Genomic DNA, 115,343 nt, shown 5'->3' on the forward strand with positions numbered 1-115,343 from the left:
GTGAAGGGGAGGCCGGCGGACTCGAGGATCCGGGCCCGGGCCGGCGAGGCTGAGGCCAGCACCAGCCGCGGTACCGGTGCGCCGCCGTCGTGGTCCTGACTTTCAGTGGCCTCAGGTTCGGGCATCTGAGCGGCGCTCACCTCAGGGCCCGCATCACCGCTCATGCCATCGCCTTGCGCAGGGTGTCCAGCCCCATGGAACCCAGGCGCAAGGCCCGGGTGTGGAAGGCCTTGAGGTCGAACTCGCGGCCCTGGGCCGCAGCGCGGTCGGCCTGTTCGGCACGGATCTGCTCCCAGATGCGCTGGCCGACCTTGTAGGAGGGTGCCTGGCCCGGCCAGCCGAGGTACCGGATGAATTCGAAGCGGATCTGGCCGGGGGAGTCGTTGAGGTGCTTCGTCAGGAACGCGAACCCCTGCTCGGGGGTCCACACTCCGCCGCCCTCGGACGCCGGGGCCTCGAAGCCGCAGTGCACGCCGATGTCGAACACCACCCGGGCCGCACGCATCCGCTGGGCATCCAGCATGCCCAGGTGGTCGCCCGGATCCGTGAGGAACCCGAACTCATCCATCAGCTTCTCGGCGTACAGGGCCCAGCCCTCACCGTGTCCCGAGGTCCACAGCCCGTTGCGTCGCCAGTCGTTCAGCTCGTCCTGGGCCAGCATGGCTGTGCCGATCTGCAGGTGATGGCCCGGCACGCCCTCGTGGTAGACGGTGGTGGTCTCCTGCCAGGTGGTGAAGGAGTCCTCCCCGGCGGGCACGGACCACCACATGCGGCCGGGCCGCGAGAAGTCGTCCGAGGGGCCCGTGTAGTAGACGCCGCCCTCCTGCGTGGGGGCGATCATGCACTCGACCCGGTCCATCGGGGCGGGGATCTCGAAGTAGCGGGTCATCTCCTGCAGTGCGGTGTCGGTGACGCCCTGCATCCAGTCCCGCAGCGCCGCGGTGCCCTGCAGCCGGCGGACCGGGTCCGCGTTCAGGATCGCGCGGGCCTCGTCGATGGTGGCACCCGGCTGGATCCGCTCAGCATCGGCCTGCTGGGCCTCGATGATCCGCGCGAGCTCCTCCTGCCCCCACGCGTACGTCTCCTCCAAGTCGATCTGAGCACCCAGGAACTCCTGCGAGTACAGCTCGTAATAGTCCCGCCCGACGGCGTCCCGTTCCGGTGCGCTGCCCCGCACCTCTTCCTTCAGGAAGTCCGCCAGCCCCTGGTAGGCGGTCCCGGCCTTGCTCGTCTGGGCCTCCAGCTCGGTGAGCAGGGAGGAGGGAACGACGCCGGCCACGGACGCGCGCTCGACCAGCCCCGGGAAGAAGCCTCCCGGGGCGGAGTGGGCCTCGGCCTGCTCGATGACGATGTCCACCTGGCGCTGGGCGGCGACCTGGCCGGCGTCGCGCGATGTTTGCAGGGACTCGGCGTATCCCGCCAGGGCAGCGGGCAGGTTGGCCAGCCGGCCGGCGATCTGGGCCCAGTCCTGCTCGGTCTCCATCGGCATCAGGTCCAGGATGTTGCGGATCTCCTGGGCCGGGGAGGCCAGGTTGTTCAGCTCGGTGCGGCCGGTGGCGTGGATCCGGCGTTCCAGGCCCACCCGCTCCTGCAGCGCGGCGGCGGTGACACGGTCCACGTCGTCGGCGGGCGTCAGGCGGTCGAGGTCCTCCAGCAGGACGCGGTTCAGCTCGTCCTGGGCTGCCGATCCGGCGGGGGAGTAGTCCGAGTACTCGGTCTCGTGGCCGGGGTGACCCAACGCGGTGGCCTCCTCGGGGTGCAGCGCGAGGGTGTCGGCGAAGTATCGGTTGGCCAGGGCGTCGATCGCGGAGAGCTGGCGGGATCTGCCGTTCTGACCGTGCTGGTTCTGCTGGTGCGGCGGGGTGTGGCCGGTGGGTTCGCTCATGGCAGCACCCTAACCGTTCCCGACGTGATGGTCTCGACGTCCCCGGGCCTCCTACACCGCGACGCGGGGGCGTAGCGTTGACGGTAGAGATTGCTGAGACACCCGGCGAAACAGTCCCGGACGTGGTGTGCGACGGCTCTCGATGCCACCAGGAGAACATCCCCGCCATGACCGAGCAGACGCAGGAGCGCCGTCGCCCGAACCGAGGGCCGCTCCCGGGCCTCGTCCTCTTCGTGGTGATCGCGGGGTCATTGGTCCTCATCGGGGCCGGCCTGTTCAGTGGCCAGCTTTCGCGGGGCGGTCTGCTGCCATGGAACGGGGACTGCACCGTGAGTACCGCGGACGGGGAGGTCGGACTCGATCGCGAGGAGGCGAAGCTGGCCACCACGGCCGTGGCACTCTCCGCGCAGGGGATGGCCGCCCCGGATACCTCAGACCTCGACCCGTCGGTCGTGCGGCGCCTGGCCGAAGGTCCACCCGAGGATGCCGGTGCAAGTCTGAGTTGCCGCGGGTCGGTGCGTGAAGACGTTCCGGAGCAGCAGCCGACCGCCACCGGTTTGACGCCACGCGCGGAGCTGGTCAGGGAGTCGATGACCGACGTGTTCGGTGAGCAGAGCCTGGGCGGGTTCGCGCCAGGCGGCGTGGATCAGGGGCACCAGGAAGGGTCCACCCACTACGAGGGCCGGGCCATCGACATCTTCTTCCGCCCGGTGTCCGAGGAGAACCGGAGGGACGGATGGATGCTGGCCCACTGGCTGGTCGCCCATGCCGAAGACCTGGACATCCAGTACGTCATCTTCGATGACCAGGTCTGGAGCGCCCGCAGTTCACGCGGGCAGTGGCAGGACTACCGTGCCTCTGACCCGGGCAACGAGATCCTGCGCCACCTCGACCACGTGCACGTGGACGTGGTCCGCGGCGGGACCGACTGAAGACCCGGTCAGACGAGCTTCGCCCCATATCGATCCTGCCGCGCCACACGGATTATCGCTGTCCGGCGGCGTGCTTCCAGGAGCCGGAGCCGGGGCGGGCCCACAGCCCGAGGCGGCGCCGGCGTTCCAGGGTGCGGTCCCGGTCGGTGCGTCCGGCACCCTCACGACGGTGCTGTTCGGCCTGAGCGGCCACGGCGTGGATGACCGCGGTCAGGGCGGCCGTCTCCTCGGCATCGAGGTTGCCCTTGACGAGCAGGGCCGGCTCCGGCGCCTGATTGGTCTCAGGGGTGGGGTGCTGCGTGTCCATCATGGCCTCCCGGGTTGACCCAGTCGCAGTGGTGTTGGGGTTCTCAGTGTGGTCGAGGGTGTCCCGGCCGCTCACAGCGGGATGTTCCCGTGCTTCTTGGCGGGCCGCGATTCGCGCTTGTGGAACGTGGCCCGGAGGCCCCGCACGATCTGGGTCCGGGTCTCGGCCGGCGTGATGACGGCGTCCACGTAGCCGCGGTCGGCCGCCTGGTAGGGGTTGAGCAGTTCGGCCTCGTAGCCTTCGATGATCTCCTGGCGCTTGGCCTCCACATCACCACCGGACTCCTCGACGGCCTTGAGGTCCCGGCGGTAGAGGATGTTGACCGCTCCCTGGGCTCCCATCACGCCGATCTGGGCGGTGGGCCAGGCGAGGTTGAGGTCCGCGCCGAGCTTCTTGGACCCCATGACGATGTAGGCACCGCCGTAGGCCTTGCGCGTGATGACGGTCAGCTTCGGCACGGTGGCCTCGGCGTAGGCGTAGATGAGCTTGGCGCCGCGGCGGATGATCCCGGAGAACTCCTGGTCCGTGCCGGGCAGGAATCCGGGGACGTCCACGAGCGTGATGATCGGGATGTTGAAGGCATCGCAGAACCGGACGAAGCGGGCGGCCTTCTCCGAGGCGTTGATGTCCAGGGTGCCGGCGAACTGCATCGGCTGGTTGGCCACGATCCCCACGGAATGCCCCTCGACCCGGCCGAGACCGCAGATCACGTTGGGCGCATAGAGCTCCTGGACCTGCAGGAAGTGGGCGTCGTCCACCACATGCTCGATCACGGTGAGCATGTCATAGGGCTGGTTCGCCGAATCGGGGATCAGCGTGTCCAGCTCGAGGTCTTCCGCGGTGACCTCCAACTCCTCCTCGAAGGGCTCCACCGGCCCCTCCGCCAGGTTGTTGGAGGGGAGGAACTCGAGCAGCTCACGCACGTACTCGAGAGCGTCCTCCTCGTTGGCGGCCAGGTAGGCGGCGGTGCCCGTGGAGGCGTTGTGCTGGCGGGCGCCACCGAGCGTCTCCATGTCCACGTCCTCGCCCGTGACGGTCTTGATCACGTCCGGGCCGGTGATGAACATGTGGGAGGTCTTGTCCACCATGATGATGAAATCGGTCAGGGCGGGGGAGTAGGCGGCGCCGCCGGCCGAGGGGCCCATGATGAGGGTGATCTGCGGGATCACGCCGGAGGACATGACGTTGTTGCGGAAGATGTCCGCGAACATCGCCAGGGAGGCAACGCCCTCCTGGATCCGCGCCCCGCCGCCGTCATTGATCCCGATGACCGGGCAGCCATTCCGGGCGGCGAACTCCTGGACCTTGACGATCTTCTCGCCGTTGACCTGGCTCAGGGAGCCGCCGTAGACCGTGAAGTCCTGGGAATACACGGCCACCATGCGGCCGTCGATGGTGCCGTAGCCGGACACCAGCCCGTCCCCGATGGGCTTCTTCCGGTCCATGCCGAAGGCGGTGGTGCGGTGCACCGCAAGGGCATCGAACTCGATGAACGATCCGGGATCCAGCAACAGCTCGACACGCTCGCGGGCGGTGTGCTTGCCCCGGTCGTGCTGCTTGTCCACGGCGGCCTGGCCGGACGGCAGGGCGGCCTCGGCCCGGCGGCGCTCCAGGTCCTGCAGTTTGCCGGCCGTGGTGGTCAGATCCGGTTCGGTCACAGGTCCTCCGTCGGTTGGAACTTTCATACAAGCAATGCGGCGGTGGTTTCGGGGCACGCCCCGTGAACATCACGGCCAGGGCCCAGTCTAGTGACGCGCGCACCGCTTCCTCTTGTAGGAACCGCACAAGATTGGTGCCGGTGGCCCCCGGATTGTTCCAGCGAATGACCAGTACCACCCGCTATACCTAGAGGCATGACCATCAGCTGGCTGGAACAGGCCGACTCGACACAGGAACAACTCATCGTCCAGGCCGCGGCGCGCCCTGACCAGTGGCCGCACCTGTCCGCCCTGGCCACCCTGGACCAGCGGTCGGGCCGTGGCCGCAGGGGGCGCGGCTGGACCACCGCTCCCGGGACGGCCCTGTCCGTCTCCGTGGTGCTGCGCCCGGACCTGCCCGTGGAGCACTTCAGCTGGGTCACGCTGGTGGCGGCCGCCGCCACCAGCGCAGAGCTGCGGAGCCTCGGAGTCCCAGCCCAGGTGAAATGGCCCAACGACGTGCTGGCGGAGGACGGCCGCAAACTCTGCGGCATCCTCGCCTCGGTGCTGCCGGACCAGTCCGGGATCGTGCTGGGGCTCGGCCTCAACCTGGACTTCGGCCCCGGCGGGGCCCCGGTCTCCACGGCGACGTCGGTCGCCGAGTGGGTGCCCGAGGGTGCCGTGCCCTCGGCACCGGACTTGCTGGACGCCCTGCGGGACGCGCTCTCCGCGCGCCTGGACGACTTCACCCGCGCGGTCCGGCAGCACCCCGGAGAGGTGGACGGAGCACACCCGGCCGCCGCCGGCGTCGTGGGCCAGCTGGCGACCCTGGGCACCGAGGTGACCGTGCACCTGCCGGACGGTTCCCGGCTGACCGGGCCCGCGAGAGGGCTGGGACCCGGGGGAACCCTCCTCGTGGAGCCGGCCGACCGTGGGAAGATGGACACAGCGGTGCCCGGCACCACTCGACGCGGAGACCTGCTGGAGGTTTCCGCCGCTGACGTGGTGCACCTGCGCCGCTGACGGACTGCAGCCGGACCGCTGCAGTCCGAGGCAAACCGATGATCCCTGGAGAGGATGGCCCGACGTGGGACTGAGGCTGGCGCCCGGTGAGCAGGTACGCGTGCGTACCCGCTCGCACCCGCGTGCCCTGACGATGCCCGTCCTGCGCCTGATGCTGATCGCCTTGGCCACCGGCTACGTGCAGGGCTTCCTCGCCCGGCCGGACCTGGCGGACTTTCTGGTGGAATCCCGAAGCTGGCTGGCGGTCGTGGCGTGGATCCTGGCAGCCGTGGCCCTGCTCTTCGGTTGCCTGCGCCCCGCCTGGCGCTGGTTCAACCGCCGCACCCTGCTGACCACCCGCCGCATCCTTCAACGAGCGGGGATCGGCAAGTCCAGGGAACGTTCCCTGCACCTGCTCTCCGTCTACGACGTGCGTCTGCGCCAACGCCGCGGCCAGAAGATGAGCCGCTCCGGGGACCTCCTGGTGGACCATGGGGCCGGGGCCTCGTGGGTGCTCGCGAACATGCCCGAGGCGGCACGCTTCCGGGAACTGATCCTCCGCGAGATCGGCGCCCTGCGCCAGGAGATCTCCGCCCACGCCGGGACGGCCGGCCCACCCGCGGAGCAAGGACCAGCACCGGGATCGGCACTGCGACCGGCACCAGGGTCGGCACCAGGACCAATGATGAGGGGTGGCTACCGTGGCTGAGTACACCGGTCCGATGGACGACTGGGATGACCTGCCCGAACCGACGTCCCTGGATGACCACGGTGATCTGGGTCTGCTGACGGAGGGCGTCCGGCCCACAGCCGATCAGCAGTCCGGGCCCGCCCCGGCGACGGGCCCCGCTGACGCTCCGCTGCGGCGGACCGCGCAGATGGAACAGGTCCCCGCGCCGGACGTGGAACGCCAGGCCCGGCCGCACCCGGCACCGGACACCACCACCACGTCCGCGCTGGCCTTGGAGGACGAGCAGGAGGTCACCACCTGGACCCAGGCAATCTCGGCCCTGGAGAAGGACCTGCTGGGCGGACCGCGCTCAATGACCCGGCGGGACATGGCCAGCGAACTCGGCGTCTCCCTGATCTCGGCCCGGAAGCTCTGGCGTGCCCTGGGATTCCCGAATGTCAAGGACGAGGACCGCGCCTTCACCCAGCAGGACACCGACGCGATCGGCACCATGATCGACCTGGTCCGGCACGGCATCCTCAACGAGGAGACGGCCATCTCCCTGACCCGTTCCATCGGCCAGATGACGGACCGCATGGTCGTGTGGCAGATCGAGGCCCTCGTGGAGAACAAGATCAGTGAGGGCATGACGGACCCGCAGGCTCGCCGCGAGGTGGTCCGCATGCTGCCGGAGATCATCGAACCGCTCGAAGAGGTCATGGCCTACTCCTACCGGCGGCAGCTCAACTCGGCGCTGCAGCGGCTCACCGTCCGGGTGGAGGCGGGGCTGGCTGCCAGTGCCGTGGGCAGGGACGGCTCTGAGGACGACGCCCCGCTGCCGCTGGCCCGAGCGGTGGGCTTCGCGGACATGGTCTCCTACACCTCCCTGTCCCGGCAGATGAACGAGCGCACCCTGGCCCAGATGGTGCAGCGTTTCGAGAACAAGTGCGCCGAGATCATCTCGATCGGCGGTGGCCGGTTGGTCAAGACGGTCGGTGACGAGGTGCTGTTCAACGCCGAGACGCCGGAGGCCGGAGCCCAGATCGGTCTGGCGCTGGCACAGGCCATGGCCGACGATCCGGTGTTGCCCTCGTCTCGCGTCTCCGTGGTGTGGGGCCGGGTGCTCTCCCGGCTGGGGGACATCTACGGCCCCACCGTGAACCTCGCCTCACGGCTGACCGCGCTCGCGGACCCGGGCACCGTCCTGGTGGATGCGATGACGGCCATGGCCCTGGAGGCGGACGATCGGTTTGTCCTGGTCCCGCAGCCTCCGCGGATGGTCCGTGGGTTCGGGGAGATCCGGCCGTCCATCCTCATGCCCGGGTCCGGCAATGGTCTCGTGGTCGATTGACACTGGCCGGCGGTCACGGGCGTACATGGGGAGAACTACCCATGCCCTCAGGGCCAAATCAGGTTTGCGCCTTCGGCTGAACCGGTAGACTTCCCCATCAGTGGCCGCTGTGCCGTTGGCGCGCAGGACGGCCCGTGATTTCACCATCGGGGGACAAAACGTGGGGACAGGTTTCGGCGCCGGGCGCCAAGGCGCGTTGAAGGCGACTGCGTTCGTTGGTGTCTCCGCCGTGGCGGTGACCGGCGCCATTCTCTATCCAGGGTTCCAGACCGCGGACGTCGATCTCAATGACGGTGGCGTGTGGGTGGTCAACGCTGCGGAGAACAAGGTCGCCCACCTCAACTACCAGTCACAGACCCTCGACGGCGGCGTGGCGACCACCATGACCGAGTTCGACCTGGCGCAGCACGCGGACCAGGTCTACCTCCGGGACCTCGAGATCGGCGCCGCCACCACCGTGGACCCGGCCGCCTTCGTCCTCTCCGACGAGACGATGCTCCCGGCCAATTCCTCCTTCTCCTACGGTGAGAGGATCGTGGCCGTCTCAGACACGGACCAGGGCCGTGTCTACGCCGCCACCACCCAGAACCTCGGGGCCATCGCCTCCGAGTCCGCGGACCCCTTCTACGAGGGGGAGGGCCGGGTGCTCTCCGCCGTGGGCCGCGATGACACGGTTTGGGTAGCGGACCTGGACGCCAACCTCATCAAGGGTTTCCGCCCGTTGACGGAAGATGAGCTCCGCGAGCAGTCCAATCAGGACGGTTCGACCGAAGCGGTCGGGGACGGCGAGGCCCCGGCGGACGAGCAGGACTCCGGCGGCGCAACGGGCGCTCCGGAAGACAACGACGACGGCGCGGACGGCGACCCGGCCGGCTTCCGGGAGGTCTCCTCCACCGAGATCGACGGGCTCGCCGGGATGGCCGAGCCGCAGATCTCGGCCGTGGGGGAGACGGGCGTCGTCTTCGATGCGGCCTCCGGCACCCTGGTCACCTCCGAGGGCGAGGCCTCCAGCGTCGTCGATCCGGCCGAGGGAAAGCTCCAGGCGCCGGGACCCGAGGCGGCCGGGGCCGTCGTCGCGCTCGCCAACAAGACCGCGACCGTGCCGCTGGACGGCGGGGAAACGCAGTACACCACCGTGGAGACCACCGGCGCCCCGATCCAGCCGGTGCGCGTGGGGACCTGCACGCATGCGGCCTGGCAGGGGTCCGGCCTGTACCAACGCGACTGCGACGATGATTCCCAGGACACCACCGAGCAGATCCCCGAGATGCCGGCCGAGGCCCAGATGGTGTTCCGCGTCAACCGGGACGTGGTGGTGCTCAACGACATCTCGGAGGGCAACACCTGGCTCGTGGCGGACGGCATGAAGATCGTCAACAACTGGGCGGACCTGGAGCCGCCGAAGGGCGAGGGCGAGCAGGAGGAAGAGGAGTCGGACGAGATCACCGACTCCATCGAACTGCCGGACCGCCAGGAGGAGAACCAGAAGCCGGTCGCCGAGGATGACACCTTCGGCGTCCGTGCCGGGCGTACCACCGCCCTGCCGGTGCTGTTCAACGACGTGGACCCGGACGGCGACCTGCTGACCGCGGAATTGGACGGGGACCAGCCCGAGACCGGCACCCTGCAGGAGATCTACGACGGCACAGGCTTCCAGATGGTGGTCCCGGAGGACGCGAGCGGTTCGTCCGCCTTCACCTACACGGCGGACGACGGGCGTGGGGGCACCGACCAGGCCCAGGCCACCGTGCGCGTGGTCCCGGAAGAGGAGAACAGCAAGCCCGTCCAGGAACGGGTGACCACCCTGCGCGTCCAGGCGGGCACCGAGGTCTCACAGAACATCCTGACGGACTGGAAGGACCCGGACGGGGACGACCTGCAGCTGATGGGGGCGGTCTCCGAGGACGGTGACGTGGTGCGGGTACGCCCGGACGGCGTGCTGACCTTCGAGGACGTCGGCAAGACCGACGGCACCAAGGAACTGGAGATCACCGTCTCCGACCGCCGCGAGTCGGAGACCGGCCGCGTGGTCATCGAAGTGCTGCCCAAGGGTGCGGCCCCGCCGATCACCGCCACAGACCACGTGACCGTCAACGTGGGGGAGGAGGCCACCTTCTCACCCCTGGAGAACGACTTCGACCCGACCGGCACCGAGCTGCGCCTGGCCCACGTGGACCCGATCTCCGGTGCGGACGTGGACATGAACAGTGACACGGGCACCGTGTCCTTCCGCTCGGACCAGGAGAAGACCTTCTACCTGAAGTACGTCGCCACCAACGGGCCGGCCTCCGCCCCGGGGCTGATCCGGGTGGACGTGAAGGACCCGGACAAGAACACCGGTGCGCCGGTGGCCGTGCGTGACGTGGCGCTGCTGCCCGCCAACGGCGAGGTGCTGGTCAACATCCTCGGCAACGACTCTGATCCCGAGGGTGGCGTGCTGGTGGCCCAGCAGGTGGACGTGCCGGAGGACGCCCCCTTCAACGTCTCCGTGGAACGCAATGCCGTCCTGCGCGTCACCGATCAGCAGGGACTGACCGAGCCGGTCACGTTCACCTACACCGTCACGAACGGCACGGCCGCCTCGAAGGGCGAGGTCACCGTCATCCCGATCCCGGCCCCGGAGTCCATGGAGCCGCCGCGGCCCAACCCGGACACCGCCGTGGTGCGGGCCGGAGACGTGGTCACCGTGCCGGTCCTGGACAACGACGTCCATCCCAACGGTGCCGAACTCACCCTCGAGCCCGAGCTGGCCGAGGGCGTCGACGAGGCGGACGGCCTGGTGTCCGTCTCGGACAACAAGATCCGGTTCCGGGCCGGCGAGGAGGCCAAGACGGTCTCCGCCGTCTACACCGTCTCCGGACCGGACGGCCAGCAGGCCTCGGCCCGGGTCACGTTCCACGTCAATGCGCTGGACCTGGAGAACAACTCACCGCCGTCTCCGGAGACGGTGGAGGGCCGTGTGTTCTCCGGCGAGACCGTCGCCATACCGATTCCGCTGGACGGGATCGACCCGGATGGGGACTCGGTATCCCTGGTGCAGCTGGAGAATCCCCCCACCAAGGGGTCCGCGAAGGTCACGGCCAATTCGATCGAGTACACGGCCACGGCCGGCTCCACCGGAACCGACGTGTTCACTTACGTTGTCGAGGACCGCCTCGGGGCCCGATCCACCGGGACGATCATGGTCGGCATCGCCCCTGTAGCACAGGAGAACACCCCTCCCGTGGCAGTCAATGATTCCATCCAGGTGCGCCCGGACCGGCCGGTAGCCGTGGACGTGCTGTCCAATGACACGGACGCGGACGGGGACGAGCTGAAGTTCGTGGACACGCTGGAGGCCACCGAGGGCTCGGACGCCGCCCTGGTGGATGGCCGCATCCTGCTGACCTCACCGCCGGAGGCCGGGTTCGTCTCCGTGCGCTACACCATCACGGACGGCCGCGGTGGTCAGGACACCGGAACGCTGACGGTCGAGTCGGACCCCAACGCACCGTTGCGTGCGCCGATCGCCCGGGACGACCGCGTCTCCTTCCGGGAGACCGTGGATGAAGACCAGGTCACGGTGGACATCCTCAAGAACGATGAGGACCCGGACGGCACCCCGGACGATCTGGTGGTGGACCTGCCGGAGAACCCTGAGGGCGTGACCCTCACGGAGGACAATCAGTTGGTGGTCCCCGTGCAGTCCAATCCGCAGGTGATCACCTACCGGCTCACGGATGCCGACGACCTCTCCGCCTACGCCTTCGTGATCGTCCCGGGAGCCGGTGAGGCCCGACCAACGCTGCGCTCGGAGGCGCCGATTGAGGTCATGGCCGGTGAGGAACTCGCCTTGAATCTGGACGACCTCGTGGTGGTCCGGGATGGCAAGTCACCGCGGATCACCGAGGAGTCCAAGGTGACCTCGACGCCGGAGTCTGAGGGCGGCCTGGTCCGCTCCGCCACCGACCTGGTCTTCACCGCGCCCGAGGACTTCACCGGCGCCGCCTCCGTGACCTTTGAGGTGACGGACGGCTCCGGACCGGATGATGCCGAGGGCCTGAAAGCGGTCCTGACCCAACCGGTCCGAGTGCTGCCGCGCCCGGATGAGAACATCCCGCCGCTGTTCCAGTCCAACACCATGGAAGTTGCCGCCGGTGGCGATCCGGCGACCCTCGACCTGGCCCAGGCCGCGTCCGATCCGGACCCGGACGACGCCGAGAACCTCACCTTCGCGCTGGCGGAGTCTTCCATCGAGGGCCTGGATATCAGCCTCGAGGGGTCCGTGCTCGCCGCCAGCGCCGGTGCAGACACCCCGAAGGGCACCCGCGGCACCGTTCAGGTGACGGTGACGGACGGCAAGTCCGATCCCGTGCCGGCGCAGGTGACGCTCACGGTCAATGCCTCGGACCGCCCGTTGACGGTGGCGAACCCGGACACCGTGCCAGACGCCCATCAGGGCCGGGCCGAGACGGTTCCCGTCCTCGCGAACGACGTGAATCCGTTCGAGGGGGAGGGCGAGCTTCAACTGGTGAGTACCGAACTGGCCGGCGGAGCGGGCGAGGCCGTGGTTTCCGGTGACTCGGTGGTGGTCACCCCCGATGAGAACCTGGTCGGCCAGATGACCGTCCAGTACACCGTCCAGGACATGACGGAGGATCCCGACCGCCACGTCCAGGGCACCATCACGCTGAACGTGAAGGGCGTCCCCGAGGCCCCCGGTATACCGCGCGTGGACTCCGTGGGCGACTCTGAGGTCGTGCTGACGTGGGACGCTCCGGCCAACAACGGTGCGGCCATCACCGGCTACACGGTCACCGCAGATGGCGTGAACCAGGAATGCGCGGCCACCACGTGCACTATCTCCGGATTGACGAACAACCAGGAGTACACCTTCGCCGTCACGGCCACGAATGAGGTCGGCGAGTCCGATTCTTCGGTCTCCTCCGCGCCGGCGCGGCCGGACGTTGAGCCAGAACAGCCGGCCCCGCCGACGGGGACGGACGGGGACAAGAAGATCGACCTGACGTGGACCGCCCCGGTCAATCGGGGTTCGCCCATCACCTCCTACACGGTGGAGATCTCACCGGCACCCGCGGGCGGTGTGACGCAGAAGACGGTCTCGGGCACCTCCACCACGTGGGAGGGCCTGACGAACGGCACCGCCTACCAGTTCCGGCTCCAGGCCGTGAACGACGCGGACCGGCCCAGCGAATTCTCCGGCTGGTCGTCATCGATCACCCCGGCCGGGGTACCCATGCAGCCTTTGGCACCCTCGGCCTCCCGGGCTGAGTCCGCCGTCAACGGAGGTGTGGCCAACGTGCGGTGGAGTGCCCCCAACAACAATGGCGCGTCCATCTCGAAGTACCACCTGCAGGTCTACGAGGGCGGCAAGTTGGACAGGACGATCAGCGATATCAGTGGGACATCGCAACAGGTCACCGGCCTGAAGACCACCTCGTCGTATTCGTTCTCCGTGGTGGCAGAGAACCGGGTCGGAGAATCCGAAGGCTCGCCACGCTCGACTGCGGTCACTCCTTACGGGCGGCCGAAGGCGCCATCCAAGCCCTCGATCGATGCCACCGGCAAGAACAACACCATCAAGGTGGACTTCAGTCCCGGCTCGGCCAACGGCTCGCCGATCACCGGTTACCAGTACCAGGTCAGCGGTGGCAGCTGGAATAACATCAGCGGGCCGGGCAGCACCATCAACGTGGGCAGCAACGGCAAGGACGTGACCGTGAGGGTCCGCGCCCAGAATGCGGCCGGTGCCGGTGACGCCTCCGGATCCTCCAACCAGACCAGTGCCTACGGCCCGATCAAGGACGCCGCGAACGTCAAGGCCAGCGGCGGCGAGAAGAAGGTGTCGTTCAGCTGGAATCCCAACGTACGTGACTACGAGAACGGGCGCGGGCTGACCATGACCGTCACGGTGGACGGCCAGAAGGTCGACGCCAAGCCGGGCTCCTTCACCAAGAACGTCGGGTATTCCACGAAGTCCACGGTCGTGGTCAAGGTGGCCACGACCCTGGACTCCTCCGCCCAGCAGTCGAAGGAATGGCCGAAATCGGCCACGTCGAACGAGGCCCCGCCGCCACCGCCACAGCCGAAGGTCACGATGCAGCCGGGTGACACGGTCAACATCCCCGGTAAGTGCACGTCAGACTGCCGGAAACTGGAGGTCTCGGTCCAGGATTTCCCAGCGGGCAACCACGTTGTTCAATGCATGTCTGACCGGGGCGGGACGCACCAGTTCAATAATTCCACCCACACCATCTCGGTGGGGTCTGGGGGCAGCGCCCGCAAGATGATCAATTGCTGGCACGGCACCTACTCGGGTCCGCATTTCAACGTCTGGGCACGCGTCAACGGCATCGACTCCAACAAGATGCGGCCCTGGTAGTTTCCCGGTCGCTCGGTCCTCACCTCACCACTCAGCACACTGAAGCCCCATGAAAGCGAGCAGCACCCATGACCATGACCACCGAACAGGCCGAGTGGTTTGCCGGGACGTTCGAGAAGATCTCGGACAACATCGGCCAGGCGATCCTGGGCAAGGAAGACGTCATCTCGCTGGTCCTCACGGCCATGCTCACGGATGGCCACGTCCTGCTCGAGGATGCTCCGGGCACCGGCAAGACCATGCTCGCCCGCTCGCTGGCCGCGACGGTCAAGGGCACTCACTCCCGCATCCAGTTCACGCCGGACCTGCTGCCCTCGGACGTCACGGGTGTGACCATCTACGACCAGAAGTCGCAGGAGTTCGAGTTCCACCAGGGGCCCATCTTCGCGAACATCGTGCTGGCCGATGAGATCAACCGCGCCTCGCCGAAGACGCAGTCGGCCCTCCTGGAGGTCATGGAGGAGGCGCGGGTGACCGTGGACGGCGTCACCTACACCAACGAGCGCCCCTTCATGGTCATCGCCACCCAGAACCCCATCGAGCAGGCCGGTACCTACAAGCTCCCCGAGGCTCAGCTGGACCGTTTCCTGATCAAGACCTCGATCGGCTACCCGGACCGCAAGTCCACCGTGGAGCTGCTCTCCGGCGCCGCCACGAAGGACCGCTCCGGCGCCCTCACCCCGATCATCACCACCCAGGCCATCCAGGACATGACCGAGCTGGCCACCACGGTGCACGTGGACGGGGCCGTGCTGAACTACATCGCCGAGCTGACCGAGGAGACCCGGCTGGCGGACGAGACGCGGCTGGGTGTCTCCGTGCGCGGTGCCATGGCCATGGTGCGCGCGGCCAAGGTGCGTGCCGCCTCCTACGGCCGCAACTACGTGCTGCCGGACGACGTCAAGGACCTCGCCCCGCACGTGTGGACCCACCGACTGGTGCTGGACCCGGAGGCCGAATTCGCCGGGGCCACCCCCCAGGCCGTCCTGACCCGCGTCCTGGCCACCGTCGGCGCGCCGCAGCATCGGTCCGAGGCCCCGGAGCCAGCCGCCGCGATGGCGTCCGGTCCGGCTGCCGGCTCTACCGCCAACGAGGCGAACGAGGACACCGTGTACCGCGGTGGTTCCTCCGTCTCCGGCGCCTGAGAGGCTCCCGCACCACATGAGCACGCAGTCATCACCCGAAACACGGCGTTCGCGGCGATCCACGAAGGCCCCAACCCGCCGTGGATCGGCACTCAGCGCCACCCCGCAGCAGAAGGGCCCCTCGAAGTCCTCCGAACGGGCCAGCAAGGCGGCGGTCGAGCTGCAGGACCGCTGGCGGCGCCTGCGGGAGACGACGGCGGTCACCACCGAGCCGGCCCGCGAGGCCGCGACCGGATGGTGGGGCAAGAATGTCCAGCCGGTCGTGGAGGTCATCTCCCCGTTGGGCTGGCTCGTGCTGGTCATCACCGTCGGGTCCTGGATCGTCGGACTAGTCTTCGGCTGGGCCGAGGCCATCGTGGCCGGGCTGGTGGGCGTGTTCTTACTTCTGCTCGCCATCGGCTTCATCCTGGGCCGGTCCTCCTATCGGGTGGACCTGGACCTCGCGCGCTCCCGTGTGGCCGTGGGTGACCGTGCCGTCGGCGCGATCGAGGTGACCAACACGGCGGACAAGGCCTTGATGCCGGCCGCCATGGAACTGCCCGTGGGGCGGGCCACCGCCGTCTTCCAGTTGCCGCGCATGCGCCCGGGTGCCGTGCACGAGGACCTCTTCACCATTCCCACGCATCGCCGTGCGGTCATCACGGTCGGCCCCGTGCGCTCGGTGCGCCAGGATCCGCTGGCCCTGCTGCGCCGCCAGTTGAAGTGGACAGAGCCGGAGGAACTGTACGTCCACCCGAGGACCGTGGCACTGCAGGGCTCCTCGGCCGGGTTCATCCGCGACCTCGAAGGCCTGCCGACCCGTGACCTGTCCAGCGCGGACGTCTCCTTCCACGCGCTGCGTGATTATGTCCCCGGAGACGATCGCCGCCACATCCACTGGAAGACGGTGGCCCGCACCAACAAGCTCATGGTGCGCCAGTTCGAGGAGACCCGGCGCGCACACCTGGCCATCGCCCTGTCCACGAGTACGTCCGAGTACGCCACCGAGAACGATTTCGAGCTCGCGATCTCCGTGGCGTCCTCCATCGGACTCGAGGCCTTCAAGGAGCAGCGCAACCTGTCCATCCGCACCCATGCCGGCCCGGTCCACACCGAGACGGGACGCAACATGCTGGATGACATGACCCGGATTGAGGGTAAACCCCTGCGCAAGACCAGTGTGGACGTGGCTCGCGAGACCGCTGACCACGTCCCCAATGCCTCCGTGTTCTTCCTCATCACCGGCGACCAGCCGACCGCCGGAGACCTCCGCAAGGCCACCAACCACGTGCCCCCGGGCGTACGTGCGTTCGCCATCCGATGTGCCCATGGCCTGGAGACTCAGCGCGCCAACATCGGTGACCTCACGGTCGTCTCGATCGGTGACCTGCAGGACCTCGGCCTGGCCCTGCGCAAGGCGGCGGCATGATGGCCCGCGGCGTGAGGAAATCCATGCCGACCCTGCCGAAGCAGCCCCGGCAGAAGGGAATCCGGTTGGGCTTCTCCTGGTCCCAGGTGGCGAGCGACGCAGCGGTGCTGCTCGTGCTGCTCGGTCTCGGCCTGCTGGGCTTCCAGGACACCTTCGCCGGTGACTGGCACTACCTGGTGGCCGGATTCGGCGGCATCGCCCTGGGACTCGGCGTCGCCCTCGCCAGCGCCTACCTGCGCTGGAACGTGTGGATGACCACCGGTGCGGCCGTCCTCGGCTACCTCGTCTTCGGGTTCGCCCTGGCGGCCCCCTCCGAGGCCGCCGTCGGCTTCCTGCCCAGCCTGGACGCCCTTCTGGTCCTGGTCACGGGGCCCGTCACGGCCTGGAAGGACATCCTCACCGTGGCCGCCCCGGTGGGCGTCAACGGCGGCATGCTCGTGGCTCCCTACCTGTCCGGGATGCTCACCGCCCTCGTGGCCGGTCTTCTGGCGTGGAGGGTGCGCCTGCCCTACTGGACCGTGATCCCCGTGCTGGTGATGACCGTCGTCGGGATCATGTTCGGCACCAAGGACGCACCGATGGCCGTGGTGCGCGGAATGCTCCTGATCATGGGCGCTGTCGCCTGGCTCGCCTGGCGTCACCACCGCATGCGCGTGCAGGGGACTCGAACAGACACAGCCGGCGCCGACGCGGCGGACACCACCACCGTGTCCAACCCTGCGACCGCGCGCAAGATGGTGTGGCGCCGCGTCGGCATGGGAGCCGCCGTCCTCGCCGTCGCCGGTCTGCTGACCGCGTCCGCCTCGCCGCTGCTGCTGCAGGACCAGGACCGCAAGGTGTTGCGCGACGTCGTGGATCCGCCCATCGAGCTGTTCGACTACCCGAGTCCTCTGATGAAGTTCCGCCAGTACGTCAAGGACCAGCACGAGGAGGTCCTGTTCACGGTCGAGGGCCTGCCCGAGGGGCAGCGGGTCCGCCTGGCCGCGCTGGATGCCTATGACGGCATGGTCTACAACGTGAACCCGCAGTCCGGGGGCAACTTCTCGCCCGTCGGTGATGCCTCCCGGCTCTCCGGTACGGAGGAGACCGAGATCCCGAACCGGGCCACCGGCACCCTGGACATCAGCATCGAGGCCTACAACGGGGTCTGGCTGCCAGGCGGCGGCAAACTCAACGGTGCCGAGCTGCAGGGACCACGGGCAGACCAGCTCTCGACGTCGCTCTACTACAACGACGGCAATGAGACCGCGCTGTCCACCATCCCGCTGCAGGAGGGCGACTCCTACTCCGCGGACGTGGTCTTCCCGGTGCAGGTGGCGTCCGAGGATCTCGAGGGGCAGGACTTCGGCGAGATCGTCATGCCGGAGCTGACCGGGGTGCCGCAGGTCGTCCCGGAGAAGGCCGCTGAACTGACGGGCAACCAGGACCAGCCCTTCGGCATCGTCAGCGGCCTGGCGTCCACCCTCCACGAGTCCGGCGCCTTCTCCAACGGCCGCGAGGGCGAGGTCACCTCCCTCTCTGGCCACTACGCCGGCCGTATCACCCAGTTGCTGGACGCCGAGCAGTGGATCGGTGATGACGAGCAGTATGCCGTCGGCATGGCCCTGATGGCCCGGTCCCTGGACATCCCGGCCCGCGTGGTCATGGGCTTCTATCCGGAGAACTACTCGGCGGACGGCGGCCCGATCCAGATCAAGGGCAAGGATGTCCACGCCTGGGTCGAGGTCAACTTCGCGAACGTCGGCTGGGTCGCCCTGGACCCGACCCCGGACAAGGACAACGTCCCCACGCCGCCGCAGCAGGAACCCAAGTCCACGCCCAAACCGCAGGTGCTCCAGCCCCCGCCGCCGCCGCAGGAGCAGGCCGACCTGCCCCCGGACACGGCACCGGAGCCCCAGGACGCCGAGCAGGAGGAACGGTCCTGGTGGGACCAGTGGGGCCACATCGTCATGATCGTGGTCTACTCGCTGATCCCATTGCTGATCCTGATGATCCCGCTGCTCATCATCGCGATCCTCAAGGGCCGCCGCCGCAAGAGGCGGCGTGAGGCGCAGACACCCGCCGAGCAGGTCTCGGGCGGTTGGTCCGAGGTGCTCAGCCTCGCCACGGACCTCGGTTCCGAACCCCAACGCTCCGGCACCCGGCGCGAACACGCCACGGAGCTGGTAGGTGCCTTCCCGACGGCGGCCGCCGGCACCACACTGCTGGCCCGCCGCGCGGACCAGGCCGTCTTCGGCCCGGGAGAGCCGAACGAGGCCCAGGTCGCCGACTACTGGGCGCGGGTCGACGAGAACATCGCCGGCATGCGTGACTCGGTGAGCGGCTGGCAGCGGTTCCGGGCGAAGTACACGCCGCGGTCGCTCCTGCTCGAGGCCCGGACCCGCCGCCGCCAGCGCCGCCAGCTGAGGAAACAGCAGCGCCAGGCGGATCGTGCCCGGATGGCCGAACGGCGCGGAGGCGACCGGACCGCCGAACGCCAGACCCGTGCCGCCCGGCGTGGCGGCCGGAGCCGCGGAGTCCGTACAGTGGACCAGCAAGCTAGCGAGAAACAGGAATAAGGTACCCCGTGCAGAAAACCCTGAACCTGGTCAACGCACCGGCCGGCAAGCGCTTGGCGGCCTGGGTGATCGACCAGATCATTCCGGCGCTGGCCGTGGGCATCGCCACCGGTGCCACGTTCCCCGCCGTGCTGGACTCCGCCGGGGTGGCCCAACAGGAGGCTCTGGCCACCTACACCATGGCCCTGCTCATCGCCTCGGTGGTGTCCCTGGCCTACACGGTGTGGCTGTGGGGTTGGCAGGCGTCCGCGGGCAAGACTCCCGGCAACCTGGTCCTGGGCCTGCGCGTCACCTCAGAGGAGGGCACTCCCGCCGGCTGGGGCCCGATCTTCCTGCGCTGGGTCATCGTCTCCGTCAGCGGAATCGTCCCGGTGATCGGCCCCATCCTGATGTTGTTGTCCAACATCTGGGACACCAACCACCAGCGCCAGGGTTGGCATGACAAGGTGGCCCGCACCCTCGTGGTGGACGTCAACACCGGCCGCAACCCGCTGACCAGCGGTGGTCTCTACGGTCCATCCACCTTCGCGCCCGGCGCCCTGCAGCCCGGAGACCCCGGTCATCCGGAGACCGGGGTGTCCGTGCCGCCGGCCTCCCGCTGGCCCGCCTTCAACCCGGCCGTCGCCGCCGGGCCGATCACCTCCGTGCCCGGTGCGGGCCACGCCGCCGCCTCCGGGGCACCCCAGCCGGGCGCACCGCAGCAGCCGGCCCAGCCGCCGTCGGGCACCTTCCCCGGGCCCGCGACCGGCTCACCCGCAGCCCGCCCGGCCCCCGCCGTCCAGCCGGCGGCCAACGCGCCGGCCGCCGCCGGAGCATCAGCTCCGGCCCCTGCGGGTGTTCCGGCCCCGGCCACGTCCGGTGCGGGACAGTCCTCCTCGGGCTACAACGAGAATCAGGTCGTCTTGGTCGGGGGCGCCGCCGAGACGGCGAACCCGGGCGACCCCGACCAGGAGATGGGATCTACCCAGCTGCGCAGCCAGGTGAGCGTGGCACCCACCGCCGTCAAGCTCCGGTTCGACGACGGCCAGAGCCACGAGCTCGCGGGCTCGGCCCTGGTGGGCCGCAACCCGGCCGCTGCCGCGGGGGAGACCGTGGACCTGCTCATCCCGTTCGCTGACATGGGCCGTTCCGTCTCCAAGACGCACCTGCACCTGACCGTCGATTCGACCGGCGTGTGGGTGACCGACCGCAACTCCACCAACGGCTCGGGCGTAACCCCGCGCGGGGGCGAACGTCAGCGCCTCGATCCTGGCCAGCCCGTCTTGGCGGCGGTCGGGGCCACGGTGCACTTCGGTGACCGTTCCTTCACGGTGTCGGCTGCATGACCTTGAATGCCAGTGTGGACCTACCCCAAAGACCCTTCCGTCTGAACTACGGCTTCGGCTCCCACCGGGGCCTGCGCCGGCAACTGAACGAGGACTCGCTGGTGGTGACCGGCAACCTCTTCGCCGTGGCCGATGGGATGGGCGGCCATGAGGCCGGCGAGGTCGCCAGCCGGATCTGCGTGGAGACGCTGGCCGCGGGAGTCAAGGAGGTCCGCAACGATCTCACCGCCGACGAGCTGCAGCAGCTCATGGTCACGGCTGACCAGGCCATCCGCCGGGTCGGGGGATCCCGTGCGGGGACCACGCTGGCCGGGGTGGCCATCGTCCGGGAACTGCAGGGGCTGTACTGGATGGTCTTCAACGTGGGGGACTCCCGGACCTACCGGCTCTCCGAGGGCGAGTTCGAGCAGGTCAGCGTGGACCACTCGGAGGTCCAGGAGATGGTGGACGAGGGGTACCTGACGGACGAGGAGGCACGGCACCACCCGCGCCGGCATGTCATCACGCGGGCCCTGGGCACCGGTGAGGCGTCCGAGTCCGACTTCTGGATGCTGTCCGTTCATGACGGCGACCGGCTCATGGTCTGCTCGGACGGACTGACGTCCGAGGTGCCCGACGAGGAGATCCGCCGCGAATTGGCCGAGAACAACTCGCCGCAGGACGCCGTGGACGCGTTGATCCGGCGGGCCCTGGACGGAGGCGGCCGGGACAACATCACGGTGATCGTGGTGGATGTGGAGGACACGGATGCCGAGGGCGACCGTGAGTCCACGTCGCCGCGGCCCGGTGAGGCGGATGAGCAGCAGACCACGCGCCCCCGGTTCGACGGGGGCAGTGGTGGACGGATGGTCAACGGGGAACGCGTGTTCGGCATGAACGAGGGTGAAGGGGAATGACGATGAGCCAGACGGCGAAGGTCCGCTACAGTGCTGGCCCATGGCTGGGTCTCGTGCGCGGCCGGTGCCTGGTGGCGCTACCCGCGGATGCCAGCGAGGAGACGGCCGCCGTGGCCTGGGACCTGCTCGCCGGGACGCCCGGTGTCGAACGGCTGCTGGCCGCCGTGTTGTCCGGCCGCCTGGACCTCACGGGGCTGCCCTCCTTCGCCATCGTGTCCTTCCGCGAGGGCACCACGCTGCACGCCATCCTGCGGGGTGATGTGGTGCTGCGGATGGACTGCTCTGACGGAAGCCACACCGAGCTGAGCGGTACCGGGGTGGCGACCTGGAACGAGCGGGTCGTCCACGGTGTGGAGTCCTTCGAGCTACTGGTGGACGATGCCGTGGCGGACGTGGAGAACCTGCCCCTGGAAGCCGGGGCCGTGCGCCTGGCCTCCCTGCATGCGGATCTGGTGATGCGTTCCGGGTCGGGTTCGGACCAGGCAGAGAAGGCAGACGAGGCCGATGAGGCGGATGACGACGATCTCGCCGGGCCTGCCGTCGGCCTGGCGGACCACGCCGCTGACATCCCGGCCGACAACACCGAAGAGCCCTCGGCCGACGCCGAGACAGCTGACGGTGAGGGCGGTGAGTCAGTGGACGATGATCGCGATGCTGGCGATGCTGGCGATGCCGGCCCGGAGAACGAGCCGGAACCAGAGCTCGAACCGGACATCAACGCGACGATTGCGCCGGGGCCTCGCTCGGAGCAGTCCGAATCCGTATCCGAGCAGGAAACGGCTGCCACGGGGGAGACCACCCAGGTCCAGCCGAATACGGAAACGGCCGACGCTGAGGACTCTGACGAGCACGCCGACGAGCACGCTGACGAGAACGGCGAGGAGGAGCAGACCCACGACGAGGCCGGCACCGACTCCGACGATGTCGATGACCGGACCATCGCCGGCCCCCCTGCCGCGCCGAGCGCCGTGGCGGCCTCGAGCGACCAGCAGTCCCGTCCCAGCAGCGCCGTCCCCGGACCCCAGGAGCTGATCGACTCGGTGCCGTGGCTGGCCGCAGCCCGCAAGACCGTCCCGGCTCAGCCTCCGGAGCCAGCCGCCGGTCAGATGGTCGAGGTCCCGGCGGATCTGGGGATGACGGTTGCCCCGGAACAGTCGCCGGATGACGCTGACACGGTCATGTCCCCGTCTGCTCCTGGCGTGGCGTCCAGCCCGGCACCGCCAGTGCCCCCGGCCGGGCCGGCGTCGGGTCCTGCGGGGACGGCCTCCATGGAAGAGGACCATGACGGTGAGACCGTGATGAAGTCGGACCTCGACCCCCAGGATCTGCCGCCCAGCGCCCCCGCTCCGGCCCCGCCGCCGGCGACGGGACCGGTGGTCCTGGCCCGCCAGTGCTCCCAGGGGCACGCCAACCCGCCGACCAGCGCCGTCTGCGGCATCTGCGGCCAGTCCCTCTCGGGCGAGGCACAACAACTGCGCCGTCCGTCCCTGGGCCGCATCCGCATGTCCACAGGGGAGGTCGTGGAGTTGGACCGGCCGGCCGTGATCGGGCGCCAGCCGCAGGCCCACCGGGTCGGCTCCGGCACCATGCCGCGCATGCTCCAGGTCCGCAGCCCCAATGGTGACATCTCCCGCTCGCACTGCGAGGTGGTGCTGGAGGGATGGCATGTGCAGCTGCGGGACCTCAAGGCCACGAACGGCACGGTGCTGATCCGCGAGGGGCAGGCGCCGCGACGGCTGGGTCAGGGCGAGTCCCTCATGGTGCTGGACGGTGACATCGCCGATCTGGGCGATGGCGTCTCGCTGCGCTTCGAGGGGCTGTTGTGAGCGGTAAACGGCCACCGGCCCCGCCGCCGCACATCGACGGGTTCCGGTACGTCAGCCTGCTGGGCTCCGGCGGCTTCTCGGACGTCTACCTCTACGAGCAGGACCGGCCTCGCCGCAAGGTGGCCGTCAAGGTGCTGCTCTCCGGCCTCAAGACCGAACGGGCGCGCAAGTCCTTCGAATCCGAGGCCAACCTCATGGCCCAGCTGTCCTCGCACCCGTACATCGTCACGATCTACGAGGCGGACATCACCGAGGACGGCCACTCCTACCTGGCCATGGAGTACTGCTCCCGGCCATCCCTGGACCTGCGCTACCGCCGCTCCCGGTTGGGCGTGGACGAGGTCCTGGCCGTCGGCATCCAGGTCTCCTCTGCCGTGGAGTCCGCGCACCGGGCCGGGATCGTGCACCGGGACATCAAGCCTGCCAACATCCTGACCACGGATTACAACCGCCCCGCACTGACGGACTTCGGCATCTCCGGCACCACGGACATGCTGGATGACGACGCCGGCATGTCCATCCCGTGGTCCGCCCCGGAGGCCTTCGCCGGCGGCAGCCCGGACGGTTTCGCCATGGACGTGTGGTCCCTCGGTGCCACGCTCTACACCCTGCTCGCCGGGAGGTCCCCGTTCGTGCGGCCGGGGGCGGACAACTCGCAGAAGGAACTGATCTCCAGGATCGCCAAGGCCCCTCTGCCGCCCTTGAACCGGGCGGACATGCCGGCCTCGCTGGAGTTGGTGCTGTCCACGGCGATGGCCAAGAACCCCGGCTCGCGCTTCCCCTCGGCGCACTCGTTCGCGCTGGCGCTGCAACGGGTCCAGGCCGAGTTGGGCCTGTCCGTCACGCCGTTCGAGGTCATGGACGAGTCGGGCTCGCTGGAAGCGGAGGATGACGAGGTCGAGGAGGGCGGCGACGCCACCCGCGTCCGGCAGATCGTCTCGATCGATCCGGACCGTGGCTCCACGAACACCTCCCGCCACTTCCCGCCGATGCCCCCGCCCTCCGCGCCGGGACGTCCGAAGGATGAAGTGGATGATGCCACGGTCATGCGACCTGCCCGGGGACCCGCCCCGGCCGGTCCGACCCCGGACGATGATCCCACCATCATGGGCGGGCGCGTCAGCGGCGGCTTGGCCGGTTCCCGGGCACCGTCACGCCCGGCGAGGTCCTATCCCGACGCCGGCGGGGAGTGGGAGCCCGACGGCACCACCGCGCGGCGAGTGGAGGAACAACCGGCGGGTTCGCCGTTCGCCGCCTGGATGGGCGAGAACAAGGTCGGCATCATCGCCTCACTGGTGGTGCTGGTGCTGGGCATCGTGGGTGCCGTCTGGCTGGCGAACAGCATGGCCGTCCAGCCGCGGGAGGATCCGGAACCCACCTTCATCAGTGAGTCGCCCGGACTGCCACTGCCGGAACCCGAGGATCCAGTGGCGGCCGCCGAGAACGTGACGGCCACGGCGGACGGGGCCGAAGCCGTGTTCACCTGGGAGAACCCTGATCCGAAGGAGGGGGACACCTACATGTGGAGGACGTCCACGGCCACGGGTCAGGGACGGATCACCACTGCGGACGAGGCCACGGCCACCACCCCCGTGCTGGAGGAGGACCGGACGTGCATCGAGGTCGTGGTGATCCGGTCCAACGGGAAGCAGTCTGACCCCACGGTGGGGTGTGTGGACTGACGTCCTGTCTGTGCGGCCGCGCCGAACGCACCGGCGGTCAGGGCAGGGCACGGAACCGCCAGGTCGCCACAATGACGGCCCTCGACAGGTTTTACCGGCATCATGGGAGTGAGATCTACAACCAGGGGGGAGTGGCGATGAGCGTGGACGAGCAAGGCCAACGGGTCCAGCCGGCTTCGCCGGACGGTCAGGACCATCGAGGTCAGCAGCCCACCGAGGGCAGCTCGGCGGCGCTGTCGATCGACTTCGTCGGCGAGTGGTACGAGGTCATGCCGGACCAGGTCTTCACCATCGGCCGTGAGGGTGACCTGGAGATCGACGACAACCCGTACCTGCACCGGCGGTTCATGGAGATCCGGCAGATCGACGGGCTGTGGTGGTTGTCCAACGTGGGCACCATGATCTCCGCGACTGTGGCGGACTCCTCCGGCGGCATGCAGGCCTGGGTCTCGCCCGGCTCCCGCATCCCGTTGGTCTTCGGCCAACTCAATGTGGTGTTCACGGCTGGGCCGACCACCTATGAGTTCTCGGCACACCTGAAGAGCCCCTCGTTCCTGCAGCAGTCCAACGGCAATGACGCCGTGGGGGAGACCACCATCGGTCCGGTGATCTTCACCCCGGCGCAGAAGGCACTCATCGTGGCCCTGGCCGAGCCGATCCTGCGCCGCGGCGGCACCGGATTCTCCACGGTGCCGTCCTCTGCCAATGCCGCCAAGAGGCTGGGCTGGCCGCTGACCCGGTTCAATCGCAAGCTGGACAACGTCTGTGACAAGTTGGATCGCGTGGGCGTGGCCGGACTGCGCGGCGGTGGCGGCAAGCTGGCCACGAACCGCCGTGCCCGCCTGGTGGAGCATGCCGTGACCTCCCACCTGGTCACCCCGGATGACCTGCCGCTGCTGGATCAGGCCCTCGGCGACGAGGACTGACCCGGTTACCCCGCCATCTGGACTGAACCAGCTGTACCGGGCGGGGCCGCCGGACTGAGTTAATCGCCGGCCACCGCCGGCCGAAGCTTGGCGCGGCCCTGCCGTGCACGGTAGACACAACGCATGCGTGCCGGGCCTGGATACGGGGGCGAGCATCCTTCTCGGGTGCTCGCGGCGTCAGCGATGCTGACCGTGGCGCTGGCGGTCTCGGCCTGTACAGCTGACGGCGAGGGAGGAGCGGCAGCGGGGAAGCAGCCGATTCCGCACCAGAGTTTCGCCAGCCGCCCGGACCTCAAGCCTCCGGTGGTGGAGATCACCCGTGGTCCCGCGTGGTCAGACGAGTACGAGCAGTCCCAGGAGTTCACGTTCCTGACACCGAACTACGGCTCTGAGACTCCCTCGGACGGGGCCGTCATCCTGGACGCCCGCGGTGAGCTGGTGTGGATGAGCCCGGCCAAGGATGACGACCCGGAGGACGACCCCTTCGACCTTCGGGTCCAGGAGTACCAGGGCGAACCAGTCCTCACGGTCTACGAGGGGACCAGTGACGGCGGTATGGGCGATGGCGAGGTGATCCTCCTCGACCAGTCCTATGAGGAGATCACCCGCGTCACCACCGGCGGCTCGCTGGGGCCCGGCCAGGCGGACTTCCACGACACGACGATCACGCCAGAGGACACCATGCTGATCGCCGCCTACGTGCCGGCACCGGCAGACCTCACCGACGTGGGCGGCCCGGAGGACGGGCACATCCAGGACGCCGTGATCCAGGAGGTCGACATCGCCACCGGCGACGTGCTCTTCGAGTGGAGCGCCATCGGCCATGTTCCCCTCACGGAGACCATGCTCGACTTCGATGACGAACAGGCGGAACTGGAAAAGGAAGCCGAGGAAGCCGAGGAATCCGAACAGGTCGACTCGTCCGAAGCCTCCGACCCACAGACCGGACCGCCCGAGCTCGGCACTGAGGAGCACCCCTTCGACTACTTCCACATCAACTCCGTGACGGAGGACGACGACGGCTCTCTGCTGGTCTCGGCCCGCCACACCAACGCGGTGTACAAGCTGGACCGCGCCACCGGCGCCGTGGAATGGACGTTGGGCGGCTCGGCCAGCGACTTCGAGATGGGCGAGGGGGCGGACTTCACCTGGCAGCATGATGCGCACCGGAGTCCGGACGGCACGCTGACCCTCTTGGACAACCACTCCCACGGTGGCAGTGATGACGATTCCTCCCGCGGACTGCGCCTGGCCCTGGACGGAGACGCGATGACCGCGGAGGTGGCCACCGAGTACCTGCCGCCGGCCGACCGGGTGGCCAGTTCCATGGCCAACGCGCAGCAGATGGCCAACGGGAACATGCTGATCGGCTGGGGTGCCCGCCCGCACTACTCCGAGTACACGCCCGGAGGTGAGCTCATCTACGACGTCTGTCACGGCGATGAATGCCGAGGGGACGAGTTCGAGGGTGGCGGCGGCAGCTACCGGGCGTACAAGTTCGCCTGGCAGGGACGGCCCGCCGCCGAGCCGGATGTCACCGTGCAGGAGCGCGACGGTGAACGCCTCGCCCACGTCTCCTGGAACGGAGCCACCGAGGTCGCCCGGTGGCGGCTCGTGGCCGGCGAGGACGAGGGCAGCGCCACCGAACAGGCCGTCGTCGACCGTGAGGGCTTCGAGACGGCCATCCCGGTTCCGGACGATGCCGCGGAGCTGCCCTACGTCGTCGTCGAGGCCCTGGACACCGAGGGCACGGTGCTGGGGAAAACCCAGGCCCGGTGACCGCTCGCGATCAGGCTGAGGGCTATCCCGGGGGTGTGCCCGGCTAGGCTGGACCGGTGAGCAGCGAGCAGAAGAACGTCACGGATCCGAGCGTCGATCAACGGGTCGATTCCGCCGTCCAGCCCGAGGCGGAGGACATTCCGCCGGAGTCCCTGCGAGAGCAGTACGAACACCTTGTGGACGAGGTCCGCAAACACCGCACGGCGTACTACCAGAACGACGCCCCGCTGGTCTCGGACGCCGAGTATGACGCGCTCTACCGCCGCCTCGAGGACCTGGAGGCACTGCATCCGGAGATCGTCTCCAATGACTCTCCCACCCAGGAGGTCGGCGGGGAGGCCTCCGCCGCCTTCGCCCCGGTGACCCACCTGGCCCGCATGTACTCCCTGGACGACCTGTTCTCCATCGATGAGCTGCGCGCCTGGTACGCCAAGACCTCAGCCTCGATCGCGAACATCGCCCCCGGTGCCGCTGAGAAGGGCGTCCGCTGGCTCGTTGAGGTCAAGATCGACGGGCTCGCCGTGAACCTGCTCTACCGGGACGGCAAACTCGTCCGGGCGGCCACTCGCGGGGACGGCACCACGGGGGAGGACGTCACGCACAACGTCATGACCATCAAGGACATCCCGCAGCAGCTCGCCGGGTCCGGCTGGCCCTCCGAAGTGGAGGTCCGCGGAGAGATCTTCATGCCCAGCGCGGATTTCCGCACCTTCAACGAACAACGGGTGCGCGACGGCCTGGCCCCCTTCGCGAACCCCCGCAACTCCGCAGCCGGCTCCCTGCGGCAGAAGGATCCCGCCGAGACGGCCAAGCGGCCGCTGAGCATGTTCGTGCACGGCATCGGCGCCCACACCGGCCTCGACGCCGAGTCCCAGCACGCCACCTATGACCTTCTCGCCTCCTGGGGTCTTCCCACCAGCCCGTACACGAAGATCGTGGACTCACTCGAGGGCGAGGACGGCAGTGGCAAGGGAGGCAACGGCGGCATACTCGGCTTCATTGAGGAGAACGGCAACCAGCGCCATGACCTCGTCCATGAGATCGACGGCATCGTCATCAAGGTCGACTCCTTCGCGTTGCAGCGGGCCCTGGGCCACACTTCCCGCGTGCCCCGTTGGTCGGCGGCCTACAAGTACCCGCCGGAAGAGGTCCACACGCGGCTGCTGGACATCAGGGTCAACGTGGGGCGCACCGGCCGCGTGACCCCTTACGCGGTGATGGACCCCGTCCTCGTGGCCGGCTCCACCGTCTCGATGGCCACCCTGCACAACCAGGACGTGGTCAAGGCCAAGGCCGTGCTCATCGGGGACACCGTGGTGTTGCGTAAGGCCGGGGACGTCATCCCGGAGATCGTCGGTCCGGTCCTGCCGTTGCGGGAGGGAAAGAAGCAGGTGGAGGGAACCGGCCCGGTCGGAGAGGACGAACTGCGCGAGTTCGTCATGCCCACCGAGTGCCCGTCCTGTGGCACCACCCTCGCGCCGGCCAAGGAGGGGGATGTGGACCTGCGCTGCCCCAACGCCCGTTCCTGCCCCGCCCAGCTCACCGGCCGCATCGAGCACGCCGCCTCCCGCGGGGCCTTCGACATCGAAGCGCTCGGCGAGGAGGCCGCCCTCTGGCTGACGAACGGCCCGGGGCCGGATCCGGCGGAGAACAACCAGCACGTGCGTCCCGAGGGGCCGGGGGTCATCTCGGCGGACGCCGAGCTCTTCGACCTGGCGGACCACCGCGAGAAGAACCTGAAGGACCCGTTCGATCCGGACGACATGTCCGCGTTCCAGGCCCGGCTGCGTGACGTCATGGTCTGGAGGGAGAAACGGAAGAAGGATCCCGAGACCGGTAAGCCGGTGCCCTCGGGCGAGTGGGAACTCAAGCCCTACTTCTGGACGCAGGGCACGGCCAAGAAGCCCTCGGAGCCCACCGCGAACACCCGCCGGCTCTTCCAGGAACTGCACAAGGCGAAGACCCAACCGCTGTGGCGGGTGCTTGTCGCGCTCTCGATCCGGCATGTGGGCCCGACGGCGGCCCGTTCCCTGGCGACAGCGTTCGGCTCCCTGCAGGCCCTCCAGGCACTGGCCACGGAAGGGTCCGCAGGGCACGCCGAGACGGAAGCAACGGCCGCGGACGAACGCCGCGCTGCGGCGCAACAACGCCTGGCGGACGTCGACGGGGTCGGGCCGATCATCGCCGAAGCCGTCATCGACTGGTTTGCTTCAGCCTGGCATCGTGAGATCGTCGCGCGCTGGCATGCGGCCGGCGTCGTGATGGAAGACGAACAGGATGAGCAGACCCCGCGCACCTTGGAGGGGTTGACGATCGTGGTGACCGGGTCGCTGGAGACCTACAGCCGGGATTCCGCCAAGGAGGCGATCATCATCCGTGGGGGCAAGGCCTCCGGTTCCGTCTCCAAGAAGACCGACTACCTGGTCGCCGGGGAGAACGCCGGCTCCAAGCTGGACAAGGCCGAGTCCCTCAAGGTCACGGTGCTGGACGAGGAGGGGTTCCGGAGGCTGCTGGCCGAGGGGCCACCGGATTCTGAGGGTCCTGACGAGACAGACGCCGACGCTGCCTCTGACTCTGACACCGAAACCACGGAGGAGACCGCATGAGCGCCAAGGGACTGCTGGCCGTCGCCCGGGCCGCGGCCCGCGCCGGGGCCGCGGTGCTCGCCGAACGTCCCCTGGGTCCGACGCCGGCCACGCGCGCCGAACTCGGAGCGGTCACCAAGTCCTCGGGCTCGGACTGGGTCACGGACTACGATCGCCGCGCGGAGCAGGCGGTGCGCGAGGTCATCACCGCCTACCGCCCGAATGACGCGATCTCCGGCGAGGAGTACGGCCACACCGAGCCGGAGCACCCCTCGGGCTACCGCTGGTCGATCGACCCCTTGGACGGCACCACGAACTTCATCCGGGGGATCGCCCAGTTCTGCACCTCCGTGGCCGTGGAGGGGCCAGCGGCGGAAGGCGAGACGCGCTGGTTGGCCGGGGCCGTCGTCGCGCCCGCCCTGGGCCGGACCTGGTATGCCTCGGCCGGCGGCGGGGCCTTCTCCACCGTGGACACTCCCGGGATCCCGCAGGCGGACCTTCCGCCGGCATCCGGTGAGCCGGTGCGCCTGAACGGGCCCCTTCCAGGCCGCTCCGGCCGTCTGCTCGCCACGGGCTTCGCCTATGCGGGGGAACGCCGCGACTTCCAACTCAGCGCCCTGGCGGCGCTCATGCCCCACTTCGGGGACGTGCGGCGCATCGGTGCGGCAGCCCTGGACCTGTGCATGGTGGCTGACGGCACGCTGGACGCCTACGCCGAGTACGGCATCCAGGAACACGACTGGGCGGCCGGCGCGCTGATCGCCGAGGAGGCCGGAGTCCCGGTGCGGCGCCCGGCCTCCGGGGACGGCACCAACCACCCGGACTGGACGGTGGCCGGGGTGCTGGATCCGTCGGAGCCGTCGGAGACGACCGATCAGTCGAGCCCACGGGCACAGTCGTTGTTGCCGATGCCGCCCGTGGGAGAGTGAGTCCATGCGCCAGCTGATGTCCAAGGCGTGGCTCGTGCCCGCCGTCATGCTCGCCCTCGGGCTGCTCTTCGCCTACTGGGGGCTGATCGGCCGGGGCCCGCTGAATTACGTGGCCGCGGCCATCCTGCTGTTCTTCGCCCTGCGCTTCGTCTCCACCACCCAGGTGCAGTCCCTTCCGGTCTCCGGGGTGGACGAGCACCTGGCGGTCGGGGGAGTGGTGGTGTACTGGCGGCCCGGCTGCCAGTACTGCGCCCGGCTCATCCGCGAGCTCGGCACCGAGGGGCGGGAGCGCGTGTACTGGGTGAACATCTGGGAGGACGCCGGCGCCGCGGACCGCGTCCGGCATTACCACCACGGCTTCGAGACCGTCCCGACGGTGGTGACCGCGGACGACCACTTCGTGGCCAAGGATGCCGAGACCTATGACCGCGCCAAGGCCGTCATCCGCCGGGCCACTCCGGTGGACTGACCCCGACCACCCGGCTCAGGGCCGCGGGCGGCAGGCCATCGTTCCCCTGGATATCGACCCGGAGGGTTCCACAGTCCCCGCAGCGCACATAGAGGATCAACCCCTCGGACGTCAGATGCCGCGATTCCGCGCGCCACGCATGCTCGTGCCGGGTGGACCGGTCTTCCTGGAGGGGCAGGGGAAACGTGTGGGGTGAGGTCATGAGTCCATCGTGATGTAATGGTGTTATGCATCTCAACCCTTACGGCGAATACGCGGTCCTGCTCGCGGCCTCCCTGGCCAACGAGTGGCCTGATGACCGCCGGGGTATCGAGGAGCGGACCCGGGCGTTCGGGATGACGATGATCTTCCCCGCCGGAGCGGACGACCATGCCGCGACCGGCACGGTGGTGGCGGACTGGCTGCGCGTCGTCGATGCGCCGGAGGACGGTGAGCGTGCCCGCCTGCTGAACGAGCAGATGGCGGCGGCCGCGGCCTACCCACGCCTGACCGATCACGACGGCGAGGGGTGGCACCTCCACTATCGGGACGAGAACGACTCGATGCCCTTCGTCCTGCGCGCGGTCATCAGCGTCGGTACCTCGTTGCACCTGGCCACGCGGGGGATGCACCGGCTGGGACGCTGTGCCGGCGAGCCCTGCCGCAACGTTGTCGTCGATGTCACCCGCAACGGCCGCCAGCGGTACTGCTCAGTTCGGTGTGCGAACCGAGCCGCCGTTCGCCGGCACCGGGCCCGGCCGCCGCGCTGACGGGAGCGCAGCACCCCTGGGCGGCGCTGTCGGCTTCGTCAGCCGGACCGGTGACGGGCAGGTCGCAGGACCCGCCCAGGTCGGTGGAGCAGACCCCCGTCTCGGGGAGGTCCAACTGCACGGCGTCGGCTGCGGCTTGGTCCCCGGCCAGGGCGGCGGCGATGGAACGAACCTGTTCGTAGCCGGTGGCCATCAGAAAGGTCGGGGCCCGGCCGTAGCTCTTCATCCCCACGATGTAGAAGCCCGGTTCCGGGTGCGCCAGCATCTTTTCCCCATGCGGGGCCACAGAACCGCAGGAGTGGAACTCCGGATCGATCAGCGGACCGAGCTGGCGGGGTGCGTCCACGGCCGGGTCCAGCTCCAGGCGGAGTTCGGACAGGATGCCCAGGTCCGGGCGGAACCCTGTGGCCGGAACGACCAGATCCGCGGCCAAGGTTTGCTCGCCAGCCGGAGTGGAGGCGTGCACGGAGAATCCATGCTCTGTGCTGGTGAAACTGGTGATGGTGAACGAGGTGTGGACCTCGATGATCCCGGCAGCCACCAGACGTCGCAACCGGGTGCCCAGCGCGCCGCGGGCAGCCAGTTCGTCGCGGCCCTCGCCGCCGTAGACGCTGGAGACGTCGGCCGAGCGCACGGCCCACGAGATCCGGGTGTCCGGCTCGTCCTCGGCCAGGGACCCGAGTTCGAGCAGGGTGTTGGCGGCCGAGTGCCCGGCCCCGACCACGAGCACGTGCCGGCCGGCGAAGCGTTGCCGATCCCCGCCGGCGACGTCTGGCAGTACGGCCGTGATGTGCCCGGCCGCAATTGCCTCGGCTTCTCCGGGAGCCTCCAGTCCGGCCTGGCCCAGCGGGTTGGGCCGGGTCCAGGTGCCGGAGGCGTCGATGACGGCCCGGGCCAGGCGGTCCACCACGTTGCCGTTAGTGTGCTGGATGCGGATCAGGAAGGGGGCGTCGGCTCGGCCGGTCGTGCGGGTCTTGTCCATCCCGGAACGGGTCACGGCGATGACCTGGGAATCGGTGCGCACATATTCGGCCAGTGCGGTGGCGGCGGCCAGGGGTTCCAGGTACTGATCCACCAGTTCTGTACCGGTGGGCAGGATCCGGGCTTGAGGTTCGGTCCAGCCGGTGGTGCGCAGTAGGCGGGCTGCGGCGGCGTCAATGTTGTACTGCCAGGGAGAGAATAGGCGCGTGTGGCCCCAAGTCCGGATGGCTGCCCCGACGTCGGCCCCGGCCTCCAGCACCAACGGGGTCAAGCCTCGTTCGAGCAGGTGCGCGGCGGCGGCCAGCCCGACGGGTCCTGCCCCGATGACCGCGACGGGCAAGTCCTGCGCCTCGGTGGGTGGGGGCATGGTGGTGGAAATTGCGTCGACCATGGGGGTATCCCTCACTTGATGGGTGTGGACGGGGCCGAGGGGCCGGACAGCAGCTCGGTGATGAGCTGCTCGATCCGCGCTTTGATCTCGTCGCGGATGGGGCGCACGCCCTTGATGCCTTGGCCGGCCGGGTCTTCGAGCTTCCAATCCTCATAGCGCTTGCCGGGGAAGTAGGGGCAAGCATCTCCGCAGCCCATGGTGATGACCACGTCGGAGTCCTTCACGGCCTTCTCGGACAGCACCTTGGGCCGGTTCGAGCTGATGTCGATGCCTTCCTCGGCCATCGCCTCCACGGCTGCCGGGTTGACCGAATCAGCTGGTGCCGAGCCCGCAGAGCGGACCTCGATCCGTCCTCCGGCCAGGTGCGACAGGTATGCGGCGGCCATCTGGGAGCGACCGGCGTTGTGCACACACACGAACAGCACGGAGGGCTTGTCCGTCGTGGCGGTGAGCTCGGCGAGCAGTGCTCTGACGCGGGCGTCGATGTCGTCGCGGACCAGGCGCATGCGTTCGGCTCCCTCGATGCCGCGGGCGGAGGGTTCGTCGGTGTGCCAGGTCTCGATGGTGCCGGCCATGCCTTCGAGCGGCTCGACTTTGGCCTCGTCGCCGAGGATGACCACCCGGTCGACGCGGGCTAACAGGCCCGGGTCGATGGGCTGGGGGTGCCCTGCGGACATGTCGGCCCCGGCTTCGGCGATGACCTCGGCCGAAAGCGCGTTGATGGTCTCTCCCGGTCTGGTGCCGGCGGAATGGACCTCAACGGCGCCGGCGGCCTGGTGCTCCATCAGAGCTGCGGCCATCTGGGACTTGCCGCCGTTCTTGGCACAGATGAACAACACGGAGGGTCGGGATGAGGATCGTGGCTCGGTGGTCATCTCTACAGGCTTCCTGTCGGGGCTGGCGGTTCAGGCGCGGGTCGCGGAGGCGGTCTCAGTGCGAGCGGGGGTTGTCGGGTCGCCGGGGAAGAGCCTCCGGCCGGCCCAGAGGCAGACGTAGATGAGACCGACGAGCACCGGCACCTCGATGAGCGGGCCGACGACGCCGGCCAGGGCCTGACCGGAGGTGACGCCGAAGGTGCCGATGGCCACGGCGATGGCCAGCTCGAAGTTGTTGCCGGCGGCGGTGAAGGCCACGGTGGTGGACTTGGCGTAGTTCAGCCCGACGGCCTTGGAGGCGAGCAGGGCGATGCCGAACATCAACACGAAGTAGGCCAGCAGCGGCAGGGCGATCCGGGCGACATCCCAGGGGCTGGTGGTGATGGCCTCACCCTGCAGGGCGAACAGCAGCACGATGGTGAACAGCAGTCCGTAGAGGGCCCAGGGGCCGATGCGGGGCAGGAAGCGGTTCTCGTACCAGTCCCGGCCCCTGGCCTTCTCGCCGAAGTGACGGGTGAGGAACCCGGCCAGCAGGGGAATGCCCAGGAACACCAGGACGCTGAGCACGATCGACCAGACGGAGAAGTCGGCCGAGGTGGTCGGCAAGCCCAGCCAGGACGGGAGCACCTGGAGGTAGAACCAGCCCAGGGCGCCGAAGGCGATGACCTGGAAGACGGAGTTGATGGCCACCAGGACGGCGGCGGCCTCCCGGTCCCCGCAGGCCAGGTCGTTCCAGATGAAGACCATGGCGATGCAGCGGGCCAGGCCGACGATGATCAGGCCGGTGCGGTACTCGGGCAGGTCCGGCAGGAGCATCCAGGCCAGGGCGAACATCAGGGCCGGACCGACGATCCAGTTCAACGCCAGGGAGGTGATCATCAGCCGCTTGTCCCCGGCGACGCGGTGGGTCTCGTCATAGCGGACCTTGGCCAGCACCGGGTATATCATCACCAGCAGGCCGATGGCGATCGGCAGGGACACCTCGCCGATCTTCACGGCTTCCAGAGCGGTATCCAAGCCGGGGATGAAGCGGCCCAGGGCCAGTCCGACGACCATGGCCAACAGGATCCAGGCCGGCAGCCAACGGTCGAGGAAGGACATCTCCTTCATCACCGGTTGGTACGGGGCGGTGGTGGTGCTCATGCAGGCCCAACTCTCGTATCGATAACCATCGATGGGAACGCTACTGGTCATATCGATGAGCGTCAATGTAAGATGACGTGATGGTTCCGACAGCTAGCCAGACCGCCATTGACGTCATTGAGACCTCTGACCGCGACCGCGTAGCCTCCGGTTCATCCGGGTGCTGTTCCCTATCGGCCGGTCCGATCGGCGTCGACGACGCTCAGCGCTCAGCGGGCATGTTCAAGGCTCTGGCCGACCCCATGCGACTGCGCCTGTTGTCCCACGTGGCCGCGCAAGGGTGCGAGGCGGTCTGTGCCTGTGACCTCACCGAGGACCTGGGCATCAGCCAGTCGACCGTCAGCCACCACATGAAGAAGCTGGTCGACGCTGGCCTGATCGCGCGCGAACAACGCGGCAAGTGGGCGCACTACGCCGTGGTGCCGGAGGCCTTTGCCACCCTGCGCGGGCTGCTCGAGATCGGCTGAACCGCCCCATTCTCTGAGGTGGCGGTTCCTAGATCTTGAGCCCGAGTACCTCGATCACCCGGGCCACCTCGGCTCGTTGGGCCTCCGTCAGTCCCAGTAGCGGCAGCGGCAGGCTGGACTCCTGCGCCAGTCCCAGCTGTTCCGCCACGGCGGCCATCACCCGGATGCTCCCGCCGTGCCGGGCGAAGAGCTCCCAGAGAGGAACGAGGCGCTGGGACTCCGCCCGTGCCTCCGCCGGTGAGCCCTGGCGGACGGCACGGACGATCCTCAATGCCGCCTCGGGCAGGGTCCCGGCGATGACCGAATACCAGACATCGCAGCCGGCGAGCAGGCCGTCTGCCGCGTGGGCATCCCCGGAGACACCGATGGTCACCTCGGCCGGAATGACATCGCGGATCTGCTGGATGTGGGTACGGGCGGATTCCGGATCCGCGGGCACACCGGGGATCTTGATGGACTCGATCCCCCCGAGCGCGGCGATCCGCGCGTACAGCTCCATGGTGAAGGTGAAGCGCGTGGTGCCGGGATTGTCGTAGACGATCACCGGCACGGACGAATTGCTCGTCACCGTCCGGAACAACTCGAAGACGTCCTCCTCGGTCAGCGGCTGGTAGCTCACCGGCGCCAGCAGCAGTCCCGCGGCGCCGGCCTCCTGCGCCGCCTCGGCGTGGGCCAGGACCTGCGAGGTCCGGGTGGCACCGATGCCCACGAAGACGGGCACATCCCCGGCATGCGCGACGGCGGCGCGGGCCACCCGGGCGCGCTCGTCCCGGTCCAGATACGCGTACGAACCGGTGGAGCCGAGCGCGGTGATGGAGTCGACGCCGGCGGCCACCAGACGCTCCACCAACCCGATGAAGGCGGGCTCATCCAGTGCGTCGTGACGGAGGGGAGTGAGGGGGAAGGCGCTCAGGCCAGTGAACATCGTCGGGCTCCTTGACAGTGGCTCACCACCAGGGTGGCACACGGTACGGCAACGAGACTGGTGTCTACACTCAACGGGAGCCCGAGCCATCTCCCGGAAGGGGGCCGCTATCTCCGAGCCGAACCAGGCCGTCCCCACCCGCACCAGGCGTTTTGTCCTCGGCGCCGCCGTCCCCGTGACCATTGGGCTCGGGCTCGGCATCCGCGCCCTCAGCACGGCAGCCTGGACGGGACCGGCCGGAGACGCCCTGTATGCCGTGCTGATCTACCTCCTCGTCGCCATCCTGTTGCCGGTCCGTTCCAGGATCCTGGTGGCCGGCCTGGCGCTGACCGTGTGCGTGGCGGTGGAGTTGCTCCAGCTCACCGGTCTCTCGGCGGAACTCGGGGCGCTGTGGTCTCCCCTCCGGCTGGTCCTGGGCACCACGTTCGGGTTCGCGGACCTGGTGGCCTACGCCGGAGGAGTCGCCCTCGCCTACGCCGTGGACCGTCTGCTCGGCGTAGTATTCAGCCGTGCCGCACGAACGCCCTGAGAACCCCGACCCCACCGAAGACCTGCACCCGGCCCTCCGCGCCGCCGGGTGGCCGCAGTCAGTCTCGCGCGTGCCCGGCGTCACGGTGCGTGACGCGCGGGCGGAGGATCATGCGGTGATCGCGCACCTCACGGTGACCTCCTACATCGACGGCGGTCATATCGATCCTGAGGACGAGTACATCGCGAACCTCCAGGACGTGGCCACCCGGGCTCGCCAGGCCCGCGTCCTCGTCGGAGAGGTGGAGGCGTCTGCGCTGGCCGGCCCGGCCGCACCCAGCGCGGCGGGCACCGTCGTCGCCGGCTCGGTGGTGCTGTCCCTGCCGGGGATGCCGATGTCCGAGACCGCCCGCGAGGGTGAGTTCGAGTTCCGGATGCTGGCCGTGGACCCGCGGGTCCAGCGCCGCGGGGTGGCCCGCGCCCTGGTCCGTGCCGCGATCGACCGGGCCGAACAGCTGGAGGGGATCGACGCCATCGTGTTGACCACCATGGTGACCATGACTGGAGCGCACCGGCTCTATGAATCCGAGGGATTCGTCCGGGTCCCCGAGCGGGACTGGCGCCTTTCGGACATCGGCCAGGCGCCGACGTCGGGCGAGGACCCGTTGTACTGGGTCTACCGGCGCTCGGTCTGAACCCAGCCCGGCAGTAGTCCCCACTAGACTGGGTGACCGAACCACCCCGCCCGCGGAACCACAGGAGATTCATGTCCGCCATCACCCGTGAGGACGTCGCCCACCTGGCGCGACTGGCCCACATCCGGATGGACGAGAACGAACTGGACAAGATGTCCGGAGAACTCGCCTTCATCATGGATGCCATCACCTCGGTCAGCGAAGTCGCCGGCCAGGACGTGCCGCGCACGTCCCACCCGATCCCACTGCGCAACGTGTTCCGCGAGGACGTGCCCTCGGGCATGCTCACCCAGGAACAGGCACTCGCCATGGCACCGGATGCCGAGGATGGCCAGTTCAAGGTCCCCGCGATCCTGGACGGGGAGTGATCGGCGTGACTGAAATCTCCGCGAACGAACTCATCAAGCTGACCGCCCTGCAGATGTCAGAGCGCCTGCGCGCCGGCGAGATCACCTCGGTGCAGCTCACCCAGGCCCACCTGGACCGCATCGCCGCGGTGGATGGCCCGGCTGACGGCCAGGGCACCGGTGTGCACGCCTTCCTGCACGTCAACTCCGAGGAGGCGCTCGCCGTGGCCGCCGAGGTGGACTCCATCCGCGCCGCCGGCGGAACCGCGGCGCAGGACCTCCACCCGCTGGCCGGTGTCCCCATCGCGGTGAAGGACCTCATCGTCACCGTCGGCCAGCCGACCACGGCGGCCTCGAAGATGCTGGAGGGCTGGATGAGCCCCTATGACGCCACCGTGGTGGAGAGGATCCGCGCGGCCCGCCTGCCGATCCTCGGCAAGACCAACCTGGACGAGTTCGCCATGGGCTCCTCCACCGAGCACTCCGCGTTCGGTGACACCCGCAACCCGTGGGACCTGGGCCGGACCCCCGGCGGCTCCGGGGGCGGCTCCGCCGCCGCGGTGGCGGCCTTCATGGCACCCCTGGCCCTCGGCACGGACACCGGCGGCTCGATCCGCCAGCCCGGCGCCGTCACTGGCACCGTGGGTGCCAAACCCACCTACGGTGCGGTGTCCCGCTACGGCGTCATCGCCATGGCCTCCTCCCTGGACCAGGTGGGACCGGTGACCCGTACCGTCTCCGATGCCGCTGCCCTGCAGGAGCTCATCGGCGGTCACGACCCCAAGGACTCCACCTCGCTGCCTGAGCCCATGGACGGACTGCTCGAGGCCGCCCGCAACGGTGAACTCGCCGGCCTGCGCATCGGCATCATCGCCGAGCTCGAAGGCGAGGGCTTCCAGGAGGGCGTGCTGGCCCGGTTCCAGGAGTCGGTGCAGGTGCTCAAGGACGCCGGGGCAGAGGTCTCCGAGGTCTCCTGTCCGCACCTCGGCTACGCCCTGGGCGCCTACTACCTGATCATGCCCTCGGAGGTCTCCTCCAACCTCGCCAAGTTCGATGGCGTCCGGTTCGGCAACCGCGTGGTCCCGGACGGTGGGGGCACCATCGAGCAGGTCATGGGTGCCACCCGCGCGGCCGGCTTCGGTGACGAGGTCAAGCGCCGCATCATCCTCGGCACCTACGCGCTCTCGGCGGGATACTACGACGCCTACTACGGCTCGGCGCAGAAGGTCCGCACCCTGATCCAGCGCGACTTCGCGGCTGCATTCGAGCAGGTGGACGTGCTGATCTCGCCGACCTCGCCGGTCACCGCCTTCCCGCTGGGGGAGAAGCTGGATGACCCGGTGGCGATGTACAACAACGACATCGCCACCATCCCCGCCAACCTGGCCGGCATCCCCGGCATCTCGGTGCCGGCCGGCCTGTCCGAGGGCCTGCCCGTGGGCATCCAGTTCCTGGCCCCGGCCCGGGGTGATGCCACCATGTACCGCGCCGCCGCCGCACTCGAGTCCCGCCTCGAGGAGGCCTGGGGTGCACCCTTCTGGGCCCAGGCCCCGGAACTGGCCGCCGCGAGCGCCGCCGCCCCGGCCGGCGTCGGGAACGCCCCCGCTACCGCAACTGCAGGAGGAGAGAACTGATGGCCGCCGTCACTGACGAGGTGCTCACGTTCGACGAGGCCATGGCCCAGTACGAGCCCGTGCTCGGCTTCGAAGTCCACGTGGAGCTCAACACCAGGACCAAGATGTTCTCCTCGGCGACCAACGGTTTCGGGGATGAGCCGAACACCAATGTCACCCCGGTGGACCTCGGCCTGCCGGGTGTGCTGCCGGTGGTCAACGGGACCGCCGTGGAGTACTCCATCAAGCTCGGCCTCGCATTGAACTGCCAGATCGCGGAGGTCTGCGGTTTCGCCCGGAAGAACTACTTCTACCCGGACACCCCGAAGAACTTCCAGACCTCCCAGTATGACGATCCGATCGCCCACGACGGCTGGCTGGACGTCGAACTCGAGGACGGCACGGTCTTCCGCGTGGAGATCGAGCGCGCCCACATGGAGGAGGACGCCGGCAAACTGACCCACCAGGGCGGGGCCTCCGGCCGCATCCAGGACGCCGCCTCCTCGCTGGTGGACTACAACCGTGCCGGTGTGCCGCTGGTGGAGATCGTCACCAAACCGATCACCGGGGCCGGTGAGCGTGCCGCCGAGCTGGCGAAGGCCTATGTCACCCAGATCCGGGACATCGTCAAGAACCTCGGTATCTCGGACGCCCGGATGGAGCGCGGCAACGTCCGTTGCGACGCCAACGTGTCCCTGATGCCGAAGGGCGCCACCGTGTTCGGCACCCGCACCGAGACGAAGAACGTCAACTCCACCCGGGCCGTGGCCCATGCGGTGACGTACGAGATCCAGCGCCAGGCCGCCGTCCTCTCCTCGGGCGGCACCGTGACGCAGGAGACGCGGCACTGGCAGGAGGGCACCCGCACCACCACCTCGGGCCGTCCCAAGTCGGACGCGGACGACTACCGGTACTTCCCGGAGCCGGACCTCGTGCCGATCCACACGAACGTGGAGTGGATCGAACGCCTGCGTGCCGAGCTGCCGGAGCCGCCGGCCGAGCGCCGCAAGCGCCTCCAAGCGGAGTGGGGCTTCTCGGACGAGGAGTTCCGGGACGTGGTCAACGCCGGCGTGCTGGACGAGATCGCCGCGACCATCGAGGCCGGTGCCAGTGCCTCCGCTGCCCGCAAGTGGTGGATGGGGGAGATCGCCCGCCTGGCCAACCTCGCCGAGAAGGACATCGCCGAACTCGGGGTCACCGCGGCGGACGTGGTCGAGGTCGAGGCGCTGATCACCGAGAAGACCATCAATGACAAGCTTGCCAAGCAGGTCCTCGGTTTCGTCGCCGACGGCGAGGGTGCCCCGCGCGCCATCGTCGAGGCCCGCTCGCTTGCCGTGGTCTCGGACGACGGCGCGCTGAACGCCGCCGTGGAGGCCGCCATCGCCGAGAACCCGGGCGTGGTGGACAAGATCAAGGCCGGCAAGCTGCAGGCCATCGGTGCCCTGATCGGCCCCGTCATGAAGGCCACCCGCGGCCAGGCCGATGCCGCCCGGGTCCGCGAGATCGTGATGGAGCAGTTGGGCGTCACCGAGTAGTCGCGTGCCGCTGGAATCTCGGGACGGAGAGCCCGTCATCACGGACGGGCTCGTCCGCGCCCTGCTGAGAGAGCAGCACCCCGACCTCGCCCACATGCCGCTGGGGGTACCGGTCCGCGGTTGGGACAACACCATGGTCCGGCTCGGGGAGCGCCTCGCCCTCCGCCTGCCCCGGCACGCCCAGGCCGAGTCGCTGCTCGACCGGGAGGTTGCCTGGCTGCCGCGGCTGGCGTCCCAGCTGGCCGGCCTGCCGTCCGGCATTCCTCACCACACCATTCCTGTCATCCCGACGCCGGTCCGCACCGGAGTGCGCCGCGCCGGCTACCCGTTCCGCTGGGCGGTGGTGCCCTGGGTGTACGGGACGCCGGCGGTCCACATGCCTCTCGGGGTCCGGGATGCCTATGCCTCCAGTCTGGCCGCCGTCCTGCACGGACTGCACCGGCCGGCTCCCGGCGGGGCACCCACCAATGTCTTCCGCGGGGTCGGCGTGGCCGCCGTCGCCGACCGCTTCGCGCAGCGACGGACTGCCCTGGCGGAGGAGCTCAGCACCGAGCAGCAGGACCGCCTCGACGCCGCCTGGGCCGGTGCCCTGGCCGCGGCTCCCCACACCGGACCCGCGCTCTGGCTCCACGGGGATCCGCACCCGAACAACACCGTGCTGGCCGGCGTCGGGTCCTGGAACCCCGGTCCTGTAGTCCTGGTCGATTTCGGCGACCTGTGCGCCGGGGACCCCGCCTCGGACCTGGGCGCCGCGCTGTTGCACTTCTCACAGCCGGGGCGGCGGCGCTTCCGTGCGGCCTACGACGCCCTGGCTGGTTCCCCCGGCGGTACCGAGCCGGATGCGGGCCGCGCACGGGAGGCCCTGTGGGCCCGCGCAACCGGCTGGGCAGCCAGTTTCTCGCTGCTCTACGCCGCCCAACCGGAGAGCGATCCCCTGCGCCCGCTCGGACGGTACCAGCTGGGCTGAGGGCCGCCACGCCACGTCCGTGCCTCACGTTGTGGTCCACGCGGAAACGTGCTTACGGTGGGCCGCATGCTCGTCCGGAGCTGTTCGACGACGAAATGGCGGATCCCTTGGCAGAGAAGAACATCCACGTCCTGGGCATGACCGAGGTCCAGCGGCACGAACTCGAGACCGTCTCTGGTGCTGAGAACCTGACGTTCCACAACGTGCTCGACTACGAGCGGCTCGTGGAAACGGCCGAGATCGATTTCGAGGAGTTGTTGGCGGCCGCCCGGGGCCAGCTCGATGCCTTCGACGGGACGGTGGATGCGATCATCGCCCACTGGGACTTCCCCGTCAGCGTGATGGTGCCGATCCTGGCGGCCGAGCGCGGACTGCCGGCACCGTCACTGGAGAGCGTGCTCAAGTGCGAGCACAAGTATTGGAGCCGGCTGGAGCAGCGGGCCAGCATTCCCGAGTGCGTGCCCGGCTTCGCCGCCTTCGACCCGTTCGACGACCATGCTCTGGACACGATCGACCTGGACTTCCCGTTCTGGGTCAAGCCGGTCAAGGCACACTCCTCGAACCTCGGCTTCAAGATCGAGGACGAGACGGGCTTCCACGAGGCCGTGGCCGAGATCCGCGAGCACATCGAGGAGATCGGTGACGCCTTCGACGCCGCCCTGTCCATGGTGGACCTGCCCCCGGAGCTGCAGCAGTGGGGCGGCAACACCTGCCTGGCCGAGCAGTTCGTGCAGGGTACCCAGGCCGCTCCGGAGGGCACGGTGTTCCGGGGGACGTTCCGGGTCCACGGGGTCCTGGACATGCACAAGGACGTTGACGGCACCAGCTTCGACCGGCTGGACTACCCGGCGAGCAGCGTGCCGGAGCACGTCCAGCAGCGCATGATCGATGCCACCGAGCGGTACATGAAGCACGTCGGTTTCGACAACGGCTGCTTCAACTCCGAGTTCATGTGGGATGAGGAGGCGGACCGGCTGTGGATGATCGAGGTCAACACCCGGATCTCACAGTCCCACAGCGACCTGTTCGCCAAGGTGGACGGGGCATCCAACCACGAAATCGCCATCGACATCGCACTGAACCGGGAACCGCGGATGCCCCGACGGGAAGGTCAGTTCCACGTGGCCGCTCAGTGCATGGTCTTCCACGATGAGGACGGGGTGGTCACGCGAGTGCCCACCGAGGAGGACAAGGCGGCGCTGGCGGAACGGTACCCCGGTATTGTCCTGACCTCGACGGTGCATGAGGGAGACCGGCTCTCCGAACTGGCCGGCCAGGACAGCTACCGATACGTCGTCGGCAAGTTCTATCTGGGGGCCAGCAGCCACGACGAGTTGGGCCGGCTCCACGCGCAGATCGTGAAGGAGCTTCCGTTCGAGTACGCCAGCGCAGGGCCTGACGTTGACGAGGAGGGAGGACGATGAAGACCATCACCGAGTTCCCGCATGAGACGCGGGTCATCGAGAACGTGTACATCCCGATGCGTGACGGTGCCCGGTTGGCCGCCCGGATCTGGATGCCGGTCAACGCCGAGCAGCAGCCGGTTCCGGCCATCCTGGAGTACATCCCCTACCGCAAGCGGGACAGCAGTCGCGCTCGAGATGAGCTGAACCACCCGTACATGGCCGGGCACGGCTACGTCTGCGCCCGGGTGGATATGCGCGGCAGCGGCGACTCCGACGGCGTCATGGTGGACGAGTACCGGGCTCAGGAGCACGAGGACGCCGAGGACGTCATCGCGTGGCTGGCCGAACAGCCGTGGTGTGACGGCAAGGTGGGCATGATGGGCATCTCCTGGGGCGGGTTCAACAGCCTCCAGCTGGCGGCCCGCCAGCCCCCGGCCCTGAAGGCCATCATCAGCGCCTCGGCCACGGATGACATCTACGTGGACAACATGCACTACATGGGCGGGTGCCTGCTCGGCGACAATCTCTCCGAGGCCACGGTGATGTTCGCCTTCAACAGCCTCCCGCCCGATCCGCAGATCGTGGGCGAACGGTGGCGGGACATGTGGCACGAGCGGCTGTCCGGCAGTGGGTTGTGGCTGGAGACCTGGCTCGAGCACCAGCGGCGTGACGACTACTGGAAGACTGCCTCGGTCTGTGAGGACTACAGCCAGGTGCAGTGCCCGGTGATGGCGGTCGGCGGTTGGGCCGACGGCTACACCAATGCCGTGTTCCGCCTGATGGAGAACCTGGACGTCCCGCGCAAGGGGCTCATCGGCCCCTGGGGCCACAAGTATCCGCACCTCGGCGTGCCGGGCCCGGCCATCGGCTTTCTCCAGGAGGCCGTGCGGTGGTGGGACCACTGGCTCAAGGGCCAGGACACCGGGGTGATGGACGAACCCATGCTGCGCGTATGGATGCAGGACTCCGTCTCGCCCGCCGCCTCCTACGAGGACCGGCCCGGCCGTTGGGTGGCGGAGGACCGGTGGCCTGCCCCGGAGATCGAGAACCGAGAGTTCACCCTGCGTGGCCACCACCTGGAAGAAGTCGACTCGGACGCCGACCCGCACGGCGAGTCAGACGCAGAGGTCGCGGTGAAATCGCCCCTGAGTGTGGGTATGTTCGCCGGCAAATGGGCGTCCTACGCGGCCGTGCCGGACCTGCCCTTCGATCAGCGGGAGGAGGACGGGGGGTCCATCTTCTACGAATCGCGGCCCCTCACGGAGGACCTGGAGATCCTGGGCCTGCCGCAGTGCCACTTCGAGGTCTCCGCGGACCAGCCGGTGGCGATGCTGGCCGTGCGGCTGTCCGACGTGAACTTGGACGGCGAGGCCACTCGGGTGACCTATGGCCTGCTCAACCTCACCCACCGGGACGGCAGCGAGGACCCGAGCCCGCTGGAGCCGGGGAAGAAGTACCGGGTCACGGTGCCGCTGAACGGCATCGCCCAGACCTTCCCGGCCGGGCACCGGCTCCGGCTGTCCATCTCGACCTCTTACTGGCCCCTCGTCTGGCCCTCCCCGGAGGCCGCCACCGTCACGCTGACCACCGGGGCCAGCAGTCTCAGCGTCCCGGTGCGGAGCCCCAGGGCGGAGGATGCGCGGCTGCGCGAGTTTGAGGAGCCGGAGGCCGCCACACCCTTGGAGGTCACCCAGACCGAGCCGGGCCAGCACCACTGGCGGGTCACGCGCGACCTGGCAACGAACATCTCCACCCTGGAGATCGCCAATGACCAGGGCGCCTTCCGCATCGAGGACACCGACACCCACATCCGGCGCGGGACCGAGGAGTGGTACAGCTTCCGCTGGAATGACGTGAACTCCGTGCGCGGCGAGACCCGGACCGTGCGCCGGATCCAGCGTCAGGACTGGGGCGCCGAGGTCACCACCAACACGGTGCTGACCTCCACGCCCACCGAGTTCATCATCGACGCCGAGCTCGACGCCTATGAACTGGACGCCCAGCGCGGCGATCCTCGCGTCTACTCGCAGAGCTGGCACCGCCGCGTCCCGCGGGACCTCGTGTAGGCCTACTCCGGGCGGCGGCTGCTGAACCTCCGCGCCGCCGCCCGGGCCACCAGGGCGCAGCACACCGCCAGGCACACCAGGGCGCCGAGGGCGAAGGCGCCGGTGATCCCGGCATCGGTGGTCTGGCCGCCCGGATCTGCGGTCACCGCGAAGATGGCTGCAGCGGCCGCGGTGCCGAAGGAGCTGCCGATGGTGCGCAGCACCTGGTTGAAGCTGACCGAGCTGCCCAGGCCCTCGGCCGCCACGTTCCGGGCGATCAGGGCGGGCATGGCCGCATAGCTGGAGCCGATGCCCAGGCCGAAGAGGAACATGCCGAGCAGGACCTCCCAGAGTTCCGTGTGGGCGAACCAGAGGAGTATCCCGGAGGCGGCGGCCAGTCCGGCCCCGATCGGCAACAGGGCCGTCAGCGGCACCCGATGGGACAGGCGGCGGACCAACCGGTTGGCGATGAAGCTGCCGACGGACAACGGCAACATGACGAATCCGGCCCAGAAGACCGGGAGGGCCAGCCCGTATCCGCTGGACGCCGGGGCCTGGGCCACCAGGCTGGAGACCGAGAGGCCGATGTAGATGGCGGCGCCGAGCCCGATGGCCGAGGCGTTGGCCAGCAGGACCTCACCATTGGCGAATACGCGCAGATTGATCAGCGGGTGGCGCGAGCGCAGTGACGTCCGCACCCAGAGGGTCAGCAGGACGGCGGCCAGGACCAGGGTGGCGAGGGTCCAGGGGGAGGACCAGCCCCAGGTGGGCCCTTCGCTGATGCCGAGCAGCAGGCTGCCCAGGCCGGTGCCCAGCAGGATCGCACCGGCCATGTCGAAGGGGGCCCGCACAGCATGGACGCCACCACCGGCGGGAACGGTCCGGATGACCACCACCATCGCGGAGAGGACGAAGAGTGCGGCGAACCAGAAGGCAAACCGGTAGTCAACCAGCCCGGCGATGACGCCGGTCAGCGGATAGCCGATGCCGAGCCCGGTGCTCACCGTGACGGACAGGCTGGAGATGGCCGGCTGCACCTGGGGCCCGGCGAGATACCGGCGCGCCAGGGCAATGGTCACCGGAACGATGCCGTAGGTCAGGCCCTGAAGGGCCCGCCCGATGAGGAAGACCGTGAAGGTCGATGCCAGTGCGGCCACGACGGACCCGGCGAGTATCACGGTCAGGGACACCAGCAGCAACCGCTTCTGGTTCGGCCCGTCGCTGATCCGGCCCATCACGGGGGTCGCGATGGCGCCCACCAGGAGGTTCACCGTGAGCATCCACTGGGCGGTGCTCACGGAGACCCCCATGTCCTGGGCCACGGACGGCACCAGCAGCATGCCCAGCGAGCTGACCACGGCCGTGCAGAGGGCTGCGTAGACCAGGGCCGGCTCCAGGCGGCGAGGGGTCTCAGTCATGCGGCTCCTCGGAAGCTGTCTCAGGTGCTGGCGCAGGTGTGGACGCAGCCGTGGAGGGTGTCTCGGACGCCGTCTCGGCCGTGAGCTTGCGCAGGACCGGGATGGCGGAGACGAGGGTCTGCCGTTCCTCCGGCGTCAGGCGTTCGCGGACGACCTCGTAGAGCCACGCGCGGCCGGTCCGGGTCTCCTCGGCCAGTTTGAGCCGGCCCGCCTCGGTGGGGTGGATCCATGAGCGCCGCCGATCCGACTCATCCGGGATCCGTTCGACCAGCCCCAGGGCCTCGAGTTCCCGGGCCGCGAGCGAGATGGCCTGGGGGCTGACCTGGACCTTGACGGCCAGCTCGGCTGTACTGGCCCGTCCGTTCTCGGCGACGTGACGCAGGATCCCCACCTTGCCGGGGGACAGGGTTCGCTCCACGTGGATCCGGTGCAGGATCGGGAGCAGCGCCTCGAGCAGTTCGGCGGTCGGCTCGGAATCGGAGTTCAAGTCATGGGGCACGCCCCAACCCTACAAGCAACTTGATCAAGTTGCTTGCGCATGTAGTGGAAGCCACGTTCTCGATGGTCGGTGAGTCCCACCACGCTGGCGGGGCAGATCAGGTGGTGGCCGTCCGTCCGCGGCCCAGCAGGCTCAGCCGGCTGAGGAACCGGTCGGCATCCCGGGGCAGGGGTGCCGCCCGTGCCCAGTCACGCAGTGGCAGCGGTGCCTCCACGTCCAGGCGCAGGTCGGCATCCACCAGCACATCCACCAGAAACGCGAACCGCTGGAACGCCTGAACGTCGATCTCCTCGGGGCACGGCACGGACAGCAGGCGCCACCTTGAATAGGTCCGAGTCAGACCGAGGAAGTCCTGCACGGACACCGGCGTGCCGCACAGCTGGCCGAAGGTCGCCTCGAGTTCGCCGGCCTCCGGATCGGCGGCGGCAACCTCGAGTTGCCGGGTCCCGCTGAACCCGACTGGCACGCGAGCGGAGGTCCCGGCCGCCGTCGGCCCCGGCGATCCGGCGACCGTCCAGGATACGGAGGCGAAGCCCGCGCCCCGGCCAGAGCTGGCGTTCAACGGCCGGTAGTCCACCCCGTTCGGGATCTGCCACTCGGTCAGGGAGGACTGGATCATCTCGATCACGGGCACCATCGCGTGGTGGAACAGTGGGTCCGGCAGCAGGCCGTCGGTCGGGTAGTTCGAGGTCAGCAGGAGCCCGGCATCCAGGGAGAGCAGACCGGGCAGGACACGGCGCAGCAGCATTGCATCGCCGACGTCATGGACGTGGAACTCGTCGATGAACACCAGCCGGGCGTCCCCGACGATCCGCGCCACCGCGTGGTCGATTCCGATCGGCTGGCCAGCCTGCGCGCTCGCGACCACCTGGTTCACCTGCCCCAGCAGGGCATGCATGTGCAGCCGCAGCTTCGGCACCTCGAGCGCGTTGAAGAACTCCGCGCCCAGCCACGTCTTCCCGCGCCCCACCCCGCCGTGCAGGTACACCCCGCGCGTGATCCTCCGCCCGGTCAGCAACTGCACGGTGGCCCGTTGCCCCGCATCCAACACCTTGCCGTCAGACTCCAGTGCGGCCGTCAGGGTCGTCTCCCGCAGGTGCGGCCACGGACCCCGTTCCCGACGCCGGCCGCTCACCGGCCGTCTACCGCGCCGGCCGCCGGCTCTTGCTCGGCCTGCCACCGACCCAGCGCCTCGGCGGCTCGCTCGATGCGGGGGAGCACCTTCGGCAGCAGCTTGGGCCAGTTCGCCGGCGGAATATCGCTCGCCGGCCCTTCACGCAGGGAGGCATCGTAGATCGTCTCCAGGGCCATCCATCCCAGCCACACCCGTCCCCGGAGGGCCTCGTCGGCGTCACGGGCAATGGCCTCCAGCTTCTCCTCGCCGTGCCACAGCGCGAGGTAGGCCGGGTTCAGTGCTGGGTCCCACACGGCGGCCAGGTCCCAGTCCAGGATCCCGGTCAGGTGCCAGCGCTCTCTGTCATCTCCGTCACGTCCGACCCCTTCGGCGGCAGAACGCTGCCACCGCATGTTGTGCCCGGCCAGGTCCCCGTGGACCAGTGACGGCGTCACCACTGGATCCTCCGTCCACGCGGTGTGCGTCGCGGTCAGGGTGGCGACCGTCTCGGCCCAGCGGTCCGCTGAGACCGCGCCTCCGGGGGCTTCCGGCGACCCGTCGGTCCAGACGCCGGGCCCGTGTGACGCCGCCAGCACCGACGGCACCGACTGCACTGCAGCGACCTTCTCCGCGGTCCAGGGGCCACGGTAGGCGAACGGCGGGCCGAGGTGTGGCGCCAGGGGAGTGGTGTCGATTCCTGCCAGCGTCCGGCACAGCTCGCGCAGCACCGGCACCTCGCCGGTGTGCGGTGGGTGCGCCTCGCCCGGGAGGTACTCCTGTACCACGGCGGCCATCCCCGCCGGCAGTCCGTCCGCCTCCCCGACCACCTCGGTCAGCGGCACGGGCACAGCGAAGGGGAACGCCGCCGTCGTGCTGAGGATCTGCAGGGTGGCCATGCGGTCGTTGAGGTGTGCCGCGGCCTCATGGGTGCGGGTCATCCGCACGGCGCCCACGCCGGGCAGCACGAGCACCCGGTGGAACTGACCGCCCTCGTCGATCACGCCGGCAGGCCAGTCCGCCTCGGACAGCCGGCGAGCGAGTCCGTCATCCGCGGCGAGGGCAGAGGCCAAGGGCCGGGCGGCCGCGGCGCAGGCGGCGGCGACGTCGTCAGGAGTCGGTGCGGAAGCCATGGATCCACGGTAGCGCGATGGCCGGCTCTGGCCGGGGTGGGACGAGGGGTCGGAAGACCAGGGGTTTCGGGCACTCCTACACTGGGGCGGTGACCACCCCAGCTTCGTCGTCTCCGAACGCCCCGACTCCGCCGACCCGTCCGGTAGTGGCAGGAGGGCTCGAGGCCCTGGCGGCCCCCTCTGCCCGGACGGTCCGCTGGGAGATCGCCATTGTGCTGGCGCTGTCCCTGGGGAAGTCGGCCGTCTACGCGATCGTCAATCTCATCGACAAGTGGACGCAGGCGCCCCTGTCCGGGCAGACCACCACGCTGAACCCGGCGCTGGACGATCGGCAGTACTTCGACCTGATGTACCAGCTGCTGGATATCGGTTTCGCCCTGGTCCCGGTGCTGCTGGTGCTGCACCTGGTGTGGATCCGGGGGCGCAACCCGCTCCGCACCTTCGGCCTGGACTTCCGCCGGCCGGGCAGGGACGTGGTCCTCGGAATCGGACTGTTCCTGGCGATCGGCCTCGGGACCCTGGCGGTCTACGCGGCCGGACGGGCCGCCGGCGTCACCACGGCCATCGTTGGCAGCGCCCTGACCGAGTACTGGTGGAGTACCCCGGTGCTGCTGTTCTCCGCGCTGCGGCACGGGCTGCTGGAGGAGATCATCGTGATGGCGTGGCTCTTCGACCGGCTCGGCTACCTGCAGCAGCGGCGCGCCGGGCTCGATCCGAACAGGCCCGGCAGTGAGGGTGGGCTGCGCACCTGGGCGAGCGGCGCCGTCGTTCCCTTGAATCCCGTCACCGTGCTGGTGGGCTGCGCCGTCCTGCGCGGCGCCTACCACCTCTACCAGGGGGTGGGGCCCGGGATCGGCAATCTGCTCATGGGGCTGGTGTTCGGCGCGGTCTACCTGAGATACCGGAGGGTGATGCCGCTGGTGATCGCGCACTTCCTCCTGGATGCCGCCGGATTCGTGGCGTACCCGCTGCTGGCGGCGGCGGGCCTGTTCAGCACCTGAATCCGTGACGTGAGCCTGGAGGGATTCACGTTTATCGGGGCTGAGAGGTGAATCCCTCCGGACTCAACGCAGGGTGGTGCGTGGAGTCAGAGCGTGACGGTGCCCTTGGGGGTCTCGAAGGTGACCTCGAGGATGCCGGGGGTGCCGGAGGGCGATTCGAAGACCACGTTGAGGTCCCCGACCGTCTCGTCCGGATCGTCCAGGCCCAGCCAGCCGCGCACGCGGTCGCGGGAGCCGGCGATCGTGATGGAGGACAGTTCGGCCTGGGGTGTGTGGGCCTGCGAGGGGTGCAGGTCTTCGGTGCCATCATCCCAGCGCAAGACATATGGGACCTGGGGGTCGGCGATGAGGCCCTTGATGCCGATCTGGCGCCACGTGAGTTCCCGGCCGTCCGGGAATTTGCGGTTGCCGGGCACGGACTGGCGCTCCAAGCGCTCCTCGAACGGTGCGAGGTCGTCCACGGTGACACACCAGCCCATCCAGCCGCCGCCCATCTCGGAGCGGGCGCGCACGGCCTGGCCGAACGGAGCCTTCTCGGAGGAGGGGTGGTCCAGCACCTCGACCACCTCGAGGTACTGGCGGTTGCGCAGCGGGAAGATCGCATTGCGCGTGCCGAAACGGGGGTGAACACCGCCCTTGACGCGCTCGATGCCGAGCGTTTCGGCGAGGCGGGCCACCGTGGCGGCGAGTCCTTCTTCGGGTCCAACGGCGTACGAGACGTGATCCAGGCGCATCATGCCCATATCGTCGCACTTTCTTCAGTCACGGACAGGTTAGGTTAACCTCACTTGAAATGTGCTCGAGGTCACAGGAGTGACCCTCGGCGGGCGCCGGGTGTCGGCGCCCGCGAGCACGCTGGCCACAGAAGCCCCGTGAGGCGCAATGCGACGCCCCAGGGCGGACGGGGATGAATCCCCGGAGCCGATCTGGCAGACTTGACGAAGGTCATGAGTGCCAGCATCAAGCCCCGGCTTGCTGGCCGGCAACCCTCCAGCTCGCGGTGGGGTGCCCCGGGTGAGGACCAGGCAGGTGCCAACCGGCACCGGCAAGCGCGGGCCACCACGCCGCGTCGGGTTGCTGGACGATGTCCCTGCCCGCCGGCATCACGCAGGTGGCCCTGGACTGACAGGAGTCGTCACGTGACTGACACCCCCAATAGCACCCCGAACGCCGAGGCCGCCCCCGATCCGGCCCAGTGGGGCTTCGAGACCCGCCAGATCCATGCCGGGATCCCGGAGGAGAACCCCTACGGCGCCACCGTGCTGCCGATCATCCAGTCGAACTCGTTCGACTTCCCCTCCGCGGAGGTCGCCGCGGACCGCTTCGCGTTGAAGGACCTCGGCCCGATCTACTCCCGCATCGGCAATCCCACCCAGGAAGCCGTCGAGGGCAAGATCGCCGCCCTGGAGGGCGGGGTCGGGGCACTGCTGCTGGCCTCGGGCCAGGCCGCCACCACCTTCTCTATCCTCAACCTCGCCGGGGCGGGTGACCACATCGTCGTGTCCGCCTCGCTGTACGGCGGCACCCAGAATCTGTTCAAGCACACCCTGGCCAAGATCGGCATCACCACCTCCTTCGTGCAGGATCCGGACAGCCCGGAGGGGTGGAAGAACGCCATTCAGGACAACACCAAGGCGCTGTTCGGTGAGACCCTCGGCAACCCCCGCGGGGACGTGCTGGACATCCGCGCCGTCGCCGACGTCGCCCATGGGGCCGGGGTGCCGCTGATCGTGGACAACACCCTGGCCACCCCGTACCTGCTGCGTCCGATCGAGCACGGCGCGGACATCGTGGTCCACTCCGCCACCAAATACCTCGGCGGCCACGCCGCGGCCATGGGCGGTGTGATCGTGGACGGCGGCACCTTCGACTTCGCCGCCCAGCCGGAGCGCTTCCCGGGCTTCAACACCCCGGATGAGAGCTACAACGGGATCGTCTTCGCCCGGGACCTCGGTGTGGACGGCATCCTCGGCGCCAACCTGGCCTTCGTGCTCAAGGCGCGGGTCCAGTTGCTGCGCGACTACGGCAGTGCGATCAGCCCCTTCAACGCCTTCCTCCTCAACCTGGGGCTGGAGACGCTGTCCCTGCGCATGGAGCGCCACGTGGAGAATGCCCGCCAGGTGGCCGAGTACCTGGAGGGCCACGCCCTGGCCGAGACGGTCATCTACCCCGGCCTGGCCTCCAGCCGGTGGCATGAGCGCGCCAAGCAGTACCTGCCGCAGGGTCCGGCCGGCTTCGTCTCCTTCGAGATCGCCGGCGGCCGCGAGGCCGGGGCCCGGTTCGTGGACGCCCTGCAGCTGCACCACCACGTGGCCAACATTGGCGACGTCCGCTCGCTCGTCATCCACCCGGCGTCCACCACGCACTCCCAGCTCACGGAGGAGGAGCAGCGTGCCGCCGGCGTGACCCCCGGCCTGGTCCGCCTGTCCGTGGGTGTGGAGAGCATCGAGGACATCCTGGCCGATCTTGACAACGGCTTCGCCGCGGCCGACGTGAGCGCCTAGGTCCGGAGGTATTCGCATGACCACCACCACCCCCCAGCCGACTGCCACAGGCCTGCCCGAGGGCGGCCTTCGCACCCAGCTCATCGGCGCCCTGGACTTCGAGACCGGCGGGCATCTGCCGGAGGCGGAGATCGCCTACGAGACCTGGGGCAGGCTCAACGCCGAGAAGTCGAACGCCGTGCTGGTGCTGCATGCCCTGACCGGGTCCACGCACGTGGCGGCCTCCTCCGGTGATCCGGAGGAGGGCTGGTGGGAGGGCGTCGTCGGCCCCGGCTGCGCCATCGACACCAACACCTGGTTCGTGATCGCCCCGAACATCCTGGGCGGTTGCTACGGGAGTACCGGCCCGTCCTCGCTGGACCCGGAGGGTGACCCCTGGGGTTCACGTTTCCCGTTCACCACCATCCGCGATTCCGTCCATGCCGAGGCGCGGTTGGCCGACGCGCTGGGCATCGAGCGCTTCCAGGCGGTCATCGGCGGCTCCATGGGCGGCGCCCGCGCCCTGGAGTGGGCTGCGACCTACCCCGACCGTGTGGCCGGCATGGCCGTCATCGCCTGTGGCGCGCACTCGACCGCCGAGCAGATCGCCTTCGCCCAGGCGCAGGTGCAGTCCATCAACCTGGACCCGAACTTCCGCGGCGGGGACTACTACCCGGGCCCGACGCCGGACGGCGGCCTGGGCATCGCCCGCAAGATCGCGCACATCACCTACCGGTCCGAACCGGACATGGTCGCCCGCTTCGGCCGCGCCGCGCAGCCCGAGGAGAACCCGTTCGGCGAGCCGGTCCGGCGGCAGGGGCGCTATCAGGTCGAGTCCTACCTGGACTACCAGGCGGCCAAGCTGGTCAAGCGCTTCGACGCCAACAGCTACCTGGTGCTGACCGAGGCCCTGATGAGCCACGACGTCTCCCGCGGCCGCGGGCCGGAGGCGGAGGTGCTCGGCTCCATCCGGGTGACACCGTTCATCGCCGCCGTCGAGTCCGACCGCCTGTACTTCCCGGGCCAGTCCCAGGAGCTCGCCCGCCAACTGCCCGGTGACGTGCCGGTGCACATGATCGATTCGCCGATCGGTCATGACGGGTTCCTGACGGACCTGGACCAGGTGGCCGCGGAGATGACGCGGGTGCTCGGACTCTAGGTCCTCACCCGACGCGCTCAGTCGGCCCGGCCCGGCCCGCGGTGCCCCGTGTCAGGGCCAGGTGGCCGCCGAGGAAGCCTGCAGATGCCGCGACGGCGTTGCCGGCCGCAGCCAGTCCGACCCCGAGGGCGTGACGGCCGCGGAGGCGGGCGACGAGAGATCCCAGGAACAGGAAGACGGCGGCGTCCGTTCCCAGCGCGTGGACCGCGCCGATCCGGTGATCGGCCCCTTCGGTCTCCGTCCAATCGGCAGCGCCGGCGAGGGCTGTCGGAATCGCGGCCAGCAACCCCGCCGAGACCAGCAGCGTGGCGCCGCGGCGTGACGGCGTCCCGCCGGCCAGGTCGAGGAGGGAGGCCCCCATCCAACTACCGAGGGTGATGTCGGTGAGGGGCGGGTGTATCGAGTGGCCGAGGGCGTTGGTGTGGAAGGGGCTGTGGCGCACCCGGTCGAGGATCGGCCCGTAGACGAATCGCTGGGCCTCGGCCAGGCGTTCCGCCGTGGAACTCTCGGCCACCGTGCGCAACATCGCTGCCGAGAGGGGTTCTGAGTCCGTTGTCCTGCGCATGGGGTTCAGCTCCTGGTGCCGACGGAGAGCAGGTACTCCATCTCGAACCGGGCTGCGTCGGCGGTTCCGCGGTTCCAGGTCGTCATCAGGTCATCGAGCGCGGCGTCGAATTCGTCCAGCAGGCCCTGGCTCCTGGCATGGGCCCGAGTGGAGATGGTGGGGCCGTAGGACGCGGTGAAGTGCGCGGCGAAGTCACCGGGTCGCGGGAAGGCCGTGACCTCCAAGACCCCACGATCGGCGGAGTGGAACTGGACCCGTCCGCCGAAGAGCTCGGCCAGGTGGTCAGCGCTGCCCCATAAGGGTGCCGGTTGCGCCCCGGGTGGTGGCGCCGGTGCGAACGGCTTCATGGTCCGGAAAAGCGCGCCCACCATGCCCTCCGGAGTCCAGCTCAGCAGGGCGATCCTTCCGCCGGGCCGGCAGACCCGCACCATCTCGTCGGCGGATGGCTGATGATGGGGCGCGAACATGACACCGATCGATGACATCACCACGTCGTAGGAGCCCTGCCCGAAGGGGAGGTGCTCAGCGTCGGCCTCGACCCATTCGAGGTCGAGGTTCTCCGCCTCTGCCCGGCGACGGCCGGCGTCGAGCAGCTCCGGGGTGAGATCGCTGGCGGTGACCGCGGCCCCGGCGGCAGCGGCCGGAAGGGAGGCGTTGCCCGTGCCGGCGGCCACGTCGAGGACGCGGTCCCCAGCGCCGATTCCGGCGGCGCGGACCAGGCGTGGTCCCAGGGGCAGGAGAAACCTCTCCACCATGGTGGGGTAATCGCCCGAGGCCCACATCCCTCGATGCTTCTTCTTCAGGTCCAGATCGGATGGTTCGGGCACAGGCGTCGTTGACATGACGGGACTTCCTGGAAGATGCGAGGAATCGTTCCCCGCAGGAGAATTATCCCACCGCGTCCTCGATGGGGGGAGCCCTCGACGCCCCCGGGTTGAGCCCGGCAGCCCTAGTGTCCGGAGGTGTCCGCGCCCTGGGGCATCGGGTGCCCGAACATCGGCTCGGCGAGTGGTCGCTTCGGGGACAGTCCGTCACCGGAGGACTGCCGACGCAACCGCCGCAGCACCCAGGGCATCAGGTGCTCGCGGGCCCAGTGCACGTCCTCGGTGGCTGCTTGACGCCACGTGCGCGGCACCGGTGGCTTCGGCTCCATCGGCACCAGGTCGTGGGGGACGTTGAGGGTCTCCAGCACCATGGCGGTGATCGTGTGGTGCCCTGTGGGGGAGAAGTGCAGCCGGTCCGCGGCCCACATCTCCTTCCGGGTCAGCTCGCGCAGGGCCCATAGATCCGCCACCACAGCCTCGTGCCGTAAGGCCACGGTGTGCACGTTCTCGTTGTAGATCGCCACCTTGCCGCGGATGCGGCCCATCACGGGGGTGTCACGGATGTCCGGGCCGGTGAAGAGCACCACCGTGGCCCCGCCGGCGGCGAGGTTCCCGACCAGGTCGTCCAGCTTCTCGGCGATTGCGTCCGGGTCCCCGCCCGGCCGGATCACGTCGTTCCCGCCGGCGCAGAGGGTGATGAGGTCCGGTTTCAGCTCGATGGCCGGCGTGGTCTGCTCGGCGGCGATCTGGTCGATCAGGCGGCCGCGGATGGCCAGGTTGGCATAGGAGAAGTGCTCGCTGTCCGGGACTCGGTGGGCGAGCTCCTCAGCCACCCGGTCCGCCCAGCCACGGTGAGAGCCAGGCCGCTGCGGGTCCGGGTCGCCGATGCCCTCGGTGAACGAGTCCCCCAGAGCCACGTAGCGGCGCCAGGGGTGGATCGGGTGCAGGGGCGCGTCGGAATACAGAGACGCGTCAGAATGCGGAGGAGCCGAGGAACCAGACATGCCACGATCCTAAATGCCTGGTTACCCATCGGTCACTACGCAGTACTGACAGAACGCGTCCAGGACTCCTCGCCTACGCTGGGATCATGACCGAACCGCAGACTCCCGACCCGTCCCATTCCGAGCCCACAGAACCGTTCGTCCGTTGGTCCCGCCCCGAGGCCGAGCGCGGGGGGACGCACCTGCTGGTGGTGCTGCACGGCTACGGCGCGGACGAGAACGACCTGTTCGGGATCGTCCCGGAGCTGCCGGAGAAGTTCACGATCGCCTCGGTGCGAGCACCGCTGGTCATGGATCACGGTGGCTACACGTGGTTTCCGCTGACCAACTCCCTGCAGTCCTCACCCCTGGCGGTTCGGGCCGCCATCGAGGACCTCCAGGAGTGGGTGGCCGCGCAGCGGCCGGACTTCGCGAGCACCTCCCTGCTGGGATTCTCCATGGGCATGGCGATGGCCACCTCGCTGCTGCGCCGGGAACCGCAGGCCTATGCCTGCGTCGTCGGGCTCTCCGGCTTCGCGATCGACCCGACCATGGTGCCCGGTGCCGAATCCGCAACACCGGAGGCCGGCGTCGTGCCCTCGGAGGTGTCCGGTGCCGGCCCCCTGGCCGGATTCTTCGATGACGAGGCCGTCAAGGCGGTCAAGCCCCCGGTGTTCTGGGGCCGGGACCAGGCCGACCCGGTCATCACACCGGACAAGATCGAGTACACGCACGCCTGGATGAACGAGCACGTGAACATGACCAAGGTGCTCTACGCCGGAATCGGCCACGGCATCGGCCCGCAGGAACTGCGTCACGTGGGGGAGTTCCTGGACTACGTGGTGAAGTAATCAGCCCTCAGCGCACGGAGCACCGAGCCTTCAGCTCCCGGACGGGACCACCTTCACGGCCTCGCCGGAGAACTCGAACACGTCCCCGGGGTGCAGCTGGCGGCCGCGGCGGGTCTCCGGATCCCCGTTGACCTGGACCAGGCCGGCCTCGATCACCGCGCGTGCGTCCGCCCCGTCCTCGACCAGGTTGGCCAGCTTCAGGGCCTGCCCCAGCCGGATCATCCCGTCGCGGATCTCCAGTGGTGCCGGATGTGCGGACGGGGCCTCGGGGGCGCGGCGGTGACGGTGAAGGGACTCGGGGCTCGGGTGCTCGGACATACCTCCATTGTGGCCCGAGATCCGTGCCGGTGCACCAGCCGCGGCCCGCTGGGGACCTAGACTGGGCCGGTAACCGACGAATGCCGGCGTGCCACGCGCGCCGGCTCCAGTGCGCTGACCGCAGCCAGCGGCCGAAGTAACAGACACGGATGTGATGCCCCCATGGCCCCCAAGACCACCCTCGACCAGGTCATCTCCCTCGCGAAGCGACGCGGCTTCGTGTTCCAGGCCGGAGAGATCTACGGCGGCTCCCGCTCGGCGTGGGACTACGGGCCCCTGGGTGTGGAGCTCAAGGACAACATCAAGACGCAGTGGTGGAACACCTTCGTGCGCGGCCGTGAGGACATGGTCGGCCTCGACTCCGCCATCATCCTGCCCTCGGCCGTGTGGAACGCCTCCGGTCACGTGGCCACCTTCACCGACCCGCTGGTCGAGTGCACGTCCTGCCACAAGCGCCACCGCCAGGACCACCTCATCGAGGGCTTCGTCGCCAAGAAGGGCCGTGCCCCCACGGGCGGGATCGGCGGCATGGACGAGATCGCCTGCCCCGATTGCGGCACCCGCGGATCCTGGACCGAACCGCAGATGTTCTCCGGGCTGATGAAGACGTTCCTGGGCCCCGTGGACAACGAGGAGGGCCTGCACTACCTGCGCCCCGAAACCGCTCAGGGCATCTTCGTGAACTTCCTCAACGTGGTCAACGCCGCCCGCCGCAAGCCCCCGTTCGGCATCGGGCAGATCGGCAAGGCCTTCCGCAACGAGATCACCCCGGGCAACTTCATCTTCCGCACCCGCGAGTTCGAGCAGATGGAGATCGAGTACTTCACCCACCCCGAAGCCGCCACGGAGCACTTCAACACCTGGGTGGAGGCCTGCTGGAACTGGTTCATCGACCTGGGCATCAACCCGGACAACATGCGCCGCTTCGACGTCCCGGACGGCGAGCGCGCCCACTACTCCGATGCCACGATCGACCTGGAGTACAAGTTCGGCTTCGCCGGATCCGAGTGGGGCGAGCTCATGGGCATCGCCAACCGCACGGACTTCGATCTGAACTCCCACACTTCAGCCTCCGGAACGAAGATGCAGTACTTCGACCAGACCTCCGGCGAGCGCTACACCCCGTACGTGATCGAGCCCAGCTTCGGTCTCACGCGATCGATGATGGCCTTCCTGGTGGACGCCTACCGCGAGGAGGAGGCGCCCAACACCAAGGGCGGCACGGATGTGCGGACCGTCCTGGGCCTGGATCCGCGGCTGGCCCCGGTCAAGGCCGCCGTCCTGCCGCTCTCCCGCAAGGAGGAGCTTGTACCCACGGCCAAGCGCCTGGCGGACGAGCTGCGCGGGGTCTGGAACATCGACTATGACGACGCCGGCGCCATCGGCCGCCGCTATCGCCGCCAGGACGAGATCGGCACCCCGTTCTGCATCACCGTGGACTTCGACTCCCTTGAGGACCAGGCCGTCACCATCCGCGAACGCGACTCCATGTCCCAGGAGCGCGTGGCCCTGGACCAGGTGCGCGGCTGGCTGTTCGAGCGGCTGTCCAAGTAAGGGGAGGGGTACAGATGACGGTTCCCGACGCCGGCCCCCAGCTCCCAGCGGGTGTCTCCCTCCGGCCGTGGGCCGAGGGAGACGACCTGCGGCTCCTGGAGTTGTGGGGAGACCCCACCGACGCCCAGCACCACCAGGACCGCGCCATGCTGCGCCCCTCGAGTACCCGGCCGGACGAGCCCTGGGCCCGGTGCCTGGTGGCGGAGGACGAGGGCATCCCGGTCGCCGCCGCGGTCGTGTATGCCTCCTCCGTACATCCGCAGCGCCTCTGGTTCTACGCCGAGACGGCTCGCGAGTTGCGGGGCCGCGGCCTCGCCACCGCACTGCTGACCGCACTGCGCGCCGAGGCTGAGGCCGCCCGCGCCGAGGGGGCGTTGGCGACCACGGAGCTCAAGACCCGCTTCGCCGTGGCCGCGGACGAGCTGCCGGAGACCGCGCCGGACGTGGCCGGGACCGGCGCCGCGGCGCACCACCCGGCTGACCACCCGGCCGCGACCTTCCTGGCAGGGAAAGGATTCGCGCCGCTGCAGCGCTCCCGGCGCATCGCCGTCGGGCCCGGGGTCATCAAGGCTCCGGAACTGGACGGCACCGGGCTGGCCGTGGAGGACCTGGCGACGGGTTCGGTGGAGCTGACGCAGGCGGTGGCGGCGTTCTACGCGGCCACGCATGGCTGGGACCCGTCCGATCTGACCATTGGCCAGGCACAGCAGCTGCTGCTCGGCCCCTCCACGGGGGCCTCCGGAGCGGTCGTGCTGCGCTCCCAGCCCAAAGCCCAGGGTGGCGGGATCGATGCCTTCGCCATCTCCTACACGCCGGAACGCACTGAGGATCCCACCGACGTGCTGCTGGGCTGGAACCCGGAACTGGCGCGGGTGGACGCCCAGACCGCGGCCGCCTCGCTCCTGGCCCTGCTGACCACGCAGTACCCGGTCCAGCTCGAAGTGGACGACTCCATGGACATCCTCACCCCGGTCCTCGACCAGCTGGTCACCACCGGCCACGCGCAGGTGCTGCTGGACACGCGAATCTGGGCCACCGATGTGCCCGATGCCTCCTGAACACGGTCCTGAGCTAAGTCATGAACACGGCCACGGCCACGGACTGCCGGCGGGGCCCGGTGCCGACGAGGCGCTGACCGGGACGGGTGGGTCAGGCCGCCGGCGGGTGGTCATCGCCCTTGCGGCGATCCTCGGCCCGCTCACCGTGGTGCTGATCGCGGCCATGATCGCCCTCTGGCCGTCCGGGTCCCACCAGGAACTCTCCCTGGCCGACCCCTACGGGACCTCGCAGGGCATCACCATGGTCACGGGCACCGTCACCGGGCTTCAGCCCCGGGACTGTGGCCCGGAGGCCGGGACTCTGGAGACTCCCACCGGCGGGATGGCCGGGGACCCCTCGGCCGCGCAGGTGGCGTGCGTGGATGCCGTGGTGGATCCGGACGGTGGCGGTACCGACAGCGCGGTGGTGCCCATTCCGACGTCGATCAGTGCCTCCATGGACGTGGAGGTGGGGGACCGGCTCAAGGCCCTGGACCTCAGCGCGCTGCCGGGCGGGGACACCGGCGCCGGGGAGTCGGACTACGTGTTCGTGGACTTCGAGCGGACCGTCCCTGTGGTGGTGCTGGCCCTGCTGTATGCCCTGGTGGTGGTGGCCGTGGCCCGTTGGCGGGGTCTGCGGGCCATCGTGGGTCTCGGACTGGCCTTCACGGTGCTGTTCGGCTTCATGTTCCCGGCACTGCTGGAGGGCGGTCCGCCGCTGTGGATTGGGTTGGTCGGGTGCTGCCTGATCATGCTCGTGGTGCTGTACTTCGCGCACGGGTTCTCGCTGCGGACCACCACCGCGTTGCTGGGGACCCTGATCGGCCTGGCCCTCACCGCCGTGCTGGCGTTGTGGGGGACGGATGCGGCGTATCTCACCGGCCTCGGGGACGAGTACTCCTACATCCTGGCCACCGTGGCCCCCGAGGTGCGGCTGTCCGGGATCGTGCTGTGCGGGCTGCTCGTGGCCGGGCTCGGGGTGCTCAACGACGTCACGATCACCCAGGCCTCCGCCGTCTGGGAGCTGCAGGCCGCGAACCCCGCGGTGTCCAAGCGGGAGCTGTTCGCCTCCGGGATGCGCATCGGCCGAGACCACATTGCCTCCACCGTGTACACGATCGCCTTCGCCTACGCCGGAGCGGCCCTGCCCGTGCTGATGGTGGTCTCCCTCTACGACCGCAGCCTCTGGGACACCCTGATGTCCGGCGAGCTCGTCGAGGAGATCGTGCGGATCCTCGTCGGCTCGATCGGGCTGGTGCTGGCGATACCGATCACCACCGGCATCGCGGTGGCGGTGGCGAAATCCGTCGCGGCGCCGGTCTCCCAGGCTCCCACCTCTAAGGTGGATTCATGACCGAGCTATCGACCGCCGTGGTCTTCATCGACCTGCAGGAGGGGTTCTTCGAGGATCCCTCCTCACGGGACAACCGTGAACTGATGGTGGCGGAGTCCAACCGACTGGCAGGACGTGCCCGCCAGGCCGGCATTCCCGTCTTCGTGGTCAGCACCGTGCACGCGCGGGACAAGTCGACCTGGACGCTGAAGATGCTCGAGGACGATCAGGGCTTCAACTTCCCCGGCACGCCCCAGGTCCGGCTGCTGGACGGACTGGACCTGGAACCGGCCACACACCTGGAGAAGATCCGGGACAGCGCCTTCCATGGGACCTCCCTGGCCCAGCGACTGCGGACCGTCGGCGCGCAGACCATCATCCTGGCCGGGGTGGCGGCCGAATCGTGCATCGCGGCGACCGGACGTGACGCCTTCGCCCACGACTTCCGCGTGGTCTACGCCCGCCAGGCCATCGCCTCGTCAGTGGCGGAGACAGGATGGCCCCTGCTGGAAGGACTCTGCGACACCTTGCGCCAGCAGATCCTCAACCGTCCGGACCTGGAGCGGTTGCTCACGGCGGATAGCTGAGCCCGGAGCGGAAGCTATCGCCGGTAGGTGCTGGGCCAGCCGCTCCGCAGCCGCCGGACGAGCCCGTCGGGCTGCCGCTGCAGCCGGCCGGTCACCAGTCCCTCCTGCAGGCCCTCGCTCAGCAACTGCCGGATCTTCGGGGCAGAGGTCGGTAGGAAGGCTCCGTGGGGGACGGCGCCGTTGATGGTGCGCTGTACGCCCTCGGGCAGACTCTTCAGCCCGCGGGCGATGCCGTCGTTGAGGCTCTGGGTGAGACCGGACGTGAATCCGGCGGTCAGGGCCAGGTGCTGCTGGGCCAGTTCGAGCAGTTCCTCGTCCGGCATTCCCCGGTCCGCGGGCAGCAGGACCCACAGGGCGTTGGCGACCTCCACCGGGGGGATGTCCTGGATGCTGACGTCCGCGTCACGGCCGAAGGTGCGGTAGACGCCCCAGTGCTCGACCACTGTGGAGCCGGGCCACAGGAAGCCGTGGCGGTCGGCGGTGTACCGGCGGGTCTGGATCAGCTGGTCAAGGGCCTTCTGGGCACGGTGGGCGTGGCCGGCACCCGTGCTCCGTTCTCGCAAGGCCTTGAGGGCCGTGTCCCGGCGGAGGGGGTAGGTGGCATCGAGGAACTCCTTCACGGACCGCGTGGCGCTGGCCTGCTCGAGCGAGCCCAGGCGGGGGAGCATGGCGGACCGTCCCCACCGGGGATCCAGGAGGAACTGAGGATGGGGGACCTGCAGCGTTCCGGGGCGGGTCCAGCCCACGGACCGCACGGCGCGGTCGGTGTCCCGGTAGGCGTCCTCCAGTCGTTCGACGAGCAGTTCGAACTCCTGCAGGTCCTGCTCGGTGGGATTCAGGCCCGACGCCGGATCCCGGCTCCCGCTGCCGAGCTCTCGTCCGGCGCGGCCCGGCGCCCGGGAGACCGATCGCTCCAGCTCGGCCCTATCCTTCTGAGCGCGCTTGAGCGTCCCGGAGAAGCCGCGGACCACGGGGCTCGAACGATCCAGCCAGCCGGGGGCCGCCAGCGCGTCGTCCGGGCTGCGCTCGTAGCGGTCAGCGTCCAGGGTCACCTGGTTGAAGCGGCTCTCCAGGGCACGCCACCGGTCCTGCCTCACTGTCAGCATGCGGCGCTGGATGGCGGCCACTCCGGCCCACCCGCCGAGCCCGACCACCACGGCCAGCACGAGGAGCAAGACAACCCAGAGATCCATGCTTAAAAGTTACTTCACTTCCAGCCCAGGGCCTGCGCCACCTCGGCCCACTGCGTGAACAGGTGCGCGTTGTACTCCACGCCCAGCTGGTTCGGGTTGGCCATCAGCACGTAGTCGGCCGACTGAACGGCCTCGTCGGCGCGCAAGAGCTCCACCACCTCGTCGAAGGTGCCGGAGTACGTCGGACCGCCACGGGCCTTGCCACCCTCGAGGTGACCGGAGGAGTCCGAACGCTCGCGGCGTCCGCCGAAGTACATATCGTCCTGCGCGGAGACGATCGGGAACACCGAACGGGTCACCGCCGTCATCCCGCCGGTGGTGTGGCCGGAGGCGGCATAGGCCTGCCGGTACTGGGCGATCTGGTCAGCCTGCTGGACGTGGAACGGCCGGCCGTCGTCCTGCAGCAGCAGCGTGGAGGAGAGCAGGTTGTAGCCCTGCTCTCCCGCCCGGACACCGGAGGTGGTGTTGCCCGAGCCCCACCAGATGCGGTCCACCAGTCCGGGGGACTGCGGCTGGATGGCCAGCTTCTCCTGGCCGGGTTGCGCCCAGCCGGAATCCGGATCGGCGTGCGCCACGAGCCCGCCCGAGATGGCATCCCGGAAGCGCTCACCTCGGGCCTGGGCCAGCTCGGACCAGGACTGGCCCGGCTGCAGGTCGTAGCCGAACTGGTGCTGCCCGTCCCGGGCGGCCTCGGGAGAGCCGCGGGAGATGCCCAGCTGGAGCCGGCCGCCGGAGATGAGGTCCGCCGTCGCCGCCTCCTCGGCCATGTACAAGGGGTTCTCGTACCGCAGGTCGATCACGCCGGTGCCCAGGTCGATGGTCTTCGTGGCCGCTCCCATCGCCGCCAGCAGTGGGAACGGTGCGGAGAGCATGTTCTGGAAGTGGTGGGACCGGATCCAGGCTCCGTCCAGACCGGCCTCCTCAGCGGCCACCGCCATCTCGATGGTCTGGCCCAGGGTGGCCCCGGCGTCCGGGGTACGGGATCCGGGCACAGAGCTCCAATGCCCGAAATTCAGGAATCCGATCTTCTTCATGACTGCAAGAACATCACGGTGACCGGGGTTCTTCCAGCGTTGGCCTGTGGCGTTGGCCTCCACCGGTGGAGGGCGCCAGCGGGAGGCGGCCCGTTCTGGGATAATGAGTGGAATGACTGCCGTGACCGACGCTTCCCAGCGCACCGAAGCCGCGGCCCAGACCCCAGGGCGCTTGAACCTTCCCGCCCTGCAGCTGGGCCCGCTGATCGTCGAGACCCCCGTGGTGCTGGCCCCCATGGCCGGCATCACCAACAACGCCTTCCGCCGGCTCTGCCGTGAATACGGCGGCGGACTGTACGTCTCCGAGATGGTGACCGCCCGGGCGCTGGTGGAGCGCCGGGCAGAGTCACTGCGGATCATCCACCATGATCCGGATGAGACCCCGCGCTCCGTCCAGCTCTACTCCGTGGACCCGGTCACCACCGGCCAGGCCGTGCGGATGCTCGTGGAGGAGGACCGCGCGGACCACATCGACCTGAACTTCGGCTGCCCCGTCCCCAAGGTCACCAAGCGCGGCGGCGGCTCCGCCCTGCCCTGGAAGTCGGAGCTCTTCGCGTCCATCATCGGCGCAGCCGTGCGGGAGGCCTCCAAGAAGGACATCCCGGTCACCGTCAAGATGCGCCGCGGCATCGACGAGGACCACCTGACCTACCTCGACGCCGGCCGCACCGCCCGGTCCCTGGGCGTCGCCGCCGTGGCCCTGCACGGGCGCACCATGGAACAGCACTACTCAGGCCAGGCTGACTGGGACTCCATCGCCCGGTTGCGGGAGGCCCTGCCGGACATCCCGGTCCTCGGCAACGGGGACATCTGGAGTGCCGAGGACGCCATCGCGATGGTGCGGCAGACCGGGGTGGACGGGGTCGTCGTCGGCCGCGGCTGCCAGGGCCGCCCGTGGCTCTTCGGGGACCTGCAGAACGCCTTCGAGGGGTCGGACGAGCGTTTCCGCCCGGGGCTGGCGAAGGTCGCCGACACCTTCTACCGCCATGCGGAGCTGCTGGTGGATACCTTCGGCGGGGACGAGGGCAAGGCCCTGAGGGACGTCCGCAAGCACGTGGCGTGGTACTTCAAGGGCTACCAGGTGGGCGGGGAGCTGCGGGCACGGCTCGCCCAGGTCCCGGACCTGGCCACCTTGCGCGAGCTGCTGGACGAACTCGATCCGCACGCCCCGTACCCCGGGCCCGACGCCGAGGGGCCGCGGGGCCGCGCCGGTTCGCCCAAGCGCCCCCATCTCCCGGAAGGCTGGCTGGACTCCCGGGAGCTCAACGCCGAGCAGAAGTCGCTCATCCAGGCGGCCGAGCTGGACGTCTCCGGTGGCTGAGCCGGCGTCGTTCCCGGTGCCTGCCCGGCGGATCCGGCACCATCAGGCGGTGCTCTTCGGCGCCGAAGGCCGGCCGCCCTACGCGGGCCGTCCGATGGAGCTGCCCGGATACGCGCCGCAGGACCGGGAGCGCTGGCTGCCGGAGCCACCCAAGAGCTCCTACCGCTCGGACTTCGAACGGGACCGGGCCCGGATCCTGCACTCCTCCGCCCTGCGCCGGCTGGGGGCCAAGACCCAGGTGGTCGCCCCGGACGAGGACGATTTCGCCCGCACCCGGCTGACCCACTCCCTCGAGGTCGCCCAGGTGGGCCGCGAACTCGGGCGGTCACTGGGCTGTGACCCGGACGTGGTGGACGCCGCATGCCTGTCCCACGACCTGGGACACCCACCGTTCGGGCACAACGGGGAGAAGGCCCTGGACGCGCTGAGCCAGGACATCGGCGGGTTCGAGGGCAACGCCCAGACCCTGCGGCTGCTCGCCCGGCTGGAGACCAAGAAGTTCTTCGAGGACGGCCGCTCCGCCGGACTCAACCTCACCCGCGCGTCCCTCGATGCCTCCTGCAAGTACCCGTGGACCAGGGACGAGGCGCCGCTGAAGTCTGATGGCGAGCCCACCCGCAAGTTCGGCGTCTACAGGGACGACCTGCCCGTGTTCGAGTGGTTCCGCCGTGGAGTCTCCGGAACCCGGAAATCGATGGAAGCACAGGTCATGGACCTGGCGGATGACATCTCCTACTCGGTGCATGACGTGGAGGACGGGATCGTCAACGGCCAGTTCCAACTGAAGTGGCTCACCGACCCGGAGCACCGGGCCCTCGTCATCGAGCGCACCCGCCAGTGGTACCTGCCGGACACGGACCCCGCCGCGGTCGAGGCCGCCCTCGACCGGCTCGAGGCCACGGACGTCTGGGTCACCGAGGCGGACGGCACCCGACGGTCCCGCGCCGCGCTGAAGGACATGACGAGCCAGCTCATCGGCCGGTTCTCCAACGCGGCGTTCGACGCGACCCGTGAGGTCTTCGGCAACGAGCCCCTCACCCGCCACGGCGCGGACGTGGTGATCCCCGAGGACACCGACATCGAGATCGCGACCATGAAGGGCATCGCCGCCGCCTACGTCATGAGCTCAGACGCCCGCCAGCCGCTCTACGCGCGCCAGCGCGAGATCCTCACCGAACTGGTCGAGCTGTTCTGGGAGACCGGGGAGAGGTACCTGGACCCGATGTTCGCCGGGGACTGGCGTGAGGCCGCCGACGACCGGGGGCGCCGCCGCGCGGTGATCGACCAGGTTGCCTCGCTGACGGACTCCACCGCCATCGAATGGCACGCCACCCTGGTCCGTGGCGAGCAGTTCCGCCGCAGCTGGGTCTAGCCGGCCCGCTCCTCGTCGCGCTTCACGATCTCGGTGATCCAGATCGGAGCGAACGGTGAGGTGCAGTTCGGGGGAGTGGGATAGTCCTTGAGCACCTCGAGGCGCTCGCCGATCGCCATGGCCTGCTCCCGCAGCTCCGCATTCTCGATCCCGATCGCGGCCAGGGTGTTGTTCATGGACCACTGCAGGTCCTTGGGGGCGTCCTTCATCCGGACCTCGATGGTGTTCAGCAGCGCGGACAGGTCCAGGACCTCCGGCTTCTTGTACACCTGGTGGCTGATGAGGTCCCAGCCCGCGGCGGCCACCAGCTGGTCCGGGTCCTCGGCCCACAGCTCCCGGAGCTCCTCCAGGTGGGGGCTCTTCTTGGCCACGTAGTTGACCAGCCAGTCATGGACCTTGGGAGCGCGTCCCTCGCGGATCATCGCGTCCAGCTCTCCGACGCCGAACCTCTTCGGCGAGCAGATCAGCAGGGCGACCAGCCGCGTGGCGGTGTCGCCGGTGGCCCAGAGCTCCAGGGCGAAGTCGTGCCGGGGTGCGGGCGGGAGCTTCACGGCCTTGGCCACCCCACGCAGCTTGGAGAGATTCACCCCGTGATCGTCGCCGCGTTTCTCGTTCGCGGCGCGCATCTTCGCGTCCTCGAGAGAGGCCAGTTCAGCCTGCACTGCCTCGACGGTGGGGTGGATCTCAGTCTGAGGGGTGGCGGCCATGGTGACCATCGTAGGCCCGGACCAGCGCCGGAGGCACCTGCCCGGCACCACGGCGCCGGTGCGTTCGTGCGGGCCGTCCACGTTCTGGGTCGCGATGGTGAGCGAGTCGCCGGAGGCGGCCGACCGCCGCTGCCACGCGGCCACCGCGAGGTGTCCGGAGTTCGGTCCTCCTCGCGGAGGGTGGGCACGCCGGACCCCGCATCATGAGCTGGCCAGTTGTCGAGACTCGCCGAGTGGATCGACAGCTGGCGCGGCCGTGATCCCAGATTTCGTGGCCGGCGTCTCGGGGGCCTGTGACCCCCGCGACAAACGTACGTATACGTAAGGTAGAGTGTTCAACGATCGTGTGAGCGCCGTCATGGACCACCATGGCGCAGGACTCAGTCCGGCCGCCCGCGAAACCCCGCCCGTCTCATCCCGGAGGTCACATGGCCACGTCCACCCGCGCCCGTACCGGGTCCGGCTCACTCGTGTTGCGCGGACGCAACTGGGTCGCACCCCTCTGTTGGTTCGCCGTCCTGCTCGACGGCTTCGACGCCGTGGTCCTCGGCGCCATCATGCCCATGCTCACCTCGGATGCCTCCATGGGCATCGACAACGGCACCGGCACCGTGATCGCCACCGCCGGCCTGGTCGGCATGATGATCGGCGCCCTCGGCATGGGCTGGCTGACGGACAAGTTCGGGCGCCGCAAGCTGCTGATCGGCGCCGTGATCGCCTTCTCCATCCTGACCTTCGTCACCGGCTTCGCCCAGGACGCCACCACCATCGGCATCCTGCGCTTCCTGGCCGGACTCGGCCTGGGCGGCTGCCTGCCCACCGGCATCTCCATGGTCACGGAGTTCGCCGGCCACAAGAAGGGCTCCAACGCCACCACCCTGATGATGACCGGTTACCACGTGGGTGCCGTGATCACCGCACTGCTGGCCATCTGGGCCGCCAGCGAGACCGTCTCCGGCTGGCGTGAGATGTTCTTCATCGGCGGCCTGCCGGCCCTGATTCTGGTGCCACTGATGTGGCGCTACCTGCCGGAGTCCCCCGACTTCCTGATCTCCCAGGGCCGCATTGAGGAGGCTCGCCGGGTGGCCGACCACTACGGCGTGGAGATCGAGGAGCAGCCCGAGCGCGCCTTCGCGGGCGCCAGCCCGGAGGCGGCCGACCACGAGAAGCAGGGTGCCGCTCTGCTGCTGTCCGCCACGTACCGCCGCAACACCATCTTCATGTGGATCGCCTCCTTCATGGGCCTGCTGCTCGTCTACGGCTTGAACACCTGGTTGCCGCAGATCATGCGCGAGGCCGACTACGACCTGGGCAATTCCCTCGGCTTCCTCGTGGTTCTCAACGCCGGCGCCGTGATCGGCCTGATCGTCGCCGGCAAGGTCGGCGATGCCATCACCCCGCGCAATGCCGCCATCCTCTGGTTCATCGGCTCGGCAATCCTGTTGGCCGCCCTGGCCATCAAGCTCCCGTTGCTGGGTATCTACGTGATGATCTTCATCACCGGTTGTTTCGTGTTCTCCGCCCAGAACCTCGTCTACGCCTTCGCCGCGACCAACTACCCGCCGAAGGTCCGTGGCACCGCCTTGGGCATGGCCGCCGGGGTGGGGCGTCTCGGGGCCATCTCCGGCCCGATCATGGGCGGCACCCTCGTGGCCGCCGGCATCGCCTACCCCTGGGGGTTCTTCGGCTTCGCCGTGGCCGGGGCACTGGGCGGGGTGGCCGTGAGCGGCATGCGCACCATGCGCCGTGGCCAGGGCAGGGACCAAGTCGAGTCCGCACCTGTGGACAGCGAAGACCGGGAGCAGGTCTCGGCCTAGACTGTCTGCATGGCAGGCCTGATCAAACGCGAGGACATCGATCTTGTCCGCGAGCGATCGGACCTCAAGGAGATCGTGGACGCGTTCGTGACGCTGCGCAGCGCCGGCGTCGGATCCTACAAGGGACTGTGCCCCTTCCACGATGAGCGCAGCCCCTCCTTCCACGTCCGCCCCTCGGTCGGCACCTATCACTGCTTCGGCTGTGGGGAGTCCGGGGACGCCATCGCGTTCCTGATGAAGATGGAGCACACCACCTTCGCCGAGACCGTCGAGCGGCTGGCCGCGCGGGCCAGCATCGAACTGCACTACGAGGACGGCGGCTCCGGTCCGGACAAGGAGCAGGTCGGCCGCCGCCAGCGGTTGCTCGAGGCCAACAAGATCGCGGACGAGTACTTCCGGGACCAGCTCGGCACCCCCGGCGCGGCCACCGGACAACAGTTCCTCGCCGGCCGCGGCTTCACCTCCGAGCACGCCCAGCACTTCGGTGTCGGCTACGCCCCCCAGGGCTGGGACAACCTGCTCAAGCACCTGCAGCGCAAGGGCTTCCGTGAGGACGAGCTGAAGCTCACCGGGTTGTTCTCGGAAGGCCAGCGCGGCATCTATGACCGCTTCCGGGGCCGGCTGGTCTGGCCTATCCGGGACATGACCGGCGCGACCATCGGATTCGGTGCCCGCAAGCTCTTCGAGGACGATCCCGGCCCCAAGTACCTCAACACCCCGGAGACCGGTCTCTACAAGAAGTCCCAGGTGCTCTACGGGATCGACCTGGCCAAGCGGAACATCGCCAAGAAACGCCAGCTCGTGGTCGTCGAGGGCTACACGGATGTGATGGCCGCGCACCTGTCCGGGGTGGACACCGCCGTCGCCACCTGTGGCACCGCCTTCGGCTCAGACCACGTCAAGATCGCCCGCCGGCTGATCTCGGACGACGGCACGGGTGGGGAGATCATCTTCACCTTCGATGGGGACGCCGCGGGGCAGAAGGCCGCGCTGCGGGCCTTCGAGGAGGACAACAAGTTCCTCGCCAAGACCTTCGTGGCCGTGGAACCGTCCGGGATGGACCCCTGCGACCTGCGCCAGGACAAGGGCCCCGAGGCGGTCGTGGCGCTGATCGACTCGCGCCGCCCGCTGTTCGAGTTCGCCATCAAGGCGGGGATGAAGAATTTCAACCTGGACACCGTGGAGGGCCGCACCGGTGCCCTACGGCACGCTGCCCCCATCGTCGCCGGCATCCGTGACTCCGTCGTCCGCCCCGGCTATGAGCGTGAGCTGGCCGGCTGGCTCGGCATGGAGCCGGCCACCGTGCACCGCGCAGTGCAGAGCGCGCAGCGTGCGGCTGCCTCGCCGGCGTCGGGACATCGCCGGGGACATTCCGGCGACGGCCGGTCGGCGGGCCACGGCACCGCGGGCGACGCCGGCCGGCCCGGGGGAGCGGGGCCGGGCTTCCAGCGCCCGGACGTACGCGATCCGGCGGCCCGGATGGAGAAGGAAGCCCTCGAGGTGGTGCTCCAGCAGCCCACCCTGCTCTCGGCGGAGCAGTGGCAGGCGTTCTATGCCGCCGACTTCAAGGTGCCCGCCTATGCCGTCATCCATTCCGGGATCCGTGCCGCCGGCATGGCCGGTGCCACCCCGTCACAGTGGGTGGAGCAGGTCCGTCAGGAGGTGCCGGTCGAACTGGGATCACTCGTCAGCGAACTGGCCGTCACGCCGTTGCCGGCGCGGACCTCCGAGGACCTGGTGCGGTACTGCCGGGACATCATGAACCGGCTCTTCGAACTGCAGATCACCCATCAGAAGGGCGATCTCATGGGCCGGCTGCAGCGCTTGGGCCCCCAGGGTGATCCGGCGGAGTTCGCAGCCTTGAACCGCCAGCTGGTGGACCTGGAGATGAAGCGCCGGTCCCTGCGCGCCCGGGACTGATGACCGGTGCCGGCACAGCGCCGGCACAGCGCCGGTCTTCGAGCCGGGCACGCAGGGACTGACCGGTCAGTTGTCGGTGGTGACCGCGCCGGTCATGGCGTCGACGTGCAGGTCGTCGTCCCCGCCCTGGGCGTTGTCGAGCTCGACCTCCCAATGCAGGGCGTTGTCATCGTCATCCAGGCTCAGGCTGTCGATGGTGCTGCCGTCGCGGCCGTCCAGGGCGGCACGGGCGGCCTCCTCGGCGGTGATGTCCGCCTCTTGGGCGCGGCGGATGTCGTCCTGGTCATCGTCGTCGTCATCATCGGTGTCCTCGCGGACCTCGCCGTCCAGGGTGACGTCGAAGTCGAGGATCTGGTCGCCGACGACGGCCTCGATGTCATAGCGAGTGTCGTTGTCGTCCAGGTCGATCTCCACGATGAGGGCGTCATCGTGCTCGGCGAGGAACGCATCGATGGCCGCGAACACTGGGTCGTCCCCGGCCACCGCGGCGGTGGTCTCAGCTGACGTGGACGTGCTCGCATCGGTGGCCGAGGCCGACGCAGAGGCCGACTGGTCGCCGCTCGCCCCGTCGGTGCTGTCACCGGTGGCCTCCGATGTCTCCGCCGCGGCGCCAGAGGTGGCGGTGGTGGCGGTGTCATCCGAGTTGTCCGGCTCGGCCACCGAACATCCGGTCAGCAAGGCGAGGGCCAGGGCGCCGGTCCCGGTCCACGCGAGGGTCTGGGTGAACGTGCTCTGGGCTACCTTCTTCTGCATCATGGCACCAGTGTGCCAAATGAGCATGAGCTCGTCATGAGAGTCCGATGAAGCGCCGATGAGAAGGGCTTGCCGAATGCTGGGCGGCGGAAACACGAAGTCCCCATCCTGGGATCAGGATGGGGACTTCGTGAGTGTGGCTCCCCCGACTGGACTCGAACCAGTAACCCTTCGATTAACAGTCGAATGCTCTGCCAATTGAGCTACGGGGGACCGCTGGTGCTGTTCGTGGAACTGCATGACAGCGGGTTCCACTGTACCGAAGTTCCGCTGAACTGTGAAATCGGCGGAGGCGGTCCGGCCAGCTCCCGGCACGGCTAGAGTTTTTCGGTGACCACGTCCTCCATGCCCACCGAGATGACACCGCTGCGCCGGTGGTTGCTGCTGGTCGCCGTCAGCGCGGGGGTGCTGCTGATCACCCTCGACAACACGATCCTCTACACCGCGCTGCCGACCCTGACGGCGGAGCTCGGGGCGACGGCCTCGGAGTCGCTGTGGATCATCAACGCCTATCCGCTCGTGATGTGCGGCCTGCTGCTGGGGGCGGGAACGCTGGGGGACCGGTATGGCCATCGGCGGCTCTTCCTCATCGGCCTGGTGCTGTTCGGGGCCGCGTCCCTCGTGGCGGCCTTCGCGCCAGGCGTCACCATCCTGATCGCCTCACGGGCCCTGTTGGCCGTGGGCGCCGCGTGCATGATGCCGGCCACCCTGGCCCTGATCCGCATCGGGTTCAACGATGTCCGCCAGCGCAATGTCGCCATCGGCGTCTGGGGGAGCATCTCCGTGCTCGGGGCGGCACTGGGTCCGATCGTCGGCGGCCTGCTGCTGGAGCACTTCTGGTGGGGCTCCGTGTTCCTGATCAACGTCCCCGTCGTCCTGGGTGCCCTGGTCCTGACTCCCTGGGTGGCGCCGCGGGCACGCCCGGACCGGTCCAAGTCCTGGGACGCGCTGTCCTCCCTGTACGCCATGGTCGCCCTCACGGGAGCCGTCTTCGCGATCAAGGAGGCCACCGGCCCGGATCTCTCGGGGCCAGTGCTGGCGGTCACCGCCGCCTGCGCCGTGGCCGGGGCCTGGCTGTTCGTCCGGCGCCAACGCAAGCTGGAGGATCCGGTCCTCGACTTCGCCGTCTTCCGCAACCGGGCCTTCTCCGCCGGGTTCCTGGCGGCGGCCTGCTCGATGTTCGTGATCGGGGGTGTGCAGCTGGTCACCACGCAGCGCTTCCAGCTGGTCGAGGGCTACACGCCGCTCCAATCCGGGCTCCTGGTCGCCGCACTCGCCGCAGGGTCTCTTCTCACCTCCCTCGCCGGAGGAGCCACGCTGCACGTGCTCGGACTGCGCACGCTCATCACCGGTGGCTTCATCCTCGGCACGCTCGGCATGACCCTGGCGGCGCTCGGCGCTACCACGCACGTGGGTCTGCTGGTCACCGGCCTGGTGCTGACCGGTGCCGGCATGGGCGCGGCCATGTCCGTGGCGTCCACGGCCATCATCGGCAACGTCCCGGCACGGCAGGCCGGCATGGCCTCCTCCGTGGAGGAGGTGTCCTACGAGTTCGGCAACCTGCTGGCCGTCGCGATCCTCGGCAGCCTCGCCACCCTCGTCTACACCCTGACCGTCCAGCTGCCGTCAGGCGCTCCGGCGGGAGCGGCGGACAGCATGTCCCAGGCCGTGACGGTGGCCCACGGTGACCCGGCCGTGCTGGCCGCCGCAGGCGCCGCGTATGACACGGCGTTCGTGACCGTGCTCGCCATCATCACCGCCGTCGTCGCGGTGTGTGCCGTAGCCACCGGGTGGCTCCTGCGCCACTACGGCCCCGGAACCCGGGCCAGCGCCTACGAGAGCAATCACTAGCCCGGCGGGCGCAGGCCGGCACGCCCTGTCAGGGGACATCACCCGCCGTCGGGTCCCTCCAACTCCAGTCGGGGCCAGGCGGCCAGGTCGCCCAGCAGCTGCCGGTCGTGCGTCGCGACGACGACGGCCGCCCGGGTCACCAGCAGCGCCTCGGTGAGGGCGTCCACCACCGGTGCGGACAGATGGTTGCTGGGCTCGTCCAGCAACAGCAGATCCGGCCGCTCCGCCAGCCGCAGGGCCAGGTGCAGCCGGCTCCGCTGCCCGGCTGACAGGGCACCGACCGGGGCGCGCCGTGCCTCCGCGTCCAGCAGCCCGGTGGCACCCAGCGGCACCAGGTCCTCCTCAGAGTGGGTGCCGGCCGCGAGCAGCCGGTGCGCGTGGTCCCGGTACAGCTCGTGGGCGAGCATCCGCGCCGGCCAGACAGGGGGCTCCTGGCCGACCAGCGCGACCCGGGCCTCAGAGGATTGCCGCACCTCGCCGGCATCCGGTGCGAGCCCGCCGGCCAGCACCTCGAGCAGAGTGGATTTGCCCGCCCCGTTCGGCCCGGTCACGAGCAGGCGCTCGCCTCCGGCCAGCCGCAGGTCCACCGGCCGCCGCAGCCGGCCGGCCACGGTCACCCCGTTACAGTGCACCAACGGCTGTCCGGCCCGCACCGCCAGGTCCGGGAAGGCCAGCTGCGCCGGTGGTTCCGGCACGGAGATGCGGTGTGCCTCCAGGTCTGCCTGGCGCCGCTTCACGGCCTGCACGACGCCGGGCGCCCGGCTCTGGCGTTGGTGCTTGCCATGGCCCTTGTCCGGCCGCCACGCGGATTCCAGCCGGTCCCGCGCCGCGTCGGCGGCCTCGGCCAGGCGGTGATGCTCGGCCCGTTGGGCCTCATGGGCCTGCACCCAGCGTTCACGGGCGGCCGTCCGGCCCGACATCCAGCCGTCATAGCCGCCGGCATAGAGGGTGGGCCGTCCGTCCACGCTGGGGTCCAGATCGAGGAACTCCTCCGCCACATCCCGCAACAAAGTCCGGTCGTGGGAGACCAGAGCCAGTCCGCCGGGATGCTCGCGGAGGCTCGCGGTCAGGAAGTCCAGGCTGCCCGCGTCGAGGTGATTGGTCGGCTCGTCCAGCAGCAGCATGTCGTACCGCGCACCGAGCACGCAGGCCAACCGGACCCGGTACCGCTGGCCCACGGACAACTCTGCGAGCAGGCGGGACCTGTCCGTCACGGCGTCCAGCGCCGCCAATGCCACGTCCACCCGGCGTTCGGCGTCCCAGGCGTCGAGGACGGTGGCTGTCTCCAGGGCGGCCGCATAGTCATCGTCCGCTCCGGTCGAGCCCCGTGCCAGGGCCTCCGCCGCAGCGTCCAGGGCCGTCAGAGCCCGCTGTGAGGCCCCGATCGCCTCGCCCACGAGCGAGCCCACGGTCTGGCCGGGGCCGGCGTCGAGGGTCTGCTCGGCCACGCCGAGCGTGCCCACCCGGGTGACCGAGCCGGCGTCGGGCCTGAGGGTTCCGGCGAGGGCGTGTAGCAGGGTGCTCTTGCCGCGGCCGTTCTCGCCGACGATGGCGAGGCGGGAACGGACGGAGACGGTGACGCTGGCGTCACGGAGGATCTCCCGGCCGCCGCGCACCACGCAGAGGCCGTCCGCACGCAGATGAGCGGCCGCGCCCGCGGGAAGCGCCGTGTCCGTGCGGTGGTCGGCGGGGGAGGAGGGAGGTTCAGGGAAACGTGGGTTCACGGTAGTGCTTTCGACTCGTCAGGGAGCCGGGCACGCCAAAAGACCGCCCGGCGGGAACCGGGACGGCGGTCAGGGTGGATCAGTCGATCGTGGGGTGTCTCACCGGGCCGCCGTCAGCGGCCGGGACGTATCCTGATCATCGCGATGCTGGTGTGAACCATGCAGACCATTCTAATCAGGTCTCCGCCGTTCTGGTCCGTCTCGTCTGTGCCCGTCCGTGGTGGACCGATGCCCTCCGTTGGTCTGGACTAGTCTCAAGCCATGACGAGCACGCCCGGAGGGCCACCCGACCCCTCCGGACCGGCCGGCCGGCGGACCCGCACCGCACTGGTGTCCGTGCTCGCCGTCGTGCTGATCGGTCTGAACCTGCGGGCCGGGATCGCCTCGGCCGGGCCGTTGTTCGAGGACCTGCAGAACCTGCTCGGCTATGGGCCGCTCACCGCCTCCCTGTTGCCGACCATCCCGGTGCTGTGCTTCGCGGTGGCTGGCGCGGGCACCTCCTGGCTGGTGCGCCGGTGCGGGCTGGAACCGGCGATCGCGCTGGCCCTGGCGCTGCTCACTGGCGGGCTGGCACTGCGTGTCTTCGAGTCCACCGCCCTGCTGCTGGTCGGCACTGTCATAGGCATGTGCGGCCTGGCCGTCTGCAACGTGGCGATGCCCACCTACATCCGCCAGCACCACGGGGCGAGGGCCGCCACGATGACGGGGATGTACACGGTCTCCATGACGATCGGAGCCACCACGGCAGCAGCCCTCGCCGTCCCCGTGGCCCGCGGGCTGGGTTCGCCCACCGCAGGTCTGGCCGCCTGGGCGGTCCCGGCCGCCGTCGCGCTCGCGGTGTTCGTCCCACTTGCGGTGCGCAGCCGGCTGTCCGGGGACTGGGCCGCACGCCGGGGCGTGCCCTACGTCTCGCCGTGGGCGCTGCTGAGGACACGCAAGGGCCAGCTGTTCACAGCGCTGTTCGCCGCCCAGGCGTTCCTGGCTTACGGAGTCCTCGGTTGGTACCCGCACATCCTCATCTCCCGGGGACTCGATGCCACCACGGCCGGGCTGATGCTGGGGCTGATGCAGTTGGTCGGCATCCCCACGATGATGGTGCTGCTGACGCTCGCCGGCCGTCCCTGGCTGCTGCGCACGGCGTTCATGATCACCTGCGGCGCCTCCTTGGCCGGTTACGTGGTCCTGCTGCTGGCCCCGGTGGACTGGGTCATCGGCACTTCCATCCTCATGGGGCTCGGCTTCTGCGTGTTCCCGCTGTTGATGCTCCTGATCAGCCGCAGCGGGGACACCGCGTCCGAGACCACGGCACTGTCCACGCTCGCCCAGTCACTGGGGTACCTGGGCGCCGCCCTCGGCCCCTTCGGACTGGGGCTGATGAACGGGCTGCTGGGGAACTGGACCGCCGCCATCGTGGTGGTGATGGCCGTCTCCGCCCTCCAGCTCGTCCTGAGCCATCGGGTCAGTTCCCCCGCGGCCCGGTTCTGAGCCGCGTCCGCTCGTCCGCGCGTCGGCGCATTGGAAGTGCGGATGAGCCCAGCCTTGCCTTCTTTAGCAGAGCCTTTCCTTCGGTGACAAGGCGCTCGGGCGGTTCTACTGTGGTCCCATGAAGATCTCAGAAGACCTCTTGAAGAAGTTCAACGAACAGATCACCCTCGAGTTCGAGTCCTCCCTGGCCTACCGCCAGCTGGCCATCGAAGCGGACGAGCAGGACCTGACCGGATTCGGCTCGTGGCTGCGCCACCAGGCGGACGAGGAGATCGTCCACGCCAACAAGTTCATCGACCACGTGGTGGACCGCGGCAACCATGCCGAGATCGGTGCGATCAACGCCCCCGTGGTGCGGGCCGGCCTGAGCCCGCTGGAGATCTTTGAGGAGTCCCTGGCCAACGAGATCAAGGTCTCCAACGCCATCCGCGACCTGTACCGCGAGACCGAGGCCGCCGGTGACCTGGACTCCCGCCCGCTGCTGAACTGGTTCGTGGACGAGCAGATCGAGGAAGAGGCCACGGTCAGCGAGATCATCGGCCGCATCAAGCTCATCGGCAATGACGGCGCCGGACTGTTGCGCCTGGACGCCGAGCTGGGCTCGCGTTCCGTGGGGACCACCGAGGCCTGATGACCGCCCTCGGGGAGACCCGACCGGAGATCGAGGAAGCCGGCGCCGCTCATCAGGGGGAGAGAGGGCGCCAGCTTCAGCTCGACCCTACTCGCGTAGCTTGAACTGTCAAGCGACGATCCTGGGGTGATCTCTGGGAAAGGACGGTCGGTGGTAGGTTTGACCTGCCCGGACCGGACCGGGACAGCACCGAATTCCAGTCGTAGACCACAGGGAAGGCACACTCACATGGCCAACCAGAGTTCTCCCCGCGTGACGGACCAAACCCGCTCCAGTTCGTTGCCAGACCTGGTGACCACGGCGGGCCGCCTGCTTCCCCTGCAGCTCAAGGACGAGCTGGCCATGGTCAAGAGCCAGATGGGCAAGAAGGCGATCACCGCCGGGATCGGTGTCGGTCTCGCCGTCGTCGGCCTGGTGTTCCTGTTCATCATGGTGGTGGCACTGATCGTCGCGATGATCGGCGGCTTCGCCCAGGACCGTCCCATCTGGTTCTCTGCCCTCATGGTGGCGGCCGGTGCCCTGCTGGTCGCCCTGATCTTCCTCCTGATCGGGGTGTTCCGCGTGAAGGCGGCCATGCCGCTGGTCCCCGCGGAGACCATCCAGGGCGTGAAGTATGACGTGGGGTATCTCAAGGAGGGCAACGCCTTCGACCCGGCGGAGTTCGACCGCCTCGAGGCCCAGAAGGCCGAGGAGAAGAAGGTCGCCGCCGCCCGCGACGCCGAACGCCGCAAGGCCGCGGCCGCGGAGGACAAGGCCGCCAAGAAGCGCGGCGAGGCCCCGCAGCACGCCACGGTCCAGAGCCCGTCCTACGCCGAGTTGCGCCGCCGCACCCAGTTGCGGCGCCAGCACCTGGGTGACATCCGCTCGGGCCTGGAGGAGAAGACGGACCTCAAGTCCCAGTTCTCCGCCTTCACCTCCCAGTTCAAGGGCGATTCGTCCGGCGCCGGCTCCGCCGAGCCGGATCCGACCTCGCCGACTGCTCCGCACCACACCGGCGCCCGCGCCGGGCAGAAGGCCAACGATGCCGGTGATTTCGTGAAAGACCGGTGGCAGCCGCTGGCGATGCTCGGTGCCGCGACCACCGCTGTCGCCGTGTTCGCCCGCCAGCTCAAGAAGTAACCGCGCCTACGGCGGGCGCGAGTCACTCCATGCGTTTGATCGGTGCGGGCACCCGGGACGATATCGACTACGTGGTCACGGACCGGTTCTGGACCGTCCCGAACGTCATCACCCTCGCGCGGTTCTGCCTGGTCCCGTTCTTCGTCTGGCTGGTCTTCACGCAGCAGTACCTGGCCGCCTTCATCGTGCTGGCGGTGCTCTCCTGCACTGACTGGGTGGACGGCTACATCGCCCGCCGCTTCAACCAGATCTCCACGGTGGGCCAGTGGCTCGACCCGATGGCGGACCGGTTGTCCCTCATGGTCATCGTGGTCACCATGGTGCTCGCCGGCATCGCCCCGCTGTGGTTGGTGGTCAGCGTCCTGGCCCCGGACCTGGTCCTGGGGATCACCGCCCTCATCCTGTTCCGGGGCAGCCCTGAACTCGAGGTGACCGCACTCGGCAAGATCCGCACGGCACTGTTGCTCGTGGGCACGCCGTTGCTGCTCCTGGGGCAGGTGCCCGGGCTGGCCGAGGACGCCCTCACGGTGGCTGCCACCATCCTGCTGGGGCTCGGCTGTGCCGGACACATCTGGGCTGCCGGGGACTACCTGGCCGGCTGTGTGCGCAAGCACCGCGAACTCCGGAAACGGGGCATTGACCCCCGGGACCGGGCCAGCTGGTCCCGCGCATGAAATGGCTTTCCATCCTGGCGGCCCTGGTGGCCGCCTGCTGTCTGGCCCTGGGCAGTGAACGCCAGTCCGTCGGCATCCGCCGTCACGAGGCCCATCTCCGCATCCACCCCCGGTCCGGGTTCCTGACGCTCTTTGCGTCCCCCGTGTGGCTGGCGGGGGGCGCCCTGATGGTCCTGGGGATCATCCTCAACGTCTACGCCCTGGCCACCGCCCCGCTGACGGTGGTGCAGCCGATCGGTGCCATCGCCGTGGTCATCACCACGGTGCTCAACGCCCGGATCCAAAACCTGAAGCTCAACCGCATCACGATCTGGGCCATCGTCGCGTGTGTGGCGGGCTCAGCGGGTTTCGTGCTGATCGCCATCGTCGCCACGGAGGAGAACCCGGCGCCCACGCTGGGGCAGGAGCACCTCACGGCGATCGTCGCGCTCACCGCCACGTCCGTCTTCGCCCTCGTGGCGGTGATATCCCGACGCCGGCCCAGCGCCTTCCTGTACATCCTCGGCGCCGGCGTGCTGTTCGGCTTCGTGGCGGTCTTCGTCCGCCTGGCCTCGATCCACCTGCTCCGCGGTGATGCCGGCGGGCTGCTCGGCATTCCGTGGTATCAGTTGGGCATCATGGCCCTGGCCGGGCTCCTGGGCGTCTATTTCGTCCAGATGGCGCATCGGTACGGCCCGCCGGACCTCGTGGTCGCCGGCCTGACGGTGGTCGACCCGATGGTGGGTGTTCTCACCGGCATCATCGTGTTGGGTGAACTCCAACCGAATCTGCCCTGGTGGGTGGGTTTATGCATGGTCGTGGCGGCCGCCATTGCTACGCTCGGAGTCGTTGCCTTGTCACGTCATCACCCGGACGTGATCAAGCGCCGCGAACAACGTCGCCGTGCGGCCAGTGCGCCGGCCGAGGACTAGTAGGGTCCGGTTCCGAGCGGCACCGGCCCCCCATCAGACAGGAGCCCCTTGCCCGTGACGGCAGCAACCGACCGCAAACTGAAGGTCCTCATCGCGGCGGACACCTACCCGCCGGACGTCAACGGGGCCTCCGTCTTCTGCTACCGACTGGCCCGGGCCCTGCATGCGCGCGGCCACGAGGTCCACGTGGTCGCCGCCCGCAACGAGTCCGGACCTGACTCCGTGCAGTACAACGACGAGGCCACCGTCCACCGGCTGCAGTCCGTGGCCGCGCCCACCCACGAGTACTACCGCCTCGTGTTCCGCCGGCATGCCAGCCAGTCCATCGGGGCCCTGCTTGAGGAGATCCGACCGGACGTGGTGCACGTGCAGTGCCACTACATGATCGGCGAGGCCGCCATCAAGGAGGCGGAGAAGCGGCGCATCCGCACCATCGCCACCAACCACTTCATGCCGGAGAACCTGGAGCCCTTCCTGCCGTTCCCGCAGTGGTTCCTGGACATCGTGTCCAAGAATTCCTGGCGGGACATGGGCCGCCTGATGAGCAAGACCGCCGCCGTCACCACGCCCACGGCGCTGGCGGCCAAGACCATGGCCGAGAACGCCGGCCTGGACCACGTGCTGCCGATCTCCAACGGCATCGACTCCTCCGCGTACGAGTTGGCCCCGGGGGAGACGGTCGAGCGCCGGGAGCACCCGACGGTCCTGTTCGTGGGCCGCCTCGCGGTGGAGAAGAACGTGGACGTGCTCATCCGCGCCATCGGCGCACTGGCCTCCACGGTGGGCGCCCACCTGGAGATCGTGGGTGACGGCGAACAGCGCACCTCCCTGCGCGCCCTCGTGGACGAGCTGGGGCTCCAGGACCGGGTGCATTTCCTCGGCCACGTCAGCGACGCCGAACTCCACCGGGTCTACCTGCGGGCCGATGTCTTCTGCCAGCCTGGCACGGCCGAACTGCAGTCGTTGGTCTCCCTGGAGGCCATGAGCGCCTCCCGCCCCGTGGTCCTGGCCGATGCCCTGGCGCTGCCGCACCTGGTCTCGGATGGTGACAACGGGTACCTGTTCACGCCGGGTGACCCGCAGGACCTGGCGGAGAAGCTGGCCGCCGTGCTGACGGCGAGCGAGCAGGAGCGGGCACGGATGGGGACCGCCTCCCATGACCGGGCGGTCCTGCACTCCCAGGAGAAGACGATCGACCTGTTCGAGATGCTCTACCGCGGAGCAACCGCTGAAGAGGTCCGCGCACTGCTCTAGGATCGGCCGCGTGGAGTGGTTCACCGAGATCCTGCCGGGCTGGCTCGCGGCCCCGGACGGAGAATGGGCGCGGGAGATCCTGCAACGCGGGGTCGCGGCCCTGTATCTCGTCGCGTTCCTGTCCACGCTGAACCAGTTCCGTCCCCTGCTGGGCGAGCGAGGCCTGCTGCCGGCCCCGGGGTTGCTGGCCGCCGGACGTCAGCGCGGGCCCACCCTCTTTCGCCGCTGGGGCTACAGCGACCGCCGGCTGGTGGTGCTGGCCGTCGTCGGGATGGTGGTCTCCGCACTCCTGGTGGCGGGGATCCCGCAGGCCGGGCCGCCGTGGCTGCCTCTCGCGCTGTTCCTGGGGCTGTACGGGATGTACCTGTCCGTGGTGAACATCGGGCAGGTGTTCTACGGCTTCGGCTGGGAGATGCTGCTGCTCGAGGCCGGATTTACGGTGGGCCTGCTCGGCTCCCAGCAGGTGCCGCCGCCGGCACCGGTGCTGATCCTCATTGTCTGGCTGGTGTTCCGCGTCGAATTCGGGGCCGGGATGATCAAGATGCGCGGCGGCCCCGAATGGCGGGACCTCACCGCTCTGGACTATCACCACCAGACGCAGCCGATGCCGAATCCGCTCAGCCGGCAGGCACACCTCAAGCCCCGGTGGTGGCACCGCTGCGAGGTGGTCGGCAACCACGTGGCCCAGCTCGGGGTGCCGTTCTTGCTCTTCCTGCCCCAGCCGGTGGCCTCGATCGGCGCCGGAGCCATCATCCTGACACAGCTCTGGCTCGTGGCGACCGGCAACTTCGCCTGGCTGAACTGGGCCACCATCGTCCTCGCCGCCGCTGCCCTGGGAGACTCGGTGCTGCATCGCCTCATCCCGGCGCTGCCGGCGGACCTGGGCGCAGCCGCCGCGCTGGAGTCCGGGGCCGCGAGCGAGGGGTCCGCCGCCGGTATCCCCGTGTACTGGACCGTGATCGTCCTCGCCGGATCGGCGGCCCTGATCGTGGCGTCCGTGCCGGCCCTGCGGAACCTGTTCTCCCGCCGCCAGCTGATGAACGCCTCCTTCAACCGGTGGCAGCTGGGCAACGCCTACGGAGCCTTCGGTTCGGTGACCCGGCAGCGGGTCGAGATCATCATCGAGGGCACCGAGGCAGGCTCCGGGGATCATCCGCCGGAGGAAGAGGCCGATTGGCGGCCCTACGAGTTCAAGGGCAAGCCCGGTGACGTGCGGCGCCGGCCGCGGCAATGGGCGCCCTACCACCTGCGGTTGGACTGGATGATGTGGTTCCTGCCGCTCAGTGGTCTCCACCAGCGCTGGTTCCACACCCTGCTGGCCCGACTCCTGGTGGCGGACCCGGCCGTGCTGCGGCTGTTGCGCCAGGATCCCTGCGCCGGCCGGCCGCCGCGATTCATCCGCGTGAGGACCTTCCGGTACCGCTTCGCCACGCGTGCCGAGCGCCGCGAGACCGGTCAGCACTGGATGCGCGACGACGGCCGGACCGTCATCGGGCCCCTCGCCGCCCGCTAGGATGGACACTTGCGCGCCCGGCTCGGCCGTGCGCCGAGGGGCGTTAGCTCAGTTGGTCAGAGCAGGGGACTCATAATCCCTGGGTCGCGGGTTCAAGTCCCGCACGCCCTACCTCTAGGACGGTCTTCCATGTCTACCACCCGTCCTGTTCCGAGCGGCTGCACCACGTCAGAGGTGGATGGTGGGACATCACGTGGTCCTCTCCGCAGGTACGGTGGAGTGAGTCGGACAGACCGGCATCCACCAGATCGGAGAAACACATGTCTGCTTACACAGAAGCACGCGAGGAAGCGGCTACGGCACTCCTGAAGAAGATCACCGAACAGGTCGCAGAGAGTGACAGCCCCAAGTCCATCCGAGCACTGGCGGAAGCCTTTGCCCTCGTGCGGGGGACGCTGACCGGTGGTCCCAAGGTCGATGTGAAGTCCTGACCCGACCCGCGCTGGCTCAGTAGTAGCGGCCGGCCTGCCCCAGCATGTTGTACGGGCTGTAGTTGATGCTGGTGATGGACAGGCCCTCCTTCTCGTTGCGGGCGTGGGCGATCTTGCCGCCCCCGATCACCACGGCGATGTGATAGACCCCGGATCCGGAGCCGTTGTTGGACCAATAGACGAGATCGCCGGGTTTCGCCTGGGAGACGGGCACATAGGACGTGGCGGCGCCGTGCTGGGCCCTCGCAGTGCGGGGGAGTGACCGTCCGGCGGCCTTGAAGGCGTCTACGGTGAAACCTGAGCAGTCGTACTCCCAGGGGCCGTTTCCGCCCCACTGGTACTGCGCACGGGGGTCCTTCGCCTTGGCGGTGGCCCAGGAGACGACCTTCGAGGTCCAGGACGGAGCTGTGGTGGAGGGCTTGTCCGCCTGGTTCGGCAACGGGCTGATGGCGGGGGTGCTGACGTCACCCCGGTGGGCGATGAAGCGGTGGGCGTTCTGGAGCATGATGGCGGTCTCACCGCGCGTGATGTTCTGCTGCGGTCGGAAGGTGCCGTCGGCGTAGCCGCGGGCGATGCCGTTCGCCTGCAACCAGCTGGCGTCATGGTAGAAGGACGTGGACCAACCCATGTCCGTGAAGGGGGAGTAGTTCGGGCCCTTCTTGGTGGCCCCCGCCAATCGGTAGATGAACGCCGCCATCTCGCCGCGGGTGATGTCTCGGCCCACGCCGAAGGATCGATCGGCATACCCTGTGGACAATGCAGCCTGCGCCATCCAGGTGATTGGGCCGGAATAATACTGTCCCGTTGCGGGCACGTCGATGAAGTACCGTTGCCCATTTTGGACGTACTTCGGGGTGACCTGTCGGAAGAGGAGGGTGGCGACCTCGGCTCGGGTGATGTTCTGATGCACGCCATAGGTACCATCGCTGTAGCCCATGGTGATCCCGTTGCAGTACGCCCAGGTCACGGCCGAGTAGTAAGCCTTATTGGTCTTCTTGACGTCGGAGAAGTTGGATGAGGAGCATTGGGCGGCCGTGGCCGGTGACGCCGTCATCACGTCTGCCGCCACGCCAGCGGTGGCGGCGGTGACCATCAGTGCCGTCGCACCGATGAACGCTGCAATGCGGTGCCGGAACGGTCGTTGCGTGGGGGGTAGCGGGACGGTGGGGCGAGCGGATGAAGACACGGTGGTCCCCTTCAGGGTGCGAATCACGAGCATGACAGGTCCCACGCCGGACAAGCCGTGTCCAAGGAAAGGCCAGGGAAAGCCCAGGGAAAGAGGCGTGGATGTGGCGGCCCACCGGCGGGTCAGGAGCTACCCGCCCGGATGACATCGGGCCAGGAGTCAGGATATCGCACTGTTACGGAACTGACACCTCAAGGTCCCACGATTCACGGGAGACATATGCCTCAGGCGCCTCACCAGCCTGGATCCTGCTGCCCGGTACCGTGGAACCGTGCCAGCCCCCGAGACTTCCGAGACCCCCCAGGTCCCTTCAGCAGCCCGAGCCACGAGTGTTTCGCAACAACGCCCCATACGCCTGTTCATGGACGCCCGCTATACGCGGATCGGATTCCATGACGGCATCTCGCGCTACGGTGCCAGCCTCATTGCCGCAGCCGCGCGCCTAGCGCCGGCGGTGGAGGTCACCATGATCATCTCGAACGAGGCCCAGCTGGACATGTTGCCGGCAGGCTTGCCGTGGGTGAAGGTCACGGACCCGACCTCCCCGGCCGAGCCGTTCCTGGCCCGGCAGCTCAATCCGCACCGGGCGGACATCGTCTTCTCTCCCATGCAGACCATGGGCTCCGCCGGCCGGGAGTACGGACTGATCCTGACCCTGCATGACCTGATCTACTACCAGCACCGCACCCCGCCGGCGGACATGCCGGGGCCGGTCAAGTTGCTCTGGCGGGCCTTCCACCTGGCGTACTGGCCCCAACGGCTGGTCCTGGACCGGGCCGACGCCGTGGCCACCGTCTCCGAGACCACCCGCACGCTGATGCGGCGTCACCGGCTCACCCGGCGTGAGATCCGCATCATCGGCAACGCGCCGCAACCGGTGGACCGGCCCCGTGATCCCGAGCAGGCCCCGGAGCGGTCGCTGGTCTACATGGGCTCCTTCATGGACTACAAGAACGTCCAGACCCTCATCCGGGCCATGGCCCACCTGCCCGGCTATCGACTGCATCTGCTATCCCGGATCTCTGCTGACCGGGAGCACGAGCTCATGGAGGTGGCCCGCGTGGCAGGTGTGGAGGAGGAGGCGGTGGTCTTCCACCACGGCACCACGGACGAGGACTACGTTGAGCTGTTGCGCTCAGCCACCGCGCTCGTGACCCTCTCCCGGGCGGAGGGCTATGGCCTGCCGCTCGCCGAGGCCATGGCGCAGGGTACCCCGGTGGTGGTCTCGGATGCGGAGATCTTCCGGGAGATCGGGGGGCCCGACGGCGGCGCCGCACGTTTCGTGCCCCTCGGGCCTTCCGCCTTCGGGGCCGGAGCGGCCGCGCACCCGGCGGACACCTCGCCGGTCGAGATGGCCGCCCGGGTCCGTGAGCTGGAGGATCCCGAGGTCTTCGCCGCGGCCTCCCGGGCGGCGGCCGAGCGTGCCGACCTGTTCAGCTGGGACGCCTCCGCGCGAGCGCTCGTGGACCTGGCCCGGGACATCGCCGAACGGCGGTCACGTTCCACATAGCAGCCCCTACCTGGGTGGCTCGCCCTCGAGTGGCCAGAGGACGGACGGTCCGGACCAGCCCAGCAGCACCAGCGGATCGATGTAGCGGTCCCAGGCTGCGCCGTCGACCACCCAGCCATCCGGGATGCGCACACCCCAGTGCACGCAACGCTGGGGGCAGTGCCCCGCCTCCGAGGCCGCGGTGGCGCCGTCTTCTCCACCGTCCTCTCCGCCGGCGTCGTCCCCTTCACTCAGGCCCGGACCCACGGTGCCGAGCAGTTCTCCGGCTTCCACGCGGTCCCCGACGGACCAGTGCTCCGCGACCGTGACCGGTTCCAGGCTCGAGAGCATGCCGTTGGCGTGGGCGAGAGTGATGACGGATCTCCCTGCCACCGGTCCGGCGAAGCGCACCGTCCCGGCCCCGGGGGCCACGACCTCGTCCTCCGCCGACTCCCAGTCCACGCCACGGTGGCCGGCCGCCCACGGTTCAGGGGGAGGATCGAAGGCCCGCAGGACCGCACCCGAGGTGGGTGGTACCCAGGCGCTCGCCACCTCCCCGTGAACCGGTTTCTCCACCTCACGGGCAGGCGCGGCTACCTCCGCGAAGGCCGGGACGGGGGCCGGGACGGTCAGCGCCAGGGTGGCCAGGCCGAGCAGGCGCAGCACCAGCGGGAAGCGGCGTCCGCCGTCGGTGGGAAGGGTGGGCCAGGACCAAGGTGACATGACTCCAGACTGGAGTGCCGGCGTCGTGCGTGGGGGAGGGGGCGGGCTGTTGGTGGACGACCAGGCTGGACCGGTTCCCTGTGGAGGAGCGGAGAGGGACCGCCGGAGGCCCGGAACGGAGAGGAGCCACGGGTCGGAAAGGCCGAAGCAGCAGGGCGGGCCGGAAGCCGGACGGTTCGGAGCATGGATCCGGCTGGGGTAAGATTGGTCCAGCAGTTGTGTGCCCTTGCCGTCAGCGATGACGTGCGGAGTGCACCACTGACTACGCGTATGACTGATGCCGGCCCTCACGGGTGCGGCAGGTTCCCACCATCGGTCCCGGACACCCGCTGAGCGGGTGTCACGGGTCAGCGTCGGGAATGCCGGGTTCGCCTGCAGGACATGCCAGGGACCGGACCACCACGGAACGGTCGTCAACCGACAACATACAAGGAGCGACATGCCTGTCGTCACCATGCGCCAGCTGCTGGACTCCGGCGTCCACTTCGGACACCAGACCCGCCGCTGGAACCCCAAGATGAAGCGCTTCATCTTCACCGAGCGCAACGGCATCTACATCATCGACCTGCAGCAGTCCCTGTCCTACATCGACCGGGCCTTCGAATTCGTCAAGGAGACGGTGGCCCACGGTGGCACCATCCTCTTCGTCGGCACCAAGAAGCAGGGTCAGGAAGCCATCGCCGAGCAGGCCACCCGCGTGGGCATGCCCTACGTCAACCACCGTTGGCTCGGCGGCATGCTCACCAACTTCGCCACGGTCTCCAAGCGCGTGCAGCGCATGAAGGAGCTCGAGGAGATCGACTTCGAGGACGTTGCCGGTTCCGGCCACACCAAGAAGGAACTCCTCCTGCTGCAGCGCGAGCTGACCAAGCTGGAGTCCAACCTCGGTGGTATCCGCAACATGACCCGGACCCCCTCCGCGGTCTGGATCGTGGACACCAAGAAGGAGCACCTCGCCGTGGACGAGGCCCAGAAGCTGGGCATCCCGGTGGTTGCCATCCTGGACACCAACTGCGATCCCGATGAGGTCACCTACCCGATCCCGGGCAACGATGACGCGATCCGCTCCGTCAACCTGCTGACCCGCGTGGTTGCCGACGCCGTGGCCGAGGGCCTCATCGCCCGCAACCAGGGCAAGTCCGGCGGCCAGGCCGCTGAAGAGCCGATGGCCGAGTGGGAGCGCGAGCTCCTCGAGCAGCACCAGGCCGAGCAGGCCGCAGCTCCGGAGGCTGGCCCCGCCACGGGCGGCATGTCCTCTCCGCAGGGCGAGCAGGCCGCCCAGGCGGATGTCGAGGCGGCACAGGACGTTCCGGCTTCGGCGGACGCCTCCGAGGTGGCCGAGGCCGCCGAGGGCACCGAGGCACCGGCGGCAGAGGCCCCCGAGGCACCGGCGGCAGAGGCCCCCGAGGCACCGGCAGCAGAAGCCCCCGAGGCCAAGTGATCCACCACCGGCCGGCCCCGCACGGGGCCGGCCGGTGTCTGCCCGGACCAGGTCCGGGAACCAGAACCAAGCACCACAACACCACTTCGGGACAATCCCGCTACAGGTAAGGATGGGTACCACGCATGGCGAACTACACCGCAGCTGACATCAAGGCCCTGCGCGAGCGCACCGGCGCCGGAATGATGGACGTCAAGAAGGCGCTCGACGAGGCCAACGGCGACAGCGACAAGGCGATCGAGATCATCCGCGTGAAGGGCCTCAAGGGCGCCACCAAGCGCGAGGGCCGTGCGGCCGTCGAGGGCCTGGTCGCCGCCGTCGTCAAGGACGGCACCGGCGTCATGATCGAGGTCAACTGCGAGACCGACTTCGTTGCCAAGAACGAGAAGTTCATCGAACTGGGCAATGTCGTCCTGGAGCAGGCCGTGTCCACCGGTGCAGCCGATCTCGAGGCCCTGCTGGCCTCCGAGTTCAACGGCCGCACCCTGGGCGAGCACGTCGTCGACGAGGGCGCTGTCCTCGGCGAGAAGGTCGTCGTCCGCCGCATCGCCCGCGTGGAAGGTGCCTTCGTGGACGCCTACCTGCACAAGACCTCCAAGGACCTTCCCGCCCAGGTGGGCGTGCTGCTGGCCGTGGATGCCGACTCCGAGGCTGCGCAGACCGCCGCTCACGACGTCGCCGTGCACACCGCCGCCTTCGCCCCGACCTATCTGTCCCGCGAGGACGTGCCGGCCGAGACCGTCGAGAACGAGCGTCGCATCGCCGACGAGACGGCCCGCGCCGAGGGCAAGCCGGAGCAGGCCATGGCCAAGATCGTGGAGGGCCGCCTGACCGGCTTCTTCAAGGAGATCGTGCTCGTGGACCAGCCGTTCGCCAAGGATCCGAAGCAGTCTGTCGGCAAGGTGCTGACAGACGCCGGCACCGCCGTCGCGGGTTTCGCCCGCTTCCGCGTCGGCAACTGACCGACCCGCACGGCGGGACCCCGCCCACGCGGTAGGATCGGACCGACCGCGCAGCGGACGAGTCTGAAAAGGGGGTGGTCATCCAAGATGGATGGCCACCCCCTTTGCTCTGCCCGACGAACCATCCTCACGTGGTGCACCGCCACCACCGCCAGCCCCGATGAGCCCAGGAGGCCAGCCCATGGAGAGCACTGACCAGCGAACCACTCCGGACATCCGCGACGCCACGTCCTTCAACGAATCCCGGGACCTGCAGCAGGCCCAAGCCGGTGACACCCGCGGCAATCCCGGCCGGACCGGGAAGCGCCGGGTCCTGCTCAAGCTCTCCGGTGAGGTCTTCGGTGGCGGCAAGGTCGGCGTGGATCCGGACACGGTGCGCGGCATGGCCGAGCAGATCGCCGATGCCCGGGGAGAGGTCGAGATCGCCATCGTCGTCGGCGGCGGTAACTTCTTCCGCGGAGCCGAGCTCTCCGAGAACGGCATGGACCGCCGGCGTGCCGACTACATGGGCATGCTCGGCACCGTCATGAACTGCCTGGCCCTACAGGACTTCCTGGAGCAGGCCGGTGTGTCCACCCGAGTCCAGTCCGCCATACACATGGAACAGGTTGCCGAGCCCTACATCCCGCTGCGCGCCATCCGTCACATGCAGAAGGGTCGCGTGGTGATCTTCGGGGCCGGCACCGGCCTGCCATACTTCTCCACGGACACCGTGGCCGCACAGCGTGCCCTGGAGATCGGTGCCGACGAGGTGCTCATGGCCAAGTCCGGCGTGGACGGTGTCTACACCGCAGACCCGAAGAAGGACCCCTCTGCACGGAAGTACGAGCACCTCACCTATGACGAGGCGCTGCTGAACGACATCCGGGTGATGGACCAGACCGCGATGACCATGTGCAAGGACAATGGGCTGTCCATGATGGTGTTCGGCATGGAGGGCCAGGGCAACGTCACCCAGGCCCTGTTGGGTGAGAGGATCGGCACCACGGTCACCCTCTGACCTGCACCGCCCGGTCCGTCCGGAACGCCTGCCTGGGACCGCCGCGCCAGCGGGTGTCCTAGGATTGACCACAACCGCACCAGAACCCCAGGAGACAACGTGACGCAGGAAACCCTTCAGGCTGCCACTGAGCAGATGGAGAAGACGATCGAGGCCACCCGAGAGGACTTCGGCTCGGTCCGCACCGGCCGGGCCAACCCCGGGCTCTTCTCCAAGGTCATGGTGGACTACTACGGCTCCTACACGCCGCTGCAGCAGCTCGCCTCCTTCACCACCACTGACGCCCGCACCCTGTTGATCACGCCGTTCGACGTGTCCGCACTGCGCAATATCGAGAAGGCCCTCTCGGACTCCGAGGTCGGCGCGAACCCGTCCAACGACGGCAAGGTCATCCGTGTGGTCATGCCCGATCTGACCGAGGAGCGCCGCAAGGAGTACGTCAAACTCATCAAGACCAAGGCTGAGGACCACAAGGTCTCCCTGCGCAACACCCGCCGCAAGGCCAAGGAGACCCTGGACAAGATGGTCAAGGACGGTGATATCGGCGAGGACGAGGGGACTCGCGCCGAGAAGGAACTCGACGCCATGACCCGTCGGTTCACGGACGAGATCGACGAGATGGCCAAGCGCAAGGAAACGGAACTCCTCGAGGTCTGAGCACCCCACCACACCATGACTGATCCCTCCGCACCCGCTGCCTCGCAGCCGGTCCTGCCGCCGGTTCCGCAACCGGAACCACCGGTGACCCGGCGGCAGCGGCGGGAGCAGGAGGCCGCCCGGGAACGCCGGGCCAAGGCCGGTCGTAACCTCCCGGCGGCCATCACCGTCGGCCTGCTGCTGCTCGGTGGCGCCCTTGTCGGGTTGATCTGGTTTCCGGTGGTGCTGGCGATCCTCGTCATCGCGCTGTTGCTGCTTGGAGTCACGGAGACCGCGCAGGCCATCTCGCGGCGCGGCCTCGACATCCCCCGAGTGCCGCTCTGGGCCGGCGCTGTGGCCATGCCCCTGGGTGCCTTCGCCGGTGGGGTCGAGGCCCTGGTGCTGGCCCTGCTGGGTACGCTTCTGCTGGTCCTGGTCTGGTCGGTGGTCGAGGACCTGCCCGCCCGGGGGGAGTCCGTGATGGCCTCCGCCTTCATCGTCCTCTGGGTGCCGTTCCTGCTGTCCTTCGCGATTGCCCTGCTGGGCCAGGCGCAGGGCAATCTCATGGTGGCATGCATGCTGCTCATGGTGGTCTCCAATGACACCTTCGGCTACATCGTCGGTGCCAGTTTCGGCAAACACCCCATGGCGCCCAAGATCAGTCCCAAAAAGTCCTGGGAGGGCTTCGCCGGATCGGTGGCCGGCTCCGTGATGGTGGGCACAGCCGCGGTCCATCTGTTCCTGGACCACCCGTGGTGGGTCGGCAGCCTGCTCGGACTCCTGACGGTGGCCTCGGCGACCGCGGGCGACTTCGCCGAGTCCATGATCAAGCGCGAGTTGAACATCAAGGACATGGGGTCGATGCTCCCCGGCCACGGCGGTGCCATGGACCGGCTGGACTCGCTCGTGTTCTCCGCACCGGTCGCCTACATGGTCTTCGCGCTGCCCTTCGTGTGATGGCGGAGTGCTGGGGTGTGAGCGAGGCCTGACACCCCGGCGGCCTCACGGGATCTGCCTGTCCCGCTGGCTACGATGGATACGTTGGCGGACCCCACACTCTTCTCGAAGGAGCCCTCTTGATGGACCACGGCACGCGGCAGGATTCCGAAGGACTCCAGCAGCAGGTGATGCGGTCGGCCGACCGCCAACCCTTCGATCTCGCGGACCGGCGCACCTTCGGATACCACCGCAAGCAGGTGGACCGGTTCCTGGCCCGGGCCCGAGTCGCCTATGAGGGCGGTGGAGACCTGCGCTCAGCTGACATCCGCCACATCACCTTCGACGCGGTCAAGGGCGGCTACCAGGCTGAGCAGGTGGACGACGTCTTGGACCGGCTCGAGGACGCCCTTGCCCGGACTGAGCGCGAACGGCGCATCGAACTCGAGGGCGAGGACGCCTGGATGGGCCGGGTCGACGCCTCCATCGACGTCCTCCGGGGCCGTCTCGACCGCCCCGACGGCGAGCGGTTCCGCCGCCCGGCCCGGGACCGGGACGGCAGTTACGACCGGGCTGAGGTGGACGCCCTGTGCCACTGCCTCTCGGCTCGCTTCGACGATCGCCCGGGGGGTGCGGAACTGAGTGCCGATGACGTGCGCAGGGCAGTGTTCGCGGCCGCTCCCGGCACCGACGGTTATGACGAGGCGCAGGTGGACGCATTCCTCGATGCCGCCATCGACGTGCTATCCGTCCTCGACTGACTTACCCGGCCGGCTCGAGACTGTCCCGCTCGAAACGTCTTTAGCCGCTCAGGAGAGACTCGACGAGCGGCACCGTCCGCCAGGCGACCAGCTCGGTCATGGCCAGGGACGTGTCCGCGCGGTCTACCCCGTCGATCTGCAGGATCCGCGAGTGGATCCTGAACAGGTCCTCCGCGTTCCGTGCCGCCACCCGGGCCAGGACATCCGCCGAGCCGGTCAGGCCGTGGGCCTGGACCACTTCGGGAATCCCGCGCAGTGCCGCGGTGATCTCGGTGAGTTGCTGCTGATGGACGTGGATCTGCACGAACGCCGTCAGCGGGTGCCCGAGGGCGTCCATGCTGATCCGACGTTCGAAGGGCAGGAACACCCCCTCGTCTGTGAGCCGGACCAGGCGTGCCTGGACCGTGTTGCGGGACAGGGAAAGGGCCTGGGCGAGGGCCACGGTGGTGGCATCCGGTGTCTTCGAGAGCTCCACGAGGAGCCTCAGGTCGGTGGTGTCCAACGTGCGCATGATGCTCACTTTCCCTGGAGGGTCTCGGGCGGTCTCTGAGCAGGGTGCCCAGTGCGAATAGCGTACCTTGTGCAACCTCCTCCCTGTGACTAGCATCACAGGGAATAGCGGTCGACACCCTGACCGCGTCCACGGCTATGGCACGGCACCTCACCAGGTGCGGGCCTGAACGAGGAGGTCACCATGGGATCCACCAGCCTGATTCCCCCATCAACCGGCATGCCCCACGTCCCCGAACCGGACCTGCTCCAGGTGCTGACCCCGGAGGGCCATCGCCGTCCGGACCATGATCTGGATCCCTGGCTGGATGACGTCACCCCCGCGATGCTGAGGTCCCTGCACCGGGACATGACCCTCATCCGCCGGATCGACACGGAGTGCACGCACCTCCAGCGTCAGGGAGAACTCGCCCTGTGGCCGCCGCTGCTGGGGCAGGAGGCCGCTCAGGCCGGTTCGGCCGTGGCCCTGCAGCAGGACGACTACGTCTTCCCCTCCTACCGCGAGAACGGCGTGGCCTACCTGCGGGGCGTCGATCCGCTGGGCCTGGTCCGTCTGTGGCGTGGTGCAACGTTCGCCGGCTGGAAGCCTCAGGACCACAACTTCGCGGCCCAGCAGATCATCATCGGCGCCCAGGCGCTGCATGCCGTCGGCTACGCCATGGGCATCACCCGGGACGGCGCGGACGCGGCGGCCATCGGCTACTTCGGCGACGGCGCCACCAGCCAGGGCGACGTCAACGAGGCCATGGTGTTCGCCGCCAGCTTCCACGCCCCCGTGGTGTTCTTCTGCCAGAACAACCACTGGGCGATCTCCGAGCCGGTCGGCCTGCAGGCCAAGCGCCACATCGCCGACCGTCCCTGGGGCTTCGGCATCCCCGCGATGCGTGTGGACGGCAACGATGTCCTCGCGGTCATGGCCGCCACCCGACGAGCGCTCGAACGGGCCCGCAACGGCGGCGGACCGACCTTCATCGAGGCGGTGACCTACCGTATGGGACCCCACACCACAGCGGACGATCCGACCCGCTATCGGGACGCGGCCGAGGTGGAGGCCTGGCGCGCCAAGGACCCCATCGACCGACTTGAGAAGCACCTGGCCGAACTGGGGGAGGACGTCGAGGCCCTCACGGCGGACTCCACCGCTGCGGCGGATGCCATGGCCGGGACATTGCGGGCCGGAGTCGCCGACCTGACCGATCCGGAGCCTGCCGAACTCTTCGACCACGTGTACGCGGAGCCGCACCACGAGCTGGAGCGTCAGCGAGAGCACTACCGTCTCTACCTGGAGCAATTCGACGGACCACGGCTGGAAGCGGGTGCGCGATGACGGGCGCCGCCGCCGAGAACCTCACCTTCGGCAAGGCCATCAACGCCGGCCTGCGTGCCGCCCTGGCCGATGACCCCGCCGTCCTGCTCATGGGCGAGGACATCGGCAAGCTCGGGGGAGTCTTCCGCATCACCGACGGCCTGCAGGACGAGTTCGGCGAGGACCGCGTGGTGGACACGCCCCTGGCCGAGTCCGGCATCATGGGCACTGCCGTCGGCCTGGCCTACCGGGGCTACCGTCCCGTCGTGGAGATCCAGTTCGACGGGTTCGTCTATCCCTCCTTCGATCAGATCGTCTCGCAGGTCGCCAAGCTCTACCACCGCACCCACGGGGCCGTGACCATGCCGATCACCATCCGCATCCCCTTTGGCGGCGGCATTGGCTCGCCGGAGCACCACTCGGAGTCGCCGGAGGCCTACTTCGTCCACACGGCCGGGCTGCGGGTCGTCTCCCCCTCCACGCCGCAGGAGGGGTTCGACCTCATCCGCGCGGCCGTCGCCAGCAACGACCCGGTCGTCTACCTGGAGCCGAAGCGCCGCTACCATGACAAGGCTCCCGTGGACCTCTCGGCTCCGCTGCGCCCTCTGGGCCCGGCCGCCCTGGCCGTCGAGGGATCCGACGTCACCCTGGTGACCTATGGTCCGCTGGTGAAGACCTGCCTGCAGGCCGCAGAGGCCGCCGCCGCGGAGGGTGCCTCGCTCGAGGTGATCGACCTGAGGTCGCTGTCCCCGATCGACTTCGGACTCATCGAGTCCTCCGTGCGCAAGACCGGCCGGCTCGTGATCGCCCATGAGGCCTCCCGCACCGGGGGGCTGGGCGCCGAGATCGCGGCCACGGTGACCGAGCGCTGCTTCCACTGGCTGGAGCACCCGCCGGTGCGTGTCACCGGATTCGACATCCCGTACCCGCCGGCCAAACTCGAGCACCATCACGTGCCGGATCTGGACCGCATCCTCGACGGGGTGGACCGGGCCCTGGGCCGCCCCAACTCGCTCGACTCCCTGGACCCCTTCGCGGCACCCGTACCCCTGGGTTCCGCGTCCGACCACACGTCAGGAGCCTGACATGCTCAAGGTCTTCAACCTGCCCGATCTCGGCGAGGGGCTGACCGAGTCCGAGCTTCTGTCCTGGAAGGTCGCGGTCGGTGACACCGTGAAGGTGAACGACGTGCTCGCGGACGTGGAGACGGCCAAAGCGGTCGTGGAGCTGTCCAGTCCCTTCGACGGCACCATCGCCGAACTGCACGGGGAGTCCGGCACCGTCGTCCAGGTCGGAGCACCCATCGTGTCCTTCGACCTGCCCGGAGCGGAACCCGGCAAGACCGACAACACCGCGGTGCCCGACGCCGGCTCCTCCTCCCTGCCGGATGGCCGGGTTCCGACGCTGGTCGGTTACGGCGCGGCGGTGGAGGGGGCCGGGCGCCCCGCCCGCCGCGCCCGGGCAGGGCGGCCCGCGGCGCCCGATCCGGTGCCGGCAGCCCAGCCGTCTGGCTCGCCGTCCTCGATACCGGCGCCGGCGGGGGCCACCGCGACGCTCACGGCCGAGCGCCCGCGCTCCACCCCGCCGGTCCGCAAGCTCGCCCGCGACCTCGGGGTGGACATCGCCCTGCTCACGGGCAGCGGAGCGGGTGGAGTGGTGACCCGCGAGGATGTCACGGCGGCCGCGGACGATGCGCGGCCGGCGTCGGGCAGTCCGTCCGGGACGGATACCCTGACCGAGGCCGCGGCCGGTGGAGTCCGCACCCTCGGGGGCCGGCCCCGCACGGAGGAGGAGCCGATCCGCTCCGTCCGCAAGGCCACCGCTGCCGCCATGACGTCCAGCGCGTTCACCGCTCCGCATGTGACGGAGTTCCTGACCGTGGACGTCACCGAATCCATGGAGTTGTTGCAGGAGGTGAGGCAGCGGCGGGACTTCCGCGAGTTGAAGCTCACCCCGCTCACCCTGGTGGCCCGGGCCGCCTGCCTGGCGCTGGAGCGCACGCCCGAACTCAACGCCCGGTGGGACGGGGACGGTGGGCGGATCATCCGGCAGAACTACGTCAACCTGGGCATCGCCGCGGCCACCCCGCGCGGACTCATGGTGCCGAACCTCAAGGACGCCCAGGCCGCAGACCTGCGCTCGCTGGCGATCAGGCTGGCCGAACTGACGGCGGTGGCGCGGGAGGGGAAGCTGACGCCCGAGCAGCTCTCCGGGGGTACCTTCACCCTGACCAACGTGGGGGTCTTCGGGGTCGATGCCGGCACCCCCATCATCAATCCGGGGGAGGCGGGCATCCTGGCCATCGGCCAGGTCCGGCGGATGCCGTGGGAGTACCGGGACGAGATCGCGCTGCGCCAGGTGATGACGCTGTCCCTGTCCTTCGACCACCGGCTGGTGGACGGCGAGCAGGGCTCGCGGTTCCTGGCGGACGTCGGCGCGGTTCTGGCCCGCCCGGGCATGGCCCTGGCGCTGTTCTAAGGCCGATCAGCCGAGGTGGTCAGCCGAGCTGCATGATGAGCTCGGTGACCACCTCGGACCGTGCGTTGGAGAAGTTCTTGTCCTCGCCCACCACGGAGAAGCCGCGGCGGGTGAGAATCTTCTGCGAACCGATGTTGTCCGCCGGCACGTGCGCGCGCAGGGGACGGTCCGTGAAGGCCTCCAGCAGGGCATCCACCGCGGAGGTGGTGATGCCCTGGCCCCAATACTCACGGGCGGTCCAGAAGGAGAGTTCCGGCTCCTCGCCGATGCCGGAGACGACGACGGCCCCGGCGACCTGGCCGTCCTGCTCGATCGTCCGGACTTTCGTGGTGGGGTCCTCGAGCAACCGGGACCAGTGGTAGTCGAACACGCCGCGGTCCTGGGGACTGCGCGGGGCGAAGGCGGCCATCAGGTTGGCCTCGGGATCCTGCTGGTGCTCAAAGAAGTAGTCCAGGTCCTCGGACCGGACTTCACGAAGTTGCACGGAAATGGTGACCTCCTCGTCACGGGGTGGGGCCTGAACCACGGTGGCCCTCGCTCTCACACTGTACGCGGAATACTAGCGGGCCTCGGATCCCGCCAGCAGCGCGGACAGGGCCATCCCCTCCAACAGGGTGCGCCGTCCTCGCTGCTCGGAGGGTGAGCGGCGGACCGAATGCGGGGTGGAGTTCACGAGCCCGAGGGCCGCCTGGGTGCGGAAGACCGCGGTGCCATGGTCCTCGTCCGGGTGCAGCAACCGCAGTTGGCCCGCCCAGACCTCGATGTAGTCCCGCTGGAGCCGGACCACCTCGGCGCGCACGTCCGGCTCGAGATGGCGCATCTCCCTTCCCTGAACGGCGATCACGTCGCGGTGGGAGAGGGCGAAGTCCGTCTGGAAGCGCACGAGGCCGGTCAGGGCATCTCGTGCTCCGTCCTCGGCGCCGGCCACTCGGTGGGCGCCGTCCAGCAGGTCCTGGCTGACCTGGAGCAGCAGCTCGCCGAGGACGGCGGTCTTGCCGGGGAAGTGCCGGTACACCGCCGGGCCGCTGACACCGCAGGCCGCGCCCAGGTCCTCCAATCGGACCGACGTGAAGCCCCGGTCGGCGAACAGCCGGGCGGCGGCCTCCAGCAGGGATTGCCGGCGATCGGCCTTGGCGGTGGCACGAGCGGTCTGTTCGGAGGTCATGGCGTCCTGGCGATGTCGGTGGGCTGAGCCGGAGGCGGTTGCGAGGCGGGCTCGGGGGCTGATTCGGGGCGGTGCTGGTGGGGGCCGGGCGGTCCGGTGGTGGACAGCGAGCGCCCAGGGTGTCTACGATCACACCATTGTTTCAGTTAATCACGATTTACTCAGATGGGACACGCCATGAGCACCACCCAGCATTCTGCCGGTCTGGCCGGACCTGAACTCGACGAGGACTACCGGGACCTGGTCGGCACCGTCCGGGAATTCGCCGACGAGGTGGTGGCACCGGTCTCCGCCGGCCTGGATGCCCGCCATGAGTTCCCCTACGAGATCGTGCGCCAGATGGGGGAGATGGGTCTGTTCGGCCTGCCGTTCCCGGAGGAGTACGGCGGCATGGGTGGCGATTACTTCGCGCTGGCGCTGGCCCTCGAGGAGCTGGGACGGGTGAATCAGTCCGTCGCCATCACCCTGGAAGCCGGGGTGTCCCTGGGGGCCATGCCGGTCTACCGCTTCGGCACGGAGGAGCAGAAGAACACGTGGCTTCCGGATCTCGTCACGGCCCGTGCCCTGGCCGGCTTCGGGCTGACCGAGCCCAACGGCGGGTCGGACGCCGGGGGGACCCAGACCACGGCGACCCTGGCCGACGGCACCTGGACCGTGAACGGGGCCAAGGAGTTCATCACCAACTCCGGCACGGACATCACCCGCCTCGTCACCGTCACGGCCGTGACCGGCATCAACGAGGGGAAGAAGGGGCCGGGCGGCAGTCCGGGCAAGGAGATCTCCACCCTCCTGGTGCCCTCCGGCACGCCCGGGTTCACCGTGGGCGGGGCCTACGACAAGATGGGCTGGAACTCCTCGGACACCCACCCGCTGTTCTTCGACGGCGCCCAGGTGCCGGAGGCGAACCTCCTGGGCGAGCGGGGCCGTGGCTACGCCAACTTCCTCTCGATCCTGGACGAGGGGCGCATCGCCATCGCCGCCCTGTCCACGGGGGCGGCCCAGGGATGCGTGGATGAATCGATCGCCTATGCGAAGACCCGGACCGCCTTCGGCCAGGCCATCGGCAAGAACCAGGCCGTGTCCTTCAAGATCGCCCGGATGCAGGCGCGCGCCCACTCGGCTCGGTTGGCGTACTACGAGGCGGCGGCCAAGATGCTGGCGGGCAAGCCGTTCAAGACGGAGGCGGCCATCGCCAAGCTGGTCGCCGGAGAGGCGGCCATGGATAATGCGCGGGATGCCACGCAGGTGTTCGGTGGTTACGGGTTCATGAACGAGTCCCTGGTGGCGCGCCACTACCGTGACTCGAAGATCCTGGAGATCGGTGAGGGCACCACCGAGGTCCAGCTCATGCTGATCGCGCGCTCACTCGGGCTCTGACCTCGCGCGACACCGAGGCTGGGATTTACTCGAATGGCTGTGATCTGGATCACCGAACGCTTAGGATGGCCGAGTCATACTCGCCGGTAGCCTGCGGGCACCACACTGACTGGGGGATACGTGTCTTCAACACCACACCCGGACCTGGCCGACAACGGCCATGTCGATTTTCGCGCCGTTCAAGCCACGCCACAGTTCCAGGAGTTGCGGAAGACCCACCGCAGCTTCGTCTTCCCGTGGACCGTGGTCTTCATCGTCTGGTACTTCCTGTACGTCATCCTCGCGGCCTACGCCCCAGAGTTCATGTCCATCAAGGTCCTCGGCAACATCAACCTGGGACTGGTGATCGGACTCCTGCAATTCGTCTCGACCTTCGTCATCACCGGGCTCTATGTGGCCTTCTCCAACAAGAAGCTGGATCCCAAGTCCACGGCCATCCGCGAGGAGCTCGAGGCCCTGGACCCGAGCATCGCCAACCAGAGCCTCTCCGGTTCCGGTGTACTGACCGATGAGCCGACCGATGAGCCGACCGATGAGCCGACCGATGGAGGTCAGAAGTGAACACCCTCTCCCTGCCGACCCCCGTCCTGACGGCCAGCGCCGAGGGCACCAACGTCGGCGAGCCGTGGCTGAACATCCTGATCTTCGGCCTCTTCGTCGCGATCACCCTCATCATCGTCCTGCGGGCCTCCAAGAACACCAAGACCGCGGCCGACTACTACGCCGGCGGCCGGTCCTTCACCGGCACCCAGAACGGCACCGCGATCGCCGGCGACTACCTCTCGGCCGCGTCCTTCCTCGGCATCGTGGGAGCCATCGCCATCAACGGCTATGACGGCTTCCTCTACTCGATCGGTTTCCTCGTGGCGTGGCTCGTGGCCTTGCTTCTGGTGGCCGAACTGCTGCGCAACACCGGCAAGTTCACCATGGCGGACGTGCTGTCCTTCCGCCTCCAGCAACGGCCGGTCCGCATCGCGGCGGCGCTCGCCACCCTGATGGTCTGCCTCTTCTACCTGCTGGCCCAGATGGCCGGAGCCGGAGCGCTCGTCTCCCTGCTGCTGGGCATCGACGAGCGGCTGGGCCAGTCCGTGGTCATCGCTATCGTGGGCGCGCTGATGATCGTCTACGTGCTGGTGGGCGGCATGAAGGGCACCACGTGGGTCCAGATCATCAAGGCCTGCCTGCTGATCGCCGGTGCCTTCATCATGACCATCTGGGTCCTGGCCCTGTTCGGCTTCAACTTCTCCGCCCTGCTCGGTGCGGCCGTGGAGCTCAGCCCGGAGGGTGAGGCCATCCTCGACCCGGGCCTGCAGTACGGCATCAGCGAGGTCACCAAGCTCGACTTCCTGTCCCTGGGCCTGGCCCTCGTGCTCGGCACCGCCGGCCTGCCCCATGTGCTGATGCGCTTCTACACGGTGCCGACCGCCAAGGAGGCCCGCAAGTCCGTGGTCTGGGCCATCGTGCTGATCGGCGCCTTCTACCTGTTCACCCTGGTGCTGGGCTACGGCGCCGGCGCCCTCATCGGCCCGGAGCGGATCGAGAACGCGCCGGGCGGCGTCAACTCGGCGGCACCGCTGCTGGCGTTCGAACTCGGCGGACCGCTGTTGCTGGGTCTGATCTCGGCCGTTGCCTTCGCGACCATCCTGGCGGTGGTGGCCGGCCTGACGATCACTGCCGCCGCGTCGTTCGCGCACGACATCTACGCGAACGTCCTGGCCAAGGGCAGGACCAGTCCGGAGAAGGAGGTCAAGATCGCCCGCCGCACCGTGGTGGTCATCGGCATCCTGGCGATCATCGGCGGCATCGGCGCCCAGGGCCAGAACGTGGCCTTCCTGGTGGCACTCGCCTTCGCCGTCGCCGCGTCCGCCAACCTGCCCACCATCCTGTACTCGCTGTTCTGGAAGGGCTTCACCACCCAGGGCGCCCTGTGGTCGATGTACGGCGGCCTGGGTGCCGCGATCCTGCTGATCGTCTTCTCCCCGGTGATGTCCGGCACCGAGACGTCCATGATCGTCGGCGCGGACTTCGCCTGGTTCCCGCTGAAGAACCCCGGCATCGTCTCCATCCCACTCGCCTTCCTCCTCGGATTCATCGGCTCCAAGCTGGACAAGCGCACCGAGAACCCGGAGAAGCAGGCCGAGATGGAGGTGCGTTCCCTGACCGGCATCGGCGCCGAGAAGGCGGTGGACCACTGACCCCACGACCGATCAGACACCGTGCGGGCCAGGAGAACGCGTTCTCCTGGCCCGCACGGTGCTGTCCGGCTCCGGGGGAACGGATGGCAGGGACCTCCCAGTTCGTCCGGCCATAATGGACCGGTGACTTCCGAACCGCTGTACCTGCCCGACGCCGGCCCCACGCGCATTCGCCGGGTCACCCTGATCGGTTCCACCGGCTCGATCGGCACCCAGGGACTCGAGGTCATCGCCTCGGCTCCGGAGCGCTTCACGGTCGCCGGGCTGTCCGGCGGATCCAACACCGCCCTCCTGGCCCGCCAGGCCGTGGCCACCGGCGCCGGCGCGGTCGGCAGTGCCACCGCCACCACGGGCGAACTCGCCGAGGCCATCGCCGCCGCGGCCCAGCAGGCCGGGGTGCCCACGCCCTCCCCGGAGTTGTTCTCCGGGCCCACCGCGGCGGCCGAGGTCGCCGCCTGGGAGGGCGCCGACGTCGTGCTCAATGGGATCACCGGGTCCATCGGCCTGGCCCCCACGCTCGCGGCGCTGCAGGCCGGCCACCTGCTCGCGCTGGCCAACAAGGAATCACTCATCGTCGGCGGGGCCCTCGTCAAGCAGGCCGCCGCTCCGGGTCAGCTCATCCCGGTCGACTCCGAGCACTCCGCCCTGGCCCAGGCCCTGCGTTCCGGGACCGCCGAGGAGGTCCGGCGCCTGGTGGTCACCGCCTCCGGCGGACCGTTCCGTGGCCGGACCCGGGACCAGCTCGCCGGGGTCACCCCGGCCGAGGCCCTGGCGCACCCCACCTGGGACATGGGCAAGGTGGTCACCACCAACTCGGCCTCCATGGTGAACAAGGCCCTCGAGGTGATCGAGGCCCACCTGCTCTTCGATCTTCCGCTGGACCGGATCGACGTGGTCGTCCACCCGCAGTCGATCGTCCACTCGATGGTCGAGTTCACCGACGGCTCCACGATCGCCCAGGCCTCCCCGCCGGACATGCGCCTGCCCATCGCCCTCGGCATCGGATGGCCCCACCGTGTGCCCGGCTCCGCCCCCGGCCTGGACTGGTCGCGGGCCGCGAAGTGGACCTTCGAACCGTTGGACGAGGACGCCTTCCCCGCGGTGCGGCTCGCCAAGCAGGCGGCCGGCGCCTCCACCACGCACATGGCCGTCTACAACGCCGCGAACGAGGAGGCCGTGGAGGCCTTCCACACCGGCCGGATCGGGTTCACCGAGATCGTGGACACCGTTCACGCCGTCGTGGAGGACTATGACCCGGACGTCGTACTGGCCGGCCGGGACCTGAGCGTCGAGGCGCTCGCGGCCGCCGAACACTGGGCCCGCACTGCAGCACAGGCGCGGTGGTGACGGTGGAGATCGTCTGGTTCATCGTCGGCGTCCTCGCCGTGGCCGTCGGCATCGCCCTGTCGATCGCCCTGCATGAGGTCGGTCACCTGGTGCCCGCCAAGCTCTTCGGCGTCCGCGTCACGCAGTACATGGTCGGCTTCGGCCCCACCGTGTTCTCCCGCAAGAGGGGGGAGACCGAGTACGGGGTGAAGGCCATCCCGCTGGGCGGCTACGTCTCCATGGTCGGGATGTACCCGCCGGAGCACCCCGAACAGGGCGAACGGCCGCGCAGTGCCAGCACCGGCCTGTTCCAGCAGATGGCCTCCGACGCCCGTCAGATGTCTGCCGAGGAACTGCAGCCGGGGGACGAGAAGCGCACGTTCATCTCGCTGCCGGTGTGGAAGCGCATCGTCATCATGCTCGGCGGGCCGTTCATGAACCTCGTCATCGCGTTCGCCCTGACCGCCATCCTCGTGACCACCACGGGCGTGGCCACCGCCACGACCACCGTCTCCGAGGTGTTCAAGTGCGTGCTCCCGGCCGCCGTCCAGCAGGAGCGGGCCGCCGCCGGCGAAGCAGCCGGGCAGGACGGCACGGAGGCCTGCCGGCCCGGGGATCCGGCGGCGCCGGCCTTCGAGGCAGGGCTGGAGCCAGGGGACACCATCACCGCCTTCAACGGACGCCCGGTGGACGACTGGGACGAGCTGTCCTCAGCCATCCGCGAGCGGGCCGGTGAGCCCACGGCCATCACCTGGCAGCGCGACGGTGCCGAACAGTCCGGGACCATCACCCCGAAGCTCACCGAGCGGCCGGTCGCCGATTCCAGCGGCCGCGCACAGACCAACCCGGACGGCAGCACCCAGACGGAGGACGTCGGCTTCGTCGGCATGGGCTCCGAGGTCCAGAACGTGCCGCAGTCGATCACCGAGACCTTCCCGGTGATGGGGCAGCAGCTGAAGGCGACCGCCGACGTGGTGGTGGTGCTGCCCGTGAAGCTCTGGGAGACGGCCGTCGCCGTCTTCGGCCCGGAGGAGCGCGATCCCAACGGGCCGATGTCCGTGGTGGGTGTGGGTCGCATCGCCGGTGAGGCCGCCGCCCTGGAAGACGTGCCGCTGGCGGACAAGGCCTCCCTGCTGCTCTCCCTGGTGGGCGGTGTCAACGTGGCTCTGATGGTGTTCAACCTCATCCCCCTGCTGCCCCTGGATGGCGGTCACGTGGCCGGGGCGCTGTGGGAGGCCCTCCGCCGCGGGTGGGCCAAGCTGACCCGGCGCCGGGATCCCGGGGTCTTCGACATCGCCAAGCTCCTGCCGTTGACCTACGTGGTCGGGATCGCGCTCCTCGGCATGGGCCTGCTGCTGATCGTGGCGGACATCGTGGATCCCATCCGCATCTTCTAGTCGGAGCGGACGGACCGAGGTGTCGCGCAACCCCTGGGCCAGAGAGGTGTCCTACGCTGGCCCCATGGCCGAACCACAGAAGATCTTCGCCGTCCAGTACAACTACGTCCCCGGGCTGGGTGACCAGCGCGACGTGCACCGCGCCGCCCACCGTGAGTTCCTGGGCTCCCTGGGCACCGCCATGGTGGCCGCGGGCGCCTACGTGGACGATCCGACGGCGGCCCTGCTGCTCGTCAAGTCCGATGCGGCTGAAAGCGTCCGGGACCTGCTCGCCGGGGATCCCTTCCAGCAGCACGGTCTGATCTCCTCCACCGATGTCCACGAATGGTCGTGCGCGGTCGGTGACCAGGCGGCCGCCATCCGCGGGAACGGGGCCTGAGTATCGAACGCCGCCGCGTCCTGACGTCCCTGGCCGGACTCACTGCCGCCGGTGCTGTCACGGCCCTGACCGCCTGCACCCCCAGCCCGCAACCGGGCGCCGGTGGGCCGACAGGCTCGGGTTCGGCGCCGCCGTCGGGCACTCCGACCCCGAGCCCTACGCCCACGCCCACCCCCACCCCGGAGCTTCCCGGCGGGGGGACCACCCTGTTCCCGGGCCGCCGCATGGTGGCGCTGTACGGCACGCCCGGCACCGGCTCCCTGGGCATGCTGGGTGAACAGGATGTGGACGAGGCCCTGGAGCGGGCCGCCGCCCTGGCCGCGGACTATCAGCCCTTCAGCGAGGAACCGGTGATCCCGGCCTTCGAGATCATCTCCACCGTGGCGACCTCGTCCCCGGGGCCCACGGGGGACTACACCTCCTACGTGGACCGGGACCAGCTGGCCGAGTGGGTCGAGGCCGCCGGAAAGGCGGACACCTACGTGGTCCTGGACCTGCAACCGGGAACCCAGGACTTCACCACCCAGGCGCAGGCCTTCGAGGAACTGCTGCTGCACCCGCACGTGGGACTGGCGCTGGACCCGGAATGGCGGCTGCAGCCCGGACAGCGGCACATGGAGCAGATCGGGCAGGTCTCCGCCGCGGAGGTCAATGAGACCACCGCCTGGCTGGCGGAGCTCGTGGCCGAGCACGATCTGCCCGAGAAGCTCGTGATCCTGCACCAGTTCCAGGCACGGATGATCCCGGACCGTCAGGACGTGGAGGCCCGGGACGGGCTGGTGCTCATGGTGCACGCGGACGGCAACGGGTCCGCGGAACAAAAACAGGAGACGTGGCGTTCGCTGAAGAAGGACCTGCCGTCCGGGATGCGCCTGGGGTGGAAGAACTTCATCGACGAGGACTCGCCGACCTTCACCCCGGAACGCACCATGACGGAGGTCTCACCCCAGCCCTGGTTCGTCTCGTACCAGTAGACTGGGGCGAACGGAACCCCCGTACCCCGATCAGCCCCACAGGAGTTGTCAGTGCCCGTCAGTCTTGGCATGCCCGCCGCACCACCGCCCGTCCTGGCACCTCGCCGCAAGACGAGGCAGTTGCAGGTGGGACGAGTGGGTGTGGGCTCCGATCACCAGGTCTCGGTCCAGACGATGACCACCACGAAGACGCATGACATCGGCGCCACGCTTCAGCAGATCGCCGAGCTCACTGCGGCCGGCTGTGACATCGTCCGGGTGGCCTGCCCCACGGACAAGGACGCCGAGGCGCTCAAGGTGATCGCGCAGCAGTCCACCATCCCGGTGATCGCGGACATCCACTTCCAGCCGAAGTACGTGTTCGCCGCGATCGAGGCCGGTTGTGGTGCGGTGCGCGTGAACCCGGGCAACATCCGGAAGTTCGACGACCAGGTCAAGGAGATCGCCCAGGCCGCCTCGGACCACGGCACCTCCATCCGGATCGGCGTCAACGCTGGTTCGCTGCATCCCGACCTGCTCAAGAAGTACGGCAAGGCCACCCCGGAGGCGCTCGTCGAGTCCGCGGTGTGGGAGGCCTCCCTGTTCGAGGAGCACGGCTTCCGCGACTTCAAGATCTCCGTCAAGCACAACGACCCGGTGATCATGGCCCGCGCCTACGAACTGCTGGCCGAGCAGGGCGACTGGCCGCTGCACCTCGGCGTCACCGAGGCCGGGCCCGCCTTCCAGGGCACCATCAAGTCCGCCAGCGCCTTCGGTTATCTCCTCGGCAAGGGCATCGGTGACACGATTCGCGTCTCCCTGTCCGCCCCTCCGGTCGAGGAGGTCAAGGTCGGGCTGCAGATCCTGCAGTCCCTGAACCTGCGCGAGCGCCGCTTGGACATCGTCTCCTGCCCCTCCTGCGGCCGTGCCCAGGTGGACGTGTACTCCCTGGCCGAAGAGGTCACCGAGGGCCTGAAGGACCTCACGGTCCCGCTGCGCGTGGCCGTCATGGGCTGCGTGGTCAATGGGCCCGGGGAGGCCCGCGAGGCCGATCTCGGCGTGGCCTCCGGCAACGGCAAGGGCCAGATCTTCATCAAGGGCGAGGTCGTCAAGACGGTGCCGGAGGACGAGATCGTCGAGACGCTGCTGTTCGAGGCCCGTCGGATCGCGGCCGAGTCCGGCCTGGATGAAAGCAGCGAGGGTACTGATGGTCAGAATCCTGTCCAGGGCCCGCCCGTGGTCTCCGTCTCCTGACGACGCCGTCCGCCGGGCCACCGGCGGGGCCGTCCGGGTCCTGAACCACTCCGACACCACGGCCCTCACGGCCCTGGCCGCCGCCGACCCGGTGGCGAATTGCTTCGTGGAGTCCATCCTCGAGAAGGGTCGCGACGCCACGCCGGCCCACTCCGGGGGGCCCCTCTTCCTCGGCATCTTCACCCAGGCGACTCCCATGACCGCCGGATGCCCGGCCGAGTTGGAGGCCGCCTGCTGGGTGGGTGCCAATGTGGTTCCCATCGGCGCGACCGCCGAGGCCGGTGCCCTGTTCGGGGTGGCGCTGACCGCCCTGCACCGCCGCTTCGCCTCCGTGTATGGCCCCCGCGAGGCGGTGCTGCCGCTCTGGGACGAGCTGTCCCGGGGACCGCAACGGGCCCGCCAGATCCGGGACGACCAGCCGCTCATGGTCCTGCGCGGCCGCCCGGCGGTGGAGCCCTCGCCCCACGTCCGTCCGGCCCGCACCGAGGAGTTCCCCGTGGTGCTGCCCGCCTGCGTGGCGATGTTCGAGGAGGAACTCGGGTTCTCGCCCCTGCAGAACGGCGCGGTGCAGTACCGGTTGCGGGTGGAGGACCTGATCCGCAACGGATGGTCGCTGGTGGATCTCGACGACGCCGGCCGGGTCCGCTTCAAAGCCGATCTCGGCGTGGTCTCCGCCAGCTGCACGCAGATCCAGGGTGTGTGGGTGGAGCCGGGCCAGCGCGGACAGGGTCTGGCCGCACCGTCCGTGGCCGCCGTGACGGAGTACGCCCGGCAGACGGCACCCCTGGTGAGTCTCTACGTCAACAGCTTCAACACCGCCGCCCTGCGCACCTACCGCACCGTGGGGTTCGAACAGGTCGGCACCTTCGCCACCGTCCTGTTGTAGGCCCCTTGTTGTGGGTCCCGCGATCCTGTGCCCCGGACCTGAGCGCTTGACCTATGCTTTTCCTAGCTCCTGTCCGTCCGACCAGCCCGTACGGCCCGGCGTTGACGGAGCCACCAGCACCAGCTATGAGGGGACAGGACATGAACCGCCAGCACACCCGATTCCGTGCCATGACTCTGCCGGCGACCGTGGGCATCGGACTGCTCACCCTCTCCCTGGCCGCCTGTGGCGGCTCCGGGAACGAGGGAGAGTCCAGCGCTCCGGCCAGCAGCGACGCCGCGAGCGAGGCCAGCGTGTCCGCCTCGCCGTCGGCCACCGAGGACGCCACAGCCGGTGCCTCCACCACCGCGTCCCCGGACGCGTCGTCCAGTGACGACGCGGCGGCCGCCGGCGACGTCGAGGCAGCCCTGAAGGCCGTGCTCGGTGAGGGCACCCAGATCGTGACCGGCTCCCAGCTCGAGGAACTGCAGCAGTCCAGCCAGGGCTTGACCGAGGGCATCACCATCACTCCGGCCGAATGCGGTCCGGAGGGACAAGACGCGGCCACCGGTGAGCTGCCGGAGGGTACGGAACTGACCGGCGGCGTGGTGGTGGAGACCACCGAGGCCGGCGGGGCCAACTCGGACATGCTCAGCGTGTCCGTGTACCCGGATGCCGCCGCGGCCACTGAGGGCATGGCCGCCTTCGAGGAGTTCGCCGCGGCCTGCCCGAGCTACTCCCTGGAGATGGGCGAGGGCCTCAACGCCGAGGCGACCATGACGGTGGAGGACGTCGAGGCCGAGGGGGACGCCGCCCTGGCCATCACCATCGGCACCACCGTAGACATCGAAGGAGCCTCGCTGCCCGCCGGGGCCGGCAACAGCACCTCCACCACCGTGTACGTCCAGGACGGCGAGCGGCTGATCAGCTACGCCGGGACAGCGGCCGGCGGGGAGCCGAAGACCGCCGCCGAGGGCGTGGAGCTCATCGACGCCCTGCGCGCCGAGCTCGGCGGCTGATCCCACCCCAGCTTCATCCAGACGGCCTGTCCGTCCAGCAGTCCGTCCGCACCACCCCGGCAGCACCACAGCCATCCAGACACCACCGATTGGAGCCACCGTGCCCCTGCGCATGTCCACCCTGTTCCTCCGCACCCTGCGTGACGACCCGGCCGACGCCGAGGTGGCCAGCCACAGGCTGCTCGTCCGCGCCGGGTACATCCGGCGTTCCGGCCCGGGGGCCTACACGTGGCTGCCGCTGGGACTGCGGGTGAAGAACCGGGTCGAGCAGATCGTGCGCGAGGAGATGGACGCGATCGGCGGTCAGGAGGTCCAGTTCCCGGCGCTGCTGCCCAAGGAGCCCTACGAGGCCACCGGCCGCTGGGAGGAGTACGGGGACGCGCTGTTCCGCGTCCAGGACCGCAAGGGGGCGGACTTCCTGCTGGCCCCCACCCACGAGGAGATGTTCACCCTCCTGGTCAAGGACCACTACTCGTCCTACAAGGACCTGCCGGCGTACCTGTACCAGATCCAGACCAAGTTCCGGGATGAGGCACGGCCCCGGGCCGGCCTGCTGCGCGTGCGCGAGTTCATCATGAAGGACTCCTACTCCTTCACCGTGGACGAGGCAGGCCTGGACCAGGCCTACGCCGACCACCGCGGTGCCTACCTGAGAATCTTCGACCGCCTGGGCCTGGACGTCGTCCCCGTCCAGGCCCAGGCCGGGGCCATGGGCGGCTCGCGCTCCGAGGAGTTCCTGCACCCCTCGCCGATCGGTGAGGACACCTTCGTGGAGTCCGACGCCGGCTTCCGCGCCAACGTCGAGGCCGTCACCACCGTGCCCCCCGCGCCGTTAGACGAGGCGGCCCTCGCCGGCCTGCCGCCGGCCCAGGTGCGGGACACCCCCGACTCCACGACGATCGCCACCTTGGTGGACGTCTCCAACCAGTTGATGCCCCGTGAGGGGCGCGCCTGGGAAGCCGCGGACACCCTCAAATGCGTCGTGCTCACGGCCGTGCTGGACGGGAACGAGCGCCGACAGTTCATCGTGGCCGTTCCCGGCGACAGGGATGTGGATCTCAAACGCCTGGAGGCCGGCATCGGCGAGCTGCTCGAGGTGGCCGGGGAGCCCGGTGTCGAGCAGGCCACCGAGGCGGACCTCGCCCGGCATCCGTCCCTGGTCAAGGGCTACATCGGCCCCAACAACGAATCCGGCCTGCCGTTCTTCGTGGACCCGCGCATCGTCACCGGCACCGCCTGGATCACCGGCGCCAACGCCCTGCAGCAGCATGTCTTCGGGCTGGTGGCCGGGCGTGACTTCCAGTGGGACGGCGTCATCGAGGCCACCGAGGTCCGGGACGGCGATCCGGCCCCGGACGGCTCCGGCCCCCTGCACACCCGCCGCGGCATCGAGATGGGACATATCTTCCAGCTCGGCCGCAAGTATGCCGAGGCCCTCGACCTCAAGGTCCTGGACCAGAACGGCAAGCAGGTCGTGGTGACCATGGGTTCGTACGGCATCGGCGTCACCCGCGCCGTCGCCGCCCTGGCCGAGTCCCACCACGATGAGAAGGGGCTGGCGTGGCCGCGCGCCATCGCTCCCGCGGACGTGCACGTGGTGGCCACCGGCAAGGGTGAGGAGATCTTCGCCGTCGCCGAGCAGCTCGTCGTCGACCTCGAAGCCCAGGGTCTGACTGTGCTCTATGACGACCGCAAGAAGGTCTCGGCCGGCGTGAAGTTCTCGGACGTCGAGCTCATCGGCATCCCCACCTCCGTGGTCGTCGGCCGCGGCCTCGCCGACGGCGTGGTCGAGGTCAAGGACCGGGCCACGGGCGAGGCGCAGTCTGTGGAGGTCTCCGGCGCCGCCGCCGTGATCGCCGGCCTCGTCCGCTCCGCCTAGGCCTTCGGCAGCGTGGAGGCACGGCCGTGCTGACCGGTCTGGAGGACATCACCGCGGCGACCCTCGTGATGGTGCTCCTGGCCGGTCTCGCCGCCGGGTGGATCGACGCGGTGGTGGGCGGGGGAGGACTGCTCCAATTGCCCGTCCTGCTCATGGTCCCGGGCATCACCCCCGTCCAGGCGCTGGCCACGAACAAGCTGGGCTCCGTCTTCGGGACCACCACCAGCGCCATCACCTACTACCGGCGCATCCACCCGGACCTGAGCACCGCCCTGCCCATGGCGGTAGTCGCCCTGGGAGGCAGCTTCGGCGGGGCGATCGTCGCCACGCTGCTGCCGGCCGAGGTCATCAAGCCCGTGATCCTGCTGGCCCTCGTCGGCGTGGCCGTCTTCACGGCGGCCAGGCCCCAGCTGGGCCGTGACACGGGACTGCGTTACGAGGGCCGGCGCCACCTGGCCGTGGCGCTGCTCATCGGGGCGGTCATCGGCTTCTATGACGGGGTCCTGGGTCCAGGCACCGGGACCTTCCTGGTGATCTCCCTGGTGGCGATCCTCGGCTACACGTTCCTGCAGGGCTCGGCCCAGGCCAAGATCGTGAACCTGTTCACCAACCTCGGCGCCATCGCCTTCTTCCTGCCCTCCGGCCACATCCTCCTCGGCCTGGGCCTCGTCCTGGGGGCGGCGAACATGATCGGCGGCTACCTCGGGGCCCGGATGGCCATCCGGCGCGGCTCGGGCTTCATCCGGATCGTGTTCCTCGTGGTGGTGTTCGTCCTGATCGTCAAACTCGGTTACGACTTTGTTGCCGACTGGGCTTGAATGGACCCATGCACGACGCCACCGAAAACGCCACCGAACACCCTGAACGCACACCCCTGGCCGCGCTGGTCGCGCCCGCCGTCGAGTCCACCGGCCTGTACTTCGAGGCGGCCATGGTCGAGGGCGAGCCCGGTCAACTGATCCTGAAGGTCATCGTGGACCATGCCGACGGCACCGCCGGGTTGGATCTGGACGAGGTCGCCGAGGTGGCCCAGGCTATCTCCACTGCGCTCGATGCGGCGGGGTCCGACCTGCCGGAACTCGGCACCGAGCCGTACCAGCTCGAGGTGTCCACCCCGGGCGTCGAGCGACCGTTGACCGAGCCGCGGCACTGGCGCCGCAATGTCGGTCGTCTGGTCTCGGTCGAGGTCCTGCCCGACGACGGCCCGTCGCCCTCGCCGGCCACCTCACCCATGACCTCACCCACGGCCTTGCCCGAGGCGTCCGCCCCGGCGCCGGCCGGTCGGTTGACCGGGCGCATCCAGTCCGCCGACGAGGCCGGCGTCGTGCTGGTGCCGGTCAAGCCGGGGGCGAAGAAGGGGATGCCCGCGAAGATCGGTGATCCGGTCCGGCACGCATACGACCGCCTGGGACCGGCAACGGTGCAGGTAGAGTTGACCCGCGGTGGCGGAAGTGCTGCCGATGAAGAACTGAATTCGGAGGCCTGAGTGGACATCGACATGAGCGCCCTGCGGATGCTGGAGACCGAGCGTGAGATCCCACTGGACCGCCTCGTGCCCACCATCGAACAGGCTTTGGTGGTTGCGTACCACAAGTCACCCGGCGCCCTGTCCCGGGCCCGTGCGGAGATCGACCGCAAATCCGGCCACGTGACCATCTGGGCCACCGAGATCGACGAGGACGGCCAGGCAGTCGGCGAGTTCGACGACACCCCGCAGGGCTTCGGCCGGATCGCGGCGTCGACGGCCCGGCAGATCATCCTCCAGCGACTCCGTGACGCCGAGGACGACAATATCCTGGGCCAGTTCAAGGGCCGCGAGGGTGAGATCATCTCCGGGCTGATCCAGCAGGGCACCAACCCCCACATGATCCAGGTGAACCTGGGCTCGGTCGAGGCCGTCCTGCCGCCGCCGGAACAGGTCCCCGGCGAGGACTACTCCCACGGCCAGCGTCTGCGCGCCTACGTGGTGGACGTGCACCGCGGGCTGAAGGGCCCCTCGATCACGCTCTCGCGCTCCCACCCGGGGCTGGTCCGCAAGCTGTTCGAACTGGAGGTCCCCGAGATCGCCGACGGCTCCGTGGAGATCCTCGCCCTTGCCCGCGAGGCCGGCCACCGGACCAAGATGGCCGTGAAGGCCACCAAGGCCGGCATCAATGCCAAGGGTGCCTGCATCGGCGAGATGGGCTCCCGCGTCCGCGCCGTGATGAGCGAGCTGAACGACGAGAAGATCGACATCGTCGACTTCAGCGAGAACCCGGCCGCCTTCATCTCCTCCGCCCTGTCCCCGGCGCGGGTCAGTTCCGTGGAGATCGTGGACGAGGCCACCCGGTCGGCCCGCGTAGTCGTTCCGCGGGACGTCCTCTCGCTGGCCATCGGCAAGGAGGGGCAGAACGCCCGTCTGGCCGCCAAACTGACCGGATGGCGGATCGACATCTCCGGCGAAGAGGCCTGAACCCGGCCGGTGGCCGCCACCTGCTGGCCCACCGGACCGACTGAGGTAGACTGGCCAGGTCCATTTCCATTTCCTTGACGGAACAGGCTCCTGAAATGCAGGTACACACCCCGGTGCGCACCTGCGTCGGGTGCCGGGGGAAAGAGGACCACACCAAGCTGGTGCGCCTGGCGCTGGAGGAGGTCACGAGTCCCGGACTCGTGGTTCCCGACTGGCGCCGGCGCAAGCCGGGCCGAGGGGCCTGGATCCACCCGGATCACGCTTGCCTGCAGGCCGCCCTGAAGAAGGGCGCATTCAACCGGGCCTTCCGAGGCCGTGTGGATGCGACCTCCCTGGCCGGACTGTTCGCCGGGCATCCGGATGCACCGGTGTTGAAGACCGAGAACGAAAGCGGGTCAGAGATCTGATGGAAACCCGATGAGCACCACACGATGAGTGCCCAACGATGAACACCACCCGTCATTACGGTCCGCTTGACACGGCCCGGGGGAGCTGAGGCTCCCCTCGAGGCCACGACGCGGACCAGAACAGGAGAACCGTGGCTAAGGTCCGCGTCCACGAGCTCGCCAAAGAGCTCGGCATTTCATCCAAGGAGGCCCTGAACAAGCTTCAGGACATGGGCGAATTCGTTCGTTCCGCCTCCTCGACCATCGAACCCCCGGTGGTCAAGAAGCTGCGTTCCGCCTATGCGGACGCAGCACCGAAGACTCCCTCCAAGCCGGCGGCCGCCAAGCCTGCGGCAACCACTCCGGCACCGGCCGCCCCCGCGGCCGAGAAGCCGTCTGCT

The 115,343-nt window shown here is 69.1% G+C and carries 101 protein-coding genes, 2 tRNA genes, 1 pseudogene and 1 riboswitch (2 of these 105 only partly in view); of the genes and pseudogenes, 75 read left to right on the forward strand and 29 right to left on the reverse strand.

The genetic code is table 11. The features are described from left to right. Together BOSE125_RS02725 and BOSE125_RS02730 are read right to left on the reverse strand one after the other, a co-directional pair. Positions 1-125 carry the beginning of a nucleoside triphosphate pyrophosphatase gene (locus BOSE125_RS02725; protein WP_159549612.1) on the reverse strand. 577 nt of this gene lie to the left of the window's left edge, so the window shows 125 of its 702 coding nt (coding positions 1-125); the start codon lies at positions 123-125; its stop codon lies off the left edge, out of view. Positions 126-160: 35 nt separating this feature from the next. Next, positions 161-1,885, reverse strand: coding sequence for a DUF885 domain-containing protein (locus tag BOSE125_RS02730; protein ID WP_159549615.1), 1,725 nt, complete (start codon positions 1,883-1,885; stop codon positions 161-163). Between the two features lie 167 nt (positions 1,886-2,052). On the opposite strand from BOSE125_RS02730, the gene BOSE125_RS02735 reads away from it, so the two are divergent. Continuing rightward, positions 2,053-2,817: a hypothetical protein gene (locus tag BOSE125_RS02735; protein WP_159549618.1), complete on the forward strand. Its 765-nt coding sequence runs from the start codon at positions 2,053-2,055 to the stop codon at positions 2,815-2,817. 52 nt (positions 2,818-2,869) lie between these two features. On the opposite strand, the gene BOSE125_RS02740 is transcribed toward BOSE125_RS02735, so the two are convergent. Together BOSE125_RS02740 and BOSE125_RS02745 are read right to left on the reverse strand one after the other, a co-directional pair. Then, on the reverse strand, positions 2,870-3,127 hold the full coding sequence (locus tag BOSE125_RS02740) for an acyl-CoA carboxylase subunit epsilon (RefSeq protein ID WP_159549621.1): 258 nt from the start codon (positions 3,125-3,127) through the stop codon (positions 2,870-2,872). A gap of 68 nt (positions 3,128-3,195) precedes the next feature. Beyond that, positions 3,196-4,782 (reverse strand): acyl-CoA carboxylase subunit beta, encoded by a 1,587-nt coding sequence (locus tag BOSE125_RS02745; protein ID WP_236557783.1) that lies wholly within the window; start codon positions 4,780-4,782, stop codon positions 3,196-3,198. A gap of 195 nt (positions 4,783-4,977) precedes the next feature. Here BOSE125_RS02745 and BOSE125_RS02750 point away from each other — a divergent pair, with 195 nt between their 5' ends. The 17 genes from BOSE125_RS02750 (at position 4,978) to BOSE125_RS02830 (ending at position 32,443) form a co-directional block, all read left to right on the forward strand. Further along, complete coding sequence (locus BOSE125_RS02750; protein WP_159549627.1) at positions 4,978-5,784, forward strand: biotin--[acetyl-CoA-carboxylase] ligase; 807 nt, start codon at positions 4,978-4,980, stop codon at positions 5,782-5,784. Positions 5,785-5,848: 64 nt separating this feature from the next. Then, positions 5,849-6,472, forward strand: coding sequence for a PH domain-containing protein (locus BOSE125_RS02755; RefSeq protein WP_159549630.1), 624 nt, complete (start codon positions 5,849-5,851; stop codon positions 6,470-6,472). Positions 6,473-6,641: 169 nt separating this feature from the next. Then, complete coding sequence (locus tag BOSE125_RS02760; protein ID WP_159554601.1) at positions 6,642-7,784, forward strand: adenylate/guanylate cyclase domain-containing protein; 1,143 nt, start codon at positions 6,642-6,644, stop codon at positions 7,782-7,784. Between the two features lie 196 nt (positions 7,785-7,980). Beyond that, positions 7,981-14,166: an Ig-like domain-containing protein gene (locus tag BOSE125_RS02765; RefSeq protein ID WP_236557785.1), complete on the forward strand. Its 6,186-nt coding sequence runs from the start codon at positions 7,981-7,983 to the stop codon at positions 14,164-14,166. Between the two features lie 68 nt (positions 14,167-14,234). Then, positions 14,235-15,311 carry a MoxR family ATPase gene (locus BOSE125_RS02770; protein ID WP_159549633.1) on the forward strand — a complete coding sequence of 359 codons (1,077 nt, stop codon included), beginning with the start codon at positions 14,235-14,237 and terminating at the stop codon, positions 15,309-15,311. A 16-nt stretch (positions 15,312-15,327) separates the two neighbouring features. Further along, a complete protein-coding gene (locus BOSE125_RS02775) occupies positions 15,328-16,719 on the forward strand; it encodes a DUF58 domain-containing protein (RefSeq protein ID WP_236557786.1) in 1,392 nt (463 codons plus the stop codon). A 23-nt stretch (positions 16,720-16,742) separates the two neighbouring features. After that, entirely contained in the window at positions 16,743-19,277 is a 2,535-nt protein-coding gene (locus BOSE125_RS02780) for a transglutaminase domain-containing protein (protein WP_159549636.1), read from the forward strand. An 8-nt stretch (positions 19,278-19,285) separates the two neighbouring features. Further along, a complete protein-coding gene (locus BOSE125_RS02785; protein WP_159549639.1) occupies positions 19,286-20,602 on the forward strand; it encodes an RDD family protein in 1,317 nt (438 codons plus the stop codon). Then, entirely contained in the window at positions 20,599-21,498 is a 900-nt protein-coding gene (locus BOSE125_RS02790; protein WP_159549642.1) for a PP2C family serine/threonine-protein phosphatase, read from the forward strand. Before BOSE125_RS02785 ends, BOSE125_RS02790 begins: the two co-directional genes overlap by 4 nt. Before the next feature lie 2 nt (positions 21,499-21,500). Then, positions 21,501-23,324: an FHA domain-containing protein gene (locus tag BOSE125_RS02795; RefSeq protein ID WP_159549645.1), complete on the forward strand. Its 1,824-nt coding sequence runs from the start codon at positions 21,501-21,503 to the stop codon at positions 23,322-23,324. Beyond that, a complete protein-coding gene (locus BOSE125_RS02800) occupies positions 23,321-25,006 on the forward strand; it encodes a serine/threonine-protein kinase (RefSeq protein ID WP_159549648.1) in 1,686 nt (561 codons plus the stop codon). The genes BOSE125_RS02795 and BOSE125_RS02800 overlap by 4 nt, the downstream gene beginning before the upstream one ends. 269 nt (positions 25,007-25,275) lie before the next feature. Continuing rightward, complete coding sequence (locus tag BOSE125_RS02805; RefSeq protein ID WP_159554607.1) at positions 25,276-25,932, forward strand: hypothetical protein; 657 nt, start codon at positions 25,276-25,278, stop codon at positions 25,930-25,932. 123 nt (positions 25,933-26,055) lie between these two features. Beyond that, entirely contained in the window at positions 26,056-27,711 is a 1,656-nt protein-coding gene (locus tag BOSE125_RS02810; RefSeq protein WP_159549651.1) for an arylsulfotransferase family protein, read from the forward strand. A gap of 56 nt (positions 27,712-27,767) precedes the next feature. Then, entirely contained in the window at positions 27,768-30,317 is a 2,550-nt protein-coding gene (gene ligA, locus BOSE125_RS02815) for an NAD-dependent DNA ligase LigA (protein WP_159549653.1), read from the forward strand. Then, positions 30,314-31,225 carry an inositol monophosphatase family protein gene (locus BOSE125_RS02820; protein ID WP_159549656.1) on the forward strand — a complete coding sequence of 304 codons (912 nt, stop codon included), beginning with the start codon at positions 30,314-30,316 and terminating at the stop codon, positions 31,223-31,225. The genes ligA and BOSE125_RS02820 overlap by 4 nt, the downstream gene beginning before the upstream one ends. A 4-nt stretch (positions 31,226-31,229) precedes the next feature. Next, entirely contained in the window at positions 31,230-31,694 is a 465-nt protein-coding gene (locus tag BOSE125_RS02825) for a glutaredoxin domain-containing protein (RefSeq protein WP_159549658.1), read from the forward strand. A gap of 227 nt (positions 31,695-31,921) precedes the next feature. Then, positions 31,922-32,443, forward strand: coding sequence for a CGNR zinc finger domain-containing protein (locus BOSE125_RS02830; protein ID WP_159549660.1), 522 nt, complete (start codon positions 31,922-31,924; stop codon positions 32,441-32,443). On the opposite strand, the gene BOSE125_RS02835 is transcribed toward BOSE125_RS02830, so the two are convergent. The 4 genes and pseudogenes from BOSE125_RS02835 to arsB all read right to left on the reverse strand — a co-directional run bounded on the left by BOSE125_RS02835 (position 32,355) and on the right by arsB (position 35,833). Beyond that, complete coding sequence (locus BOSE125_RS02835; RefSeq protein WP_236557787.1) at positions 32,355-33,815, reverse strand: NAD(P)-binding domain-containing protein; 1,461 nt, start codon at positions 33,813-33,815, stop codon at positions 32,355-32,357. The two genes, BOSE125_RS02830 and BOSE125_RS02835, sit on opposite strands and share 89 nt — an antisense overlap. 11 nt (positions 33,816-33,826) lie before the next feature. Continuing rightward, entirely contained in the window at positions 33,827-34,279 is a 453-nt protein-coding gene (locus tag BOSE125_RS17890; protein ID WP_256375985.1) for an arsenate reductase ArsC, read from the reverse strand. A 6-nt stretch (positions 34,280-34,285) separates the two neighbouring features. Beyond that, positions 34,286-34,690, reverse strand: a pseudogene (locus BOSE125_RS17895) (low molecular weight phosphatase family protein); the annotation flags it as partial. 30 nt (positions 34,691-34,720) lie between these two features. After that, positions 34,721-35,833, reverse strand: a complete 1,113-nt coding sequence (arsB, locus tag BOSE125_RS02845; RefSeq protein ID WP_159549664.1) for an ACR3 family arsenite efflux transporter — start codon at positions 35,831-35,833, stop codon at positions 34,721-34,723. Between the two features lie 80 nt (positions 35,834-35,913). Between arsB and BOSE125_RS02850 the strand changes: the two genes are divergently transcribed. Next, complete coding sequence (locus BOSE125_RS02850) at positions 35,914-36,300, forward strand: metalloregulator ArsR/SmtB family transcription factor (RefSeq protein ID WP_159549666.1); 387 nt, start codon at positions 35,914-35,916, stop codon at positions 36,298-36,300. A 28-nt stretch (positions 36,301-36,328) separates the two neighbouring features. On the opposite strand, the gene BOSE125_RS02855 is transcribed toward BOSE125_RS02850, so the two are convergent. Beyond that, complete coding sequence (locus BOSE125_RS02855) at positions 36,329-37,225, reverse strand: dihydrodipicolinate synthase family protein (protein WP_159549668.1); 897 nt, start codon at positions 37,223-37,225, stop codon at positions 36,329-36,331. A gap of 175 nt (positions 37,226-37,400) precedes the next feature. On the opposite strand from BOSE125_RS02855, the gene BOSE125_RS02860 reads away from it, so the two are divergent. The 8 genes from BOSE125_RS02860 to BOSE125_RS02895 all read left to right on the forward strand — a co-directional run bounded on the left by BOSE125_RS02860 (position 37,401) and on the right by BOSE125_RS02895 (position 46,322). After that, positions 37,401-37,754: a DUF2809 domain-containing protein gene (locus BOSE125_RS02860; protein WP_159549670.1), complete on the forward strand. Its 354-nt coding sequence runs from the start codon at positions 37,401-37,403 to the stop codon at positions 37,752-37,754. After that, positions 37,735-38,388 carry an N-acetyltransferase gene (locus tag BOSE125_RS02865; RefSeq protein WP_236557788.1) on the forward strand — a complete coding sequence of 218 codons (654 nt, stop codon included), beginning with the start codon at positions 37,735-37,737 and terminating at the stop codon, positions 38,386-38,388. The genes BOSE125_RS02860 and BOSE125_RS02865 overlap by 20 nt, the downstream gene beginning before the upstream one ends. A 71-nt stretch (positions 38,389-38,459) precedes the next feature. Continuing rightward, a complete protein-coding gene (gene gatC / locus BOSE125_RS02870) occupies positions 38,460-38,756 on the forward strand; it encodes an Asp-tRNA(Asn)/Glu-tRNA(Gln) amidotransferase subunit GatC (RefSeq protein WP_159549672.1) in 297 nt (98 codons plus the stop codon). Between the two features lie 5 nt (positions 38,757-38,761). Continuing rightward, positions 38,762-40,369 carry an Asp-tRNA(Asn)/Glu-tRNA(Gln) amidotransferase subunit GatA gene (gene gatA, locus BOSE125_RS02875; protein ID WP_159549675.1) on the forward strand — a complete coding sequence of 536 codons (1,608 nt, stop codon included), beginning with the start codon at positions 38,762-38,764 and terminating at the stop codon, positions 40,367-40,369. After that, entirely contained in the window at positions 40,369-41,883 is a 1,515-nt protein-coding gene (gene gatB, locus BOSE125_RS02880) for an Asp-tRNA(Asn)/Glu-tRNA(Gln) amidotransferase subunit GatB (protein WP_159549678.1), read from the forward strand. The genes gatA and gatB overlap by 1 nt, the downstream gene beginning before the upstream one ends. A 4-nt stretch (positions 41,884-41,887) precedes the next feature. Further along, a complete protein-coding gene (locus BOSE125_RS02885; RefSeq protein WP_159549681.1) occupies positions 41,888-42,850 on the forward strand; it encodes a phosphotransferase in 963 nt (320 codons plus the stop codon). A gap of 107 nt (positions 42,851-42,957) precedes the next feature. Next, on the forward strand, positions 42,958-44,274 hold the full coding sequence (locus BOSE125_RS02890; protein ID WP_201301123.1) for an acetyl-CoA carboxylase biotin carboxylase subunit family protein: 1,317 nt from the start codon (positions 42,958-42,960) through the stop codon (positions 44,272-44,274). Further along, complete coding sequence (locus BOSE125_RS02895; protein ID WP_159549687.1) at positions 44,271-46,322, forward strand: CocE/NonD family hydrolase; 2,052 nt, start codon at positions 44,271-44,273, stop codon at positions 46,320-46,322. The genes BOSE125_RS02890 and BOSE125_RS02895 overlap by 4 nt, the downstream gene beginning before the upstream one ends. Positions 46,323-46,324: 2 nt before the next feature. Here BOSE125_RS02895 and BOSE125_RS02900 read toward each other — a convergent pair whose 3' ends face one another. From BOSE125_RS02900 to BOSE125_RS02915, 4 genes are all read right to left on the reverse strand, one after another. Further along, positions 46,325-47,719 carry an MFS transporter gene (locus BOSE125_RS02900; RefSeq protein ID WP_159549690.1) on the reverse strand — a complete coding sequence of 465 codons (1,395 nt, stop codon included), beginning with the start codon at positions 47,717-47,719 and terminating at the stop codon, positions 46,325-46,327. Further along, positions 47,712-48,218 carry a MarR family winged helix-turn-helix transcriptional regulator gene (locus BOSE125_RS02905; protein ID WP_201301124.1) on the reverse strand — a complete coding sequence of 169 codons (507 nt, stop codon included), beginning with the start codon at positions 48,216-48,218 and terminating at the stop codon, positions 47,712-47,714. Before BOSE125_RS02905 ends, BOSE125_RS02900 begins: the two co-directional genes overlap by 8 nt. A 97-nt stretch (positions 48,219-48,315) precedes the next feature. Further along, entirely contained in the window at positions 48,316-49,353 is a 1,038-nt protein-coding gene (zapE, locus tag BOSE125_RS02910) for an AFG1/ZapE family ATPase (protein ID WP_159549693.1), read from the reverse strand. Then, positions 49,350-50,462 (reverse strand): phosphotransferase, encoded by a 1,113-nt coding sequence (locus BOSE125_RS02915; RefSeq protein ID WP_159549696.1) that lies wholly within the window; start codon positions 50,460-50,462, stop codon positions 49,350-49,352. Before BOSE125_RS02915 ends, zapE begins: the two co-directional genes overlap by 4 nt. Positions 50,463-50,608: 146 nt before the next feature. Here BOSE125_RS02915 and BOSE125_RS02920 point away from each other — a divergent pair, with 146 nt between their 5' ends. Beyond that, positions 50,609-51,463, forward strand: a complete 855-nt coding sequence (locus BOSE125_RS02920) for a CPBP family intramembrane glutamic endopeptidase (RefSeq protein ID WP_236558122.1) — start codon at positions 50,609-50,611, stop codon at positions 51,461-51,463. Positions 51,464-51,549: 86 nt separating this feature from the next. Here BOSE125_RS02920 and BOSE125_RS02925 read toward each other — a convergent pair whose 3' ends face one another. After that, entirely contained in the window at positions 51,550-52,206 is a 657-nt protein-coding gene (locus tag BOSE125_RS02925; RefSeq protein ID WP_159549702.1) for a VOC family protein, read from the reverse strand. Positions 52,207-52,406: 200 nt separating this feature from the next. Continuing rightward, positions 52,407-52,521: riboswitch (SAM riboswitch) on the forward strand. 81 nt (positions 52,522-52,602) lie between these two features. On the opposite strand from BOSE125_RS02925, the gene BOSE125_RS02930 reads away from it, so the two are divergent. Together BOSE125_RS02930 and BOSE125_RS02935 are read left to right on the forward strand one after the other, a co-directional pair. After that, complete coding sequence (locus BOSE125_RS02930; protein ID WP_159549705.1) at positions 52,603-53,967, forward strand: O-acetylhomoserine aminocarboxypropyltransferase/cysteine synthase family protein; 1,365 nt, start codon at positions 52,603-52,605, stop codon at positions 53,965-53,967. A gap of 16 nt (positions 53,968-53,983) precedes the next feature. Beyond that, a complete protein-coding gene (locus BOSE125_RS02935; RefSeq protein WP_159549708.1) occupies positions 53,984-55,105 on the forward strand; it encodes a homoserine O-acetyltransferase in 1,122 nt (373 codons plus the stop codon). 4 nt (positions 55,106-55,109) lie between these two features. On the opposite strand, the gene BOSE125_RS02940 is transcribed toward BOSE125_RS02935, so the two are convergent. From BOSE125_RS02940 to BOSE125_RS02950, 3 genes are all read right to left on the reverse strand, one after another. Beyond that, positions 55,110-55,670 (reverse strand): DUF2231 domain-containing protein, encoded by a 561-nt coding sequence (locus BOSE125_RS02940; RefSeq protein WP_159549711.1) that lies wholly within the window; start codon positions 55,668-55,670, stop codon positions 55,110-55,112. Between the two features lie 5 nt (positions 55,671-55,675). After that, the gene (locus tag BOSE125_RS02945; protein WP_159549714.1) at positions 55,676-56,512 is read right to left on the reverse strand and encodes a class I SAM-dependent methyltransferase; all 837 of its coding nucleotides are present in this window, start codon (positions 56,510-56,512) and stop codon (positions 55,676-55,678) included. Between the two features lie 107 nt (positions 56,513-56,619). Then, positions 56,620-57,498 carry an SGNH/GDSL hydrolase family protein gene (locus BOSE125_RS02950; RefSeq protein ID WP_159549717.1) on the reverse strand — a complete coding sequence of 293 codons (879 nt, stop codon included), beginning with the start codon at positions 57,496-57,498 and terminating at the stop codon, positions 56,620-56,622. A gap of 86 nt (positions 57,499-57,584) precedes the next feature. Here BOSE125_RS02950 and BOSE125_RS02955 point away from each other — a divergent pair, with 86 nt between their 5' ends. Beyond that, positions 57,585-58,328 carry an alpha/beta hydrolase gene (locus BOSE125_RS02955; protein WP_159549720.1) on the forward strand — a complete coding sequence of 248 codons (744 nt, stop codon included), beginning with the start codon at positions 57,585-57,587 and terminating at the stop codon, positions 58,326-58,328. A 30-nt stretch (positions 58,329-58,358) separates the two neighbouring features. On the opposite strand, the gene BOSE125_RS02960 is transcribed toward BOSE125_RS02955, so the two are convergent. Then, the gene (locus BOSE125_RS02960) at positions 58,359-58,646 is read right to left on the reverse strand and encodes an RNA-binding S4 domain-containing protein (RefSeq protein ID WP_159549723.1); all 288 of its coding nucleotides are present in this window, start codon (positions 58,644-58,646) and stop codon (positions 58,359-58,361) included. Positions 58,647-58,808: 162 nt separating this feature from the next. Here BOSE125_RS02960 and BOSE125_RS02965 point away from each other — a divergent pair, with 162 nt between their 5' ends. From BOSE125_RS02965 to BOSE125_RS02980, 4 genes are read left to right on the forward strand one after another with little or no spacing between them, the layout of a single operon-like run. Further along, positions 58,809-60,200, forward strand: coding sequence for a glycine--tRNA ligase (locus BOSE125_RS02965; RefSeq protein ID WP_159549726.1), 1,392 nt, complete (start codon positions 58,809-58,811; stop codon positions 60,198-60,200). A 14-nt stretch (positions 60,201-60,214) separates the two neighbouring features. Beyond that, the gene (locus BOSE125_RS02970) at positions 60,215-61,258 is read left to right on the forward strand and encodes a GNAT family N-acetyltransferase (protein ID WP_159549729.1); all 1,044 of its coding nucleotides are present in this window, start codon (positions 60,215-60,217) and stop codon (positions 61,256-61,258) included. Beyond that, on the forward strand, positions 61,248-62,591 hold the full coding sequence (locus tag BOSE125_RS02975) for a YibE/F family protein (RefSeq protein WP_159549732.1): 1,344 nt from the start codon (positions 61,248-61,250) through the stop codon (positions 62,589-62,591). The genes BOSE125_RS02970 and BOSE125_RS02975 overlap by 11 nt, the downstream gene beginning before the upstream one ends. Then, complete coding sequence (locus BOSE125_RS02980) at positions 62,588-63,157, forward strand: cysteine hydrolase family protein (protein WP_159549735.1); 570 nt, start codon at positions 62,588-62,590, stop codon at positions 63,155-63,157. Before BOSE125_RS02975 ends, BOSE125_RS02980 begins: the two co-directional genes overlap by 4 nt. A gap of 14 nt (positions 63,158-63,171) precedes the next feature. Here BOSE125_RS02980 and BOSE125_RS02985 read toward each other — a convergent pair whose 3' ends face one another. After that, positions 63,172-64,350 (reverse strand): hypothetical protein, encoded by a 1,179-nt coding sequence (locus BOSE125_RS02985; protein ID WP_159549738.1) that lies wholly within the window; start codon positions 64,348-64,350, stop codon positions 63,172-63,174. Positions 64,351-64,364: 14 nt separating this feature from the next. Continuing rightward, positions 64,365-65,384, reverse strand: a complete 1,020-nt coding sequence (locus BOSE125_RS02990; RefSeq protein WP_159549741.1) for an LLM class flavin-dependent oxidoreductase — start codon at positions 65,382-65,384, stop codon at positions 64,365-64,367. A 112-nt stretch (positions 65,385-65,496) separates the two neighbouring features. Here BOSE125_RS02990 and dusB point away from each other — a divergent pair, with 112 nt between their 5' ends. Together dusB and BOSE125_RS03000 are read left to right on the forward strand one after the other, a co-directional pair. Continuing rightward, complete coding sequence (gene dusB, locus BOSE125_RS02995; protein ID WP_159549744.1) at positions 65,497-66,705, forward strand: tRNA dihydrouridine synthase DusB; 1,209 nt, start codon at positions 65,497-65,499, stop codon at positions 66,703-66,705. Between the two features lie 94 nt (positions 66,706-66,799). Continuing rightward, a complete protein-coding gene (locus BOSE125_RS03000) occupies positions 66,800-68,077 on the forward strand; it encodes a deoxyguanosinetriphosphate triphosphohydrolase (protein ID WP_159554615.1) in 1,278 nt (425 codons plus the stop codon). Here BOSE125_RS03000 and BOSE125_RS03005 read toward each other — a convergent pair. After that, positions 68,074-68,784 carry a DNA alkylation repair protein gene (locus tag BOSE125_RS03005; protein WP_159549746.1) on the reverse strand — a complete coding sequence of 237 codons (711 nt, stop codon included), beginning with the start codon at positions 68,782-68,784 and terminating at the stop codon, positions 68,074-68,076. The two genes, BOSE125_RS03000 and BOSE125_RS03005, sit on opposite strands and share 4 nt — an antisense overlap. 428 nt (positions 68,785-69,212) lie before the next feature. Between BOSE125_RS03005 and BOSE125_RS03010 the strand changes: the two genes are divergently transcribed. Both BOSE125_RS03010 and dnaG read left to right on the forward strand, forming a co-directional pair. Then, the gene (locus BOSE125_RS03010; protein WP_159549748.1) at positions 69,213-70,601 is read left to right on the forward strand and encodes an aromatic acid/H+ symport family MFS transporter; all 1,389 of its coding nucleotides are present in this window, start codon (positions 69,213-69,215) and stop codon (positions 70,599-70,601) included. 9 nt (positions 70,602-70,610) lie between these two features. Next, complete coding sequence (gene dnaG / locus BOSE125_RS03015) at positions 70,611-72,521, forward strand: DNA primase (protein ID WP_159549750.1); 1,911 nt, start codon at positions 70,611-70,613, stop codon at positions 72,519-72,521. 66 nt (positions 72,522-72,587) lie between these two features. On the opposite strand, the gene BOSE125_RS03020 is transcribed toward dnaG, so the two are convergent. Together BOSE125_RS03020 and BOSE125_RS03025 are read right to left on the reverse strand one after the other, a co-directional pair. Continuing rightward, on the reverse strand, positions 72,588-73,277 hold the full coding sequence (locus tag BOSE125_RS03020; RefSeq protein WP_159549752.1) for a PepSY domain-containing protein: 690 nt from the start codon (positions 73,275-73,277) through the stop codon (positions 72,588-72,590). 134 nt (positions 73,278-73,411) lie between these two features. Further along, positions 73,412-73,487 (reverse strand) — tRNA-Asn (locus BOSE125_RS03025). 144 nt (positions 73,488-73,631) lie between these two features. On the opposite strand from BOSE125_RS03025, the gene BOSE125_RS03030 reads away from it, so the two are divergent. Next, positions 73,632-75,125 carry an MFS transporter gene (locus tag BOSE125_RS03030; RefSeq protein WP_159554616.1) on the forward strand — a complete coding sequence of 498 codons (1,494 nt, stop codon included), beginning with the start codon at positions 73,632-73,634 and terminating at the stop codon, positions 75,123-75,125. A 38-nt stretch (positions 75,126-75,163) separates the two neighbouring features. On the opposite strand, the gene BOSE125_RS03035 is transcribed toward BOSE125_RS03030, so the two are convergent. Next, positions 75,164-76,765 (reverse strand): ATP-binding cassette domain-containing protein, encoded by a 1,602-nt coding sequence (locus BOSE125_RS03035; RefSeq protein ID WP_371300734.1) that lies wholly within the window; start codon positions 76,763-76,765, stop codon positions 75,164-75,166. Between the two features lie 345 nt (positions 76,766-77,110). Here BOSE125_RS03035 and BOSE125_RS03040 point away from each other — a divergent pair, with 345 nt between their 5' ends. From BOSE125_RS03040 to BOSE125_RS03080, 9 genes are all read left to right on the forward strand, one after another. Beyond that, the gene (locus tag BOSE125_RS03040; protein WP_159549754.1) at positions 77,111-78,334 is read left to right on the forward strand and encodes a CynX/NimT family MFS transporter; all 1,224 of its coding nucleotides are present in this window, start codon (positions 77,111-77,113) and stop codon (positions 78,332-78,334) included. A gap of 118 nt (positions 78,335-78,452) precedes the next feature. Continuing rightward, on the forward strand, positions 78,453-78,965 hold the full coding sequence (locus BOSE125_RS03045; RefSeq protein WP_159549756.1) for a ferritin: 513 nt from the start codon (positions 78,453-78,455) through the stop codon (positions 78,963-78,965). 252 nt (positions 78,966-79,217) lie between these two features. Beyond that, entirely contained in the window at positions 79,218-80,084 is an 867-nt protein-coding gene (locus BOSE125_RS03050) for a phage holin family protein (protein WP_236557789.1), read from the forward strand. A gap of 29 nt (positions 80,085-80,113) precedes the next feature. Beyond that, positions 80,114-80,758 (forward strand): CDP-alcohol phosphatidyltransferase family protein, encoded by a 645-nt coding sequence (locus tag BOSE125_RS03055; RefSeq protein WP_159549760.1) that lies wholly within the window; start codon positions 80,114-80,116, stop codon positions 80,756-80,758. Next, entirely contained in the window at positions 80,755-81,669 is a 915-nt protein-coding gene (locus tag BOSE125_RS03060) for a DMT family transporter (RefSeq protein WP_159549763.1), read from the forward strand. The genes BOSE125_RS03055 and BOSE125_RS03060 overlap by 4 nt, the downstream gene beginning before the upstream one ends. A 54-nt stretch (positions 81,670-81,723) precedes the next feature. Next, positions 81,724-82,923 (forward strand): glycosyltransferase, encoded by a 1,200-nt coding sequence (locus BOSE125_RS03065; RefSeq protein WP_159549766.1) that lies wholly within the window; start codon positions 81,724-81,726, stop codon positions 82,921-82,923. Between the two features lie 10 nt (positions 82,924-82,933). Then, complete coding sequence (locus tag BOSE125_RS03070; RefSeq protein WP_236557790.1) at positions 82,934-84,436, forward strand: lipase maturation factor family protein; 1,503 nt, start codon at positions 82,934-82,936, stop codon at positions 84,434-84,436. 37 nt (positions 84,437-84,473) lie between these two features. Beyond that, positions 84,474-84,547, forward strand: a tRNA-Ile gene (locus BOSE125_RS03075). 149 nt (positions 84,548-84,696) lie between these two features. Continuing rightward, positions 84,697-84,867 (forward strand): hypothetical protein, encoded by a 171-nt coding sequence (locus BOSE125_RS03080; RefSeq protein WP_159549772.1) that lies wholly within the window; start codon positions 84,697-84,699, stop codon positions 84,865-84,867. Between the two features lie 16 nt (positions 84,868-84,883). Here the strand turns inward: BOSE125_RS03080 and BOSE125_RS03085 are convergent, their stop codons facing one another. Next, the gene (locus tag BOSE125_RS03085) at positions 84,884-86,053 is read right to left on the reverse strand and encodes an S-layer homology domain-containing protein (protein ID WP_159549775.1); all 1,170 of its coding nucleotides are present in this window, start codon (positions 86,051-86,053) and stop codon (positions 84,884-84,886) included. A gap of 361 nt (positions 86,054-86,414) precedes the next feature. On the opposite strand from BOSE125_RS03085, the gene BOSE125_RS03090 reads away from it, so the two are divergent. After that, positions 86,415-87,563, forward strand: a complete 1,149-nt coding sequence (locus BOSE125_RS03090; protein WP_201301126.1) for a glycosyltransferase — start codon at positions 86,415-86,417, stop codon at positions 87,561-87,563. Between the two features lie 6 nt (positions 87,564-87,569). On the opposite strand, the gene BOSE125_RS03095 is transcribed toward BOSE125_RS03090, so the two are convergent. After that, positions 87,570-88,265, reverse strand: a complete 696-nt coding sequence (locus BOSE125_RS03095) for a M23 family metallopeptidase (protein WP_159549778.1) — start codon at positions 88,263-88,265, stop codon at positions 87,570-87,572. 439 nt (positions 88,266-88,704) lie between these two features. Between BOSE125_RS03095 and rpsB the strand changes: the two genes are divergently transcribed. From rpsB to BOSE125_RS03125, 6 genes are all read left to right on the forward strand, one after another. Further along, complete coding sequence (rpsB, locus tag BOSE125_RS03100) at positions 88,705-89,706, forward strand: 30S ribosomal protein S2 (RefSeq protein ID WP_159549781.1); 1,002 nt, start codon at positions 88,705-88,707, stop codon at positions 89,704-89,706. 125 nt (positions 89,707-89,831) lie between these two features. Beyond that, entirely contained in the window at positions 89,832-90,668 is an 837-nt protein-coding gene (tsf, locus tag BOSE125_RS03105) for a translation elongation factor Ts (RefSeq protein ID WP_159549784.1), read from the forward strand. A 181-nt stretch (positions 90,669-90,849) separates the two neighbouring features. Continuing rightward, on the forward strand, positions 90,850-91,668 hold the full coding sequence (gene pyrH, locus BOSE125_RS03110) for a UMP kinase (RefSeq protein WP_229672083.1): 819 nt from the start codon (positions 90,850-90,852) through the stop codon (positions 91,666-91,668). Between the two features lie 99 nt (positions 91,669-91,767). Beyond that, positions 91,768-92,325: a ribosome recycling factor gene (gene frr, locus BOSE125_RS03115; RefSeq protein WP_159549787.1), complete on the forward strand. Its 558-nt coding sequence runs from the start codon at positions 91,768-91,770 to the stop codon at positions 92,323-92,325. A gap of 15 nt (positions 92,326-92,340) precedes the next feature. Continuing rightward, the gene (locus BOSE125_RS03120) at positions 92,341-93,261 is read left to right on the forward strand and encodes a phosphatidate cytidylyltransferase (RefSeq protein WP_159549790.1); all 921 of its coding nucleotides are present in this window, start codon (positions 92,341-92,343) and stop codon (positions 93,259-93,261) included. Positions 93,262-93,383: 122 nt separating this feature from the next. Continuing rightward, a complete protein-coding gene (locus BOSE125_RS03125; RefSeq protein WP_159549793.1) occupies positions 93,384-94,001 on the forward strand; it encodes a DivIVA domain-containing protein in 618 nt (205 codons plus the stop codon). Between the two features lie 40 nt (positions 94,002-94,041). Here the strand turns inward: BOSE125_RS03125 and BOSE125_RS03130 are convergent, their stop codons facing one another. Next, positions 94,042-94,512 carry an Lrp/AsnC family transcriptional regulator gene (locus BOSE125_RS03130; RefSeq protein WP_201301127.1) on the reverse strand — a complete coding sequence of 157 codons (471 nt, stop codon included), beginning with the start codon at positions 94,510-94,512 and terminating at the stop codon, positions 94,042-94,044. 183 nt (positions 94,513-94,695) lie between these two features. Between BOSE125_RS03130 and pdhA the strand changes: the two genes are divergently transcribed. The 3 genes from pdhA to BOSE125_RS03145 are packed head-to-tail and all read left to right on the forward strand — an operon-like array spanning position 94,696 to position 98,295. Continuing rightward, positions 94,696-95,838 carry a pyruvate dehydrogenase (acetyl-transferring) E1 component subunit alpha gene (gene pdhA / locus BOSE125_RS03135; protein ID WP_159549796.1) on the forward strand — a complete coding sequence of 381 codons (1,143 nt, stop codon included), beginning with the start codon at positions 94,696-94,698 and terminating at the stop codon, positions 95,836-95,838. Further along, on the forward strand, positions 95,835-96,902 hold the full coding sequence (locus tag BOSE125_RS03140; RefSeq protein ID WP_159549799.1) for an alpha-ketoacid dehydrogenase subunit beta: 1,068 nt from the start codon (positions 95,835-95,837) through the stop codon (positions 96,900-96,902). Before pdhA ends, BOSE125_RS03140 begins: the two co-directional genes overlap by 4 nt. A 1-nt stretch (position 96,903) precedes the next feature. Continuing rightward, positions 96,904-98,295, forward strand: coding sequence for a dihydrolipoamide acetyltransferase family protein (locus BOSE125_RS03145; RefSeq protein WP_159549802.1), 1,392 nt, complete (start codon positions 96,904-96,906; stop codon positions 98,293-98,295). A gap of 19 nt (positions 98,296-98,314) precedes the next feature. Here the strand turns inward: BOSE125_RS03145 and BOSE125_RS03150 are convergent, their stop codons facing one another. Together BOSE125_RS03150 and BOSE125_RS03155 are read right to left on the reverse strand one after the other, a co-directional pair. Then, positions 98,315-98,779 carry a GNAT family N-acetyltransferase gene (locus BOSE125_RS03150; protein ID WP_159549805.1) on the reverse strand — a complete coding sequence of 155 codons (465 nt, stop codon included), beginning with the start codon at positions 98,777-98,779 and terminating at the stop codon, positions 98,315-98,317. Between the two features lie 75 nt (positions 98,780-98,854). After that, complete coding sequence (locus tag BOSE125_RS03155; RefSeq protein ID WP_159549808.1) at positions 98,855-99,460, reverse strand: TetR/AcrR family transcriptional regulator; 606 nt, start codon at positions 99,458-99,460, stop codon at positions 98,855-98,857. 177 nt (positions 99,461-99,637) lie between these two features. On the opposite strand from BOSE125_RS03155, the gene BOSE125_RS03160 reads away from it, so the two are divergent. The 16 genes from BOSE125_RS03160 to infB all read left to right on the forward strand — a co-directional run. After that, positions 99,638-100,837 (forward strand): acyl-CoA dehydrogenase family protein, encoded by a 1,200-nt coding sequence (locus tag BOSE125_RS03160; protein WP_371300567.1) that lies wholly within the window; start codon positions 99,638-99,640, stop codon positions 100,835-100,837. A gap of 120 nt (positions 100,838-100,957) precedes the next feature. Beyond that, entirely contained in the window at positions 100,958-101,398 is a 441-nt protein-coding gene (locus BOSE125_RS03165) for a DUF485 domain-containing protein (protein ID WP_236557791.1), read from the forward strand. An 11-nt stretch (positions 101,399-101,409) separates the two neighbouring features. Continuing rightward, positions 101,410-103,032: a cation acetate symporter gene (locus tag BOSE125_RS03170; RefSeq protein WP_371300736.1), complete on the forward strand. Its 1,623-nt coding sequence runs from the start codon at positions 101,410-101,412 to the stop codon at positions 103,030-103,032. 123 nt (positions 103,033-103,155) lie between these two features. After that, positions 103,156-104,379 carry a 1-deoxy-D-xylulose-5-phosphate reductoisomerase gene (gene dxr, locus BOSE125_RS03175; RefSeq protein ID WP_159549811.1) on the forward strand — a complete coding sequence of 408 codons (1,224 nt, stop codon included), beginning with the start codon at positions 103,156-103,158 and terminating at the stop codon, positions 104,377-104,379. Then, complete coding sequence (locus tag BOSE125_RS03180) at positions 104,373-105,755, forward strand: RIP metalloprotease (RefSeq protein WP_159549815.1); 1,383 nt, start codon at positions 104,373-104,375, stop codon at positions 105,753-105,755. Before dxr ends, BOSE125_RS03180 begins: the two co-directional genes overlap by 7 nt. A gap of 64 nt (positions 105,756-105,819) precedes the next feature. Next, positions 105,820-106,134, forward strand: coding sequence for a YciI family protein (locus BOSE125_RS03185; protein ID WP_159549817.1), 315 nt, complete (start codon positions 105,820-105,822; stop codon positions 106,132-106,134). A gap of 224 nt (positions 106,135-106,358) precedes the next feature. Beyond that, complete coding sequence (locus BOSE125_RS03190; RefSeq protein WP_236557792.1) at positions 106,359-107,108, forward strand: hypothetical protein; 750 nt, start codon at positions 106,359-106,361, stop codon at positions 107,106-107,108. 69 nt (positions 107,109-107,177) lie between these two features. Next, complete coding sequence (ispG, locus tag BOSE125_RS03195; RefSeq protein WP_159554632.1) at positions 107,178-108,341, forward strand: flavodoxin-dependent (E)-4-hydroxy-3-methylbut-2-enyl-diphosphate synthase; 1,164 nt, start codon at positions 107,178-107,180, stop codon at positions 108,339-108,341. Further along, positions 108,295-109,227, forward strand: coding sequence for a DUF4081 domain-containing GNAT family N-acetyltransferase (locus BOSE125_RS03200; protein WP_159549819.1), 933 nt, complete (start codon positions 108,295-108,297; stop codon positions 109,225-109,227). The genes ispG and BOSE125_RS03200 overlap by 47 nt, the downstream gene beginning before the upstream one ends. Positions 109,228-109,367: 140 nt before the next feature. Further along, positions 109,368-110,225 (forward strand): hypothetical protein, encoded by an 858-nt coding sequence (locus BOSE125_RS03205; RefSeq protein WP_159549821.1) that lies wholly within the window; start codon positions 109,368-109,370, stop codon positions 110,223-110,225. Between the two features lie 100 nt (positions 110,226-110,325). Next, a complete protein-coding gene (locus tag BOSE125_RS03210) occupies positions 110,326-112,104 on the forward strand; it encodes a proline--tRNA ligase (RefSeq protein WP_159549823.1) in 1,779 nt (592 codons plus the stop codon). 68 nt (positions 112,105-112,172) lie between these two features. Continuing rightward, positions 112,173-112,922 carry a sulfite exporter TauE/SafE family protein gene (locus BOSE125_RS03215; protein WP_371300738.1) on the forward strand — a complete coding sequence of 250 codons (750 nt, stop codon included), beginning with the start codon at positions 112,173-112,175 and terminating at the stop codon, positions 112,920-112,922. Positions 112,923-112,930: 8 nt separating this feature from the next. Further along, entirely contained in the window at positions 112,931-113,590 is a 660-nt protein-coding gene (rimP, locus tag BOSE125_RS03220) for a ribosome maturation factor RimP (RefSeq protein ID WP_159549827.1), read from the forward strand. Beyond that, complete coding sequence (gene nusA / locus BOSE125_RS03225; RefSeq protein ID WP_159549829.1) at positions 113,591-114,556, forward strand: transcription termination factor NusA; 966 nt, start codon at positions 113,591-113,593, stop codon at positions 114,554-114,556. 95 nt (positions 114,557-114,651) lie between these two features. Beyond that, positions 114,652-114,963, forward strand: a complete 312-nt coding sequence (locus BOSE125_RS03230) for a YlxR family protein (RefSeq protein ID WP_159549831.1) — start codon at positions 114,652-114,654, stop codon at positions 114,961-114,963. A 131-nt stretch (positions 114,964-115,094) separates the two neighbouring features. Beyond that, positions 115,095-115,343, forward strand: the 5' portion of a protein-coding gene (gene infB / locus BOSE125_RS03235) for a translation initiation factor IF-2 (protein ID WP_159549833.1). Its footprint extends 2,619 nt past the window's final position; the window shows 249 of its 2,868 coding nt (coding positions 1-249); it begins with the start codon at positions 115,095-115,097; its stop codon lies beyond the right edge, outside the window.

Source organism: Citricoccus sp. K5 (assembly GCF_902506195.1).
Lineage (GTDB): Bacteria > Actinomycetota > Actinomycetes > Actinomycetales > Micrococcaceae > Citricoccus.

Excerpts from the sequence above, each read along its gene's own strand:
- BOSE125_RS02730 (WP_159549615.1), bottom strand. The coding sequence starts at position 1,885 with ATGAGCGAACCCACCGGCCACACCCCGCCGCACCAGCAGAACCAGCAC.
- BOSE125_RS02735 (WP_159549618.1), top strand. The coding sequence starts at position 2,053 with ATGACCGAGCAGACGCAGGAGCGCCGTCGCCCGAACCGAGGGCCGCTC.
- BOSE125_RS02740 (WP_159549621.1), bottom strand. The coding sequence starts at position 3,127 with ATGATGGACACGCAGCACCCCACCCCTGAGACCAATCAGGCGCCGGAG.
- BOSE125_RS02750 (WP_159549627.1), top strand. The coding sequence starts at position 4,978 with ATGACCATCAGCTGGCTGGAACAGGCCGACTCGACACAGGAACAACTC.
- BOSE125_RS02760 (WP_159554601.1), top strand. The coding sequence starts at position 6,642 with ATGGAACAGGTCCCCGCGCCGGACGTGGAACGCCAGGCCCGGCCGCAC.
- BOSE125_RS02770 (WP_159549633.1), top strand. The coding sequence starts at position 14,235 with ATGACCATGACCACCGAACAGGCCGAGTGGTTTGCCGGGACGTTCGAG.
- BOSE125_RS02775 (WP_236557786.1), top strand. The coding sequence starts at position 15,328 with ATGAGCACGCAGTCATCACCCGAAACACGGCGTTCGCGGCGATCCACG.
- BOSE125_RS02780 (WP_159549636.1), top strand. The coding sequence starts at position 16,743 with ATGCCGACCCTGCCGAAGCAGCCCCGGCAGAAGGGAATCCGGTTGGGC.
- BOSE125_RS02790 (WP_159549642.1), top strand. The coding sequence starts at position 20,599 with ATGACCTTGAATGCCAGTGTGGACCTACCCCAAAGACCCTTCCGTCTG.
- BOSE125_RS02795 (WP_159549645.1), top strand. The coding sequence starts at position 21,501 with ATGAGCCAGACGGCGAAGGTCCGCTACAGTGCTGGCCCATGGCTGGGT.
- BOSE125_RS02805 (WP_159554607.1), top strand. The coding sequence starts at position 25,276 with ATGCCGGACCAGGTCTTCACCATCGGCCGTGAGGGTGACCTGGAGATC.
- BOSE125_RS02810 (WP_159549651.1), top strand. The coding sequence starts at position 26,056 with ATGCGTGCCGGGCCTGGATACGGGGGCGAGCATCCTTCTCGGGTGCTC.
- BOSE125_RS02820 (WP_159549656.1), top strand. The coding sequence starts at position 30,314 with ATGAGCGCCAAGGGACTGCTGGCCGTCGCCCGGGCCGCGGCCCGCGCC.
- BOSE125_RS02825 (WP_159549658.1), top strand. The coding sequence starts at position 31,230 with ATGCGCCAGCTGATGTCCAAGGCGTGGCTCGTGCCCGCCGTCATGCTC.
- BOSE125_RS02830 (WP_159549660.1), top strand. The coding sequence starts at position 31,922 with ATGCATCTCAACCCTTACGGCGAATACGCGGTCCTGCTCGCGGCCTCC.
- BOSE125_RS02835 (WP_236557787.1), bottom strand. The coding sequence starts at position 33,815 with ATGGTCGACGCAATTTCCACCACCATGCCCCCACCCACCGAGGCGCAG.
- arsB (WP_159549664.1), bottom strand. The coding sequence starts at position 35,833 with ATGAGCACCACCACCGCCCCGTACCAACCGGTGATGAAGGAGATGTCC.
- BOSE125_RS02850 (WP_159549666.1), top strand. The coding sequence starts at position 35,914 with ATGGTTCCGACAGCTAGCCAGACCGCCATTGACGTCATTGAGACCTCT.
- BOSE125_RS02855 (WP_159549668.1), bottom strand. The coding sequence starts at position 37,225 with ATGTTCACTGGCCTGAGCGCCTTCCCCCTCACTCCCCTCCGTCACGAC.
- gatC (WP_159549672.1), top strand. The coding sequence starts at position 38,460 with ATGTCCGCCATCACCCGTGAGGACGTCGCCCACCTGGCGCGACTGGCC.
- gatB (WP_159549678.1), top strand. The coding sequence starts at position 40,369 with ATGGCCGCCGTCACTGACGAGGTGCTCACGTTCGACGAGGCCATGGCC.
- BOSE125_RS02895 (WP_159549687.1), top strand. The coding sequence starts at position 44,271 with ATGAAGACCATCACCGAGTTCCCGCATGAGACGCGGGTCATCGAGAAC.
- BOSE125_RS02900 (WP_159549690.1), bottom strand. The coding sequence starts at position 47,719 with ATGACTGAGACCCCTCGCCGCCTGGAGCCGGCCCTGGTCTACGCAGCC.
- BOSE125_RS02915 (WP_159549696.1), bottom strand. The coding sequence starts at position 50,462 with ATGGCTTCCGCACCGACTCCTGACGACGTCGCCGCCGCCTGCGCCGCG.
- BOSE125_RS02925 (WP_159549702.1), bottom strand. The coding sequence starts at position 52,206 with ATGGGCATGATGCGCCTGGATCACGTCTCGTACGCCGTTGGACCCGAA.
- BOSE125_RS02935 (WP_159549708.1), top strand. The coding sequence starts at position 53,984 with ATGACCACCACCACCCCCCAGCCGACTGCCACAGGCCTGCCCGAGGGC.
- BOSE125_RS02940 (WP_159549711.1), bottom strand. The coding sequence starts at position 55,670 with ATGCGCAGGACAACGGACTCAGAACCCCTCTCGGCAGCGATGTTGCGC.
- BOSE125_RS02945 (WP_159549714.1), bottom strand. The coding sequence starts at position 56,512 with ATGTCAACGACGCCTGTGCCCGAACCATCCGATCTGGACCTGAAGAAG.
- BOSE125_RS02950 (WP_159549717.1), bottom strand. The coding sequence starts at position 57,498 with ATGTCTGGTTCCTCGGCTCCTCCGCATTCTGACGCGTCTCTGTATTCC.
- BOSE125_RS02955 (WP_159549720.1), top strand. The coding sequence starts at position 57,585 with ATGACCGAACCGCAGACTCCCGACCCGTCCCATTCCGAGCCCACAGAA.
- BOSE125_RS02960 (WP_159549723.1), bottom strand. The coding sequence starts at position 58,646 with ATGTCCGAGCACCCGAGCCCCGAGTCCCTTCACCGTCACCGCCGCGCC.
- BOSE125_RS02965 (WP_159549726.1), top strand. The coding sequence starts at position 58,809 with ATGGCCCCCAAGACCACCCTCGACCAGGTCATCTCCCTCGCGAAGCGA.
- BOSE125_RS02970 (WP_159549729.1), top strand. The coding sequence starts at position 60,215 with ATGACGGTTCCCGACGCCGGCCCCCAGCTCCCAGCGGGTGTCTCCCTC.
- BOSE125_RS02975 (WP_159549732.1), top strand. The coding sequence starts at position 61,248 with ATGCCTCCTGAACACGGTCCTGAGCTAAGTCATGAACACGGCCACGGC.
- BOSE125_RS02980 (WP_159549735.1), top strand. The coding sequence starts at position 62,588 with ATGACCGAGCTATCGACCGCCGTGGTCTTCATCGACCTGCAGGAGGGG.
- BOSE125_RS02985 (WP_159549738.1), bottom strand. The coding sequence starts at position 64,350 with ATGGATCTCTGGGTTGTCTTGCTCCTCGTGCTGGCCGTGGTGGTCGGG.
- BOSE125_RS02990 (WP_159549741.1), bottom strand. The coding sequence starts at position 65,384 with ATGAAGAAGATCGGATTCCTGAATTTCGGGCATTGGAGCTCTGTGCCC.
- dusB (WP_159549744.1), top strand. The coding sequence starts at position 65,497 with ATGACTGCCGTGACCGACGCTTCCCAGCGCACCGAAGCCGCGGCCCAG.
- BOSE125_RS03000 (WP_159554615.1), top strand. The coding sequence starts at position 66,800 with ATGGAGCTGCCCGGATACGCGCCGCAGGACCGGGAGCGCTGGCTGCCG.
- BOSE125_RS03005 (WP_159549746.1), bottom strand. The coding sequence starts at position 68,784 with ATGGCCGCCACCCCTCAGACTGAGATCCACCCCACCGTCGAGGCAGTG.
- BOSE125_RS03010 (WP_159549748.1), top strand. The coding sequence starts at position 69,213 with ATGGCCACGTCCACCCGCGCCCGTACCGGGTCCGGCTCACTCGTGTTG.
- dnaG (WP_159549750.1), top strand. The coding sequence starts at position 70,611 with ATGGCAGGCCTGATCAAACGCGAGGACATCGATCTTGTCCGCGAGCGA.
- BOSE125_RS03020 (WP_159549752.1), bottom strand. The coding sequence starts at position 73,277 with ATGATGCAGAAGAAGGTAGCCCAGAGCACGTTCACCCAGACCCTCGCG.
- BOSE125_RS03030 (WP_159554616.1), top strand. The coding sequence starts at position 73,632 with ATGACACCGCTGCGCCGGTGGTTGCTGCTGGTCGCCGTCAGCGCGGGG.
- BOSE125_RS03040 (WP_159549754.1), top strand. The coding sequence starts at position 77,111 with ATGACGAGCACGCCCGGAGGGCCACCCGACCCCTCCGGACCGGCCGGC.
- BOSE125_RS03045 (WP_159549756.1), top strand. The coding sequence starts at position 78,453 with ATGAAGATCTCAGAAGACCTCTTGAAGAAGTTCAACGAACAGATCACC.
- BOSE125_RS03055 (WP_159549760.1), top strand. The coding sequence starts at position 80,114 with ATGCGTTTGATCGGTGCGGGCACCCGGGACGATATCGACTACGTGGTC.
- BOSE125_RS03060 (WP_159549763.1), top strand. The coding sequence starts at position 80,755 with ATGAAATGGCTTTCCATCCTGGCGGCCCTGGTGGCCGCCTGCTGTCTG.
- BOSE125_RS03080 (WP_159549772.1), top strand. The coding sequence starts at position 84,697 with ATGTCTGCTTACACAGAAGCACGCGAGGAAGCGGCTACGGCACTCCTG.
- BOSE125_RS03090 (WP_201301126.1), top strand. The coding sequence starts at position 86,415 with ATGGACGCCCGCTATACGCGGATCGGATTCCATGACGGCATCTCGCGC.
- BOSE125_RS03095 (WP_159549778.1), bottom strand. The coding sequence starts at position 88,265 with ATGTCACCTTGGTCCTGGCCCACCCTTCCCACCGACGGCGGACGCCGC.
- rpsB (WP_159549781.1), top strand. The coding sequence starts at position 88,705 with ATGCCTGTCGTCACCATGCGCCAGCTGCTGGACTCCGGCGTCCACTTC.
- tsf (WP_159549784.1), top strand. The coding sequence starts at position 89,832 with ATGGCGAACTACACCGCAGCTGACATCAAGGCCCTGCGCGAGCGCACC.
- pyrH (WP_229672083.1), top strand. The coding sequence starts at position 90,850 with ATGGAGAGCACTGACCAGCGAACCACTCCGGACATCCGCGACGCCACG.
- BOSE125_RS03120 (WP_159549790.1), top strand. The coding sequence starts at position 92,341 with ATGACTGATCCCTCCGCACCCGCTGCCTCGCAGCCGGTCCTGCCGCCG.
- BOSE125_RS03125 (WP_159549793.1), top strand. The coding sequence starts at position 93,384 with ATGGACCACGGCACGCGGCAGGATTCCGAAGGACTCCAGCAGCAGGTG.
- BOSE125_RS03130 (WP_201301127.1), bottom strand. The coding sequence starts at position 94,512 with ATGCGCACGTTGGACACCACCGACCTGAGGCTCCTCGTGGAGCTCTCG.
- pdhA (WP_159549796.1), top strand. The coding sequence starts at position 94,696 with ATGGGATCCACCAGCCTGATTCCCCCATCAACCGGCATGCCCCACGTC.
- BOSE125_RS03140 (WP_159549799.1), top strand. The coding sequence starts at position 95,835 with ATGACGGGCGCCGCCGCCGAGAACCTCACCTTCGGCAAGGCCATCAAC.
- BOSE125_RS03145 (WP_159549802.1), top strand. The coding sequence starts at position 96,904 with ATGCTCAAGGTCTTCAACCTGCCCGATCTCGGCGAGGGGCTGACCGAG.
- BOSE125_RS03155 (WP_159549808.1), bottom strand. The coding sequence starts at position 99,460 with ATGACCTCCGAACAGACCGCTCGTGCCACCGCCAAGGCCGATCGCCGG.
- BOSE125_RS03160 (WP_371300567.1), top strand. The coding sequence starts at position 99,638 with ATGAGCACCACCCAGCATTCTGCCGGTCTGGCCGGACCTGAACTCGAC.
- BOSE125_RS03185 (WP_159549817.1), top strand. The coding sequence starts at position 105,820 with ATGGCCGAACCACAGAAGATCTTCGCCGTCCAGTACAACTACGTCCCC.
- BOSE125_RS03190 (WP_236557792.1), top strand. The coding sequence starts at position 106,359 with ATGGTGGCGCTGTACGGCACGCCCGGCACCGGCTCCCTGGGCATGCTG.
- ispG (WP_159554632.1), top strand. The coding sequence starts at position 107,178 with ATGCCCGCCGCACCACCGCCCGTCCTGGCACCTCGCCGCAAGACGAGG.
- BOSE125_RS03200 (WP_159549819.1), top strand. The coding sequence starts at position 108,295 with ATGGTCAGAATCCTGTCCAGGGCCCGCCCGTGGTCTCCGTCTCCTGAC.
- BOSE125_RS03205 (WP_159549821.1), top strand. The coding sequence starts at position 109,368 with ATGAACCGCCAGCACACCCGATTCCGTGCCATGACTCTGCCGGCGACC.
- BOSE125_RS03215 (WP_371300738.1), top strand. The coding sequence starts at position 112,173 with ATGGTGCTCCTGGCCGGTCTCGCCGCCGGGTGGATCGACGCGGTGGTG.
- rimP (WP_159549827.1), top strand. The coding sequence starts at position 112,931 with ATGCACGACGCCACCGAAAACGCCACCGAACACCCTGAACGCACACCC.
- BOSE125_RS03230 (WP_159549831.1), top strand. The coding sequence starts at position 114,652 with ATGCAGGTACACACCCCGGTGCGCACCTGCGTCGGGTGCCGGGGGAAA.